The organism is Streptomyces sp. NPDC052109 (assembly GCF_040680195.1).
GTDB lineage: Bacteria > Actinomycetota > Actinomycetes > Streptomycetales > Streptomycetaceae > Streptomyces.
Window position 1 is genome coordinate 74,797 of the sequence record NZ_JBFAWF010000017.1, and the last position, 114,080, is coordinate 188,876.

Here is a 114,080-nt window from a genome sequence, read left to right on the forward strand (position 1 = left end):
GAGAACCGATGCCACAGCTCGTCGTCGGACTTGCGGTCCAGACGCGGCAGCCCCTTCCAGGTGTCCACCAGCGCCCGCAGACGCTCCCCGCGCACCCCGGAGCGCCCTCGGCCGTCCGATTATGCGCCGGCCAGGACGTACCAGTGGGCCGGCAGGTCGATGCGTGTGCCGTCGGCCAGGTACTCGGTCTGGGGCAGGGACGTGCCGCCCTCGGCGAGGACCTTCAGGCCGGCCTCGCCGAGCAGGCGCGGGATCTCCGCGTCGTCGGCGTCGGCGGGCTTGAGGCCGTGGTGGAAGACGCGCTGCAGCTTGGGCCCAGGGCCGCCCTGCTGGGACGCGGCGCGCCCCAGCACATCCCGGGAGCCGGAGGTGAGCTCGACGACGAAGGCCCGTCCCTCGCTGCCGATGAGCTCGGCGACGGCGGCGGCGACCCCGGGCCGCGCCTGGGGCTCGCTCTGGTGGATGACGGCCCGCATGTAGACGTTGACGTCGCCGAGCCGCTCGTGCAGGGCGCGTACGGCGCCCGCGTCGGTGAGGTCGAGCTGCTGGAACTCCACGGCGTCGTCCTGCGTGGCGCGGCGGGCGTGCTCGACGGCGGCGTGCGAGAGGTCGACGCCGACGGCTCGGGCGAACCGGGTCGCGAGGTAGCGGGTCTGGGTGCCGTTGCCGCAGCCGAGGTCGACGATGGTGCGCGCCGGGTCCGCGTGGGGCAGCAGCAGGGCGCTGTACGGTTCGGCGGACAGGGCGGGATCGCAGTCCCAGATCGCCTCGCCTGCCCCGTCGGAGGTCTCGCTCCAGTAACTCTCCCAGTTGCTGCGGTACTTGTCCGAGACGTTCATGCGATCTCCCCACGGTTCGATTCCGTGATCGGGATATCGCGAAGGCCCGGAGCTAGGCAAGGGGCGGGAGGCCTCCTTCACCGGAAGTGCGGGCCCTGGCCAACTCGAGGGGCGCGCATCCGCAGACCGCACGCCCCCCTCGTCATCTCCGTCCCGACAGGGCCTGTTCGAACCAGACGGTCTTACGGTGCCCGGTGGCGCTGGCGCCCCATTCCCGGGCCAGCCGGCTGACCACACGCAGACCGCGGCCCGCCTCGTCGTAGGGCTCGGCGCCCAGCATGGCGGGCAGGGCCGGTTCGTCGTCGGTGACCTCGAACAGCAGCGCGTCGGTACGCACCACGCGGAGCCCGACCGGCTCACTCACCGCGTGCCGTAGGGCGTTGGTGACGACCTCGCTGACCAGCAGCTCGGCGGTCTCCACGGCCTGCGGCAGACCCCACTGGAGGAGTTGCTCGCGGACCAGGCGGCGGGCCCGGGCGGCCTGGCGCGGGTCGGCGTCGAGCCGCCATTCGGCGACGTGGTCGTCGGGAATGCCGTTGAGACGGGCCATCAGCAGGGCCACGTCGTCCTTGCGGCCGCCGCGCGTGTTCAGGGCGCGGATGATGGTGTCGCAGGCGTCGTCCATGGAGGCCGCCGGGTGCGCGGCGGACTCGCAGAGCGCGGCGAGTCCCTCGCCGATGTCGGAGCCGCGCACCTCGACCAGCCCGTCGGTGCACAGCACCAGCCGGTCGCCGGGCCGGACCTCGACCCGGATGGCCTCGAACGGGACGCCGCCGACGCCTATCGGGGCACCGGTGGGCAGCTCCAGCAGCTCGCTGCTGCCGTCCTCGGCGCGGACCAGCACGGGCGGGATGTGTCCGGCGTTGGCGAGGTGCAGTTCGCCGCGGATCGGGTCGTAGACCGCGTACAGGCAGGTGGCGAGGTAGGTCTCGCCGAGCCGGCGTGCCAGGTCGTCGAGGTTGCGCAGCAGCTGGGCGGGCGGGGTCTCCATGGCGGCCATGGTCTGCACGGCGGTGCGCAACTGGCCCATCATCGCCGCCGAGTTGAGGCCGTGGCCCATGACGTCGCCGACCACGAGGGCGGTGCGCGAGCCGGGCAGTTTGATGGTGTCGAACCAGTCGCCGCCGATCCGGCCGAGCCGGGTGCCCGGCAGATAGCGGGTGGCGATGTCGCACCCGGGCATCCGCGGGGCGACCTGCGGGAGCATGCTGTCCTGCAGGGTGTCGGCGACGTTCTCCTGGTAGGTGTACATGCGGGCGTTGTCGAGCACGAGGCCCGCGCGGGCGGCGAGTTCGGCGCCGGTGGTGCGGTCCATGTCGTCGAAGGCCGGGCGGTCCGGGCGGCGCATCAGCACCATGAAGCCGAGGACGACGTTGCGCGCCTTGAGCGGCACGATCAGCAGGGAGCGGCCGCCGATCAGCGGCCTGAGGTCGCGCTTCTCGAACTCGCCGGCGATGCGCTCGGACAGCTCCTCGGTGACCCTCGGGATGAGGACCGGTTCGCCGGTGACCATGCACTTGTAGAACGGGGTGTGCTCGGGAAAGGCGAAGGCCTCGCCGACGGGCACGGTGTCGTCCCAGCGGCCGGGTTCGTCGTTGTGCTCGACCCACACCCGGAACATCACGGTCTGCGCGTCCGGCGGGCCGTCCGGGAAGCCCTCACCGGCGAGGACGGCGGCGCGCAGATGGGTGCCGGCGAAGTCCGCGAACCGGGGTACGGCGGCGCTGGTGACCTCGCGGATGGTCTCGCCGAGGTCGAGGGAGGAACCGATGGCGGAGCTGACCTCGTTGAGGAACTCCAGCCGCTCGCGCACGGCGGCGTACTCCAGGTCCTGCTCGGCGCCCTCCGGGACCACGGCGGCGGCCGGCCGCACTTGCCGTACGACGGCTTCGGCGCGCTGCCGGCCGGGCCGCCGGGGCACGCCCCAGTACGGGGTGACGGGCACCCGGTCGAACTGGCTGAACTCCAGTACGGGGTAGCCCAGTTCGAGCACCTGCGAGACGATGCGGCCGCTCGGGTCCGGGCCCATGTTGGGCAGGATCTCGGGCAGCCGCCGTTCCAGTTCCTCGGACGCGGGCAGTTCGGTGTGGCGGGCGAAGCCGGGCGAGATGCGTTCGGCGGTCTCGTCGTCGTAGCCGCGCTCGTCGCGCAGCCGGGTGGCGTCGGCGGCGAGCACGAGCAGCCGGGACGGGCCGGGGCCGATCAGCGGGTAGGCCCACCACAGCACGTCGAGCCGCTCGGCGTCGGGTGCCTGCCCGTGCGGGAAGAGCCGGGCACGGCCTGCGGTGGCGTACGCGGTGTGCCCGCCGAGCGAGGACTCCAGGTCGGGGCCGAACCCGCCGTACTCCTCGTAGGCGTCCGGCATCGCGTCGCCGCGCAGGTCCTCGGGGAGGGCGCCGGAGACGGGCAGCAGGTCGGCCGCGGCTCGCCCGACGGCCCCCTCCCGGCTCACGCCGAACAGGCGCCGGGCGCCGCTGCTCCAGTGGGACACCAGGCCGTCGCGGTCGACGACGACCACGGCCAGCGGAATCCGGCCCGCCCCCGCGCTGCCGGCACCGCGCCCGGGAGGTGTGTCCCGCTCGCTGCCACGGTCCATGGCCCAGGCCCTCTCTCCCCACGGCTGTACGCGATCGATCTGTGCCGCCCGCCACTACGGTACGGCGGCGGCCGGTCGCGATGTGTGGCAATCCTGGAATTGGTTTCACATGATCGCACCGGCGCGCAGCTCAGCGCCCCTGCGGGCGCCGCGGCTCAGTCCTCGTGGCCCAGTTGCAGGTCCCGTTCGGTGCGGCCGCCGCCGGCGACCTGGAGCACCGTGGCGACCGGCGGGTAACCGGCGGCGATGACGGTGTACTCGCCGGAGGAGAGGTCGACGAACCGGAACGTTCCGTCCGCTCCGGTGGTGAGCGTGTCGACGACGTTGCCCGCCGCGTCGAGGAGCGTCACGCGCGCGTCCTCCACGGGCCGTCCGCCGCTCGCCCGCACGGTGCCCCTCAGCACGGCGCCGCCCGCGAGCTCGACGTCCTGCCGGGTCTCCCGGGAGGCCTGCACGCTGACCGGGAGGGCGGCCGGGCGGAAGGCGGGGGCGCTGGCGGCGAGGGTGTACTCGCCGGCGACGAGTTCGGTGATGACGTAGCCGCCCTCGCGGCCGCTGCGGGTGGTGGCGACGACCTCGCCGTGCACATTGGTGAGGGTGACGGCGGCGTCGCGCACGGGGGTGCCGTCGGCGGTCAGGACGCTGCCGGCGAGTCGTCCGGCGCCGCCGAGGACGACGTCGAGTTCGACGGGTCGTTCGCCGACGGTGACGGATACGGCCTGCGGCTGGTGGCCGCCGGCGGCGGCGATCAGCACGTAGGAGCCGGAACCGGGCGTGCTGAGCGCGTACCGTCCGTCCTCGCCGCTCGCGCCCCGCCCGATCTGCACTCCGGCGACGTCGATGAGGGTGAGCGCGGCGCGGGGGACGACGGTGCCGTCGGGGTGCTGGACCGTGCCGCAGACGGGAATCCCGGCGGCGTAGGACGAGCGGGGCGAAGGCGGCGTCGCCCCGGGCGAAGGCTGGGTGCGGGCTTGCGGGATCGGGGCGTTCACGGTCTCTTGTTCTGACTCGGATGCGGCGGTGTGGTGGGACACCAGGGGTTTCTCCTTGAGGAAGAAGGCGATGAGCAGGCCGAGGACGAGCACCGGGACGAGGTACAGGAAGATCCGGGGCATCGCGTCGGCGTAGGCGCGGATGTAGGCGTCGCGCAGGGCCGGGGGCAGCGCGTGGACTGCTTGCGGGGTGATGGACTCGGGGTCGGGCAGCCGGACGCCGGCGCGCTGCGGCAGCTCCCTGCGCAGGGCGTCGGTGAGCCGGTTGGCGAAGAGGGTGCCGAAGATCGCGGCGCCGACGCTCCCGCCGATCTGCCGGAAGTAGTTGTTGGCACTGGTGGCCGTGCCGAGGTCGGCGGGGCGTACGGAGTTCTGCACGGCGAGGACGAGGACCGGCATCACCATGCCGATGCCGGCGCCGAGGACGGCCATCCAGATGCTGTACTGCAGCCGGGGCGTGTCGACTTCGAGGCGGGACAGCAGCCACATGCCGACGGCGGAGACGGCACCGCCGAGCACGGGGAAGATCTTGTAGCGCCCGGTGTGGCTGATGAGCTGCCCGCCGATGATGGAGGCGCCGACGATCCCGGCCATCATGGGCAGCATCAGCAGGCCGGACTCGGTGGCGCTGGCCCCGTCGACCATCTGCAGGAAGGTCGGCAGATAGCTGGCGGCGCCGAACAGCGCGACGCCGATCACGAGGCCCACCAGGCCGCTGACGTCGAAGACGGAGTCGCGGAACAGCCTGAGCGGGATGAGGGGTTCGGCGGCGAACCGCTCGGCGACGAGGAAGAGGACGACGGCGGCGAACGCGCCGCCGCCGAGGCCGATGATCTGCCGGGACCCCCAGGCGTACTCCGTGCCGCCCCAACTGGTCAGCAGGACCAGGCAGGTGGAGGCGGCGGCGAGCAGCAGCGCGCCGAGGACGTCGAGGCGGCCGCGGGTCCGCGGCTTCGGCAGTTTCAGGACCAGGGTGACGACGGCGAGCGTGACCAGACCGAAGGGGACGTTGACATAGAAGCACCAGCGCCAGGAGAGGTGGTCGGTGAAGTAGCCGCCGAGCAGGGGCCCGGCTACGGAGGCGAGACCGAAGGCGGCGCCGATCAGGCCCATGTAGCGGCCGCGTTCGCGGGGCGGCACGATGTCGGCGATGATCGCCTGTACGCCGATCATGAGGCCGCCCGCGCCGACGCCCTGGATCGCGCGGAAGGCGATCAGCTGGTCCATGGACTGGGCCCGGCCGGCGAGCGCGGAGCCGACGACGAAGACCGCGATGGCGAACTGGAAGACCCCCTTGCGGCCGAACAGGTCGCCGAGCTTGCCGTAGAGGGGCAGGCCGATGGTGGAGGTGAGCAGATAGGCGGTGATCGCCCAGGACATCCGGTCCAGGCCGTGCAGTTCGCCGACGACCTTGGGCAGCGCGGTCGCGACGATCATCTGGTCGAGCGCCGCGAGCAGCAGGGCGAGCATCAGCCCGAAGAACACCAGCCGCACCCGGCGCGCGCCGATCTCGGCGTCCGGTGCGGGGGCCTGCGGCGCGACGGCGGTCTCTTCCCCGGCCGGTGTCACCACCGGCTCCTGCTCCACGAGTGTCGTGCCGCCCACGTACCGCTCCCCTCGTCACACCTGTCACAATTCCCGCATTGAGCGTCAACTGTGAACAACTGCGGTGAGTCACGGCATCGTTCCGGACGAGGGGGAGATCCACTCGAACCAGTGAAGGGGCGCAACACCCCTTCACCGGTGGAGCCTTGGAGCTACTTCTCGACCTCGGCCGCGAGCTTGGCGAGCATGGCGTCGTAGATCCGGCCGAGCCCCTTGGGCGCGAAGGTCTTCTCGAAGAAGCCGCCGATGCCGCCGGCGCCCTTCCAGGTGGTGCTGACGACGACCCGGGACTTCCCCTCGCCCGCGGGAGTGACGCGCCAGGTGGTGACCATGGAGGAGTTGCGGTCCTTCTCGACCAGCTCGCCGTCGGTGGGCTCGCTGACCTCCACGAGGCAGTCGCGCACCCGCTTGCTGGTGGCCTGGAGCTTCCAGTGGACGAGGGTGCCCTCGCCGTCGCCGCCCTCGCGGACCTCGTACTCGCTGAAGTGCTCGGGCAGCAGCTTCTGCCGCGTGCCGCGGTAGTCGGCGAGGGCGTCGAACACCTTCTCCGCGTCCGCCGCGACGACCCGCTCCGTAGTGGCCTCGACCTGCGCCATTGCGTTCCTCCAGGACCTGGTTTCTCGGGGTTGGGGCAAGCCAACCACCCCGGTGCCCGGCCACCAAATCGGGGGTCGCCGTCATGGGTCCCCACCAGGGGCGCACGATCATGGGAACAGATGTTCTATTGTGTGGCGCAGTGCTAGCGAGGAGGCGTCATGCGCTGGGAGAACCTCACCGTCGGGTCCACGACGTCCACCGCGTCCGGGGAGGCGGCCGAGCACGGCCGGGCCGGCGAGGCCGCGCTGTTCGGCGCGGAGTCCGTCACCGTCCGGACCTTCGACACGCCCGAGTTCCGCGGCATCACCTTCCACGAGGTACGGGCGCGCTCGGTGCTCAACCGGGTGCCGGGCGCCTCGCGCATGCCGTTCGAGTGGACCGTCAACCCCTACCGGGGCTGCACGCACGCGTGCGTGTACTGCTTCGCCCGCAAGACGCACAGCTATCTGGACCTCGACACCGGCGTCGGCTTCGACACCCAGATCGTGGTCAAGGTGAACGCGCCCGACGTGCTGCGCCGCCAGCTCGCGTCCCGCCGCTGGCAGGGCGACCACGTGGCGATGGGCACGAACGTCGACTGCTACCAGCGTGCCGAGGGCCGCTACCGGCTGATGCCGGGCATCATCTCCGCCCTCACCGAGCACGCCAACCCGTTCTCGATCCTCACCAAGGGCACTCTGATCCTGCGCGACCTGGACCTGCTGGTCCGGGCCGCCGAGGTGACGGACATCGGCATCTCGGTCTCCGTCGGTTTCCTCGACCCCGGACTGTGGCGCACGGTGGAGCCGGGCACGCCCGCGCCGGAGCGCCGCCTGGACGTCGTGCGCACCCTGGGCGAGCACGGCATCGGCTGTGGGGTGCTGATGGCGCCGGTCATCCCGTTCCTGAGCGACCATCCGGCCCAACTGCGTGCCACGGTAAGGGCGATCGCGGAGGCGGGGGCCACCTCGGTGACCCCGCTCGCGCTGCATCTGCGTCCCGGTGCGCGGGAGTGGTTCATGGCCTGGCTGGCGCAGCACCATCCGCACCTGGTGCGGCGCTACGAACGGCTGTACGCGGAGGGCGCCTACGCGCCCAAGTGGTACCAGCGCCGGATCACCCGTCAGGTGCACGAGCTGGCACAGGAGTACGGCATCGGGCCCGCCCGCCCGGGCCTGGCCCGCCGGATCCGCCCGCCGCAACCGGCCGACGCCCTGACCGCGGCCGGACCACTGCCCGTGAGCGAACCGACCCAACTCACCCTCATGTGAGAGCGGTACCGGCCCTCGGGTGAGGGCGTTCGAGGGCTTCGGGCGACCCAATCGGGTCAACTATGCCTATAACGCGCTCTTCAGAACAGCGATTCCGGGACGATGCGGCGAATGATGTGACCCTCACGGTCCGCCGACACCTCCGTCCCGGGAGAACGCATGAGAACACGCGCAGCCGTGCTGTGCGCGGCCGCCGCCGTGCTGGCCGGCTCGGTCACCGCCCTGCCCGCACACGCGGCCCCGGCGACGGCCCCCGCCGCACGTCCGGCCTGGAAGAAGTGCGGCACCGGCGCCTACCCGACGCTCCAGTGCGCGTCCCTGAAGGTGCCCTTGGACCACGCGCATCCGTCGGGCCGGCAGATCACGCTCGCCCTCTCCCGCGTCCCGCACACCGCCAGGACGTCCCAGGGCCCGCTGCTGGTCAACCCGGGCGGGCCGGGCGGCAGCGGCCTGGCGCTCGCCGGGTTCGTCGCCTCGGCCCTGCCCAGCCGCGTCGCCGCGCGGTACGACGTCATCGGCTTCGACCCGCGCGGGGTCGGCCGGAGCAGCCCGGCCCTGGACTGCGCACCGGGCCACTTCAGGGCGGCGCGTCCGGACACCGTGCCCGCCACGGCCGCGCTGGAGCGGACCAACCTCGCGCGCGCCAGGTCCTTCGCCGCCGCCTGCAGGCGCAAGTACGCCGGGCTGCTGCCGTACATCGACACCGTCAGCGCCGCACGGGACATGGACTCCATCCGCGCGGCCCTCGGGGCGCGCACCATCAGCTACTTCGGCTACTCCTACGGCACCTACCTCGGCGCGGTCTACGCGAAGCTGTACCCGCAGCGGGTCCGCCGCCTGGTGCTGGACTCGATCGTCGACCCGACCGGTGTCTGGTACGAGGACAACCTCGGCCAGGACTACGCCTTCGACGACCGCCACCGCGCGCTGATGGCATGGATCGCCCGGTACGACTCCACGTACCACCTCGGCAAGGACCCCGCGAAGATCGAGGCCAGGTGGTACGCGATGCGCGCGGCCCTGGCGAAGCGGCCGGCCGGGGGCAGGGTGGGCGCCTCCGAACTGGAGGACACCTTCATCACCGGCGGTTACTACGACGGTTACTGGCCCTACCTCGCGGAGGCGTTCACGGCGTACACGCGCGAACGGAACGCCGGGCCGCTGGTGGAGGCGTACGAGAACTACGGTGCCGTGGACGGCTCGGGCGACAACGGCTACAGCGTCTACTCCGCGGTGCAGTGCCGTGACGCCTCCTGGCCCGGCGGCTGGAACCGCTGGCGCGCCGACGCCTGGCAGGTGTACGACAAAGCGCCCTTCATGGTCTGGAACAACGCCTGGTACAACGCGCCGTGCGCGTACTGGCCGACCGCGAGGCGCAGGCCGGTGGACATCGCCAACGCCAAGCTGCCTCCGGTGCTGCTCTTCCAGGCGACGGACGACGCGGCCACGCCGTACCCCGGCGGTGTCACGGTCCACCGGCTGCTCGCCCGCTCCAGCCTGGTGGTCGAGGAGGGCGGCGGCAACCACGGCATCACGCTGAGCGGCAACGCCTGCCTGGACCGGTATCTGGCCACGTATCTGACGGACGGAAAGGTGCCACGGGGCTCCGGTCCCGCCGACGCGGTGTGCAGGAAGTCGCCCGATCCGAAGCCTCTTGAGGCGAAGGCGGCGTCGACGTCGTCACGCGGTTCGACCCTGCACGCCCTGCTGGGCTTCCGGCGGTAGGACGGAAGCCCGCCGGGACGACCAACCGCGTGCCCCGTCGCAGGCGTTGTCAGTGGCGTGCTCCACCATGGAGCCATGACTGAACCGACCCGCGTCACCGCCCCCGACGGCGTGGCCCCCGCGACCCAGTACAGCCACGTCGTCTCGGCGACCGGCCGCCTCGTCGCCGTCTCCGGCCAGCTCGCTCTGGACGAGCAGGGCAGGCTGGTCGGCGAGGGCGACCCCGCGGCCCAGGCCCGCCAGGTGTTCGAGAACCTGAGGCGCTGCCTGGCCGCGGCCGGAGCCGGCTTCGAACACGTGGTCAAACTGACCTACTTCGTCACCGACACGGCTCACCTCCCGGCGATCCGCGCGGCCCGAGCCGCCCACATATCCGACGACCGCCTCCCGGCGTCCTCCGCGGTCCAGGTGGCGGCGCTGGTGGCCCCGGAGTTCCTCATGGAGGTCGAGGCGCTCGCGGTGGTCGGCGAGTGACCGTTCCGGTCGTCCGGGAGATGACCCTCGCCGACTGCGACCGGGTCTCGGAGATCCGTGTACGCGGCTGGCAGCACGCCTATCGGGGGCTGATGCCACAGTCGTACCTCGACGCGCTCAGCGTCGCGGCGGACGCCGAGCGGCGACGGGCCCGGTTCGGTCAGAGGGGCGGCTCCGTCGTGAACCTGGTCGCCGTGGTGGGCGGCGAACTCCTCGGCTGGGCGGCGCACGGGCCGTACCGGGAGGGCGGCACCCCCGCCACGGACGCCGAGCTGTACGCGCTCTACGTCGATCCCGGGCATCTGGGCCACGGGGTCGGGCGTGCGCTGCTGAACGCGTCGGTCGAGCGGTGCTCCACGTATCCGCGCATGCTCCTGTGGGTGCTGCGGGACAACACCCCCGCCCGCCGCTTCTACGAGCGCGCCGGTTTCCGGCCGGACGGCGCCGAGGAGCCCTTCGAGGCGGGCGGTGTGCCGGTGCCCGAAGCCCGGTGCGTCAGGGAGCTGCCGGGCTGACCGGACGTCAGGTCGCCTCCTGCTGCTGGGGGATGCGCGCCAGCGCCCGCACCGCCGCCTCGGCGAGGGCCGGATGGGCCAGGGCCTCGTTGAGGACCCGGCGGGCGCGGGGGTCGCCGAGGGTTCCGAGGCCCTCCACGCAGGCGAGGGCGACCTTGCGGTAGGGGTCGTGCGGGCGGAGCCGGCGTTCCAGGGTGGTGATCAGCGCGGGCACGGACTCAGGGGCCCGCAGGTCGGTGAGGAGGCGCACCGGGTGCAGGGCGTAGGCCACGCGGAGTTCGTTGGTGGCGAGGGCGGCCGCCGCGCGGGCGGTGCGGGGGTCGCCCAGGCGGGCGAGCGCGTGGGCGGCGGAGGCACAGCGCGGGGGGTCGCGGTGGTTGAGCAGGAGCACCAGCGACTCGAAGGCGCGCCGGTCGCCGGCGAGGCCGAGCCGGAACGCGGCCAGTTCCCTGGCCCACAACGGCTGTCCGGGGGCGATGAGCACCTCCGCGAGTTCGTCGTGGTCCTCGGTCGCCAGCAGCCGGTCGAACGCCGCCGTTCCGCGCGACTCGCGCCGTACGCGCTCCGTGAGCGATCGCAACTCTTCGTCCACGAAGCCCAGCGTAGGCGGGTGGCGAGGCCTGAGGGAGCTACATCACAAAGTCGGGCCGCACTCAGGGCTGGCGCGCTCGTTACTGGCCGGTTAAGCTCAGACGAGCGAGTTACCCACTCGCGTTTCCGCTCTCGACGGTTTGGTGACGCAGCCGTCGGCAGCGCTGGTCGGTTCGGTACGAACGTGTACCGCTGTACGACCCGGCTCCGGGACAGGGCCGGTCGGATTCCCTGCCGTTCACGGGCGTGTGCGCGCCCGTGGCACCGACGGCACCGGGCGTGTGCGCTCGCAGCCCGGCGACACCCGCACTCCTTTCCGCTCCGCGGTGCGCCCCTCGGCGCACCCGGTGCGTTCCTCGTCGTCACCCTCATTCCTGGAGTCCCGCGATGGCCACTCCCCTGTCCCCCCAGTCCGGCACCCCTCAGTCCACGCTCAAGACGATCGCCGTCGTCGGCCTCGGCACCATGGGCACCGGTATCACCGAGGTCCTCCTGAAGGCGGGCCGCGAGGTGATCGGCATCGACGTCAGCGAGACCCAGGCCGCGAGGTCCGTCGCCGCTCTCGAGGCCTCCACCGCCCGCGCCGTGGAGCGTGGCAGGCTCACCGAGCAGGAGCGCGCCGACGCCCTCGCCCGGGTCCGCACCGCCACCGACCTCACCGCGGCGGCCGACGCCGACCTCGTCATCGAGGTGGCCCCGGAGTCGTACGAGATCAAGCACCAGATCTTCCGCGAGCTGGACGGCATCGTCCGCCCGGAGACGATCCTCGCGACCGGCACCAACGCCCTGTCCGTCACCCGCCTCGCCGCCGACTCGGCCCGTCCGGAGCGGGTGCTCGGCCTGCACTTCTTCAACCCCGCGCCCGCGATGAAACTGGTCGAGGTGGTCTCCTCCGTGCTGACCGCCCCGCAGGCCGTCGCCGCGGTCACGGACCTCGCGATCGAGCTGGGCAAGGAGCCGGTCGCGATCGGCGACCGTCCCGGTTTCGTCGCGGACGGCCTGCTGTTCGGCTACCTCAACCAGGCCGCGGCGATGTACGAGGCCCGGTACGCCTCCCGCGAGGACATCGACGCGGCGATGCGGCTCGGCTGCGGCCTGCCGATGGGCCCGCTCGCGCTGCTGGACCTGATCGGCGTCGACACCGCGCGCACCGTCCTGGAGGCCATGTACGCCGAGTCCCGCGACCGGCTGCACGCCCCGGCCCCGATCCTGAAGCAGCTCAGCGAGGCGGGCCTGACCGGCCGCAAGTCCGGGCGTGGCTTCTACACCTACGCGGCGCCGGGCAGCGCCACGGTGGTGCCGGACGCGCTGACCCCGGCGGCGGAGGGCGCGACGGCCCAGGGGCGCGAAGTCCGCTCCGTCGGCGTCGCCGGCTCCGGCACCATGGCCTCCGGCATCGCCGAGGTGTTCGCCAAGGCGGGCTACGAGGTCGTCCTGGCCGCCCGCAGCGAGGAGAAGGCGCAGGCCGCCAAGGCCCGTATCGGCAAATCGCTCGCCCGCTCCGTCGACAAGGGCCGGCTGACGGCCGAGGCCGCCGCGCAGATCCTGGACCGGATCGCCCCGGCGGGGTCCTACGACGCCTTCGCCGAGGTCGACCTGGCCGTCGAGGCGATCGCCGAGGACCTGGAGGTCAAGCGGCAGCTGTTCGCCGCGCTGGACAAGGTCTGCAAGCCCGGCGCGGTCCTCGCCACCACCACCTCCTCGCTGCCCGTCGTCGCCTGCGCCCGCGCCACCTCGCGCCCGCAGGACGTCATCGGCATGCACTTCTTCAACCCGGCGCCGGCGATGAAGCTGGTCGAGGTCGTGCGGACCGTGCTGACGGCCGACGACGTCCACGCGACCGTCCGCGAGGTCTGCGCGAAGATCAAGAAGCACGCGGTGGACTGCGGCGACCGGGCCGGCTTCATCGTGAACGCGCTGCTGTTCCCCTACCTCAACAACGCGATCAAGATGGTCGAGGAGCACTACGCGTCCCTGGACGACATCGACGCGGCGATGAAGCTCGGCGGCGGCTACCCGATGGGCCCGTTCGAGCTGCTGGACGTGGTCGGCCTGGACGTCTCGCTGGCCATCGAGAAGGTCCTGCACCGCGAGTTCCGCGACCCCGGCCTCGCCCCGGCCCCGCTGCTGGAGCACCTGGTGGCCGCCGGCTGCCTGGGCCGCAAGACCGGCCGCGGCTTCCGCGAGTATGCCCGCCGCTGACGGCGCCGGCGACTGGTCGCACGCGGAGACGGACTGGGGCGGCCTGCTCGACCCCGGGGACGTGCCCCCGCCCTCCTGGGGCGGGGGAAACCCCTCACCCGCGCACCGAACTGCGCACATGCAGTACGTTCGGGTCATGTCCCAGCCCGCCAAGTCCTCACGTACACCAGCTACGCCCGACGCGCCGGAAAGTGCCGCAGGCAGTCGCGCGGCGGCCCAGCGGCTCAAGATGCGCCGAGAACTGGCGGCCGCAGCCATGGAGCTGTTCGCGACCAAGGGGTACGAGGCGACCACCGTCGACGAGATCGCGGCCGCCGCCGGGGTCGCCCGCCGCACCTTCTTCCGCCACTTCCGTTCCAAGGAAGAGGCGATCTTCCCGGACCACGACGACACGCTGATCCGCGCCGAGGCGGTGCTCAACGCCGCCCCCGCGCACGAGCACCCGCTCGACACGGTGTGCCGGGGCATCAAGGAAGTCATGAAGATGTACGCGGCCGCGCCGGAGATCTCGGTCGCCCGCTACAAGCTCACCCGCGAGGTGCCCACCCTGCGGGAGGCGGAGATCGCCTCGGTCGCCCGCTACGAGCGCCTGTTCACCCGCTATCTCCTCGGCCACTTCGACGAGCACGCGCACGCCGACGACGCCAACGACGACCCGCTGCTGGCCGAGGTGGCCGCCTCCGCCGTCGTGACCGCCCACAACCACGTCCTCAGGCGCTGGCTGCGGGCGGGCGGCCAGGGGGACGTCGAGGCGCAACTGGACCACGCCTTCGCGATCGTACGAAAGACCTTCGGCACCGGGATCGGGGCCGGTCGCGGTCCGGCGCCGAAGCCCGCCGCCGGCTCCGCGCCGGCGACGGCGTCCGCGCACGGCGAGGTGCTCGTCACCGTGGCCCGCACCGACGCCCCGCTGGACGAGGTCATGCGGACCATCGAGGAGGCCCTGAAGGAGCGCTGAGCCCGCTCCCGCCGCTCCCGCGCTGTGACGACGGCCACCCCTCGGGGTGGCCGTTTTGCCATGTCAGAGCCCGTTTTCGAGCAGATTTCAGGAGCCGTTCGATCGATCATCGCTCATTTGTTACGTAAAGATTTCACCTGAGCCGAACTTCTGGCACTCAGTGCCTTGCCGCCTGACACGCGGTGTCATACGTTGGTGGTGTCCGGGCGGCCGGCGAGCAGAGACCGTTCGCTCGCCGGCTGTCCCCGCAAGCTCATGGCCTGCGCGCCCGGACGCCTGCGTCACAGGCAACCTCCCGCGCCACAAAGCGCTGCAGAAACACCCCGAGCCGAACCGACGGCACCTCTCAAAACCCTCAGCAGCACTCATCGCAGCACCGACGAATCCCCAGCGCCCCTCCCTCAGGGCGCTCACCGCCGGAGGCAACACCGTGACCGTGAAGGACATCCTGGACGCGATCCAGTCGAAGGACGCCACGCCCGCCGACTTCGCCGCCCTGCCGCTTCCCGACTCGTACCGCGCCATCACCGTGCACAAGGACGAGACCGAGATGTTCGCGGGCCTCGAGACCCGCGACAAGGACCCGCGCAAGTCCATCCACCTCGACGAGGTCCCCGTGCCGGAGCTCGGCCCGGGCGAGGCCCTGGTGGCCGTCATGGCCTCCTCGGTCAACTACAACTCGGTGTGGACGTCGATCTTCGAGCCGCTGTCCACGTTCGGGTTCCTGGAGCGCTACGGCAAGGTCAGCGAGCTGACCAAGCGGCACGACCTGCCGTACCACATCATCGGCTCCGACCTCGCGGGCGTCGTCCTGCGCACCGGCCCGGGCGTGAACGCCTGGAAGCCCGGCGACGAGGTCGTCGCCCACTGTCTGTCCGTCGAGCTGGAGTCCTCCGACGGCCACAACGACACCATGCTGGACCCCGAGCAGCGCATCTGGGGCTTCGAGACCAACTTCGGCGGCCTCGCCGAGATCGCACTCGTCAAGTCCAACCAGTTGATGCCGAAGCCGGCCCACCTCAGCTGGGAGGAGGCCGCGGCCCCGGGTCTGGTGAACTCCACCGCCTACCGCCAGCTGGTCTCCCGGAACGGCGCCCAGATGAAGCAGGGCGACAACGTCCTGATCTGGGGCGCGAGCGGCGGCCTCGGCTCCTACGCAACCCAGTTCGCCCTGGCAGGCGGCGCCAACCCGATCTGCGTCGTCTCCAGCGACCAGAAGGCGGACATCTGCCGGTCCATGGGCGCCGAAGCGATCATCGACCGCAACGCCGAGGGCTACAAGTTCTGGAAGGACGAGCAGACCCAGGACCCGAAGGAGTGGAAGCGCTTCGGCAAGCGCATCCGCGAGCTCACCGGCGGCGAGGACATCGACATCGTCTTCGAGCACCCCGGCCGCGAGACCTTCGGCGCCTCCGTGTTCGTCACCCGCAAGGGCGGCACCATCACCACCTGCGCCTCGACCTCGGGCTACATGCACGAGTACGACAACCGCTACCTGTGGATGTCGCTGAAGCGGATCATCGGCTCGCACTTCGCGAACTACCGCGAGGCCTGGGAGGCCAACCGCCTCATCGCCAAGGGCAAGATCCACCCGACCCTCTCCAAGACGTACTCCCTGGAGGACACCGGCCAGGCGGCCTACGACGTCCACCGCAACCTGCACCAGGGCAAGGTCGGCGTGCTGTGCCTCGCCCCCGAGGAAGGCCTCGGCGTGCGCGACGAGGAGATGCGCGCCAAGCACATCGACGCCATCAACCGCTTCCGCAACGTCTGAGAGCCATAGATGACAGAGCGTCAGAAGGACCGTCCGTGGCTCATGCGGACGTACGCCGGCCACTCGACGGCGGAGGCGTCCAACGAGCTGTACCGGCGCAACCTCGCCAAGGGACAGACCGGTCTGTCGGTGGCGTTCGACCTGCCGACGCAGACCGGTTACGACTCCGACCACATCCTCGCCCGCGGCGAGGTCGGCCGGGTGGGCGTGCCCGTGGCCCATCTCGGTGACATGCGCAGGCTGTTCCAGGACATCCCGCTGGAGCAGATGAACACCTCGATGACGATCAACGCCACCGCGATGTGGCTGCTGGCGCTCTACCAGGTCGTCGCCGAGGAGCAGGGCGCGGACATCACCAAGCTCCAGGGCACGACCCAGAACGACATCGTCAAGGAGTACCTGTCCCGCGGGACGCACGTCTTCCCGCCGGGTCCGTCGCTCCGCCTGACGACGGACATGATCGCGTACACGGTCTCCCACATCCCCAAGTGGAACCCGATCAACATCTGCAGCTACCACCTGCAGGAGGCCGGGGCCACGCCGGTGCAGGAGATCGCGTACGCGATGTCCACCGCGATCGCCGTCCTCGACGCCGTGCGCGACTCCGGCCAGGTGCCGCAGGAGCGCATGGGTGACGTGGTCGCCCGCATCTCCTTCTTCGTGAACGCGGGCGTCCGCTTCATCGAGGAGATGTGCAAGATGCGGGCGTTCGGCCGCATCTGGGACAGGGTCACCCGGGAGCGGTACGGCATCGAGGACCCCAGGCAGCGCCGGTTCCGGTACGGCGTCCAGGTCAACTCGCTCGGCCTGACGGAGGCGCAGCCGGAGAACAACGTCCAGCGGATCGTGCTGGAGATGCTCGCCGTGACGCTGTCGAAGGACGCACGCGCGCGTGCCGTGCAGCTGCCGGCCTGGAACGAGGCGCTGGGGCTGCCCCGGCCCTGGGACCAGCAGTGGTCGCTGCGCATCCAGCAGGTGCTCGCCTACGAGAGCGACCTGCTGGAGTACGAGGACATCTTCGAGGGTTCGAAGGTCATCGAGGCGAAGGTGGACCAACTGGTCACCGACGCCCTCGCGGAGATCGACCGCATCCAGGAGATGGGCGGCGCGATGGCCGCCGTGGAGTCCGGCTACCTGAAGTCCCAGCTGGTCTCCTCGCACGCCGAGCGCCGGGCCCGGATCGAGTCCGGCGAGGAGAAGATCATCGGTGTCAACGCCTTCGAGGGCACCGAGCCGAACCCGCTGACGGCCGACCTGGACACCGCGATCATGACGGTCGACCCGGCGGTCGAGGCCCGCGTCATCGCCGGGCTGGAGAACTGGCGCGACACGCGCTACCAGCCGCCCTTCAACCACCCGCGCCCCTGCAAGGCGCTGGAGCGGCTGAAGGAGGCCGCCAAGGGCACGGACAACCTGATGGAGGCCACGCTGGAGTGCGCCCGCGCCGGCGTCACGACCGGCGAGTGGGCCGGGGCCCTGCGCGAGGTGTTCGGCGAGTTCCGGGCGCCCACCGGGGTGTCGTCCGCGCCGGTGGCGGTGACCGCCGAGCCGGGCTCCGCGCTCGCCGAGGTCCGTGCCAAGGTGGACGCCACCGCCCGTGAGCTGGGTGTCGGCAAGCTTCGCTTCCTGGTCGGAAAGCCGGGCCTGGACGGTCACTCCAACGGCGCCGAGCAGATCGCCGTACGGGCCCGCGACGCCGGCTTCGAGGTGGTCTACCAGGGCATTCGCCTGACGCCGGAGCAGATCGTGGACGCCGCCCTCGCCGAGGACGTGCACGCGGTGGGCCTGTCGATCCTGTCCGGCTCGCACGCCCAGCTGGTGCCGGACGTGCTCCAGCGGCTGCGTGTGGCCGGTGCCACAGATATACCGGTGATCGCCGGTGGCATCATCCCGAATGGTGACGCCGAGCAGCTCAGGGCCGCCGGAGTGGCCGCCGTCTTCACCCCGAAGGACTTCGACATCACCGGAATCATCGGCCGCATCGTCGACGAGATCCGGAAAGCGAACAAGCTCGACCCCCTGGAGGTCCCCGCATGACGACCGTCAACCGCCTTCGCCCGCGGCGCTCCTGCCTGGCCGTGCCGGGCTCGAACCCGCGCTTCCTGGAGAAGGCGCAGGGGCTCCCCGCGGACCAGGTCTTCCTGGACCTGGAGGACGCCTGCGCGCCGCTCGCCAAGCCCGAGGCGCGGCACACGATCGTGAAGTTCCTCAACGAGGGCGACTGGACGGGCAAGACGCGCGTCGTGCGCGTCAACGACTGGACCACCGAATGGACGTACCGGGACGTCGTCACGGTCGTCGAGGGCGCCGGCCAGAACCTCGACTGCATCATGCTGCCGAAGGTCCAGAACGCCGAGCAGATCGTCACCCTCGACCTGCTGCTGACCCAGATCGAGAAGACCATGGGCTTCGAGGTCGGCAAGATCGGCATCGAGGCGCAGATCGAGAACGCGCAGGGCCTGAACAACGTCAACGCGATCGCGCAGGCCTCCCCGCGCGTCGAGACCATCATCTTCGGCCCGGCCGACTTCATGGCGTCCATCAACATGAAGTCGCTGGTCGTGGGCGAGCAGCCGCCCGGCTACCCGGCGGACGCCTACCACTACATCCTGATGAAGATCCTGATGGCCGCCCGTGCCAACAACCTCCAGGCGATCGACGGCCCCTACCTGCAGATCCGCAACGTGGAGGGCTACCGCGAGGTCGCCCAGCGCGCCGCCGCCCTCGGTTTCGACGGCAAGTGGGTGCTGCACCCGGGCCAGGTCGAGGCGTCCAACGAGATCTTCTCGCCCTCCCAGGAGGACTACGACCACGCCGAGCTGATCCTGGACGCGTACGACTACTACACGTCCGAGGCGGGCGGCAAGAAGGGCTCCGCGATGCTCGGCGACGAGATGATCGACGAGGCCAGCCGCAAGATGGCCCTGGTCATCTCCGGCAAGGGCCGGGCCGCCGGCATGCAGCGCACGTCGAAGTTCGAGATCCCGGAGGCCTGAGCGCGATGCAGTTCGGACGCACCTACGAGGAGTTCGAGGTCGGGGCGACGTACAAGCACTGGCCGGGCAAGACGGTCACGGAGTACGACGACCACCTGTTCTGTCTCCTCACGATGAACCACCACCCGCTCCACATGGACACCAACTACGCCGAGAAGACGACGGACTTCGGCAAGAACGTGGTGGTCGGGAACTACATCTACTCCCTGCTGCTCGGCATGTCGGTGCCGGACGTCTCCGGCAAGGCGATCGCCAACCTGGAGATCGAGTCGCTCAAGCACGTGGCGCCGACCTTCCACGGCGACACGATCTACGGCGAGACCACCGTGCTCGACAAGTGGCCGTCGAAGTCGAAGAACGACCGCGGGATCGTCTACGTCGAGACCAAGGGCTACAAGCAGGACGGCACCCTGGTGTGCGTCTTCCGGCGCAAGGTCATGGTGCCCACCGAGACGTACATCAAGGAGCGCGGCGGCGAGCAGCCCGGCCGCCCCGAGCTGAAGCAGCAGGAGAAGTAAGCCATGGCCCGTCTCGCCCAGACCGCCGGTCTGACCGACGTCCAGCAGGAGATCCTCTCCACCGTCCGGGACTTTGTCGACAAAGAGATCATTCCTGTCGCGACCGAGCTGGAGCACCGCGACGAGTACCCGCAGCAGATCGTGGACGGCCTGAAGGAACTCGGCCTGTTCGGTCTGATGATCCCCGAGGAGTACGGGGGCCTGGGCGAGTCGCTGCTCACCTACGCGCTGTGCGTGGAGGAGATCGCCCGCGGCTGGATGTCGGTGTCCGGCATCATCAACACCCACTTCATCGTCGCGTACATGCTCAAGCAGCACGGCACACAGGAGCAGAAGGACCACTTCCTGCCGAGGATGGCGGCCGGCGACATCCGGGGCGCCTTCTCGATGTCGGAGCCGGGTCTGGGCTCCGATGTGTCGGCGATCACCTCGAAGGCGGTCAAGGACGGCGACGAGTACGTCCTGAACGGCCAGAAGATGTGGCTGACGAACGGCGGCACCTCGTCCCTGGTGGCGGTTCTCGTCCGGAGTGACGAGGGTCACCCCGAGGGCACGGCGCCCCACAAGTCGATGACGACCTTCCTGATCGAGAAGGAGCCGGGCTTCGGCGAGGTCCGTCCGGGCCTGACCATCCCCGGCAAGATCGAGAAGATGGGCTACAAGGGCGTCGACACCACCGAGCTGATCATGGACGGCCTGCGGGTACCGGCCGATCGGGTGCTCGGCGGCGTCACCGGCCGAGGTTTTTACCAAATGATGGACGGCGTCGAGGTCGGCCGGGTCAACGTGGCGGCGCGCGGCTGCGGCGTCGCCCAGCGGGCCTTCGAGCTCGGTGTGCAGTACGCCCAGCAGCGACACACCTTCGGCAAGCCGATCGCGCAGCACCAGGCCATTCAGTTCAAACTGGCCGAGATGGCCACCAAGGTCGAGGCCGCGCATGCCATGATGGTCAACGCGGCACGCAAAAAGGACTCCGGGGAGCGAAACGACCTGGAGGCCGGGATGGCGAAGTACCTGGCCTCCGAGTACTGCAAGGAGGTCGTGGAGGACGCCTTCCGGATCCACGGCGGCTACGGCTTCTCCAAGGAGTACGAGATCGAGCGCCTCTACCGCGAGGCCCCGATGCTGCTCATCGGTGAAGGCACCGCCGAGATCCAGAAAATGATCATCGGGCGCAGGCTGCTCGAAGAGTATCGATTCCAGGGCTGATTGTCCGGATACGGGGTGTTTTCTTCGAGAAGAAGATCACACCCCGTAGAGGGTCTTCAGCCGCCGACTCGGCTGGCTGGCTTGCCCAGTTGTAGCCCGCGACCGGTACGATCCCGGAAAGCCGCCGTCCCCCGTCTTGCGCGGCATCATCCGCTACGAAGGTCATCCATGCCCCACAGCCAAACCTCTGCACCTCGCGACAGCCGAGCCGGCGTACGCCTCGCGCGCGGAGCATCGCCGTGGCTTCTCCCGACCGTCGCCACCGCAGCCCTCAGCCTGGCCCGCGCCCGCCGCTCCGGCGCGGCCAGGGCCGTGGCCGTGCCCGCCACCGCGCTCGCCGCGGGCATGCTGTGGTTCTTCCGCGACCCCGAGCGCGAGATCGGCTCCGGCCGGGTGATCTCGCCCGCCGACGGTGTGGTGCAGAGCATCATGCCGTGGAAGGACGGGCGCACCCGCGTCGCGATCTTCATGAGCCCGCTGAACGTCCACGTCAACCGCGCGCCCCTCGCGGGCACGGTGACGTCCGTCGAGCACATCCCCGGCGGCTTTGTTCCGGCTTTCAACAAGGAGAGCGAGAACAACGAGCGCGTAGTCTGGCATTTCGACACCGAACTCGGCGACATCGAGATGATCCAGATCGCCGGCGCGGTGGCCCGCCGCATCGTGCCCTACATCCCTCAGGGCACGAAGGTCGAGCAGGGCGACCGAATCGGTCTGATCCGCTTCGGCTCGCGTGTCGACCTCTACCTGCCCGAGGGCGTGGAGGTGGCGGTCGAGGTCGGACAGAAGACCGTGGCTGGGGTGACTCGCATTGACCGTGATTGATCCGGAGACCCAGGCCGGCTGGGTGCCCGAGGCCGACGACGTGGACGACGAGGAGGAGATGCCCCTCTCTCTGCGCCTGTCGATAGCGGACACCCTCACCCTGGGCAATGCCACGTGCGGCTTCATGGCGGTGTACTTCACCACCACCGGCATCCTGATCCCGCACCTGACAGGAAACGACGAGTCCGCGGGCATGGCGCGGCACAGCGCCGCCACGGCCGTCATCCTGATGCTCTGCGCGGCCGTCTTCGACCTGTTCGACGGACTGGTGGCCCGCAAGCTGCGCTCCTCCCCCATGGGCGCGGAGCTGGACAACCTCTCCGACCTGATCAGCTTCGGGCTCGCGCCCGCCTACTTCGTCCTCGTCTACGGCATGGTCGCGGACGACGCGCACCAGAGAATGGCGGCGCTCGGGGCAATCGTGGTGCTCCTGGCCGTCGTCCTGCGCCTGGCCCGCTTCTCGTGCGTGACCATGAAGGACGGCATGTTCCAGGGCATGCCCAGCCCGTTCGGGGCACTGACGGTGGTCTCCATCGTCCTGCTGGAGCTCCCCTTCGTGGCGACGCTGCTGGCGATCCTGGGTACGGCGTGGCTGATGGTGAGCCGGGTGGAGTACCCGAAGCCGCGCGGGCGTCTGGCCGGGGCGATGCTGTCCTGGATCGTCCTGTCCATGGGCCTGCTGGCGGCGTGGGCCTTCGACGCCCCGAGCGGCCAGCTGCTCCTCCAGACGGGCTGTGCGCTGCAGCTGGTCATGGGCGCGGTGATTCCGTTGTTCGCCACGGCTCGGCGGGTGAACAACTTCCGCGACAACCGCCGTGAGGCGCGGGCGGCCCAGCTGCCCTGACACCTCGCACCGGCACCCCGGGTGTGGCCCGAGCCCTCGCGGCTCGGGCCACACCCGTTTTGCGTTCAACAGACACCTCCGTTCCCCGTTGACCAGTCAACTAGCCCTGATTACCGCCGAGTTGCGAGGTGTGCCGGGGGCGAGCACGGTGGAATAGGGAGGTTTTGACAGCGGCATGTGCCACGCTCCAGGGGGGTGCCCCGCACTCTTTTTCCGGATCGGAGTACCACCATGTCCGCATTGATCACCGCGGACTATCACGTCCCGCACGTCTCCAATATCCCGGCGAACCGTGGCGAAGAGGTCACCCTGTTCGTCCGGGAGTACAGGAAGAACAACGTCCCCGACACCAAGCCCGTGCTGATGCTCCATGGCAGAAGCGCCCCGGTGGTCGCGGGATTCGACCTCGTCCTGCCGCACGACTTCGGCCTCGGTGGCTCGCAGACCCGGTACAGCTGGGCGCAGGAGCTGGCGCAGAACGGCTACGACGTGTTCCTCATGGACCTGCAGGGCAACGGACGTTCCCCACGGCCCAAGATGGACGACCCCTGCAACGCCAACCCGGCCCAGCAGTCGGTCCTGGTCCCCAACCCGCTGTCGGCGCTGTGCCCCACGCCGGCGCCCTACCCGAACCAGCTCGGCAATTCCGAGAGCGAGTGGGCGGAGCTGGACACCGTGGTCAAGTACATCAGGGCGCTGTCGCCCGACCGGGACAAGCCGATCCGCTTCGTCGGCTGGTCCGCGGGCGCGTTCGTGATGGGCCCCTACACCATCCAGCACCCGGAGAACGTCGACAGCCTGATCCTGCTGGCCCCCGTCTTCCCGCCCGGCGGCCGCTGGTCCACACACCCCGAGGATCCCTTCGGCCGCCCGGCCGAGGCCCAGACCCTGCCCGTGTCCAAGCCTGCCGTCCAGTTCGGCTTCCCGATGAACGTGAGCAGCAAGAGCGGTTTCAAGACCACCTGGGACATCGAGCAGGGCAGCCCGGACCAGCGGGAGCCCGGCATGGTGGACGAAGTGTGGAAGGCCGTCCTCGACAGCGACGACCTCGGCGCCAAGTGGGGACGCCCGCTGCCGGACGGATCGTACGAGGGCGTTCAACGCTACCGGAACACCTACTGGTGGGGCTGGAACAGCCAGACGGCGCCGATCAGGGACGACTCGGGCACGCCCGTGCTCGGCGGCCGGGTGCCGGTGCTCATCATCTACGGGGCGCTGGACAGGCAGGCCAACAACTCGCCCGCGCTGCCCCCGGTCGCGCACTTCTCGGTGCCGGACCTGTTCACGGCCATCGCCGGGCCGCAGAAGCTCATGTTCTGCTACGCCGACGCCGGTCACTCCATGGTCTGGGAGACCGAGGCCGCGACACTGCACCAGATGTCGCAGCAGTGGCTGAAGAACGGCAAGGTGGTGGGCCTCACGGCCGGCAGCTACTTCCGGGAGCCCGACGGCTACCTCACACCCGTGTAGCGGCCGCCCGACGGGCGGGCGCCACGCCCGCCCGTTCACCGCTCCCGCTCAGAGCAGCCGGTCCCGCGCGATCCTCTCCGCCAGGTCCTCGAGGATCGGACCGGCCTCCGCGATGCACCGGGCCACGTCCGGCTCGACCGAGGTGAGCGGGTACGCCCGCCGGATCCCGGCCCGCTGCAGCGCCTGCGCGGGCAGGGCGAGCCGGCCGCACACCGCGACGACCTCCTTGCCCGCGGCCCGCGCCGCCGCGGCCACCCCCGCCGGCGCCTTCCCGTGCAGCGTCTGCTCGTCCAGCGACCCCTCACCGGTGATCACCAGCGAGGCCCGTTCCAGTGCGGGCGCGAAGCCCAGCACGTCCAGCATGACCTCGATGCCGGCCCGGAAACGGGCGCCCAGCAGCAGCGCGCCGAAGCCGACGCCGCCCGCCGCGCCCGCGCCCGGCGAGGCCGCGTACTCCGCCGCGCGCGGCCCCACCTCGGCCTCCAGCACCTTCGCGAAGTGCGCGAGGGCCTCGTCCAGGGTCTCCACGTCGTCGGGCGAGGCACCCTTCTGCGGGCCGTACACCGCCGGCGCGCCCTTCGGCCCGGTCAGCGGGTTGTCGACGTCGCTGGCCAGCACCAGCTCCACCGAGGACAGCCGCGGGTCCAGGCCGGACAGGTCGGCGCGGGCGAGATCCGCCAGCCCGCCGCCGCCCGGCGTCACCGGCTCGCCGTCCTCGTTCAGGAACCGGGCCCCCAGCGCGGACAGCATGCCCGCGCCGCCGTCCGTCGTGGCGCTGCCGCCGACGCCGAACACGATCGTCCGGGCGCCCGCGTCGAGCGCGGCCCGCAGCAGTTCGCCGGAGCCGTACGTCGAGGCCGTGAGCGGCGCGAAGACTCCGGCCGGAAGGCGCTGCAGGCCGCTCGCCTCGGCCATCTCCACGACCGCGGTCCCGCCGCGCAGCGCGAACGCGGCGGTCACCTCCTGGCCCAGCGGCCCGGCGACGCGCACCTCGTGCCGTTCGAAACCGGCCGCGACCGCCGCGTCCACGGTCCCGTCGCCGCCGTCGGCCACGGGCAGCGCCTCGACCGGCAGGTCCGGCACGACCCGGCGCAGCCCGGCCGTCACCCGCCCGGCGACCTGCACGGCCGTCAGCGAGCCCTTGAACTTGTCCGCGGCGATGAGCACCCGACGGGTCTCGTTCACTGCAGCGTCCGCCACCTTGCTTTCCCCTTGCTCTCCGGGCCCCGCGCACGTCGGGGCCAGTCGCGCCGCTGCGACCTTAACCGCATGAGACCCCCCTCGTCATGCCCCGACCGAAGGCTGGGAAGCGGCTGGGAAGACCCTGGGCAAAACGGGTAGACCCCAGCCATGACCAGCCAGCGCCCACAGCCCGCCGACCTCCCCGCCCTCGCCGATCGCATCCACGGCGGCTGGCTCGGCCGGATCGCGGGCAACATGCTCGGCAAGCCGGTGGAACAGGGCGAGGTGTGGACCCGCGAGCGCATCGACCGCTATCTGCGCAAGGCCGCCGCCCTGCCGCTCACCGGCTACCTGCCCGAGCCGGCCGACCCGGACGAGACCGCCGTACTGCGCCCGGAGTGGCGGGACTGCGTGCGCGGGCGCATCCACGGCAGCGTGCGCGACGACGACGTCGACTACGCGATCCTCGGCCTGCACCTGCTGGAGACGTACGGCTTCGGCTTCAGTACCGAGCAGGTCGGCGAGCTGTGGCTGCTGCGGCTGCCCTATCTGCAGACCTTCACCGCGGAACGGGCGGCGTACCGCAATCTCGCCAACGGGCTGAAGCCGCCGCTGACGGCGACGTACGACAACCCGTACCAGGAGTGGATCGGCGCGCTGATCCGCGCCGACGTGTACGGCTGGACCCGCCCCGGCGACCCGGCCGGCGCCGCCGGTCTGGCCCGCCGGGACGCGGTGCTGTCGCACACCGGCAACGGCGTGTACGGCGCCATGTGGGCGGCGGCGCTGATCGCGGCGGCCTTCACCGCGCCCACCGTGCGGGACGCACTCGACACGGCGCTCGGCGTGATCCCGGCGAGCAGCCGGCTCGCCCGTACCGTGCGGCGGGTCATGACCCTGCACGAGACGCGGCTGCCCTGGGAGGAGACCCTGGCGACGCTGGCCGCGGAGATCGCCGGCCTGGGCTGGATCCACACCGTCCCGAACGCCGCCGTCCTCACGGCCGGGCTGCTGTACGGCGAAGGCGACTTCACCCGGACCATCGCCCTGACCGTGCGCGGCGGGCTGGACACCGACTCCAACGGGGCGACGGCCGGCTCGGTGGCCGGGGTCCTCACCGGCGCGGACGCGATCCCCGGCCAGTGGAAGGACCCGCTCGAGGACACGGTCCGGAGCGCGGTGTTCGGCTTCGACGGCGTACGGATCAGTGCGCTGGCGGAACGCACCCAGCGCCTTGCGACGACCGGCCCGTACTCGTCCCGCGCCTGGTTACCCTTCCCCAATGACCACGACTGGTGACTTCGCCACGTACATCGCGAGCCTGCCCCGTGTCCTCGCCGGTGCCGCCGCGCTCTTCCGGGACGCCGAGGGGCGCGTGCTGCTGGTCGAGCCCAACTACCGCGAGGGCTGGGCGCTTCCGGGCGGCACTATCGAGTCGGACGACGGGGAGACCCCGCGCGAGGGGGCCCGCCGGGAGACGCTGGAGGAGATCGGGCTCGACCGGGAGCTCGGCCGGCTGCTGGCCGTCGACTGGGTGCACGGCGCCGGCCGGCCGCCCCTGGTCGCGTACCTGTACGACGGCGGTCTCCTCACGGAGGCCGACCTGAAGGCGATCCGCCTGCAGGAGGAGGAGCTGCTGTCCTGGCGCCTGGTCCCGCGCGAGGAGATCACCGACCACCTGCCCGGCGCCCTCGGCCGCCGCGTCCTGACGGCCCTGGACGTCCTCGCGGACGGCTCCGGCACGGCGGAACTGGAGAACGGCCACCGGGTGGCGTGACCGCCGCTGACGCCGCCGGCGGCCGTCCGCGCCCGGTCCTCGCCTGCCGCCGACCCCGCTCACCCTCGTCGCCGGTCACTGGTGCCGGGCGGCGGCCGTGCCCGGCGTACGGCCGCCGTGCTCGGCCTGGGCGGTGCCGGTCGGATCGGCTCCGGCGGCAGCCGTCGCGGCGGCGCGCAGCGCGGCGTTCGGCCGAGTGACCGGCGGCGTTATCCGTTCGCGCGGCCGCGCCCGCCCGGCCTACCCTCGGCACCATGACCAAGCCCCTCGTCGCCGTGCTGAGCGGCGCGGGCATCTCGACCGACTCCGGCATCCCGGACTACCGCGGGCCGAACGGGCTGTGGCGGCGAGACCCCGAGGCCGAGAAGCTCGTGACGTACGAGTACTACATGAACGACCCGGAGATCCGGCGGCGGTCCTGGCAGATGCGGCGGAAGAACCGCGCGCTGCAGGCCGAGCCCAACGCGGCGCACCGGGCCGTCGCCGAGCTGGAGAAGTCCGGCATCCCGGTGCGGGTGATCACGCAGAACGTGGACGGGCTGCACCAGCTGGCCGGGATGCCCGCCCGGAAGGTGCTGGAACTGCACGGCAGCGCGCGCAGTGTGGTGTGCACCCGGTGCCACGTGCGCGGCCCGATGGACGCCGCCCTCGCCCGCGTCGAGGCCGGCGAGGAGGACCCCGCGTGCCTGGAGTGCGGGGGCATCCTGAAATCGGCGACCGTGATGTTCGGCGAGCGGCTGGACCCGGTGGTGCTCGGCGAGGCGGTGTCGATCAGCAAGGCGTGCACCGTGTTCCTCGCCGTCGGCAGCAGCCTGCAGGTACAGCCAGCCGCCGGCCTGGTCGGCATCGCCGCCGACCACGGCGCCCGCCTCACCATCGTCAACGCCGAACCGACGCCCTACGACGACCGCGCCGACGAAGTCGTCCGAGAGCCGATCGGCACCGCGCTGCCCGCACTCTTGAGTGCGTTGCGTGCCGAGGGTGATCACTAGACCGGTCGACCGGGGCCGGACGCCGGCAACGGCTTGCGCCTCCGGTCCATGGGACGACGACGCCCATGGGGGCATCGTCCTGTCGTGCGTCCTGACCATCGGGGCGGCCGCGGCAGCAACGGTCGTATGGGCACTGCCGCCGGTGCGTCGGGTCATGCGCTGGTGGTGGGTGGGACCGGCCCTGCTGCTCGCAGTGGTCGCCGCGGTGCGCTGGGCGACGGGCGCCTGAGCCGGCCACGCCGCCCGTCCGCACTTGCGCCGACGGCTGTTTCAGCGCTGGTCCCGACCGGTTCCGGCGCGGTGGTCGCGGTGTTCGCGGACGGCGTTCAGCCAGTCGGCGGCCCCTGTCCCCGGGGGGCTCAGCTCGGTACCGTTCACCTGGGTGCCCCAGACGTCGGGGTGGAACACGCCGTCCTCGACGTCGGTCTCGGGCGCGACCAGGACCGGCAGCCCCAGGGCCACGGCCATGCCGGCCTCGATGTGCAGCCAGGGAGTGGTCCACCAACCCGCCGAGGCGTGTTCCTCCTTGGTGTCCGGCCGCCAGACGGCGTTGCGGGCGTCGAGCTGCCGGAACCCGAGCAGCACGACACCGTCGACCTCCCAGAACAGCCGGGCCAGCGCGCGCCAGGGATCCTCGCCGTAGGCGTCCCGGCTCAGACGGACGACCTCGCATCCCTGCCGCTCGATCCAGGCCACCCAACGTTCCCGTTCCGGCTCCTGCTCCGCGGTGAGCACGGACGGTGCTCCGAGGAAGACTCGGCAGGGTGCTGCTGTGCTCAGGTTCATACAGGTTCTTCGCTGACTACTCTGCCGTCGGAATCCAACAGAGCCATTATGTTTGCGGGAACGTCGAGGGCCCCGGAGAACTGTGCTCCCCCGAGCCGCGCCCCGGCGAAATGGGCACCGGTCAGCCGAGCTTCCCGGAAGTCCGCGCCGGACAGCACCGCGCCGGACAGAACGGCGTCCTCGAGCTTCGCCCGGTAGAAGACGGCCCCGGGCGCGACGACTCCCTTCAAGGACGCGCCCGTGAGATCGGCCTCGAAGAGATCGGCCTGGGTGAGATCGACGTTCCTGCGGTCGCCCTCCTTGCGGCCGAGGTAGGCGCGCGTCAGGTTACAGCCCTGCAGGTCTGCCCGGGCGAGGGACGGGGCGTACCGGAGCCCGTCGGCGAGGACCTTCTGTATGGGGCCCGTCCCGGCTTCCCGCAGCAGTCCCGTGATCACGGCGATCGCCTCGTTGGCGTACGGTGTGCGGCCCGCCCCCTGTTCCGGGTTGGTGTCGAAGAACCGGCGCATGAGGATCGCGGCGGCCATCTGCTGGGTCGAGTTGTCCGACGCCAGCGCCTCCATGACGTCCCTGAACGCCGTGCCGACCGCCGCGGACCTGTCACGTTTGCGCTGGAAGTTGAGGACTCCCAGCACGCTGACGCCGACGGTGGCGAAGGTCCCGACGATGCCCGTCCAGACCTGAACGTCGCTGGCTGCCATCTCACCCCTGACGCCGAGAGCCCGCCCCACCCGCGCGACCATACAAGACGGCGCGCGGAAGTGGCGTACGCCACCAGCGGGTTCAGAAGAGCGCTCCGGCTCGCTCGAAGTCCAGCAGCCGCCGCTTGCGGTCCAGTCCGCCGCCGTAGCCGGTGAGGCCGCCGCCCGCGCCGATGACGCGGTGGCAGGGGACGATGATGCCGACGGGGTTCCTGCCGTTGGCGAGGCCGACCGCGCGCGAGGCCTGGGGATTGCCGAGGGCGTCGGCGAGTTGGCCGTAGGTGCGGGTCTCGCCGTAGGGGATGCGGGTGAGCTCCTGCCAGACGCTGCGCTGGAAGGGGGTTCCGCGCAGGGCGAGTTCGAGGGTGAACTGCTGCAGCTCGCCCGCGAAGTAGGCCGCCAGCTGCTCCCGCGCCGCGGCGAAGCAGGGCAGGTCGTCGTCGCGCGGGCCGAAGTCCTCCTCGGGCGGGCGGTGCCGCTGGCCGGTCATGTAGAGGCCGCACAGGGCGCCGTCGGCATCGGCCACCAGGGTCAGCGGGCCGTACGGGCTGTCGATCACGGTGTGGAACGTCACGGGGAATCCTTCTTACACGGGCAGGAAGTTGATCGGGTGGCCGTCGGTCGCCCACAGGTACTGCACGGCGTACGCCCGCCAGGGCCGCCATGCCTCCGCGCGGGCGGTCAGCGAGGCCGGGGTGGCGGGCAGGCCCAGCTCTCCCGCCGCGCGCCGGATGCCGAGGTCGGTGGGGAGGAAGGCGTCCGGGTCGCCGAGGGCGCGCATGGCGATGACATCGACCGTCCAGGGGCCGAAGCCGGGCAGTGAGAGGAGCCGGGCGCGGGCCTGGGCCCAGTCGGATTCGACGCCCAAGTGCAGTGATCCTTCGGCGAGTTGGCGGACCAGCGTGGTGAAGGTGGTGCGCCGGGTGCGGGGCATCGCCAGGTTCTCGGGGTCGGTCTCCGCCAGTGCCTCGGGGGACGGGAAGAGATGGGTGAGACCGCCGTCGGGGTCGTCCACCGGCTTGCCGTGCGCCCCGACCAGCCGGGCCGCGTGGGTGCGGGCGGCGGCCGTGGACACCTGCTGCCCGAGCACGGCGCGGACGGCGAACTCGGCCTCGTCGACCGTGCGCGGCACCCGGCGGCCGGGAGCCCGGTCCACCAGCGGGGCGAGCAGCGGGTCGGTGCGCAGCCGGTCGTCGACGGCGACGGGGTCGGCGTCCAGGTCGAGCAGGCGGCGGCAGCGGCTGATCGCCACGGTCAGGTCGCGCAGGTCACTGAGGGTCAGGCGGCACGCGATGTGGTCGGGGCGAGGGGCCAGGGAGACGATCCCGTGGCCGTACGGCAGGCGCAGCGTGCGTCGGTAGGCGCCGTCGCACCACTCCTCCACGCCGTGTACGGCCGTGGCGGCGAGGTGCCCGAAGAGGTTGGAGGGGTTGAGCGGGGCGCGGAACGGCAGCCGCAGGCTGAGGGCGCCGGGCGTGCCGGCCCCGGACCGCGGTGCCCGGGCGCGCAGCTCGCTCGGGGTCAGGGCGAACACCTCGCGGACGGTGTCGTTGAAGGTGCGGATGGAGGAGAAACCGGCCGCGAAGGCGATCTGCGCCATGGGCAGCGGGGTGGTCTCGATGAGCAGCCGCGCGGTCTGGGCCCGCTGGGCACGGGCGAGCGCGAGGGGGCCGGCGCCGAGTTCGGCGAGGAGCTGCCGCTCCACCTGGCGGGCGCTGTAGCCGAGCCGGGCGGCGAGTCCGGGCACGCCGTCGCGGTCCACGACGCCGTCGGCGATGAGCCGCATGGCCCGGGCGACGAGGTCGGCGCGCTGGTTCCACTCCGGGGAGCCGGGGCTGGTGTCCGGGCGGCAGCGCTTGCAGGCCCGGAACCCGGCCTGCTGGCACGCGGCCGCGCTCGGGTAGAAGGTCATGTTCTCCGGTTTGGGCGGCACGACGGGACAGCTGGGCCGGCAGTAGATACGGGTGGTCAGGACAGCCGTGAAGAACCACCCGTCGAACCGCGCGTCCTTGGACTGCACGGCGCGTACGCAGTGCTCCCGGTCGAGGTGCGTCGCTGTCTGCATGCCTCCAGCATCGGCCACCGCGGGCGGCGATCGCTGGCGGAAATCCGACACCAGCGTTCGCGGGCCTGGCGGGGTTCCGATCCGGAAGGCGTGTCCTGCGGCGGGCCGGGGCGGGGGCGCCGGTCGGTGCCGTGGCCGGGGTTGCCGGGGGGATGGCCGAGTTCGGCCGGGAGGTGGCGTTGAGGTGAGTGACCTGGCCGGCCGGCGCCCAGCTCACGGCGCGGCAGGCGTCCTGGGAGCGGTCTGCCGGAACCGTGCCACCCACTCGGCGGTGTGGCGCAGACCGCCGAAGGTGTAGAAGTGCACCTTCACCGCGCCGTGCCGCTCGGGGTCGTAGCGGCGGGCGAGGGTGTGCAGGAAGCGGTCCGGGCCGGTCGTACCCATCAGGTTGGTCAGCGAGAAGCCGTACTTGCGGGCGACGGAGGCGCTGGTCGCGACGCCGAACCGGGTGGCGTAGCCGAGCAGCCGGCGTACGCCCGCCGGGCCGGGCACGCCGATCCGTACGGGCAGGTGCACGCCCCGGGAGCGGGCGGCTTCCAGCCAGCTGAGGACGGGATCGACGTCGAAGCCGAACTGGGTGATGACGTCGCCGCCGAGCCGGTGCGCGCCGATGGCGGCCGCCTTGTCGGTGAGCGCCGACCACAGAGTGCCCTCGGTGATCGCGGGGTGGCCCTCCGGGTAGCCGCTGATGCCGATGTGGCGGACGCCGTGGCGCTGGAGCAGACCGGTGCGCAGGACGGTGAGGGCGTCCTCGTAGGGGCCCTCGGGCCGAGCGGGGTCGCCGCCCACGACGAAGACGTTCTCGGCGGTGCCGTCCGCGGCCAGCCCGGACAGGAACTCCTCCAGTGCGGCGCGGGAGGGCAGGCGGCGTGCGGAGATGTGCGGTACGGGGACGAAGCCGAGCCGCTTGACCGCGCGGGCGGCGGTGAGCCGCATGCCGAAGTCCTCGCCGGCGAGGAAGGTGATGTTGATCCGGGTGCCCGGCGGGATGCTGCCCCGCGCCTCCTCCAGCCGGGTCACGTCCTTACCGGTCATCTCCAGGGAGAAGTCGTCCAGCAGCGCGGGCCCGAGCGCCGGGGTGACGGTGAGAGCGGGGTTCATCGTGTTCCTCGTACGACGGCGTTCCTGACCTCGGCCGATGATGCCACGCGGCACACCGGCACCTCGGCCCGGGGCCGGGCGGGGGGAACCCGGGAGGGTCTACGGCGCCCACCGCGTACCGGCCTCCGGGAGGCGGGGCCGGTGCGTGCTGCCGGTGACGCGGGCTCTGCGAGCGGTCCCGTGCGCTACGGCGCCGGGTCAAGGCCGGCCCGGGCCGGCAGGGGTTACGGCGCCCAGAAACGTGCCGATCTCCAGGAGGCGGGTCGGGGGCCTGATGTTGGCGGTGCTTTACGGCGCCGGGTTCAGGGGGTCGTCGACCAGGCCCGCCAGGCGGCCCGCCTCCTCGGACGGGTCGAGACCGGGATCCAGCTCGTCGGCCGCGGCCGTCAGAGCGGTGAGCGCGGGGAGCCGGACCGGCGCGCTCCCGCACGGGCAGACGTTCCACCAGAGCCCGGATCTCCGCACGGCGGTGGCTGAGCACCCGGTCCACCAGCTCCTCGCCGGCGGCGGTCAGGCGGAGGACGACCGCACGCCGGTTGTCGTACCGCCCCCCGTTGGACCTGAGTCCGGCCCTGTCCGCCGGGGAGCGCGAGGTGATGAGCGTGGCCGACGCGGAGGCGATCGGCGCGGCCGACAACGACCGGGTGGAGGCGGTCAACCCGAACGGCGTGGTGGTGGCCCGCGCGGTGGTCTCGCACCGGATGCCGCCGGGCACGGTGTTCATGTACCACGTGCAGGAACGTCTGGTGAACGTGCCGCGTTCCGAGGCCACCGGCCGGCGCGCGTACCGGCGGCTGCGGGTGTCCGCCGTACGCCGGTCGAGCAGCCGCGGCGACCGGGCGGCCCTGCCACTGCTGGTGCCCGTCCTGCTCGCCGGCCTGACCGCCACGGCCTCCTCGGTGACCGACCCCTACGACTACCGGCTCGGGGTGGCCGTGTGGTTCCGCAGTCTGTTCGCGCTCGACCCGGACGTCGGCGCGATGGCGCACGCCCCGCTCGTCCACCGGCTGCACGCCCCGCTCGCCCTCGCCCTGTTCGCGCTGTGGCCGTTCAGCCGCCCGGTGCACGCGTTCGCCGTCCCGCTCGGCTATGTCGTCCGCCGGTACGTCGTCTACCGCTCGCGGGGCACGGGCACCCGCGACGCGGTTATGGACCGGTGAGCCGTACCGGGTTTGGCTCTGGTGGCCGGACCATCGCCCCGGCAAGGTGGTGATCCCGAACCCGAGGAGGACCCGAGCATGCGATTCCGGCACGCGGCGAGCATCTGGTCCACGTACCCCGAACTGACCTGTGGCGCGCTGTACGCGGCCGGTGTCGACGCCCGCGTGGACACCGGGCCGCGCGCCGCCGCGTACACCGCCCGCGCCCTGGACCGGCTGTCCGGCGCCACCGAGGGCGAGTTCCCCGAAGTGCTCGCCTGGCGGCGGACGTTCAGCCGTATGGGTCTGAAGCCGACCCAGTACCGCTGTGCCTCGGAGTCGCTGCTGCGGCGGCTGCGGAAGGAGCGGTCGCTGCCGCGCATCCACCCGCTGGTCGACCTGTGCAACGCGCTCTCGGCGGCGTACGCGATCCCGGTCGCGGTCCTCGACGTCGACCGTGTCGCCTGGCCGCTGCTGGAGGTGCGGCCGGCCGCCGGCGAGGAGACGTACACGGCGTTCGGCGGGGGCGTGGAGCACCCCGTGCCCGGCGAGGTGACCTTCGTCGACGCGGCGGGGCGGGCGCACGCCCGGCGCTGGACCCACCGGCAGAGCGGCCACTCGGCGGTCGGCGAGCACACCCGCCGGGTGCTGGTGGTGGCGGAGGCCATGCACGACGGCGGGACGACGACCGTGCCCGAGGTGCTGAAGACGGTGGAGGCGGAGGTGGCGGCGCACTGGGCGGCCGGAACGGAGACGGCCGTACTCACCCGGAGCGCTCCGGAATTCGCCTTCGGCGACTGAGCGCGGACCATGACAGCATGAGCACGGTGGACGTGGAGCGAGCGGTGCCGGCCGTCGCGGGTGAACTCCCGGGCCGGGGCTCGGACTTCCTGCAACTGGCGGCTGGTGACGTGCCCGCCGGCGGGAAGGCCGAGTGGCTGGCGGGCCGGCTGCGGCAGGCGATAGCGGACGGCCGCCTGGCCGTGGGCAGCAGGCTCCCGCCCACCCGTGTGCTGGCCGCCGAACTCCGCGTCTCCCGCGGGGTGATCACCGAGGCCTACCGCCGCCTCGCCGAGGACGGCCACCTTCAAGGGCGCCGCCGTGGGGGCACGGTGGTGGTGGCGGCACCGGTCGGTCCGCCGCGCGCCGGATCCGGGCGCGGGGACGCGGAAGCCGACAAGTCGCCGAAGACCCCCGCGCGTGCCGCTCCCGGCAGGTCCGCGACACCGTCCGTCGGCGCGTCCGGAAGGCCGGGCACCGGGTCGTACGGCCCGTCCATCGTGCCCCCGGCACCCTCCTCCCGCGCCCCTCGTACACCGCCCTCCCGTGCGCAGGGCCCGCCGGCCCCTCGCGCACCCCTCCCGCCGCACTCCACCGCACCCGCGACGCCGTTCCCCGACGCCCCCGGTGCCGATGTCTTCGACGCGTTGCGGGAGGTCCCGGCCGTCGTCGACTTCACTCCCGGGCGGCCGGACCTCGCCGCCTTCCCGCGTACCGCCTGGCTGCGTGCCGAGCGTGCCGTCCTCGCGGAGCTGTCCGCCGAGCAGCTCGGCTACGGCGACCCGCGTGGCGCTCCCGCGCTGCGGCGGGCCGTGGCCGACTGGCTGGCGCGGATGCGGGGCGTGCGGGTGGATCCGGACGAGGTGCTGATCGTCGCGGGCACCGCCCAGGCGCTCACGCTGCTCAACCAGGTTCTGCGGGCCGACGGCGTCGACGCCGTCGCGGTGGAGGACCCCGGCTCGCTCGGGGGCCGTCAGCATCTGCGGAACGGGGGCCTGGCCACCCCGCCGGTGCCGGTGGACGAGGACGGGGTGCGGGTGGACTCGCTGCGCGCGAGCGGCGCCCGCGCGGTGCTGCTGACGCCGGCCCACCAGTTCCCGACCGGCGTGGTGACCAGCGGCGAGCGCCGACGGGAGCTGCTGGGCTGGGCCCGCGAGGGCGGGCTGATCCTGGAGGACGACTACGACGCCGAGCACCGCTACGACCGGCCGCCGGTCCCCGCGCTGCGGGCCCTGCTGGCCGACCGGGTCTGCTACATGGGCAGCGTGTCGAAGCTGCTGGCTCCGGCGCTGCGCATCGGCTGGCTGGTGGCTCCGAAGCGGTATCGCACCGCCCTGGTCGACGCCAAGCGGTTCAACGACCTGGGCAACGCCGTGCTGCCGCAGCTGGTGCTGGCCCGGCTGATGGAGTCCGGTGGACTGGAGCGCCAGCTACGGCTGTTGCGGCGCCGGCACCGCGACCGCCGTGACGCGATGATCGGCGCCCTCGCCGAGCAGCTGCCGGGCGGGACCGTGCACGGCGCCGCGGCGGGGCTGCACCTGACGGTCACCTACGCGGCGGACGTGCCCGACACCGCGTTGGCCGCCGCCGCGCTGGCGCGGGGCGTGAAGTGCCAACCGCTGTCCTGGCACCGGCAGGTACCCGGGCGGCCCGGACTCGTCCTCGGCTACGCGGCCACCGCACCGGGGGCCATCGCCGAGGGCGTGGCCCTGCTCGGCCGGACCCTGCGCGAACTGGCCTGACGCCACCGGCGTGTCGGCACGGCCGGGGTTCGAGGGGGTTTGCACCCTTCGGCCACTGGTGCCGGCCCCCGGACAGAGCCGCCTGCCTGCCGGAGGGATCGGGGCCCCGAGGCTGCCTGACGTGCTGTCACATGGCCACCTCCCACGTGACTTCCGCGCTCAGCAGACGTAGCGCCCTCGCGGCCATGACGGCGTCCGTCGTCCTGGCCGCCGCACCCGTGTCCTCCGCCCGGACCCGACCGGCAGCGCCCCGCCCGTGCGGCACGCACGGCGCCCTGCGCCGGTCCGTGCACCGCCTGGTCGCGCACGACCGGATCGCCGGTGCCGCCGTCCTCGTCGACGACCACGCCGCAGGAACGCACCGCACCCACTGGACCGTGTCCGACGGTGTGGCCGATCTCCGCACCGGCCGCCGGATGAACACCACCGACCGGCTGCGCGTCGGCAGCGTCACGAAGACCTTCACCGCGACGGTCGTCCTCCAGCTCGCCGCCGAGCACCATCTGCCCGGCCTGATCCGCGGTCCCGGGTACGACGGCCGCCGGATCACCGTCCGGCAGCTCCTGCGGCACACCAGCGGGCTGCCCGACTACCTCGACGCACCCGAATGGGAGCACCCGGAACGGTTGCGGTACCGCCACTTCACACCGCGCGAACTCGTCGCCACGGCCCTGGGGTTGCCCAGCCCCGGGCGGGTCTGGCACTACGCGACGACCAACTGCCTCGTGGCCGGGCTGCGGGCTGCTCGGCGCTGCCAGGACGGGTCTCCTCCCATCTGCGAGCCTCAGGCTCCCAGCGCAGGTCAGCCCGCCGGTGCGTACGGGTCGTCGGGGGGCAGCCAGGCGTCCGGGGTATGGATCCCGAGCTCGCCGACGCCGTCGGTCAGGGCCTCGACGACCGCCAGGACCCCGGGGCGGTCCTCGCTCTCGCGCCAGACCAGCGACCAGGTCCAGTACACCTTCGGCGCGACGATCTCCCGGCGGACCAGATCGGGCGGGAGCGGGGTGGTCTGCCCCTTGGGCGAGTTGAGGACGGGGCGGGTGCAGCGCCGCACGTGGTCGAAGTAGGCGGGGCCGGTGACGGCGCCGTCGGAGATGCGCACGGCACTGGCACCGGTGGCCCGCGCCAGTTCCTCGGCGTACGCGTTCCAGGCGGCCCAGGCGGTGACGTCGTCGTCGATGAGGACGTCGATGTCCCGGGCCGCGACGGGGCCGGTGTCCGTGCCCTTCGCGACGGCGTAGAGCCGGTCGGCGCCGATCAGCCGGGCTCGCAGCCCCAGCCGTTCGAGGTCCTCGGTCCGCACCCAGCACACGGCGACGTCCAGGCTGCCGTCGCCGACCCGGGCGGCCTGGGTGTGGGAGGGGGCCACCCAGGCGTCGATGTGCACCTGGGCCACCGCGGCCGTGCGCGAACCCAGGTCCGGGGGCAGCCAGTTGACGTAGCCCAGCCGTACCGGCTGCGAGCCGGACAGCCGGCCGGCCCGGCTCTTGAGGTCGTCGGCCCGCTCCAGCAGGGCACGGGTGTGCGGGAGGAGGGCCACGCCGGCCGGGGTGAGGGAGACCGAGCGGCGGTCGCGGTCGAACAGCCGTACACCCAGGTCCCGTTCGAGCGCCTTGATCTGCTGCGAGAGCGAGGGGCCCGCGATGAGCAGCCGCTCGGCCGCCCGGCCGAAGTTCAGCTCCTCCGCGACCGCGACGAAATACCGCAGCTGGCGCAGTTCCACGCGCGCCATGCTACGCGCACTGGGAGGCTGCGCCTATCACGAGCGAGGAAGCGGGTCGTGGCATCGGCGCTGGTGGCCGGCGCACGATGGGGCTGCACCGCACGTGCGAGTGCCGTGGAGCAGCGGCGGCGAAGCGGCGCGGGGAAGCGGCTTGCAGGTGCCGCGGAACAACGCCGTCTGCGTGCCGCAGAACGACGGCTTGCGCGGGCCGCGGACCAACGGAGAGAGATCATGCGAGAGTTCCTGGTCGAGATCACCACCACCGTCCCCGAGGGCACCAGCCAGGACGAGGTCGACCGGCGGCGGGCCGCCGAGGCCGTCCGCGCGAGGGAACTCGCCGCCACCGGCCGTCTGGCCCGGCTGTGGCGCCCGCTGGGCGAGTTGCGCAGTATCGGCATATGGCGGGCCGCCGACGAGGACGAGCTCCACGACAAGGTCCTCGGCACCCTCCCGCTGCGGCCGTGGATGACGCTCACGGTCACGCCGCTGGAGTCCCACCCCAACGATCCGGGCCGGGGCGAGGGCGCCCGGTGAACGCTCCGTCCCCGTGGGCCCAGGTCGCCCGGGCCGCCGCCGCGCTCGCCGCGGGCATGGGCGTGGGCCGCTTCGTCTACACGCCGGTCCTGCCCCTGATGCACGCCCAGGCGGGACTGTCCGCCGCCGCCGGGGCGAACCTGGCCACCGCCAACTACGCCGGATACCTCGTCGGCGCGCTCGGGGGCACCCTGGTTCCCGCGCTGGTCCGTTCACGCGCCGTGCTGCGCGGCTCGCTGCTCCTGCTGACCGCCACGCTCGCGGCGATGCCCCTCACCCACAGCACGGCCGTGTGGGGTGTGCTGCGGCTGCTGGCCGGAGCGGCGAGCGCCCTGGTCTTCGTCGTGGCCGTCGGTTCCCTCCTGCACCATCTGCGGGAGCATCCGCCGCACCTGCCCGGCTGGGCGTTCGGCGGTGTGGGGGCCGGGATCGCGCTGTCCGGTCTGCTGGTCCTGGCCCTGCGGTCGGTCGCCGACTGGCGGGCCGCCTGGTGGGCCGCCGCCGCGCTCACGGCGGTGCTCGCCGCGGCCTCGTGGAACCTGCGGCCCGAAGAGGCGCCCAGCGCCCCGGCGGCCGGGAACGGGACGACGGCCCGCAGCCACCGCTGGTTCGCCGCCCTGTTCGTCAGCTACACCTTGGAGGGCGTCGGCTACATCGTCGCCGGAACCTTCCTGGTCGCCGCCATCGGGCAGGGCTCCCCCGGCTGGGTGGGCAGCGGCGCCTGGGTGCTGGTCGGGCTGGCCGCCGTACCGTCCTCGGCGCTGTGGGCCCGGCTCGGACACCGCTGGTCCCGCCCGGGCCTGCTGTGCACCGCGCTGGTGGTCCAGGCGATCGGGATCGCCCTGCCCGCACTGACCGGGGGCACGCCCGCCGCCCTCGTCTCGGCGCTGCTGTTCGGCGCCACGTTCCTGGGCGTCAGCACCCTCGCCCTGGGCACGGGGGCGCACCTGAGGTTTCCCCGCTCCGTCGCCCTGCTGACCGCCGGCTACTCCGTCGGGCAGATCCTCGGCCCCCTGGCCGTCGCGCCGCTGCTGCACCACGGCTACCACCAGGCCCTGCTGCTGGCCGCCCTCGTGGTCCTCGCGGCAGCCGCGGCAGCCGCCGTCCTGCGGATCGGCTTCCCGCACCACACGGCAGCGGCAGGGCATGCGGCCCCCGTACCGCAGGGCCGCCCCACTGCTGACGACCGTCCGGCCACGGCCCGCACCGACACACCGGTACGGCACTTCCCCGGCTGACGCGGCACCGCCGCCCTGCCCAGGTCGCCCGACCGGAACGCCGGCCGGGTCCTGGCTAGGCGTGGGCGGCGCCGAGCAGGGCCCGGCAGTTCTGCCACAGGGGGCTCAGTCGCTGGGTGTTGTTGTACCGCTTGGCGAACATCACCTGGCCCTCCAGATGGGCCACCACCGCCCGCGCCGCCTCACGGGTGTCGGCCACTTCGACCTCGCCGCGCTCCCGCGCCTCGGCGATGACCGACTCCGCCATGGCGACCTGCGCGTCGAAGATCTCCCGCAGCCGCCGGCGGACGGCGTCGGTCTGGTTGCTCAGCTCCAGGGTGAGGTTCCCGAACAGGCATCCCCACACGGCTCCGCAGTCCTCCTGGACGGCGCGCTGCCCGGCCTCCGTCTCCTCGAACAGCCGCCTGAGCCGTCGCAGCGGCTCGGCGTCACCGCTCAGGGCGCGGGCCCAGTCGCCCTTCTGCGCCGCCCGTGCTCGTCGACGACGGCGAGCGCGAGGGCCTCCTTGGACTCGAAGAAACAGTAGAAACTGCCCTTCGGCACCCCGGCGGCCTTGCAGATCTCGGCCACGCCCAGCGCCGAGTAGCCGCGCCCCCCGATGAGCGAGCGGGCGGCGGCCAGGATCTTCTCCTTGGCGTCACTGGTGCGTCCCACGAGGCGAGTACCCGGAGGTACTCGACCGGTCGCCTAGAAACCGAGGCGGCCGCGCCCCGGGAGGTCCGGCCGGCGACGGGGTCAGGGAAGCTGTGCGGCGAACGCCTCGTACGCCCCCTCGTCGAAGAGGACGAAGCGGGCCTCCTCGACCGCTGTCGCCGCCCCGCGCACCGCCTCCACGGCGATCCGCGCCGCGTCCTCCATCGGCCACCGGTACACACCCGTGGAGACGGCCGGGAACGCGACCGTACGGGCGCCGAGCTCGTCGGCGAGCTTCAGGGACTCGCGGTAGCAGGAGGCGAGCAGGTCCGAGCGGTCCTCGGTGGCGGACCAGACCGGGCCCACCGTGTGGATGACCCAGCGGGCGTCGAGTGCGCCCGCCGTCGTGGCGACCGCCTGACCGGTGGGCAGCCCCCTGCCGTACCGGGAGGCGCGCAGGGCGCGGCACTCCTCAAGGATGGCGGGCCCGCCGCGCCGGTGGATCGCGCCGTCGACTCCTCCGCCGCCGAGGAGGGAGGAGTTGGCCGCGTTGACGATCGCGTCCGCGCTCTCCCGGGTGATGTCGCCCTGGACGAGGGTGATCGTGGTCATGTCTGCCTCAGTCTTCGCCAGACGGCCTTGGCGGCGTTGTGCCCCGACATACCGTGCACGCCGGGTCCCGGCGGGGTGGCCGAGGAACAGATGAAGACGGCCGGATGGGGGGTGTGGTACGGGAACAGGGACAGTCTGGGGCGCAGCAGCAGCTGGAGCCCGGACGCCGCGCCGCAGGCGATGTCCCCGCCGACGTAGTTGGCGTTGTGGGCGGCCAGCTCGGCGGGGCCGGCGACGGCGCGGGCGAGCACGCGGTCGCGGAACCCGGGGGCGAAACGCTCCAGTTGGCGTTCCATGGCGTCGGTGAGGTCGCCGGACCAGCCGTTGGGGACATGGCCGTACGCCCAGAAGACCTGCTTGCCCTCGGGGGCGCGGGTCGGGTCGACGATGCCGGGCTGCACAGTGATCATGAATGGTCTGCCGGGAGCGCGGCCCTCGCGAGAGGCGGCGCGCAGGGCGGTGGAGATCTCGGCCTTGCTCGCGCCGATCTGGACGGTCGTGGCTGCGCGCGCCTCGGGCGCGGTCCACGGCACCGGGCCGTCCAGCGCATAGTCGATCTTGAAGACGCCCGGGCCGTAACGGTAGTGCGCGTACGTGTCGCCGAAGCCGGCGATACGGGCGAGCGCGGTGGGCGAGGTGTCGAAGACGTACGCCCGCGCGGGCGGCAGGTCGTCCAGGCGCTTGACCTCGAAGTCGGTGTGCACGGCGCCGCCGAGGTCCTTCAGGTACGCGGCGAGGGCGTCGGAGATCGCCTGGGAGCCGCCGCGGGGAACCGGCCAGCCGCGGGCATGGGCGGACAGGGCGAAGACCAGCCCGATGGCGCCGGTGGCCAGGCCGCTCAGCGGCGCGATCACATGCGCGACCAGGCCGGCGAAAAGGGCCTTGGCCCGCTCGTCCTTGAAGCGGCGCAGCAGCCAGGTGGACGGCGGCAGCCCGGTCAGGCCGAAGCGTGCCAGGGTGACGGGGTCGCGCGGCAGCGCGGTGAGGGGCAGGGACATGAAGTCCCGTACCAGGGTGTCCCAGTGGGCGAGGAACGGCTCGACCAGCCTGCGGTACGCCCCCGCGTCGCGCGGTCCGAAGGAAGCGGCCGTCTCGGCCACCGAGCGGGACAGCACGGCCGCGCTGCCGTCGAGGAAGGGGTGCGCCATCGGCAGCTCCGAGTGCAGCCACTCGAGGCCGTAGCGATCGAGGGGGAGGGCGCGGAACGCCGGTGAGTTGATGCCCAGGGGGTGGGCGGCCGAGCACGGGTCGTGCCGGAAGCCGGGCAGGGTCAGTTCCTCGGTGCGGGCGCCGCCGCCCACGGTGGACTTGGCCTCGAACAGCGCGACGGAGAAGCCACGGCGGGCCAGCTCCACGGCAGCGGTCAGTCCGTTCGGCCCCGCACCCACCACGACCGCATCGAGCATCGACGGCACCTTCGGACCCCTTCGTCAGCCGATGGTCACTCATGGTCAGGATATGCCGGAGGACTGACACTCCCCTGGCGGGGGCCGGGCGGGCCGCCGGGGCGCGGGCCGTCGCCGGGTGCGGCCCCGTCGCGACGGGTCGCACCCACACGGCGGAGTCGCGCATCGTCACGGCCCCGCGCCCGTGCGCAGGCGCAGTCGCCGCATCCACCGTGGCGCACGGGCCGACGGACGGGGGCGAACCCGGCGCCGGCCGGTCGGACTCAGGCCGCCGTGCGCAGCAGTGCGGCCACCCGGCGGGCGGTCGCGCCGTCCCGGGCCGCGGTGAACGGCAGGGTGTTGCCGCCGGTCACGCGGAACGGCTCGCCGTCGCGAGTGAGGTGCGTGCCCCCCGCCTCCTCGACCAGGAGCAGGCCGGCCGCGTGGTCCCAGGCCGCCTCCCACGAGAAGGCCACGGCGTCCAACTCGCCCCGGGCGATGGCGAGATACTCCAGGCCCGCCGAACCGCAGGGGCGGGGGGCGAGGCCGTCGGCCCACAGGGCGCGCAGCGCCCGCTTCTCCTCGTCCGTGGTGTAGTCCGGGTGGGACGTGGCGACGGCGAGGTCCCGGCCCGGCGCCGCCGGGCCCGCGAACAGCCGCTCGCCGTCGAGGAAGGCGCCCCGGCCGCGGACCGCGGTGGCGAGCTGGTCGCGCGCCGCGGCATAGGTCCAGGAGGCGAGGACGACGCCCCGGTGGGCGAGCGCGACCAGGGTGCAGAACCCGTCGTCGCCGTGGACGAACTGGCGGGTGCCGTCGACCGGGTCGACTATCCAGACCGGTGCGTCACCCTGGAGCGCCGCGTAGGTCGCCGGGTCGGCGTGCACCGCCTCCTCGCCGACCACGACCGATCCGGGCAGCAGGGCGCCGAGGTCGCCGGTGAGCCGCAGCTCGGCGAGCCGGTCGGCGTCCGTCACGAGGTCGTGGGGGCCGCTCTTCTGGTCCACCTCGTGCTCGGCCAGGCAGCGGAAGCGGGGCAGGATCTCGGCCGCGGCGGCCTTGCGGACCGCTTCCTCCACATCGGCCGAACAGCGGGTGAGAAACTCGTCGATGGTTTCCGTCATTGCTTCGATCATGCCTACATGAGAGCACGTCCCCCTGACAATCCTCGCCCACCCGGTGCACGGCGGATGGAATCGGGATGAACAGCGGGTTCCCTTGATCGGTCAGCGGCCGACGGCGTACCCCTGCATTCCGCGCGGGTTGGCCGCCGCCGACAGCACGCCGGTCTCCGGGTCCCGGGCCACCGCGCACAGGCGCCCCTCGGACCAGGAGGGGCCGACGGTGACGGCGTGCCCGCGCCGCCGCAGCCCCTCGACCACGCCCGCGTCCATGCGGGACTCCACCGTCACGCTGCCGGGGCGGCGGCCGCGCGGGTAGAAGGAGCTGGGGAAGCTGTCGTTGTGCCAGTTCGGGGCGTCGATCGCGCCCTGGAGGTCAAGGGTGCCGCGGACCGGGGCGCGCAGGGCGGCCGCGAGGAAGAAGTGCAGCTGCCACTGGTCCTGCTGGTCGCCACCGGGCGTGCCGAAGGCGAGGACCGGCACTCCGCCGCGCAGGGCGAGGGACGGGGTGAGCGTGGTGCGGGGGCGGCGGCCGGGGGTGAGGGAGTTGGGCAGGCCCTCCTCCAGCCAGCTCATCTGCAGGCGCGTGCCGAGCGGGAAGCCCAGCTCGGGCACGACCGGGTTGGACTGCAGCCAGCCGCCGCTCGGCGTGGCCGCGATCATGTTGCCCCAGCGGTCGACGACGTCCAGGTGGCAGGTGTCGCCGCGGGTCGTCCCGTCGACGGCCACCTGCGGCTCGCCGGGGATCTCCGCGACCGTCGGCTCACCGGCGCCCATCGGGTCGAAGCCGCGGTCGGCGCCGGTCTCCACGCGCGCGTACGCCTGCGCCGGCAGCCGCGGGGCGCGTCCGCCGGGGCTGCCGGGCCGCAGCTCCCAGGAGGCCTCGGCGCCGACGAGGCCGCGCCGGCCGGCGTTGTAGTCGTCCGAGAGGAGTTCGGCGACCGGCACCTCGGCGGCGTCCCCGTACCAGGCCTCGCGGTCTGCCATGGCGAGTTTGCAGCCCTCGATCAGCAGGTGGACGTACTCGGCGGAGCCGTAGGCGGGCAGTTCCGGCGGGAGCAGGGCGAGCTGCTGGAGGAGGGCGGGGCCCTGGCTCCAGGGGCCCGCCTTGCAGACGGTCCAGCCGTTCCAGTCATAGGTCACCGGGGTCTCGTAGCTCGCCGACCAGCCGGCGAGGTCGGCCTCGGTGAGCGTGCCGGTGTGCCGCTCGCCGCTGGTGTCCCTCGTGGGCCGGCGGGACTGCCGTACCAGGGCGTCGGCGATGAACCCGGAGCGCCACACCTCGCGCGCGGCGTCGATCCGGGCCTCCCGGTCGCCCGCACCGGCGGTCTCGGCCAGCAGCCGCTTCCAGGTGGCGGCGAGGGCGGGGTTGCGAAAGCGCTCACCGGGCCGGGGCGCCCGGCCGCCGGGCAGGTAGACCTCCGCCGACGAGGTCCACTCGGTCTCGAACAGCTCCCGTACGGTCTCCACGGTCCCGCCGAGCTTCTCCACGGGCGCGTGCCCGTGCTCGGCGTAGCCGACGGCGTACTTCAGGACGTCGTCCAGGGACTTCGTGCCGTGGTCGCGCAGGAGCAGCAGCCAGGCGTCGAAGGCGCCGGGCACGGCGGCCGCGAGCGGCCCGGTGCCGGGTACGAGGTCCAGCCCGAGCCCCCGGTAGTGGGCGACGGTCGCTCCCGCCGGGGCCACGCCCTGCCCGCACAGCACGCGCACCGCGCCGCCGGCCGGGGCGAGCAGGATCGGCACCTCGCCGGCCGGCCCGTTGAGGTGCGGCTCCACCACATGCAGCACGAACGCCCCGGCCACGGCCGCGTCGAAGGCGTTGCCGCCGTCCTCCAGGACCGCCATCGCCGACTGGGAGGCCAGCCAGTGGGTGGAGGACACCATGCCGAAGGTGCCCTGCAGAGTGGGTCGGGTGGTGAATTGCATCCCTCACCTCGTTGTCCGCGGCGCGTCAGCCGGCCCCACCGGTACACCAGACCGCTCTGGGGGGAGAACCTGGGGAGTTTCAGCTCGGCTCCGGTCGGCTCGATCAGGCAGCAGACTACCGAGGCGCCCGGCGACCGCGTCCAGCGTCCGCGCCTCGAGGAAGCCGGCACCGGGCCTTGGCCTCCGGCAGTCGGCAGGCCCTGGTCTCCAACGGTCCTGGTGGCGCCCGCCACACACCCGATGCCCGTCGACTGCGCACCTTGGAAGCGGTATGGGAAGCCGCGGCTGGAGCGACCCGTGCTGGGCGCCGGCCCGGATCGCCGAGACCGTGTGCCGCAGGTTCGGCGTCGGGTACGCCCTGGCCGGGTCGGGCCTGCTGCCGCACTCATCGGCTGAAGCGTGCAGGTCCCCTCCCGCAGGGCCACCGAGCGGGACCCGACGAAGACCGCCGCTTGGCAGGACGTGCAGTGCCCCGTCTCACGAAGTGGGCGGCGGACCCGGGTGCCTGGCGCCGGAAGCGGGCCGGCACGCGGGTGTGGCCGTCGCGCGCCGCAGTGGATGAGGGTGAGCCGTTCGCGGGCGGCGGCGAGTTCGTCCTGCTCGTGGGCGGAGGCACGGGGCATCTGTCCGCTGCGGATCACATGCCGTCGGCACCGGACGTAGACGGCCTGCTGGCTGATGCCGAGGAGCTTCGGCACCTCGGCGACCGTCCGGCCGGACACGTGCCGCGTTTCCGACGAACCTGTAAATCCATCGAGTTGGCTTGGCCAGTGCATGAGGCGGCTCCTCTGCGCGGCTGCGACGAGCTGGGACCTTGAAGAGCGCAGGAACCGGGTGCGGTTTGACCCCTGATGTGCACTTCGGGGGTGGCGTTCGGGGTGCACCGCCCCGCAGTTCATCAATCGCGTTGACAAACTTCGGTCTCCGTCCATAGGTTTCGTGTGCGCCGGCCCTCCCGATGACCAGCACCACAGCAACAGGAGACCGCCCTATGCACGACGACCGGAAGCTGGTCGAAGCGCGCCTGGAACGCGTCCTCAGGGAGCGCATCCGGCCGGCAGTCCACCCCGCCACCACGCCTCTCGCCGTGGAGATCTGGTCCACCCCGGGCGAACCCGTCCCCGTGGCGGAGGGCCTGGCGGCACCGACCCGTCCCATCACCCCGGGCACCCCGTGGGGCACGCCATGGGGGACCAGCTGGTTCAAGGTCACCGGCACCGTGCCCGCCGAGTGGGCGGGCCGCACCGTCGAGGCCGTACTGGACCTCGGCTTCACCCCGCGCACCCCGGGCTTCCAGTGCGAGGGCCTCGTCCACGAACCCGACGGCACCCCGGTCAAGGGACTGCACCCGCGCAATGCGTACGTCCGCGTCGGCTCACCGGTCGCCGGCGGCGAGCAGGTGCACTGGCGTATCGAGGCCGCCTCCAACCCCGACCTCGACGCGAGCGGCGTACCGTTCCAGCCGACCCCGATGGGCGACAAGGAGACCGCGGGCGACGCGCTCCAGTACGTGCTCGGCGAGATGCGGCTGGCCGTCTTCGACGAGACGGTCTGGAACCTGGTCATGGACCTGGAGGTCCTCGGCGAGCTCATGGCCGAGCTGCCCCTCGACGGAGCGCGCCGCTGGGAGATCCTGCGCGCGGTCGGCCGCGCACTCGACGCGATCGACCTGCACGACGTGAACGGCACGGCCCAGGCCGCCCGCGACGAGCTCGCCGGGGTGCTCGCCGCGCCCGCCGTCCCCGCGGCGCACCGCATCAGCGCCGTCGGCCACGCCCACATCGACTCCGCGTGGCTGTGGCCGCTGCGCGAGACGGTCCGCAAGGTCGCCCGTACGGCATCCAACATGACGGCGCTGCTCGAGGACGAGCCCGACTTCGTCTTCGCCATGTCCCAGGCCCAGCAGTTCGCCTGGCTCAAGGACCACCGGCCCGAGGTGTACGCCAGGGTCAAGAAGGCGGTGGCAGAGGGCCGCTTCGTGCCCGTCGGCGGCATGTGGGTCGAGTCGGACACCAACATGCCCGGGTCCGAGGCCATGGCCCGGCAGTTCGTTCACGGCAAGCGTTTCTTCCTCGAAGAGTTCGGCATCGAGAACGACGAGGCGTGGCTGCCGGACACCTTCGGCTTCGCGGCCGGGCTGCCGCAGATCATCAAGGCGGCCGGGTCGACGCGGCTGCTCACCCAGAAGATCTCGTGGAGCCGTACCAACACCTTCCCGCACCACACCTTCCAGTGGGAGGGCATCGACGGCACCCGGATCTTCACGCACTTCCCGCCCGTCGACACCTACAACTGCGAGATGTCGGGACGCCAGATCGCCCACGCGGCCCGCAACTTCAAGGAGAAGGGCTTCGCAACCCGCTCCCTCGCGCCCACCGGCTACGGCGACGGCGGCGGCGGCACCACGCGCGAAATGGTCGCCAAGGCGGCCCGAATGCGCAGTCTGGAAGGCGCGGCCGGCGTCGAGTGGGAGGCGCCCGCCGACTTCTTCGCCCAGGCCGAGGCCGAATACCCCGACGCGCCCGTCTGGGTGGGCGAGCTCTACCTGGAGCTGCACCGTGCCACGCTCACCAGCCAGGCGCAGACCAAGCACGGCAACCGGCGCAGCGAACATCTGCTGTACGAGGCCGAGCTCTGGGCGGCCACCGCGGCCGTACGGGCCGGGTTCCCCTATCCGTACGAGCAGCTCGACCGGATCTGGAAGACCGTGCTGCTGCACCAGTTCCACGACATCCTGCCCGGCTCCTCCATCGCCTGGGTGCACCGCGAGGCGCGCGAGACCTATGCGCGGCTGGCCGGGGAGCTGGCGGACATCATCGCCGGGGCGCAGCATGCGCTCGCCGGGGAGGGGACGCGGGAGCTGGTGTTCAACGCGGCTCCGCACGCCCGCCGCGGGGTCCCGGCCCAGGGCGCCTCGGCGGAGGCCGGCGAGGGCGGCGCGGTGACTCCCGTCCCGCGCGAAGGGGGCGGCTACGTCCTGGACAACGGCCTGCTGCGGGTCGAGATCGACGGACGTGGCCTCGTGGTCTCCGCGTACGACACGGTCGCGGACCGGGAGGCGATCGCGCCGGGGCAGGCGGCCAACCTGCTGCAGCTGCACCCCGACTTCCCCAACCAGTGGGATGCGTGGGACGTCGACGCGTTCTACCGGAACGTCGGCAGCGAGCTCACCGACGTCGCCGAGCTGGGCGTCGACGGCACCTCGGTGCGTGTCGAGCGGGTCTTCGGGGGCTCCCGGGTCACCCAACTGCTGTCGGTCCCGCTGGACGCCAAGCGGCTCGACATCGACACCGAGGTGGACTGGCACGAGACGGAGAAGTTCCTGAAGCTCGCCTTCCCGCTGGACGTGAAGGCCGACCGCTACGCCTCCGAGACCCAGTTCGGCCATGTCCACCGGCCCACCCACCAGAACACGAGCTGGGAATGGGCCAAGTTCGAGGCGTGCAACCACCGTTTCGTACACCTGGACGAGCCCGGCTGGGGCGTCGCGGTGGTCAACGATGCGACGTACGGCCACGATGTGACGCGGGCGGTACGCACCGGCGCCGATGCGGGCACGACCACCACCGTACGTGCGTCGCTGCTACGAGCCCCGCGCTATCCGGACCCGGAGACCGATCAGGGCGTGCACCGCTTCCACCACGCGCTGGTGCCGGGCGCGGCGGTCGGCGACGCGGTGCGCGAGGGCTACCGGGCCAATCTGCCCGAGCGCCGGGTCACCGGGGCGGCCGCCGGGGTCGCGCCGCTGGTGACGGTCGACAACGACGCCGTCGTCGTGAGCGCCGTGAAACTGGCCGACGACCGCAGCGGTGATCTCGTGGTCCGGCTCTACGAGGCGCACGGCGGCCGGGCCCGTGCCGTCGTGCGTGTCGGAGGCTTCGGAGCCGGCCAGGCCGTACTCACGGATCTGCTGGAGCGCCCGCTCGCGGACGCCGAGCCCCCCGCAGCGGCCGACGGCGCTGTCGTACTCGCCCTGCGGCCCTTCCAACTGGTCACCCTCCGCCTGCCGCGGGCCTGACGGCGCAGGCGGATCCAGCCCGGGGTGGCTGGCGCTGCCCCCCCATCTCCGGGCATGGGCGTTGGTCAATCGAATGAACTTACTTATTCGTGCCGGTGCCGGCGACCGGATCCGGTCCGCGTACGAAATGGCATGGGAGACCCGCAACTCATGAGCCGCACCCCCGCCGAGGACCGCGCCCACTGGGAGCGGACCGCCGACCGCATGCTGCTCGCCGTGCGACCGTACGCCACCGGCGCGCACTCCCTGATCAACCTGCCCGGTGTGCCCAGCCACAACGGTGCCCACAGCGACGGGCTCGAGGGCTTCGCCCGCACGTTCCTGCTCGCAGGCTTCCGCCTGGCCGGCGCGAGGGGCCAGGATCCCCATGATTTCGCCGGATGGTACGCGGCGGGCCTGGCCGCCGGCACCGACCCGAAGCACCCCGAGCGCTGGCCCGTCCTCGCCGAAAGCAACCAGGCCAAGGTCGAAGCCGCGTCCATCGCACTCGCGCTGCACGAGACCCGGCGCCTGCTGTGGGACCGCCTCGATGACAAGGTCAGGCAGCAGGTCCTCGACTGGCTGGCCCCGATGGTCGGCGACCCGATGCCGGGCAACAACTGGATCTGGTTCCAGGCCGTCACGGAGGCGTTCGCCCGCACCGTGGGCGGCGCCTGGCGGCAACAGGACCTCGACCGCACCATCGCGCTCACCGACGGCTGGTACGCGGGCGACGGCTGGTACTCCGACGGCCTCACCGGCGGTGAGCACCGCAACTTCGACCACTACAACGGCTGGGCCATGCACCTGTACCCGCTGTGGTTCTGCCGCATCCTGGGGGACGCCGCACCCGGCGGGCTCCTGGAGCGCTACCGCTCGCGGCTCACCCGCTTCCTCGCCGACCAACGGTTCCTGACCGGCGCCAACGGATCGCCGCTCGTCCACGGGCGCTCGCTCACCTACCGGCACGCCGCCCTCGCCCCGCTGTGGACCGGTGCCCTCTTCGACGCGACACCGCTGTCGCCCGGGGAGACCCGGGCGACAGCGAACCGGATGCTCGACCACTTCGCCGACCACGGCGCCACCGACGCCGAGGGCCTGCTCACACTCGGCTGGCACCGGCCCTTCCGCGGAGTGCTCCAGGGCTACTCGGGGCCCGCATCGCCGTACTGGGCGAGCAAGGGCTTCATCGGTCTCGCCCTGCCGGCCGACCACCCGGTGTGGACCGAGCCGGAGGTCCCCCTCGCTGTCGAACAGACCGACTTCCAGCGCGCGTTGGCCGCCCCCGGCTGGCTCGTCTCCGGTACGGCGGCCGACGGCGTCGTACGCGTCGTCAACCACGGCGGCGACCATGCCGACCCGGCCCGCCCACACGCCGACGACCCCTGCTACGCGCGCTTCGCCTACTCGACGCACACCGCCCCCGAGACGCCCGGGGACCCAACCGTCGCCGGCGGCAGCACGGACGCCGACCCGCTCGACAACGCGGTCGTGCTGCTCGACTCCGTGGGCCGCGCCTCCCACCGGCGCCCGGCCACCAGGATCTCCCTCGGCGACACCACGGCCGTCTCCCGCAGCCGCGCGCACTGGCCTGCGGACGCCACCTGGGACCCGTTCGGTGGCCCCGACACCCGCTATACGCTCGGCCCTTGGATCACCGTCGGCTCCGCTCTGCGGGGCTCGGTGGAGGTACGGGCCGTGCGCGTCGACCCCGCCCCCGGCGACGACGGGGCCGGTCACGTCCTGCGCGTCGGCGGCTGGGTCCTGCCCGTCGAGCCGGGGACGGCCGGCGCGGTGGACGGCCCGGCCGCCCGGGTCGAGGGCGCCCATGGTCTGGTCTCCGTTGCAGTCGGCGCGCACCGACTGCCGTACGCCGCCGTGGTGTCCGGCACCGACAGCAACGCCCTCGGCGCCGCCTCCGCCACCCCCGTCGTGGCCACCGACGGCCCCGTCGTGTACGGAACGGTCCATGTCGCTGTGATCCATCTCGGCGGCACCGACCCCGCCGCCCTGCCCCAGGTCACCACGAGCGCCCGGGGCAGCACGCTGCTTGCGGACGTGGTCTGGCCGGACGGCGTGCGCGACACCGTCCGGCTGCCCGCTCCCGATACCGCGTACGACCCGTGGAAGGACCAGCACCGTGCATGACGACCGCCGGATCATCGAGGCCCGGATCCGCAAGCTGCTGGACCGGGTCGTCCGCCCCGCGCTGTACAGCGCGGCCCGCCCCCTCGAACTGAGCGCCTGGCACGTCGACGGCGAACCGGTCCCGGTGGCCGACGCCCTGCGCGCCGACTACGAGCCCTTCACGCTCGGCGCGACCTGGGGAGCCCCCTGGTCCACGACCTGGCTGCGGGCGAGCGCCGAGATCCCCGGGGAATGGGCGGGCCGCCGCGTCGAGGCCGTCTTCGACCTGGGCTTCGACCTCACCCGAGGGCCGGGCGGTCAGGCCGAGGGGCTGGTGCACGACGCCCAGGGGGCGCCGCTGCAGGGCCTGCACCCGTACAACCGCAGCGTGCTGCTGGCCGATTCGGCCACCGGCGGCGACCGGATCGGCCTGCTGGTCGAGCTGGCCGCGAACCCGCCCATCGTCGGCAGCGCCGGGCTGCACCTGCACCACGGCTCGCTGGAGACCTCGGGTGGCGCGCGCATCTACCGGCTGAAGCAGGCCGAGATCGCGGTGCGCGAGGACGACGTATGGCATCTCGTCCACGACATCGAGGTGCTCGACGAGCTGATGCACGAGCTGCCGGAAGGCTCCTCCCGGCGTCATGAGATCCTCCACGCCCTGCGCCGCGCGGCCGACGCCGTCGACCCGAACGACGTGGCGGGGACGGCGGCCGAGGCCCGAAGCCGCCTTGCCGGGGTGCTGTCCCGGCCCGCGCACGCCTCCGCGCACACCATCACCGCGGTCGGCCACGCCCACATCGACTCGGCCTGGCTGTGGCCGGTCCGGGAGACCGTACGCAAGTGCGCGCGGACCTTCACCAACATGACGACGTTGGCGCAGGAGTACCCGGAGCTGGTCTTCGCCTGCTCCTCGGCGCAGCAGTACGCGTGGATGAAGGAGCAGCGCCCCGAGATCTTCGCCCGCATGAAGAAGGCCGCCGCTGAAGGCAATTGGGTGCCGGTCGGCGGTATGTGGGTCGAGGCCGACGGCAATCTCCCCGGTGGCGAGGCGCTGGCCCGGCAGCTCGTTTACGGGCGGCGCTTCTTCGCGGAGGAGTTCGGTGTCGAGCAGCACGGCGTGTGGCTGCCGGACTCGTTCGGCTACACCGCCGCCTATCCGCAGCTCGCCAAGCTCGCCGGTGCCCGGTGGTTCCTCACCCAGAAGCTCTCCTGGAACGAGACGAACAAGCTGCCGCACCACACCTTCGCCTGGGAAGGCATCGACGGCACCCGGATCTTCACCCACTTCCCGCCCGTCGACAGCTACTCCGCTTCTCTCACGGCACGGGAACTCGCCCACGCCGAACACAACTTCGCCGACAAGGGGGTGGCCACCCGCTCGCTGGCGCCCTTCGGCTACGGCGACGGTGGGGGCGGCCCCAGCCGCTCGATGCTGGAGAAGGCCCGCCGGCTGCGCGACCTCGAGGGCTCGCCGAAGGTCGTCATCGAGTCGCCCGACGCGTTCTTCGCGGCGGCACGCGCCGAACACGAGCAACTCCCCGTGTGGCGCGGAGAGTTGTACCTCGAGACCCACCGCGGCACCTACACCAGCCAGGCCCGCACCAAGCGCGGCAACCGGCGCAGCGAGGCGCTGCTGCGTGAGGCCGAGTTGTGGGCCGCCACGGCGGCGGTACGGACCGGCGCGGCGTACCCGTACGAGCGGCTGGAGTCCCTGTGGCGCCGGGTGCTGCTGAACCAGTTCCACGACATCCTCCCGGGCTCGTCCATCGCCTGGGTGCACGAGCAGGCCGAGCGGGAGTACGGGGAGATCCACGCCGAACTCGAAGCGCTGATCGCCGATGCCGCCGGCCGGCTGCCGGGCGCCCCCGCGCTGCTCAACGCCGGACCGTACGCGCGCCGGGAGGTCGCCGTCGTCTCCGGCTTCCCCGGCGGACAGCCCCTGTCGGACGGCCGTACCGCGGTCCTCGCCGAGGTCGGCCCCCTGGCCTCCGGCGGCACGGTGGACGAGCCGCGACAGGTTGTCACCGCCACGGCCGAGGAAGGCGGCTTCGTCCTCGACAACGGGACGCTCACCGTCGTTGTGGACCGGCGGGGTCTCATCACATCGGTGTACGACCATGCCGCGCGGCGCGAGGCGATCGCCCCCGGCACTGCGGGCAATCTGCTCCAGCTCCACCCCGACGACCCGAACCTGTGGTCGGCGTGGAACATCGACTCGTACTACCGCGACACCGTGCGCGACCTGGACGAGGCCGAGTCCGTGACGCTCCTGGACGCGGGGCCGCTCCTCGCGTCGGTGCGCGTCGAGCGCGCCCACGGGGCATCCCGGTTCGTCCAGCACATCGAGCTGACCGCCGAATCCCGCCGGCTGACCGTGCGCAACGACATCGACTGGCAGGAGCGCGACACCGTGCTCAAAGCCGCCTGGCCGCTCGACGTGCACGCGGAACAGGAGAGCGCCGAGATCCAGTTCGGCCATGTGCAGCGGCCCACGCACGAGAACACCAGCTGGGAGGCGGCCCGCTTCGAGCTGTGGGCGCACCGCTGGGTGCACGTGGGAGAGCGGCGCTGGGGCGCGGCCCTGCTCACCGACTCCACCTACGGGCACGACGTACGCCGAGACACGCGCGAGGCGAGCGAAGTGAGAGAGGGGTCCCCCCGGCCGGAGGCCGGCGGAGGCACCACCACGACGGTGCGGCTCTCCCTGCTGCGCGCGCCGCACAGCCCCGATCCGCAGGCCGACCGCGGCCGGCACAGCTTCAGTTACGCGCTGCTCGCGGGGGCCGGGATCGAGGAGGCCATCGCCGGGGGCTACGCGCTGAACCTGCCGCTGCGCCCCGCCCGGGCCCACGCCCCGGCCCTGGTCGCGCTCGACACCACCGATGTGGTGGTGGAGTCCGTCAAGCTGGCGGACGACCGCAGCGGCGATGTCGTGGTCCGGCTGTACGAAGCGTGCGGCGGAGCGGTCTCGGCGCGGCTGTCGGCGGGCTTTCCGCTCGCCGCCGCCTTCGACTGCGATCTGCTGGAGCAACCGGTGCAGGAACTGACCTCCGGCGACGGGGCTTTGGACCTGCGGCTGCGGCCCTTCCAGATCCGTACACTGCGACTGCGGTGTGTCGCAGCGGCCGACCGTCCGAGGCCGGGAGAAGCACGTTGACCACCGAGACGGAAAGACCAGGGACGTCCACCATCCGGCGCGGCACCAACCTGCCCCGCATGGCGGACTTCAACGAGTCCGTGATCCTGGACGCCATCCGCAGGCACCCGACAGGCCTGAGCCGGGTGGAACTCGCCCAGGCCACCGGCCTGTCCGCACAGACCGTCTCGAACATCACGCGCCGGTTGCTCGACCAGGGCGTCGCCCGTGAATCGGGCAAGCTGAACACCGGCAGCGGCAAACCCCGCACCCTCCTCGAAGTCGTTCCCACCTCCCGTTACGCCGTGGGGATCCATCTCGACCCAGCCGTGATCACTTGTGTGCTGGTGGACCTGCTCGGCTCGGTCGTGGCCCAGCGCAGCGCGCGGACCCCGAGCGGCGGCGACACCGACAGGACCGTCGCGGGCATGGCCGCCTCCGTGGCCGCGCTCGTGGCGGAGGCGGGGGTCGACCATGGGCGGATCCTTGGCCTGGGCATCGCCGCACCGGGGCCCATCGACGCGGCCGCGGGCTGGGTCGTGGACCCTCCGGAGCTGCACGGCTGGGGCCGCTACCCGCTGCGGGACCGGCTCAGCGAGGCGACCGGCTTCCCGGCGCTCCTCGACAAGGACGTCACGGCCGCCGTCGTCGCGGAGCGGTGGGCCGGAGCGGCGACCGACAGTCGCAACCTCCTCTTCTTCTACCTCGGCACCGGCTCCGGCATGGGCCTCGTGGTGGACGACACCGTGCTGCGCGGCGTGTCCGGGAACGCGGGCGAGGTCGGCGGGCTCGGCGCGGCCTGCTCGACCCGGACGCTCGTCGACGAGGCAGTCTCCCTGGGAGTGCTCGGCACCGAGTACACGGCGCTGGATCCGGCCGACGCCCAGCGCGGTCTGGAACGGTTGGCGGCGCTCGCCGCCGAGGGTGACGCGCAGGCGGACGGCATCATCGAGCGCCTGGCGATCCGTATCGGACGGGGAGTCAGCGCGGCGGCGACGCTCCTGGACGTCGGCACCGTCGTCTTCGGAGGGCCGACTTGGCAGGTGCTGGCCGAGCGTCTCCTGCGCACTGTCGAACCCATGGTCGCGCGGTCGATGTTCGTCAAGGCGACCCATCCCACGGTGGTCGTCTCCACCACACTGGGCGAGAACGTGGCCGCGGTGGGCGCCGCCTCCCTGGTCCTCGACCAGGCCCTTTCCGCGCAGCCGAGGACCTTGCTGCTGCAGTCGACCCGCCGGTCCGCGGCGCCGGGGTCCACCGGCGCCGCGGCGGCCTGCTCGCCCCCTTCCAGGAGTACGCCGCGGTAACGCCACGCCGCCGGGTCAGCTGATGAGCTCGCCGAAGGGCTTGCGCGGCTGCCGAGCGGGAGGGCCCTGTCCCGTCCCGCCGAGCGCCCGGGCCCGCAGGCGCAGCCCCTGCTGGTGGAGCTCAGCCGACGGGAGCCGCTTGCACTGCCGCGTCCGGGGGCTCGCCGGGCCGTCGGGTGCTCGCTGTGCCGGCGGCCTCGGGGCAACCTGCGGAGGCCGACGCGCAGATCGGCCGCGGCCCGGCGGATGTCCGCCTCCGTCGGCGGCTTTGCGCGACGGGTCCGGGCGTCGGCCAGTCGCTCGCTCGCCGACGCTGCGGGCTGCGCCGGCCTCGCCTGATGACGCCAGGCGCCGGGGCTGTTCGACGATGCGCTGGTCGGGCTCCCCGGCCGTCCTGCTCCTGCGAACGTCTCGGCGTGAGGGCGTGGTCCGGTCGCCCCTGCCGCGTATGCGGACGGCGGAGGCGCTCGTACGCGGTCACGGCCAGGGTGTGCCCTCCGGGCTCGGCGAGATCACCGTCGGCCTCAGGCAGCAGGGGGCGGGCGACCTCCGCGACTCGTGTGTCGCGCCGTCGTCCCCGGCAGCGCGCCTGTCAGCGCCTTCGCGTAGCGAGCAGAAGGTGGGGATCGCTGATCACGCGGTCGATGATGTGCGTGGCGGCGCCCCGGGCCGCGGCGGCGAAACCCAGGTCGGAGACGGCGAGTTCACCGGTTCCCGGGGTCGGGGACGCCAGGAGCCGGGCCTCGAGCGCGGTACGGGCAGGGGCCATGATCCAGCGGGCCACCGCGGTGAAATAGCCGCCCAGGACGATCACATCGGGGTCGAACAGCGCCGCGATGTTGGCGCAGCCGGTGCCGACGTGCTCCCCGAGCCGGGCCAGTGCGGTCAGCACCGTCTCGTCGCCCTGCTCGGCACGCCGCACCACGCGGGCGATGCGTTCCTCGGAGGACTCCCCCGCGCCGGGCGCGGCGGACGGCTCGGCGACCCCGGCGAGCAGCGCCTGCAGACCCACGAACGCCTCCCAGCAGCCGCGCCGCCCGCAGCCGCAGAGCGGGCCCGCCGGGTCCAGGAGCATATGGCCGACCTCGCCGCCGTAACCCCGGGCACCCAGCAGCGGACGGCCCTGCACGATCAGGCCGCCGCCGATGCCCACATCACCGGTGACGTACACCAGGTGCGCGGTGCCGGCGTGGCTGCCGACCCGGTACTCGGCCAGGGCTGCCCGGTTGGCCTCGTTGCCGACCGTCACCGAGCCGACCCGGTCGCCGAGCTCGGCGGTCAGCAGTTCGGCCACCGGCACGTCGTGCCAGCCGAGGTTGGGGGCGCGACCCACCACCCCGCGGCGCTCGTCCACCAGGCCGGGGATGGCCACGCCGAGGCCCGCGACGAACGGCCGGCGGCCGGCGGCCGGCCGCTCGGGAAGGGAGTCCAGCCAGGCGGAGCACGCCTCGGCGAGGGCGCGCAGGCTCGCCTCCGCGCCGGCCCGGTGGGCATCGAAGGGGCTGTGCCAGTGATGCACCTGACGGTTCGCCAGGTCGACCACCAACAGGGTCAGGTAGTCGACGTTGACCTCGGCGCCGATCGCCAGCACGTGCCGCCCGGCCAGCCGCAGTTCGGTGCCCGGCCTGCCCTGCCCGCCGCCGGTCGCGACCCCGGCCTCCTCCACCAGGCCCAGCTCGATCAGTGAGCCGACGAGACGGGAGACCGTGGCCCTGGTCAGCCCGGCCCGGGCGGCGATCCCCGCGCGCGAATCGGAGCCGACCGCCCACAGATGGCGCAGCACCACCTCCTGGTTGTTGCGTCTGATGTCGGTGTGCCCGGCGCGGGCCGGGACGCTGGCTGAACGCGCGGAGAGCAAGGGTGTCCTCCTGGTGCTCCGAGGGACGTGAGTGGCTCGGGTCATGCGAGCGGGCTTGACAGGGACACGAACAAGTCTATGTTTTGGTTCGAAGCAAAACATAGAACAGGTCGCCGTGCCTCTCCGCACAACTCGCTTGTTTCTCAAGGCAGTTCACTGCCGGTCCGACCACCCCGGCTTCCACTCCGCGCTGGGCGCGGCCCGCTCACCCGACGCCGCCGTTCCCCTGTCGGCGGCTTTGCCCTCCAGCATCCCACCCAAGGAGGCGACATGGGCTGGAGATCCGCCCGTCTCTGCTCCACCGCCGTCGCGGCCCTCTGCTCCCTCGGCCTGCTCAGCACAGCGCTCGCCGCCCATCCCGCCTTAGGGGCGCCGGCGAAGCCCAGGGCGAGCGGCACGGTGCCGATCTATCTCGACACCTCGTACTCCTTCCAGGAACGGGCGGCCGATCTGGTCTCCCGGATGGCGCTGGACGAGAAGGTCCAGCAGCTCCACACCAACAACGCCCCGGCGATACCCCGGCTCGGCTTGCAGCAGTACACGTACTGGAGCGAGGGCCAGCACGGCATCAACACCCTCGGCGCCGACACCCATTCGGGCTCCGCGAGCGGCGGAGTGCACGCCACCAGCTTCCCCACGAACTTCGCCGCCGCGATGACCTGGGACAAGCAGCTCATGTACCAGGAGACCCAGGCCATCTCGGACGAGGCGCGCGGCTTCCTGGACAAGTCGCTGTGGGGCACGGGCCAGAACAACCTCGGCAACTCGGCGGACAACTACGGCTCGCTGACGTACTGGGCGCCCAACGTGAACATGGACCGCGATCCCCGCTGGGGCCGCACCGACGAGGCCTTCGGCGAGGACCCGTATCTGGTCTCGCAGATGGCCGGCGCGTTCGTGAACGGCTACCAGGGCCAGAACCAGGACGGCGGCAAGCAGACGAAGTACCTCAAGGTGGCCGCCACCGCAAAGCACTACGCGCTCAACAACGTGGAGAAGGACCGCACCGGGATCAGCTCCCAGGTGGACGACACCGATCTCTACGACTACTACACCGCCCAGTTCAAGAGCCTCATCGAGAAGGCCCATGTCTCCGGCCTCATGACCTCCTACAACGCCGTCAACGGCACGCCGTCGGTGGCGGACACGTACACCACCAACCAGATCGCCCAGCGGACCTATGGCTTCCAGGGCTACATCACCTCGGACTGCGGGGCCGTCAGCACCACCTACCGCTCCTTCCCAGGGGGCCACAACTGGGCGCCGCCCGGCTGGACCACGGACGGCAAGGACACCGGTGCCACCTGGACCGACACCGGCAACGGCCAGAAGATCTCCGGAGCGGCCGGCGGCCAGGCGTACGCCCTGCGCGCCGGCACGGACGTCAACTGCACCGGCGCCGAGGCAACCCCGCAGAACGTGGAGCAGGCGATCCAGGCCGGCATCCTCAGCGAAGGTGTGGTCGACACCGCGCTGGTCCGCCTCTTCAGCGTGCGCATGGAGACCGGCGAGTTCGACCCGGCCGCCGGCAACCCGTACACGAAGATCACCAAGAGCGTCATCGAGTCCGCAGACCACCAGGCTCTGGCCACCAAGGTCGCGGACAACGCCGTCGTCCTGCTCAAGAACGACAGGCTGGCGGCAACGGGCAGGACGTTGCTGCCCGCTGACCCCGCCTCACTCAGCAAGGTGGTCATCCTCGGTGACCAGGCCGGGAAGACCACCCTGGGCGACTACTCCGGCGAGCCCACCCACCAGACGGACACCGCCGACGGCATCACCGCCGCGGTGAAGGCCGCCCACCCGGACGCCCAGGTGGTCTACGACGCGGCCGGGACGTCCACCACCGCCACCGGCCAGGCGCAGCTCAGCGCCCGGACCCAGGCGGACATCAAGGACGCGGACCTGGTCGTGGTCGCGGTGGGCACGGACACCAGCGTGGCCGCCGAGGCCAAGGACCGCACCACCCTCGCCCTGCCCGGCAACTACGCCGACCTGGTGGAGCAGGTCACCGCACTGGGCAACCCTCGTACCGTACTGGACATCCAGTCGGCCGGCCCCGTGGACATCGAGGCGTTGAAGGACAAGGTCCCGGCGATCGTCTTCGCCGGCTACAACGGGCAGTCCCAGGGCACCGCGCTCGCCGACGTGCTGTTCGGGAAGCAGAACCCGACCGGGCATCTGGACTTCACCTGGTACAAGGACGACTCCCAGTTGCCCGCGATGCCGGACTACGGCCTGACAGCGGGCGCCACCGGCGGACTGGGCCGTACCTACCAGTACTTCACGGGAACACCCAGCTACCCCTTCGGTTACGGGCTGAGCTACACCTCCTTCCGCTACTCGGGCATCCGGGCCGACAAGACGTCCGTGAGCGCCGACGGCAGCGTGCACGTCTCCTTCGACGTCACCGACACCGGCAGCGCCGCGGGGGCGACCGTCGCCCAGCTCTATGCGGCGACTCCCTTCACGGTGCAGGGGGTCGAACTCCCCAAGGAGCGCCTGGAGGGCTTCCAGAAGACGCAGGTCCTGCAGCCCGGCCAGACGCAGCACATCACCCTGAAGGTGGACGTCCCCGACCTGGCCTTCCGGGACAGCAAGGCCGCCAAGTCCGTGGTCCACGCCGGTACCTACCGCTTCCAGGTGGGCCCTGACTCGGCGACCGTCGCCGGGTCGGCGAATGTGCGGGTGCACGGCAGCCTCACCCCGCATGTGCAGTACGTGACCGTGCAGCCCGAGGCGGTGGTCTACAAGGCCGGCGACACCATCGCCCTGACCGGCACCAACCGGTGGATCAAGGACGACACCGACCCCGCACAGCAGCCCGGCCGCACCATGTCGGTCAAGGCCGACCATGTGGTGGAGGCGGTCAACACCGACGGTTCGTTCGCGGACCTGACCAAGACCCCGGTCCGGTACTCGAGCAGCGACACCTCGGTCGCGACCGTCTCGTCCAAGGGCGTCGTCACCGCGGTCGGCAACGGCGTGGCGACGATCAACGCCACGGTCGGCGGCGTGAGCGGCGGCGCGGTGATCCGAGTCGGCCACCCGCTCGGTGTCACCGGCGGCGGGGTGCTCTCCTCCGGTACGGCGGCCACCTTGACCACCACGTACACCAACACCGGCCCCAGCGCGCTCAGCAACGTCCAGGTCACCCTGACCGCGCCTGCCGGCTGGAGTGCGACCGCCGTCACCCCGGCCGCCTTCGGCTCCCTGGCGCCGGGCGCCAAGGCCGTCACCACCTGGAAGCTGGCGCCCGACGCAGGCACACCGGCGCCGGGCAACTACGCCGTCTCCGCCTCCGCGACCTACCAGGGCGCCCGCAGCGACGACCAGGCGGCGACCAGGGTGCTGGTGCCGTACGCCGGCTTCGCCGCGGCCCGCAACAACATCGCGATCGCCGACGACAGCGACCCGGGCGGGGCCGACATCGACGGCGAGCACATCGGCCTGTCCCAGCAGGCGCTCGCCGCGGCCGGCGTCGCCTCCGGGAGCAAGGTGACCCGTGCCGGGCTGACCTACGACTGGCCCACCACCGGCACCGGCGCGTACGACAACATCGCCGCTCTCGGCCAGACGATCCCGCTCACCGGAGTCCCCGCCGGGGCCACGAAGCTGGGTCTGCTCGGCACCAGTGCGTACGGCGACGGCTCCGGCTCCGGGCTGATCACCTACACCGACGGCAGCACCCAGGCGTTCTCGCTGGACTTCCCCGACTGGTGGGCCAACACCGCCCCGCCCGGCGGCGACATCCTCGCCTCCACCCCGTACCTCGACACGGCGGACGGCAAGAAGAACCAGAAGGTGAGTGTCTACGCGCAGACGGTGGACCTGGACCCCGGGAAGACCCCGGCCTATCTCACCCTGCCGGACATGGGCGCGCCGGTTGCCGTGAACCAGGTGTCCATGCACGTGTTCGCGGTGGCCGTGGGCTGAGCCGCCCACGCGGGCCCGCGCCGGCACCCCTCAGGTTCACGGGTGCCGGCGCAGCCGCGGGGTGAACGCGGCGTGGAAGAGAGTCGAGGCGGCACCGACGGCGGCCGCCTCATGGATGCTCACGGAGCGTTCGACGTGGACCCTTCGCAGCCGACGGGCGGTCGGGAAGTCGTTGACGGCCCGTTCGATCTCGGTGAGATAGATCTCGGCCGCCGGGCCGGTGCAGAACGGTCCGCCGACCACGACGAGGCCGACGTCGAGCAGATCGATCAGGGCCAGCGCGCCCCTGCCGATCGCCTGGGCGGCCTCGCGGACCGTCGGGGGGTCCTTCGGCACCTGGCCGGCGGCGCCCGCGCGATGGCCGTCGGCGCGGGTGAGTATGTGCCGTGCCGGATTGCACTCAGGCAGCACCTCGGGCCGGCCCGCGGGCTCGACACGGCCCAGCGTGACCGCGCACAGCTGTCCGAACTCCCCCGCGTTGGCGGTGAGTCCGCGGTAGATGTCGCCGTTGAGGATCAGACCCGCGCCCACGCCCGTACCGAGATAGAGGTAGACGAAGTCGTGGGCGCGGCTCTCGCGTCCGATCCAGCGCTCGCCGACAGCGGCGGCGGTGGAGTCCTTCTCCACCAGGATCGGGCAGGAGAAGCGCTGTTCGAGGAGGCTGCGCAGCGGAACGTCCTTGAGGACGCCCATCAGCGGCGGGTCCAGGACCGTTCCCGAGACGGTGTCCACCGGGCCGGGCACCACCACTCCGAGGCCGAAGAAGCTGTTCTCGCGAACTGCCCGCCCGGTCTTGGCGAGCACGGCCTCACCGAGGGCGGCGATCTGCGCGACGACCGCGCCGGGGCGCGGCTCGGGCGTGATCTTCTCGACACAGCGGGCCACGATGCGGCCGGAGAGGTCGACAAGGACCGCGGTGAGCACCTCCGGGTCGATATGGATGCCGAGGGCGTGCGCAGCGTCGTCGCGCAGCCGGACCAGGCCGCGCGGCTTGCCGACGGTCGAGTGCTGCCGACGCTCCTCGACCAGCAGGCCGCGGTCCAGCAGCGAGCGGGCGATCCGGGAGACGGACTGCTGGGTCAGCCGGGTGCGGTCGGCTATCTCGCCACGGGTGATCGACCCGGCCAGCCGCACCGTCTCGATCACCACGCACTCGTTGAACGAGCCGAGGTCGATGTGGTTGGCACCGCCGCTGCCGGCCGGTTCGGTCGCGCGCAGCGGCCCGGCGGCGCCGGGCGGGCTCTCTCCGGGCGCGGCCGGCAGCGGCTCGCGGATCCAGCGCACCGGTGCGGGGCCGTCCAAGTCCGCCGCCAGGTCAAGCAGTACGCGGGCGGAGGAGGACGGGTGCCGGGAGGCGTCGAGGGCGAGTACCGCTCGCAGGAAGGACACCGTACCCGTACGTTCGGGTGGTTGATGGAGCGTCACCCGGGCCCGCTCGCAGAGCTCGTCCAGTCCGGGTGCGGCCGGGCCGCGCAGGACGACCATGTGGAGGACGGCACGTGGGTGGAAGCGGCGGGCGGTGGCGAGGAAGACGCTCACCGCGTGCTCGGGCTCGGCGCCCGGTCGGCCTGTCCGGCGAGGGGGCGTGCGGACGGCCTCGGCCGGGGCCGCGTGATCGCTCGAACCCAGCGCGCGGGCGAACGCCGCGGCCACGGCCGCCAGCGCGTCGGCGGGCGGCTTGACCGTGGGGCCGGCCGACTGGCCGGGCACGGGCGGCCGGAGGGCGAGCAGCACCAGGGTCCGGTGGGCATCGTGGTGGACGCCGGCCACCCACACCTCGCCCTCGGCGAGGGCGGGGATCAGCGGGGGCATCGGGCCCCGGTCCTCCTGGCCCAGGTTCCAGCGGCGGCGTGCGGCGGCGACCGCGGTGTGCGAGCAGCCGAGCCGGCGTCCCACGCTGCGGGAGGAGCGCTGGTCCGGCGGGGCCAGGAGGGTCTCGGTGACCACGTCGCCCTCGTCGACGACCCCGGGGCGGCCGGACTGCGGGCGGCCCGCCAGCCCGGCCGGCCCCTCCGCGGCGTAGCGCTGCCGCCAGGTGGCCACGGTCTGCCGGGAGACACCGAGCCGGCGGGCGATCTCGGAGTTGTGCCGGCCGAGGGCGGCCTGCAGGACGATCGAGGCGCGCAGGGCACGTGGCTCGGGGCCGGCCGCCAACCGGCGGAGGACGTCGAGCTCGCCTTCCGCCGGTGGCCTGGATGGCGCGTCAGGCACCGGCGCCGCCTCGGGTGCGGCGGGGCATGACGAGCGGAGACGAGGCGCGGAGCCTCCCGGGGGCCGGCAGCGGGGTGAGTCGCACCGTGATGGTCCCCCCTCCCTCCGGACTGCTCCGGCGGCAGGCATCGTATCCATTGGTGGCGTCGTTGGTCAGCGCCCGAACTGCGGGGACCTCCCGAGCGGGCTTGCGGCCGTCGTGCACAGTGGTTCTCCTTCGGGGAGGGAGGCCGGGGTGCCGGCCCTCAGTTCCCGGCAGTGGTGAGCGAGATGCTGTGGATGTACAGCGGCTTGCCCGGGTCGGTGGCCGCGAGCCGGAGGTCGGCCCGCAGGTTCTGGGCCTCGTCGAACTGTGCGCCGGTGAGCGTGAGCGTGGCGGTCTGCCAGCTGCCGCCTCCGCTGCCGGTGACGGTCGGCCCGTTGTGGTAGGCGTCGTTCGGGGTGTCGTACTGGACGGTGAAGCCCTGCCCTGCCTCGGACCAGTAGCTGACCCGGACGGTGACGGTGGCCGCGCGGGTCACGGCACTGCCCGGGTCCAGCTGGACGTAGGCGTTCGCGCTTCCGACGCCGGTCCGGTCGGTCGTCCAGGTCTCGTAGGCGGTCTGGCCGCCGTGGGTAACGGTGTCGAGGTTGCCGTCCGCGCCCAGGCCGGTGGCGCCGACGTTCTGGAAGACGACGCCCGACGACCCGTCGTTGCTGCCCGCGGTGGCGCCCACGGTCGTGGCGCCGCCGGAGGCGGTGGAGCAGGAGTCGGGTACGGGGGTGCCGGCCGGCGCCGGGCCGGGGACCAGCTTCCACTCGGTGAGCTCGGCCGTGCCCAGGCCGAGCGGGACGCATGCGCCGCCATCGCTCTGCGCGACCTGCGGCAGCGCCTTGCCGGTCGCCGCGTCCACCGCGTGGTAGCGACCGGCCCTCAGATCGAGGCCGGCGGGGTGGAGGACGACGGCGCCGTCGTACGAGAAGTAAGGGCTGATCTCGGCCAGCACCAGCTGGGCGCTGCGGCGGTCGGCAGCGGTGGTGGGCACCACCTGCAGGGCGTGCGCGCTGCTGAGCTCGGCGTACGCGGGGGCGTAGCGGGTGAGTTGGTCGCCGTCGCTCAGCACTGTGCCGCCGGCCCTCCGGTAGGCCGTCACATTGGCGTCGTCGCCGTTCAGCGGCAGCACCGCGCGGAACTTGGACAGGTCCGCCGCATGGTTTTTCACCTCGTCGCTGGTGACCACGGTGAACCCGCTCTGGTGGCGCGACCACAGCGCGGTGAGCTGGTTCTCGATGGCGTTCAGGCTGCCGCCGGCGGGGTTGCCCCAGGCCTTGGAGTAGTCGAAGTAGACCGCGACCGGCGCTTGTGGGTAGGAGCCGGACAGGCTCTGCAGCGTCGGCAGCGCGTCGGTGTAGATCGGGTAGGCGATGACGTCCTTCGAGGTGCCGTCGTGGATGAAGAAGTCCTCGCCGCCGCCGTAGGGGAAGCCCATGCCGTAGTTGGAGATCCACTGGACGGCCTGGGCCGGCATCTCGGCCTCGGTGGGCGCGGTCCACTCCTGTGCGAGCTTGACGTGGTAGCCGCGGGCCAGGCTGCCGAAGGTGAGGGTGAGGCCGGGCGACTGGGCGGCGTCCTCGATGACCGTGAGGTCGTACTTACGGGCCAGGCTGAAGAAGATGTCGGGCAGGTTGCCGATGTCGGGGGCGTTCGAGATGTGCCCGCCGAAGTAGTAGTAGAGCGGGCCGCGGGAGACCTTGCGGACGGCGGCGGTCAGCCGGTCGTAGGTGTCCTGGACGCTCCACTGCCGGAAGTTCTGGTAGACGCCGGCCAGCGGCTCGCCCGGGGTGGCCGCGGGCACCTCGTCGAAGGAACCGTAGGCGGTGCGGTTGGCCGCGTTGAAGCGGGCGATGGTGCCGTACGAGTGCGGCAGCCAGTGGTCGTGGAAGTACGCGATGTCGGCCGGCGCCCAGCCGCCGTTGCCGTTGTTGCTCCACTGGGCGTCCAGGCGGCCGTAGTCGAGGATCGAGCCGCCGTAGCCGGGGTTGCCGGTGATGTGCTCGACGGTGGTGGTGACGTAGTCGAAGTAGGCCTGCTGCTCGTCGGTGTCCCACCAGGCGGGGGCGATGCCGGTGCCGCCGCTGCTGGTGATCTCCTTGCTGGTGATCCAGGGCGCGGGGCTGCCGCGCCAGCCGGCCTGCCAGAAGATCGGCACGATGCGGATGCCGGCGGCCTTGGCGTTCGCGAGCTCGGTGTCGAGCTCGGTGAAGTCGAAAGTGCCCTTGTCGGGCTCGATCTGACCCCACGGCATGTTGATCTCGACGCTGTTCATCCCCTTGGCCTTGATGGCCTCGAACTGGGCCGTGGACCAAGGGGTGCCTTGGTCGTCGAACTGCAACTGGGTCGCCCACAGGGTGGACGGACCGCTCTGCGCCGAGGTGGCGGCGGTCGGCGTCGCGGCGCCGGCCGGAGCGACCATGCCCGCGGTGGCGGCGACCGCCGCCGCGGCGGCGAGCAGTGGAACCGTTCTGCGTCTCGAGGACTTCGATGTGCGCAGCATCGGCTGAGCCCTTCCGGGTGAGTTGAGTGGGGATCCGGACCGGCGGTGCTTCTCCAGGGCCTCCCGTCGGCGCGGCAGGATTATGGAAAACCATGTGTGTTACCAAGGCAACAGCTCAGCCGGGGAACATGCCCAAGATTTCAATACAGCGGCATTCACCTGCAGAGATGCCACCACCGTTGTGCGGATACCGATGTTTCCACCAGCCTTTTGTAAGAGAAGTCCCTTGACATCCGTCAGGATTCTCCCTGCGCATCGCCTTGACGCACCGCCCACGCAGCCACATGCTTCGGAGCAATCTCCGGGGCTCCCGTCGGCCATTTCCCGTACCTCCCCCACCGAGGAGCGACATGGTCGTCAGAAGCCGTTACCTCACCGACGCTTGGTCCCGCCGGCTCACCGGTACGAGCCGCGTCCTGGCCGCTGCAGCCGCCTGCGCACTGGCCGCGACCGGGCTGTCCGCGTGCAGCGGCGACAGCGGAGGCTCGTCCGAGAACACCCTCGTCGTCGCCGAGTGGACCAACGCCGCGGCGGTGGCGCAGACCGAGAAGATCAACGCCGCCTTCGAGAAGGCGCACCCGGGTGTCACGGTCAAGCTGCAGACCGCGCCGACCGCCGCCAACGCCTGGCCGACGCTGCAGAACTCGCTGCTGGCCTCGAAGAACGTGGACGTGCTGGCGCAGTTCCCGCCCACCCCGGCGGCGTTTCCGCCGGAGGATACGAAGATCAAGGTCAACGGAACCGCCGCGCTGGTCGCCAACAACCAGTTCATGGACCTGAGCAAGCAGCCGTTCATGAAGCGCTTCGACCTCACCGCGCAGAAGTACGCGATGGGGTACAAAGACGGCGTCTACGGTGTGATGACCGCCGAATACGTCAACAACACCGGCCTCTGGTACAAGAAGGACCTGCTCGACAAGTACGGCCTCAAGGTGCCGACCACGTACGACGAATTCGTCTCCGACCTCAAGCTGCTGAAGTCCAAGGGCCTGAGCCCCGTCTACGTGGCCGGCAAGGACGGCTACCAGAACATCGTCTGGGCCGGGATCATCAACCAGCTGCTGATGCAGGACAAGCCGGCCACCGACGCACAGTCGGTCTACCGGCAGCGCGCCGAGGACTTCTGGGACGGCAAGGCGAACTGGGACGACCCGATCTACCAGGACGCAGCCAAGCGCTACGAAGAGGTCATGTCGTACATCGAGCCCAACGCCGCGGGCGTGCCCGCGCAGACCGCGCCGGGGGTGTGGGCGTCCAACACCGACGACTACCCCTTCTTCGTGGACGGCTCGTACGACGGCAACACCATCGCGCAGGCCAACCCGAACCTGAAGTTCGGCTTCTTCGCCGTCCCCGGCACCGACAACGCCGCCTGGAACCGGCCGGCGCTCGCCCCCGACCTGTCGTGGTCCGTCCCGGTCTGGGCGAAGCACAAGAAGCTGGCCCTGGAGTACCTGGACTTCTTCACCCAGAAGTCCACCTACGCGGACTGGGTGAAGGCCACCGGCTCGATATCCACCGAGCCCGACGTGCCCACCCCGTCGCTGTCCTGGACCGACTGGCTGACCGCCAACGCCTCGAAGGGCTACCCGAACTCCACCCAGCCGTGGATTCCGACCAGCGGCTCCTCGACCCACGCGGGCGGGCCGACGCTGACCGAGGTCAAGCCGTTCGGATCCAAGTCGATGACCACGGCGCTTTCCGAAGCGGCCAAGGCGTACACCGCGAGCGTCAAGCACTAGGAGCGCACCGTGTCCACCTGCCCCTTCGGCACCCGGCGGACCAGGCGCTGGATCCCCTGGCTGTCCATCTCGGTGCCCACCCTCGGCTGGCTGGTGTTCGGCCTGTACCCGTCGCTCGCCACCGTCTACTACTCGCTCACCCAGTACTCGGGGCTGCCCGGCACCCCGATCGACTTCTGCGGCCTGTGCAACTACCGCAACGAGTTCACCGGCTCCTGGCCGGACCTGTCGGACAGCCTCGTGGTGACCGTGAAGTACGTCGCCGGGGTGACGATCCTGCAGATCGGGGTCGGTCTGGGCCTGGCGCTGATACTCCAGCGCCGGCGGCTGGGCTACGGCCTGTACCGGGCACTGATCTTCATGCCGCAGATCTTCTCCGTGACCATCGTGGCGGTGCTCTTCTCGCTCCTGCTGGACCCCAACAACGGTCCGACGGAAAAGGCGTACCACGCTCTGTTCGGCGGCGCCAACGCCTTCCTGGGCAACCCCGACTGGGCGATCTGGCTGATCGTGCTGATCAATGTCTGGATGTTCTCCGGCTACACCATGCTGGTCTACATCGCCGGGCTGCGCCGTATCCCACCCGAGCTCTATGAGGCGGCGTCGCTGGACGGCGCCGGGCGGTGGAAGACGTTCTGGAAGATCACCTGGCCGATGCTGGCCCCGGCGACCACGGTGAACGTCTTCCTCACCGCCATGGGCAGCATCGGAGAGTACGCGCTGGTCCTGGTGCTCACCGACGGCAACTACGGCACCAAGACCCTGGGAATGTACATGTTCGACACGGCCTTCGGGCAGACCTCCGACCTCGGCCGGGGCTCGATGCTGGCCATGCTGCAGTTCGCCTTCACCCTGGTCGTCGGCGGCGGCCTGCTGTGGGGGCTGCGCCGGCGGGAGGTGTCGCTGTGAGCCTGCAGACCGCGCGCCTGCAGCGGCGCTCCGCCCGCTCGGCGGCCGCCAAGCCCGCCCCGTCCGACCGTCGCCGCCTGCTGCTCGGCAGACTGCGGCTGACCGGGACACAGCTGTTCTGTTTCGTGGTCTCGGCCGGGTTGTTCGCACTGCCGCTGGTCTATCTGCTGTTGCAGGCGTTCAAGCCGTACCAGACGTTCCTGAAGGATCCCACGGGTATGCCGGACACGTGGACGCTGAAGAACTTCAGCGACGCGTGGACGCAGGGCAACTTCGGCACCGAGATGGTCAACTCGGTGATCTATGCGGTGGTTCCCGACGTCATCACGCTGATCCTGGGTGTGTTCCTGGCCTTCCCCATCTCGCGCGGCTGGTTCAAACGCTCCAATGCGCTGTACGGCTTCTTCGTCTTCTCCGGCTTCCTGCCCGGCGGCCTGATCCCGCTGTTCGTGGAGGCCAGGGCGCTCGGGCTGTACGACAACCGGCTGGGGTTCCTGGTCCTCACCTCGCTTGCCGGCGCCGGGTTCTTCTTCTTCGTGGGCTACATCAAGTCCATCCCGCGGGAACTGGACGAGGCGGCGGCGCTGGACGGCTGCGGGTACGTCCGGTTCATCTTCCAGATCGTCATCCCGCAGATGAAGCCGGCACTTGCGACCTTCGGGGTCTTCGGCTTCGTGGCGTCCTGGAACAACCTGATCCTGCCCCTGATCATGCTGAGCGATCCAGGACTGTGGCCGGTGACCCGCGGACTGTACGGGTTCTTCGGCGAGCACACCTCGCAGTGGCCGCTCATCGCGGCGGCGACGGTGATCGTGGCCGCTCCCATCCTGGTGGTCTTCGCCCTGCTCCAGCGCCACCTGGTGGAGGGCGTGGCGGGCGGCGCGGCGGCCGGCTCGACGGGCGTCGGGACGACGCCCACGGCGGCGGTGGCCGCGGAGGAATAGGAAGAGGCAGCAGGGCAAGGGGGCCGCCGGTTTGGGCGGCCCCCCTTTTTTTCCGTTGCCGGACGGCGGCTTACGGGGCGTCCAACGCCCCGTCGGGCCGCCGCACCTGAGCGGACCAGCGCTCGTGGAGGAACTTCACCGGAGGGAAGCGCCCGGCGGCCTTCTCGTCGATGTCGATCCCCCAGCCGGGCTCTTCGGAGGGGCGCAGACAGCCGTCGGCCACCATCGGCGTACCCGGGAAGACCTCGTGGGTGGCCCCGTTGTATTCGTGCGACTCCTGGAAGCCGAAGGCGGGCGTGGAGATGTCGACGGCCAGGTTGGCCGCCACCCCGACCGGCGAGATGTCGCCAGGGGAGTGGAAGGCCGTGCGCACGCCCAGCAGTTCGCAGAGGGCGACGAGTTTGCGAGTCGGGGTCAGCCCGCCCACCGAAGAGGTGTGCAGCCGCAGCAGGTCCACTCCGCCGTCCCGGACCAGCCGGACCGCGTCCGGCACCGAACCGAGCTGCTCGCCGACCGCGATCGGCACCGGGGAGGCGGCGCGCACCTCGGGCAGGTGGTCGTAGAACTCGGGGGCGATGACGTCCTCCAGGAAGGACAGCCCGTACGGCTCCAGCGCCCTCGCCAGCACCACGGCCTGCTTGGGTGTCAGCCGGCTGTGGACGTCGTGCATCAGGTTGACACCGATGCCCAGCCGCTCGCGGGCGGCGGCGAACAGTGCCGGGGTGGAACGAAGATAGCGCTCCGGGTCCCACCCGTCGGGGTGCGGGGAGCGCGGGTAGCCACCGCCGGTGCCTGGGGCGCCGTAGGCGCCGAGACCGGGCTGGCCGGTCTGCAGGCGGACGTTGCGGTAGCCGGCCTCGATCAGCTTCTCGGCGCGGTCGAGGGTCTCCTCGATGGTGGGGCCGGCCGCATGCGAGTAGACCTCGACGGCGGCCCTGGAGCGCCCGCCGAGGAGTTCGTGCACGGGCAGGCCGGCGCGTTTGCCGGCGATGTCCCACAGGGCCTGGTCGAGCCCCGACAGCGCGTTGTTGAGAACCGGGCCGTTTCGCCAGTACGAGGAGTAGTGGACGAGGCGCGTGATGTCCTCGATGTCCGCGGGGTGACGGCCCACGACAAGCGGCCCGACGTGCTCGTCCACGGCGGCGGCCACGGCGGCGTAGCGCTGGGTGAAGGTGGCGCAGCCGAGTCCGTACAAGCCGTCGTCGTTGGTGTCCACCCGCACGACGACAAGCGGGGTGCCTTCGGGGGCGGTGACGATGGCGCGGACCCTGGTGATCCGCAGCCCGTCGCGGTGGGTCCACGGCGGCCGGGCCTGGGGCAGCCCGCCGTCCGGGCCGAGGAGGCGGTCGGGTTGGGTGGGTTCGGATGTGCCGGAGTGCGAGGGCGTGCTGGGCACTCTCATCCTTCCGTAGGGCAACAGGATTTCGCGGGCGGCTACGTGAGGGCGGTGCCGCCGACGATCCGCAGGTGGGCGGCGGTGGGCAGGCGGGTCTGCACGGTGATCGGGAGCACCGTCAACTCGGGTGCCGCAGCGGGGGCCCGGCCCGCTGCCCTCTCGGTGATACGGCGGTGGAGCAGCCGCATCGCGGCGTCGCCGATCTCCCGGGAGGGCAGCGAGACCGCGGCCACGGTGAGCGGAAGCACGTCGAAGGGCCCCGCGTCGTCCATGCCGGCCAACTCGACGTCGCCGGGAACCTCGTAGCCGAGCGCGGCCAGGTCGTGCGCGGCGGCGGCCAGCACATAGCCGTTGGAACAGAGCAGGACATCCGGCGGACTGTCACCGCGGAGCAGCTCGGCCAGCCTGCTGCGGCGCTGTTCGGGCGCAAGGTCTCGGTAGCGGCGCAGGACTGTGAGGTCGGGACGGATCGGCAGCCCCGCCTGCCGCAACGCCTCGACATGGCCGACGAGCCGGTCGCGGACGCTGCTGGTGTCGGTCTCGTCCCACAGGGTGGCGATGGTGCGGTGCCCGGCGGCGATCAGGGCCTGTGTCAACTCCCGCCCGACGGCCGTGTTGTCGGCGACCACGGCGTCATGGACCAGGTCGGGGCGGTAGCGGTCGGCCATCACCAGCGGAACGCCGGAGCGCTCGACCTCCGTCCAACCCTCGCGGCCGCCCGTGCCCTCCGCGGGATAGACGACGATGCCGCTCACCCCGTCCTGGACGGCGTCCAGCAGGGCGCGGCTCTCGCGCTCCGGGTCGCCCTCGCAGTGCCGCAGATAGAGCCGGTAGCCGAGTTCGGCGCAGACCGCCTCGACGCCGGCCAGGATCTGGGAGACATGCGGGCCCTGGAACTGGAGGATGCAGGCGATGGCGCGGTCGGCGCTCCCGACGCCGCGGCGCGCTCCCCGGCCGGGGCGCTCGGCGACGAAGGTGCCGAGGCCGCGACGGCGCACCACCCAGCCCTCGGCGGCGAGTTCGTTGAGTGCGCGCACCGCGGTGGCATGGCTGACCCCGAAGCGTTCGCAGATCTCCCGCTGCGTCACGAAGGGCACGCCCGGTGAGTACTCCCCGGAGGCGATGGCCTCCAGGAGCGCGCGCTTCACCTGCGCGTAGAGCGGGGCACGAGGTGCGTTGTCGCCCGCGCCGCCCTCGGGTGTGCCGCCGTCCACGATCGACCTCCTGTGGTCCGCGGGGAGCTCGGTGAGTATCAATTTAGCATGTCAAGCACCCCCGCCGACCCATGACCGGCGTCCAACGCAGCTCATTCGCGCGTATTGACATGCTAAATGGCCAGCTCTTAAGGTCTCGATCGCCCGAGGTCCGGCTCGCCTTCCATCGGAAAGGGCACACCTGACGTGAAAGTCCTGGTCACCGGCGCGGCGGGGATGCTCGGCCGGGAAGTCGTCCGGCAACTCGCCGAGAGCGGCGGGCATGTCTGCGCGCACGACCGCGTCCAGCCGGACGGCCCCCCGGCCGACGAGACCTTCCTCGGGGATCTACGGGATCCCGCGCTGATCGAGCGACTGGTCGACGGAATGGACGCGGTGGTGCACGCCGCGGCCCTGCCCGCCCCCACCGCGGGAACCCCGGACGAGGTGTTCACCATCAACGTGAACGGGACATGGCGGGTGCTCGACACGGCGGCCCGGGCGGGAGTGCGCCGGCTGGTGTACGTCTCCAGCCTCTCCGCGCTGGGCCTGGCCTGGTCCCGGGTGGACCGGTCCCCCACCGAGATCCCGGTGACCGAGGAGCACCCCTATCTCGCCGAGGACGTCTACGGACTCTCCAAGCGCGCCGGCGAGTTGATCGCCGAGACGACGGCCCGGCGGTACGGAGGGGACGGGATGAGCGTGCTCAGCCTGCGCTTCCCCTTCATCGGCAGCGGTGCGCGGCTGCGCAGTCACCTCGACTGGGTGCACCAGGATCCCGGCCACGACCGCCGCGGGCTGTGGGCCTGGCTGCACACGGCGGATGCGGCCCGGGCGGTCCTCGCCGCCCTCGACCGCGCCCCGGCCGGCTACCACCTCGTCAACGTCACCGCCCCCGACACCACAGCACTCCAGCCCACCCGTGAACTCCTGCGCCGCTATCACCCCGACACCCCTGTGACCGAGGTCCCGGAGGGCTTCGGCACCCCGTACTCCCTGAGCCGCAGTCGCGACCTCCTCGGCTTCACGGCCGAGGAGCGCTGGCGGGCTGCGCCTGACTCGGAAGGGACGAGCACGCCATGACGGAGCAACCCGGGACCATGCCCAAACACGCCCTGGTGGTTCGCGGCGGCTGGGACGGCCATGTGCCGGTCCCGGCAGGCGACCGCTGCGCCGCCGCGCTCAAGGAGGACGGCTACGCCGTCACCGTCTCCGACACTCTGGACAGCTATGTCGACGCGGAGTTGCTGGCCGGCACCGACCTGATCGTGCAGTGCTGGACGATGGGCTCGATCACCCCCGAGCAGTCCGCCGGCCTCGCGGCCGCCGTACGGGCGGGCACGGGCCTCGCCGGATGGCACGGTGGCATCGTGGACGCGTTCCGCTCGGACACCCGGTACCAGCTCATGACGGGCGGCCAGTTCGTCCACCATCCACGGCAGTTCAGCACCTACGAGGTCCGGCCGCGGCCGGAGCACGCCGAGCACCCGGTGCTGACCGGGATCGGGCCGTTCACCGTCAGCAGCGAGCAGTACTACCTCCACATGGACCCGGCCGTGGAGGTCCTGGCCGACTCCGTGTACGAGCCGGACCCGGACCACCCCGAACTCGCCGGGACCGTGGTCCCGATCACCTGGACCCGCCGCTGGGGCGCGGGCCGGGTCTTCGTCACCACCGTCGGACACAACCTCGCCGATCTCGAGATACCCGAGGTCGACACCATGCTGAAGAGGGGCATGCGATGGGCGACCCGCTGAACCACCGTGACAACCCGCTGCGGATCGGCCTGGTGGGCGCCGGCCAGATCAGCGCCGCCTACCTCAAGACCTTCCCCCGGCTGGAGAACCTGCGGGTCACCGCCGTCGCCGATATCGACGATGAGCGTGCCAAGGCCACCGCGGCCGACGTCCCCGGCGCCCGGGCGCTGGCGCTGCCCGAACTCTACGTCGCGGACGACGTCGACCTGGTGCTCAACCTCACCGTCCCGGCCGCCCACGCCGAGGTCGCCCACTCGGCCATCGCCGCCGGCAAGCACGTCTACGGGGAGAAGCCGCTGGCCGCCACCACGGCCGAGGCACGCGGTGTGCTGCAGGCGGCCGAGCAGGCGGGGGTGCGAGTCGGCTGCGCCCCGGACACCGTACTGGGCACGGGCGTCCAGACCGCCCGGGCCGCCCTGGACGCCGGGGACATCGGCGTCCCGGTCGCGGCCACCGCGTTCATGACCACGCCCGGCCACGAGCGCTGGCACCCGGCGCCGGAGTTCTACTACCTGCCGGGCGGCGGCCCGCTGCTCGACATGGGCCCGTACTACCTCACCGCCCTGGTCACCCTCCTCGGCCCGGTCCGCCGCGTCACGGGCCTCTCCTCCACCGTCCGCGACACCCGGACCATCGGCAGCGGCCCGCGCGCCGGCACGGATTTCCCCGTCGAGGTGGCCACACATGTCACCGGTGTGCTGGAGCACGCGAGCGGCGCACTGTCCACGCTGGTGATGAGCTTCGAGGTGTGGGCCGCCCGGTTGCCCCGGATCGAGGTGTACGGCACCGCCGGCTCGCTGTCCGTACCGGACCCCAACGGCTTCGACGGCCAGGTGCGGCTGTTCCGCGCCGGGGGCGGTGACTGGGAGGACCTTCCCGTGCGCGGCGGATACGCGGACGCCTCCCGCGGCCACGGCGTCTCCGACCTGGCCCGCGCCCTGTCCACCGGCACCCCGCACCGCGCGTCCGGGGAACTCGCCCAGCATGTGCTCGACGTGATGGAGTCGCTCCTCGCCGCCGGCGAGAGCGGCCACGCGGTACAGGTCACCAGCAGCTGCGAGCGCCCGGAGGCCGTACCCGCGGGTGCCCGGCCCGAGGAGGCCTGAGCACATGAGTGGGGCACTGCGTGTCGGGATGGTCGGCTACGCCTTCATGGGTGCCGCGCACGCCCATGCCTGGCGTACCGCGCCGCGCTTCTTCGACCTGCCGCTGCGGCCCGAGCCGGCTGCCGTCTGCGGGCGCTCCGCCGGGGAGTTGCAGGCCGCCGCCGACCGCCAGGGCTGGGCGAGCACGGAGACCGACTGGAAGCGGCTGGTCCAGCGGGACGACATCGACCTGATCGACATCTGCACCCCCGGTGACAGCCATGCCGAGATCGCCCTGGCCGCGCTGGCCGCCGGAAAGCACGTGCTGTGCGAGAAGCCGCTGGCGAACTCGCTCGCCGAGGCGGAGGCGATGACCGCGGCGGCACAGCAGGCACGCGCGGCGCACGGGACCCTGGCGGCGGTGGGCTTCAACTACCGCCGTGTGCCTGCGGTTTCGCTGGCCCGGCAGCTCGTGGCCGAGGGCCGCCTCGGCCCGATCCGGCATGTGCGCGCGCAGTATCTGCAGGACTGGCTGGTGGACCCCGAGGCCCCGCTCACCTGGCGGTTGCGCGCCGAGCGGGCGGGCAGCGGTTCGCTGGGCGACCTGGGTGCGCACGCCGTCGACCTGGCCCAGTTCCTGACCGGTGAGCGGATCACGGGCGTGAGCGCGGTGCTCGAGACCTTCGTCGCCGAGCGCCCGGACCCGGCGGGTGGCCACGGCCCGGTCACGGTGGACGACGCCGCCGCCTTCACCGCGCGCTTCAGCGGCGGCGCCCTCGGCGTCTTCGAGGCCACCCGCTTTGCCACCGGCCGTAAGAACGCCCTGCGCATCGAGGTGGACGGCGAGCTCGGTGCGCTCGTCTTCGACCTCGAGTCGCTCAACGAACTCGGCTTCTACGACCGTGCCGAGAGCAGCCGCACGGCGGGCTTCCGCCGCGTACTCGCCACTGAGCCCGAGCACCCGTACGCCGCCGCCTGGTGGCCGGCCGGCCACATCCTCGGCTACGAGCACACCTTCACACACCAGGTCAAGGACCTGGTGGAGGCCATCGCAGCCGGAGCCGACCCGACCCCGTCCTTCGCCGAAGGTCTGCGCGTCCAGCGCGTCCTGGACGCCGTTGCCACCAGCGCCCGCACCGCCAGCGTCTGGACGCCCGTAGCCGGCTGAGGCGCACCACCGCCCGAGTACCGCAGAACAGGAGCCGCAATGCCACGACCCGTCACCCTGTTCACCGGCCAGTTCGCCGACCTCCCACTGGAAGAGGTCTGCCGGCTGGCCTCCGGCTGGGGCTACGACGGCCTCGAACTCGCCACCTGGGGCGGTCACTTCGAAGTCGACCGCGCCCTGCAGGAGGCCGACTACCTGCCGGGACTGCGCGCCCTGCTGGACAAGCACGGCCTGAGGGTCTGGACCGTCTCCTGCCACCTCACCGGACAGGCCGTCTGCGACCACCCCGTCGACGAGCGCCACCAGGCGATCCTGCCGGCCCGGATCTGGGGCGACGGCGAGGCCGAGGGAGTGCGGCAGCGAGCCGCTGAGGAGATCAAGAACACCGCGCGGGCCGCGGCCGCCTTCGGCGTGCAGACCGTCGTCGGCTTCACCGGCTCCTCCATCTGGCACACGGTCGCGATGTTCCCACCCGCCCCGGCGGAGATGATCGAGCGCGGCTACGCCGACTTCGCCGAGCGGTGGAACCCGATCCTGGACGTCTTCGACGCCGAGGGCGTCCGCTTCGCCCACGAGGTCCACCCCTCGGAGATCGCCTACGACTACTGGACCACGGTCCGCGCCCTCGAGGTGATCGGCCACCGTCCTGCGTTCGGCCTGAACTTCGACCCCTCGCATTTCGTCTGGCAGGACCTGGACCCGGTCGGCTTCCTGTACGACTTCCGGGAGCGGATCTACCACGTCGACTGCAAGGACGCGGTGCGCCGGCTCGACGGCCGCAACGGTCGCCTGGGATCCCAGCTGCCCTGGGGCGATCCGCGGCGCGGCTGGGACTTCGTTTCCACCGGCCACGGCGACGTGCCGTGGGAGGCATGCTTCCGGATGCTCAACTCGATCGGATACACGGGACCGATCTCCGTGGAGTGGGAGGACGCCGGGATGGACCGGCTGGTCGGCGCCCCCGACGCGCTGGCCAGAGTCCGGGAGCTCACCCGGATCGAGCCGTCCGCCGACTCCTTCGACTCGGCGTTCAGCCAGGACTCCTGACACACACTCCTGACACACGACCCCCGCCTGCACACAGCGCTCCTGACACGCCGTTCCCCCACGACGAGCGAGGGGAATCAGATCGCCAAGACCGCTGCCACCAGTGCCGCGATCCCCACCGACGGCGGCTTCCTGGCCCTGGACGAGGACGGCACCGCGTTCCGACTACTACCTGCGCCTCACCGACGACGGCGGCCGCACGCTGAAGGGCCGGCTCGCCCTGACAGCCACTCGCCCCACCAGCCCGGCGGGCCGACCCGGGAGGGAAGGGTGCCGTCCGGACCCGGCGCAGGGCCGCGGAGATCTCGTGATCACGGTCGGGGGAACACGGCGACGACCTGCGGCGTTGATCTGGTGCGGCAGGAAACGGAGGGGCAGGCGGTGCACGGTGAGTACAAGGTGCCCGGCGGCAAACTCGTCGTCGTGGACGTGGACGTCGAGGACGGCGTGCTGTGGCACGTGCGCGTGGCGGGCGACTTCTTCCTGGAACCGGACGAGGCGCTGGACGCGGTGAACCACGCGCTGGAGGGCGCCCCGGCGGACACCGACGCGGCGGGGCTGGCCGCGCGGATCGACGCGGCGCTCCCGGCGGGGACGGTGATGTACGGCCTGACGTCGGAGGGCGTCGCGATCGCGGTGCGCCGGGCCCTCGCGCACGCCACGGACTGGACCGACTACGACTGGCAGCTGATCCACGAGGGCCCGCAGCCGCCCGCGCTGCACATGGCGCTGGACGAGGTGCTGACCACCGAGGTCGCCGCCGGCCGGCGGCCGCCGACGCTGCGGGTGTGGGAGTGGGGCGCGCCGGCGGTGATCATCGGCAGCTTCCAGTCGCTGCGCAACGAGGTGGACCCGGAGGGCGCCGCGCGGCACGGCATCGAGGTGGTGCGCCGGATCTCCGGCGGTGGCGCGATGTTCGTGGAGCCCGGCAACACGATCACCTACTCCCTGTCCGTACCCGAGTCCCTCGTGCAGGGCCTGTCCTTCCAGGACAGCTACGCCTACCTGGACGACTGGGTGCTGGGCGCGCTCGGCGACATGGGCATCCGGGCCTGGTACCAGCCGCTGAACGACATCGCGACCGACCAGGGCAAGATCGCGGGCGCGGCGCAGAAGCGGGTCGTCGGGCCCGGCGGGGTCCCGGGTGCCGTCCTGCATCACGTGACCATGTCGTACGACATCGACGCCGACAAGATGGTCGAGGTGCTGCGCATCGGACGGGAGAAGCTGTCCGGCAAGGGGACGAGAAGCGCGAGGAAGCGGGTCGATCCGCTGCGGCGGCAGACCGGGCTGCCGCGTGAGGCGGTCATCGACCGGATGATCGCGTCGTTCGGCGTGCGGTACGGTCTGACCCCGGGCGAGATCACGGACGAGGAGCTCGCGCGCGCGGAGGAACTGGCGCGGACGAAGTTCACGTCGGCGGAGTGGACGGCCCGCGTGCCGTAGCCGAAGGCCCGGGCGGACTCCCCGGTTCAGCGAGGGGTCAAGGATTGCTCTACCGTCGGCCAAGCAGTCGTGTCAGTTCCGTGTACGCCCCCCGGGTTCACCCCGGCATGGCCGGATTTGCCCCCTTGACCGCTGGCTACGGTGGTCGGGCCCGATCGGCCACGCAACCACGGGGAAGAGGTGACGGCGATGGGGGCGCCGAAGCGGTCACGCCTGCTCGATTTCGTGGACCCCGATCCACCGGGACAGGCCGTCCCGAAGCAGGGTCCGGACCCGCGTCGTTCGCATCTGAGGGACCTCGTCGAGGCGGCACCCGCCCCGAGCGCGGCCACGGACGACCGCCCTCGCCCCAGGCCGGGGGTGCCTCCCTACCACACACCGGTGTTCGTCCCGGCCCATCCGAGGTCCGTCGCGGCGACCGGGACGAGCGGGCGGCCGGCCCGGGTGCCGTTCATCGTCTGCGAGCTGTTCGCCCACCCCACGTACGGCACCGTGGCCTTCGCCTTCACCACGCCGGCCAAGCTGGTGGAGGCGCTCGGCGAGGCACAGCCATGGGTGGCCGCCTCGATCGGCCCGCTGGCCGAGGCGATGGACGAACAGGGCGTCACCGTCCTGCTCGATCCGCGTGTCGCGCCCGCGGAACCCAACTGGCGGCCGGAGGACCTGGCCGCCTATGCACGGGAGGTGCGCCGGTGACGGCCGACTTCAAGGTCATCTACGACGACCTCGCCACGCTGGCGAAGACCTTCCACGACCAGGCCGGCGACTACCGGACGCTGAAACCGGATGTGACGCCGCCCGTGGTCAGCGGCGGCGACCCGGGCCTGGACAGCGCGATCAAGGAGGTCGCCGCCCTCATCGAGAGCCTGCACATGCTTCTCGCGGACCGGCTCGACGAGCACGGGGACAAGGCCGCGTACGCGCGCGACTCCTTCCACCGGCACGACGTCGACGTCCACGGTGTCCTCGAGGACCTCACCCCGGAGGACTGGCACTGATGGGTGACAGCTGGGTCGGTGGCGACATCGGCGGCCTGCACACCATGGCCGACACGTACAAGAACGCCAAGGACAAGCTCGACGGCGTGGTGAAGCCGCTCACCGGTGCCGTCGAGAAGCTCGCGGGTGACGCGAGCTGGAAGGGCGACGCGGCCGAGACGTTCCGCGGCAAGTGGAGCGAGGACGAGATCACGGCCGGCGGTTTCGCCGAGCTGGTGCACCAGGCGGGCAGCATCCTGGGAACGCTCGCCGACGCCCTGTCGACCTGCGAGACGGCCCTGCAGAACGCCGAGCACACCGCAGCCCGCAAGGGCGTGGTGACGGACGCCAGGGGTGCGCCGCAGCCGATCATGACGGCGGACCCGCCGAGCGCGGACGACCAGAAGACGATCTCCGCGATGAACGAGTACGCCAAGGTGCGCGACGGCATCCTGCACACCGCCCAGCATGCGCGCCTCGTCGCGGCACAGCAGTTGTCCGGCCTGTACGACCAGGTGACGGCGAAGGACGGTGCGGCCTCCACCGGCGACAAGGTCACCATCGCCGACTATCTGCGGGGCCTGTACGCGTACGACGCCGAGGACGCCCGAGCCGACGGCGCGAAGGCCCGCGCGAAGCTCGACGACGCCAAGAACGCGGCGCAGGACGCCAAGAAGGCACTGCGGGCGGAGCGCAAGGCGTACCAGAAGGCGGGCAAGGCACTGCCCAAGGACCTGCCCGCCAAGGGCGCCTACCGCGACGCGCTCACCAAGGTGGACGACCTGGAGGACGCGATCGCCCGGGCCGAGCACGGCAGCACGGCGCTGCCGTACGACCGTGCGCTCAACGTGAAGCTGGCCGATGCCGCCGACGCGCTGCGCATGGGCGAGAGCCTGGAGAGGGTCCCGGACTTCCTGAAGGAGATCCCGGTCCTGGACGTCGCCGCGGCCGGCGCGTGCGGGCTGCTGGAGGCGTCCGGCGACCATGACGCGGGCTGGTCGTGGCAGCGTTCGATCGCGACCGACAGCGGCGCCAACATCGCCGGTCTGGCGGCCGGCACGGCCATCACGGCCGGCCTCGTTGCCGCCGCTCCGTTCGATGTCCCCGTCGCCGTGGCGGCGGGCGTCGGCGGTGCCGTCGTGATCGGTGCGACCGGCATCATCGACCACTCCCTCCACGAGCACTGGAGCGAGGACATCCACGATCACGGGGTGGTCGGCGGCGTGCTGACCGGCACCGGGCACGTACTGTCCAAGACCGGGGACGACTTCGTTCGACTGAAAGACGACGTGTGGCATGGCATCAAGAGCATCTTCTGAGGGCGCGGCTTCCACGGCCCCCGTCCGGATTCCCGCCGTGCAGGGGCTCGGCACCACCTGGTACGCGCGCGGTCCGCGCTACTGGCTGCGCCGGTCGCTGACCGCGGTCCTGTGGCTCGCGGTCCTCGCGTTCTGCTGCTACATCGCGCTCGTTCTGTACGGGAGCTTCCGCGGCGCCCTGCCGTCGGGGGTCCGCACGGTGTGGGACTGGGCGCAGGCGGCGGCAGCCGTCGTGGCCCTGGTCTGGGGGTGGCTGGTACAGCGCCGGGACCACCGCAGGAAACTGCTTGACCCGCCCGCCCCCGACGAGTTCCGCGCCGCCAAACGGGACGAGGCCCGGCGCTCCACCGGTCTCGCTGTCGCCGGTCGCGTCCTCTGGCTGGTCGCGGCACCTGTCATGCCGGCGTTGGCCGCGGGGGCCGTCGGCTGGAGCCTCGGCATGCTCACCGTCCGCGAGTACCCCAGCGAGGTCGGCGCCCGCCGGTGGCTGGAGGAACAAAAGGGACGGAATCGTACGCCGTGATCCCACGGCCGTGACCACCCAGGCACACAGCGGAGTTCCCACTTCCGCCCCACAGGGAGTCGTGTGACACTGGCGTCCCACCGTCCACCCCTGCGGACCCCTTCCGTACCCCCTCCCCCACGAGAAGTGTGCCGTGCGTTCCCTTCCTCTGCCGCTCGCCCTCACCGCGCGACTGACGCCGGTCGCGGTCCTGGCCTGCGCCGGCTGGGCGCTGTCGTCCGGTCCGGCCGCGCAGCCGGCGGCCGCCGGGCACCAGTTGGGCCAGAAGACGTCCACCCAGTCGTCCTCCTCCTCTTCGTCCTCCTCCGACCCGTCGTCCGGCGCGACGGCGAAGGCGTACGCCGCCGCCCCCTCCCCCTGCCCCAGCGTGCCGGCGGCGACCGTCAAGTCCCTGGTGCCCGGGGCGAAGACCGCCGGCAAGGAGATCCCGTCGACGGACGCCAAGCTGCGCCGCACCTGTTCCTGGAACGCGCTGCAGGGCTACGACTACCGCTGGCTCGACGTGTCGTTCGAGATCAGCGAGTCGGCCCAGGAGGCGCAGCAGGAGTACCAGCAGCGGGTGAAGGAGAAGAGCGGGGGCGGAGCCGTGCCGGGGCTCGGGGACAGCGCGTACTCCGTGGTGAACCTGACCACCGAGGACAAGCAGCAGACCCGGGAGGGCGTGGTGATGGTCCGCGTGTCCAATGCCCTGGTGGTCGTCACCTACAACGGAAGCGACTTCGAGACGAAGAAGGCGCCCGACACGGACGTGATCAACAAGGGGGCCATCCAGGCGGCCCGGGCCGCGGTCTCCGCACTCGGGGGCGGGCAGTCCCAGTCCGGCTGAGCGCCCGCCCCGGCCGCGTCACGCGGTGGCCGCCCGGCGGCCGGTCAGCAGGGTGAGGGTCAGGTACAGGACCAGGGAGGTGCCGAGGCCGACCGCCCAGCCGTAGTCGGCCAGGGAGGACAGGGCGGGGATCGGGCGGCCGTCGATCAGGGGCTTGAAGCTGGCGCCGCCGACCGCGAGGACGCCGCCCGCGAGGAACGCGACGACCGCCCGCCAGTTCCAGCCGCCCGCGTACCAGTACCGGCCGCCGGTGCGGTAGAGGTCGGCGAGGTCCAGGCGGGTGCGGCGCAGCAGCCAGTAGTCGGCGACGAGGATGCCCGCGACCGTGCCCAGCAGGCCGCCGACCAGGCCGAGCCAGGTGAAGATGTAGCCCTGCGGGTCGGAGTACAGCTTCCAGGGGAAGATCAGGACGGCGAGGACCGCGGTGATCAGGGCCCCGCTGCGGAAACTCACCTTCCTGGGCGCCACGTTGGAGAAGTCGAAGGCCGGGGAGACCAGGTTGGCCGCGATGTTCACCGAGAGGGTGGCCACCAGGACCGTCACCAGGGCGTAGAGCAGTCCCACCACGTTGTCCGTCTTCGCCGCCAGCTGCACCGGGTCCCAGACCGGCTTGCCGTACACCGCCTGGGAACCGGAGGTCACCAGAACGGACAGGAACGCGAAGAGGGTCATGGTCGTCGGCAGGCCGAGAGCCTGGCCCCAGGTCTGGGCCTTCTGGCTGCGCCCGTAGCGGGTGAAGTCCGGGATGTTGAGCGACAGGGTGGACCAGAAACCGATCATGCCCATCAAGGACGGCCAGAACAGCTTCCAGAAGTCCCCGCCCCAGCCGAGCTTCGACGGCTGGTCGAAGAGCGGGCCGACGCCGCCGGCCTTGCTGCTCATCCACCACAGCATCACGAACGCGCCGACGAGCACGAAGGGCGCGGCCCAGTTCTCGAACCGGCGGATGGTGTCCATGCCCCGGTAGATGATCGCGACCTGGATCGCCCAGAAGATCGCGAACGACAGCCACATGGTCCAGGCGTAGCCGCCGAGCTGCGCCGCGTTCGACCAGCCGTCGCCGATCAGCTTCCCGGCGAGGAAGTAGATCGCCTCGCCGCCGATCCAGGTCTGGATGCCGAACCAGCCGCAGGCCACCAACGCCCGTACGACGGCCGGCAGGTTGGCGCCGCGCACGCCGAAGGAGGCGCGGGCGAAGACCGGGAACGGGATGCCGTACTTGGGGCCCGCGTGTCCGGTGAGCAGCATCGGCAGCAGCACGATCAGGTTGGCGAGGGCGATGGTGAACACCGCCTGCTTCCAGTCCATGCCGACGGCGATCAGGCCGGAGGCCAGCGTCCAGGAAGCCGTGTTGTGGGCCATGCCGACCCACAGCGCCGAGAAGTTGTACGTCGTCCAGGTGCGCCTCGCCGCCGGGACCGGGAGCAGGTCCTCGTTGGCGTACGGGCCGCTGGGCAGAGGGGTGCCAGGAGCTAGTTCCACGCGCCCGTCGGGGAGGGTGACCTGGCGGGACAGGGGTATGGCCGTGGGAGCGGTGTCGGTCATGGGCTGGCCAATCGGGTGAGGTGGGTCGGGAGTGGCCGTGCGGGCACCAGCCCCCTCCCCGGGCGGCGGGGAGGGGAGACCAAGAGGGGGCGTGGGGGGTCGAAGAAGAGGGGTGGGCTCAGGCGTTGACGGTGGGGATCACCTGCGTGCCGTAGGCGTCGATGGTGGCTTCCTGCGCGTCGTGCATGTCGTACACCGCGAACTGGTCGACGCCCAGCGCACGGAGTGCGGTCAGCTTCTCGATGTGCTTCTCGGCCGGGCCGATGACGCAGAACCGGTCGACGATCTCGTCCGGCACGAACTGGGTGTCCGGGTTGCCGCTGCGCCCGTGGTGGGCGTAGTCGTAGCCCTGCCGTGCCTTGATGTAGTCGGTGAGGGCGTCGGGGACCTGGGCGGAGTGCTCGCCGTACTTGGCGACCAGGTCGGCGACGTGGTTGCCGACCATGCCGCCGAACCAGCGGCACTGCTCGCGGGCGTGGGCGAGTGCCTCGGGCGAGTCGTCCTCGGTGACGTACGCCGGGGCCGCCACGCAGATGGTGACCTCGGAGGGGTCGCGTCCGGCGGCCGCGGCCGCGTCCTTGACGGCCTTCACCATGTATTCCGTCAGGTAGAGGTCGGACAGCTGGAGGATGAACCCGTCGGCCTCCTCGCCGGTCATCTTCAGCGCCTTGGGGCCGTACGCGGCCATCCAGACGGGGAGCTCGGCGCCCTCCTTGATCCACGGGAACCGGACCTTGGTGCCGCCCAGGTCGGCCTCGTCGCCCCGGCCCAGGGCGCGGATGACCTTCATCGCCTCGCTGATGCGCGCGAGGGTGTTGGGCGTGCGGCCCGCGACCCGCATCGCGGAGTCGCCGCGGCCGATGCCGCAGACGGTGCGGTTGCCGAACATGTCGTTGAGGGTGGCGAAGGTGGAGGCGGTGACCTCCCAGGTGCGGGTGCCCGGGTTGGTGACCATCGGTCCGACCGTCAGCTTCGTGGTGTTGGCGAGGATCTGGCTGTAGATCACGAACGGCTCCTGCCAGAGCACGGCGGAGTCGAACGTCCAGCCGTACCTGAACCCGTTGCGCTCGGCCCGTTTCATCAGGCTGACGACACGGGATGCCGGCGGGTCGGTCTGCAGGACGAGTCCGAAGTCCATGGGCGCCACTCCTCGTTCGATTAGTTGAGGTACTGACAGGTGGAGCGCGGGGTGAAGACGCCGTGGCCGGCGTGTCCGGTGTACTCCCGCTCGCTGATGACGAGTTCGCCGCGCGAGAGCACCGTCTCGACCCGGCCGGTGGTGCGCCTGCCCTCGTAGGCCGAGTAGTCGACGTTCATGTGGTGGGTGTCGGCCGACATGACCTGCTCGGCATGCGGGTCGTAGATCACGATGTCGGCGTCGGCGCCCGGGGCGATGGTGCCCTTCTTCGGGTACAGGCCGAACATGCGGGCCGGGGTGGCGCAGGCGATCTCGATCCAGCGGCGGCGGGAGATGTGCCCGTCGAGGACGGCCTGGTGGAGCAGGTCCATGCGGTTCTCCACGCCGGGCAGGCCGTTGGGGATCTTGGAGAAGTCGCCGCGGCCCAGTTCCTTCTGGCCCACGAAGCAGAAGGGGCAGTGGTCGGTGGATACCACCTGGAGGTCGTTGGTGCGCAGTCCCTGCCACAGCCTGGCCTGGTGCTCCTTCGGCCTGAGCGGAGTGCTGCACACGTACTTGGCGCCCTCGAAGTCCGGTTCGGCGAGGTTGTCGGTGGACAGGAACAGGTACTGCGGGCAGGTCTCGCCGAAGACGTTCAGGCCCTGGTCGCGGGCGCGGGCCAGCTCGGCCACCGCCTCCGCCGCCGAGACGTGGACGACGTACAGGGGGGCGCCCGCGACCTGGGCGAGCCGGATGGCGCGGTGGGTGGCCTCGGCCTCCAGCAGGGCCTTGCGAACCTCGCCGTGGTAGCGGGGGTCGGTCTCGCCGCGGGCCAGGGCCTGCTGGACCAGGACGTCGATGGCGATGCCGTTCTCGGCGTGCATCATGATCAGCCCGCCGTTCTCGGCGGAGCGCTGCATGGCGCGCAGGATCTGCCCGTCGTCGGAGTAGAACACTCCGGGATACGCCATGAACTGCTTGAACGAGGTCACGCCTTCCTCTACGAGAAGATCCATCTCCTTCAGCGTCTCGTCGTTCACGTCGGAGACGATCATGTGGAAGGCGTAGTCGATCGCACAGTTGCCCTCGGCCTTGGCGTGCCAGGCGTCCAGGCCCTCGCGCAGGGTGTGGCCGACGCTCTGCACGGCGAAGTCGACGATCGTCGTCGTACCGCCCCAGGCGGCGGCCCGGGTGCCGGTCTCGAAGGTGTCGGAGGCGAAGGTGCCGCCGAACGGCAGCTCCATGTGGGTGTGCGCGTCGACGCCGCCCGGGATGACGTACCTCCCGGTGGCGTCGATGACCCGCTCGGCGGTGAACGCCTCCGCCGCGGGGGTGCCCGACGCCGCGAGGGCGGCGATGCGGCCGTCCTCGACCAGGACGTCGGCGTGGATCTCGTCGGATGCGGTGATGACGAGACCACCGCGGATGACAGTACGACCGGTCATGGGTCCTCTTCCTCGTTGGTCACGTGCGGGTCCGTCGTGGCCGGCCGCGCCCGCGCTGCGGCAGCCGCAGACCGGGCGCGGTCCCGGGCCCCTGTGGGGCGCCCTACGGTGCCGTCAGCGGCTCGTACGCGCCCGGCGCCCGGTCCCGGTAGAACTGCCAGCGGTCGCGGACCTCGCGGAGTTTCGCCAGGTCCAGGTCGCGCACCACGAGTTCGGTCTCCTTGTCGCTCGCCACCTCGCCGACGAACTGGGCCTCGGGGTCCACGAAGTAGGTCGTGCCGTAGAAGTCGTTGTCGCCCAGGTCCTCCACGCCGACCCGGTTGATCGCGCCGACGAAGTACTCGTTGGCGACGGCCGCCGCCGGCTGCTCCAGCTGCCAGAGGTAGCGGGACAGGCCACGCGAGGTGGCCGAGGGGTTGAAGACGATCTCGGCCCCGGCCAGGCCCAGCGCCCGCCAGCCCTCCGGGAAGTGGCGGTCGTAGCAGATGTAGACGCCGATCCTGCCGGCGGCCGTGTCGAAGACGGGCCAGCCGCTGTTGCCCGGGCGGAAGTAGAACTTCTCCCAGAATCCCTGTACTTGGGGAATGTGGGTCTTGCGGTACTTGCCGAGGTACGAGCCGTCCGCGTCGATCACCGCTGCCGTGTTGTACAGGACGCCGGGCTGCTCCTCCTCGTACATGGGCAGGACCAGGACGATGCCCAGTTCGCGGGCGAGGGACTGGAAGCGCCGGACGGTCGGGCCCTCGGGGATCCGTTCGGCGTACTCGTAGAAGGCCTTGTCCTGGACCTGGCAGAAGTAGGGGCCGTAGAACAGCTCCTGGAAGCAGAGGACTTGGGCGCCCTGCGCGGCCGCGTCCCGGGCCGCCTGCTCGTGGACCTGGATCATGGATTCCTTGTCGCCGGTCCACGCGGTCTGGAACAGGGCGGCACGGATCACTCGGCTCATCGGGACCTCCGGTAGCTCGGTGTGCCCCGAGCCTAGAAAGCCGCTGAGCGGCGTTCGATTGGCAGCGTGTCACGTCTGCGGGCCGTGGGCGTGCCACCGTGTCACGTGTTCGCGAGCCCATGTTTCACCGTCGTTTTCCCAGGTCGTCGCATGTTTCACCCCTGTTGCGCGTCGTGCGCGAGGAGTGCGATGTGCAGGGAGGCCGCCTGTTCGAAGTCGTCCAGGTCGACGCCGAGGCGGGTCTGTATGGCCTCCAGGCGGCGGTAGAGGGCCGGCCGGGAGACATGGTGGAGCTGGGCGGTGCGGGACTTGTTGCGGCCGGTCGCGAGATACGTCCGCAGCACGTTCAGCAACTCCGGTCCGGCGTCGCCCAGCAGCCCGTCCAGCTCCCGCTCGGCGAAGGACTGCACCTGCGGGTCGTCGCGCAGCAGCCGGATCAGTCCGCGCAGGTGTACGTCCTTCAGGCGGACGACGGCCGGGAGGTCGAGGGCGGCCGAGGAGCCGGCGACGGCATCGGCGACATGCCGGGCCTCGCGCAGCCCCGCGGGCACGCCGTCCCAGCCGGTACGCGGCTCGCCGGCCGCGACCACGGCCCGTGACCCGGCGCGCAGCCGGGTCGCGAAGTGGGCGGTCAGCGCCTCGGCGTCCTGGTCGCGGGCGAGGCTGAGCAGCACGGCGGCCACGCCGTCGGCGAGTTCGGCGACCAGCCCGGACATCCCCAACAGGCGGAGCACTCGGTCGAGTTCGTCCGTGCCACGGCCGAGGACGACGAGCGGGACGAAGGTGCGCCGGTTGACCGGCAGCCCGGCCGCGCGCGCCCGGGGCAGCAGCCGGAAGGCCGGTACGACCCCGGAGACCAGGTCGGTCAGCAGGCTCTGCGCGGACTCCTCCTCCCAGGAGTGCGCGGAGCCGCCGCCGAGCATGCGGTGCAGGACCAGCGCCTCGGCGGCCCGGTCGGCGAGCAGCCGCCCGGTGGCCGTCTCGCCCCGGTAGCCGCACAGCAGCAGCCGGCCCCAGCGCTCCCCGCGCCCGCCGAGTTCGGCGCTGATCCAGCCTCCGCCGGCGCCGGCGGAGGCCTGCCGGGCGACCCGCTCCCAGTCGCGCAGCACGTCGTCCACCGCGGAGCGCTCCCCCGCCGTGGCGAGGACGCGGTGGGCGAGGTTGGTGACCACGACCGGGCAGCCGCTGTGCCGGGCGACCTCGTCGAGCAGGCGCTGCAGCGGGGCGCCGGCCGTGATCAGGGCGGTGAGTTCGGTCCGTACGGTCTCCGAGAGGCTGACGGCGGCGAACTTCCGCCGCACCAGACGGGACTGGACCTCCTCGGTCAGCTCGGCGAAGGGGAACGGCCGGTGCAGGACGACCATGGGAAGTCCGCACCGCTCGGCGGCCCGGCGCATCACCTCGGGCGGTGCCGGAAAGGCGCGCCCGAGGCCGAGCACGACGGCGGAGGCCTCGGCCCGGTGCAGCGACTGGATGTACTCGGCCTGCTTGGCCTCGTCACCCGCCAGCAGCACGCCGGTGGTGAGCACCATCTCGCCGCCGCTGAGCATCACCCCGACATCGGCGGCCTCGGCGACGTGCACCCAGCGCACCGGCCGGTCGAGCTGCGCGGCACCGGCCACCACCTCGGGCTCCCCGGCGAGGACCCGCTCGAGGGTGAGCACCTGGCGGACGGAGAGGGCGGGTTCCCAGCCGTACCGGGACTCCAAGGTGGTGGTCATGGCCGTACACCCGTTCTCTAGTACCTCTGGTGCGTGCCCCTGAGCGCCCGTTCCAGGATCGCCGCACCCTCTTCGGCCTCCGCGACGGTGAGCGACAGCGGTGGGGCGATGCGCAGGGCGCTGGTGTTGTGGCCGCCGCCCTTGCCGATGAGCAGTCCGCCCTCGCGGGCCGCCTCCAGCACGGCGGAGGCCGCCTGCGGATCGGCCTCGTCGGTGCCCGGCTTCACCAGCTCGACGCCGATCATCAGGCCGCGGCCGCGGACCTCGCGTACACCGGGGAGCTGGGCGGCGATGGCCCGGAGCCGCTCGATGAGCAGGCCGCCGACGCGGCGGGCGTTGCCCTGGAGGTCGTGCTCCAGCAGGTAGGTGAGGTTGGCGAGACCGGCGGCCATGGTGAGCTGGGTGCCGCCGAACGTCGAAATGCTTTTGGCGTCCAGGCAGTTCATGATCTCGGCGCGGGCGATCACCCCGCCGATCGAGGTGCCGTTGCCGACGCCCTTGGCGAAGGTGACGAGGTCGGGCGGCCCGCTGCGGGCGTGCGCCTGCCAGCCCCAGAAGTGCTCGCCGGTGCGGCCCCAGCCGGTCTGCACCTCGTCGGCGATCCACAGGACGCCGTGCTCCTCCAGGACCTCGCGGAACGCGGCGTAGAGCCCGTCGGGCGGCGAGGTGAAGCCGCCGACGCCCTGGATGGGTTCGGCGATCAGCGCGGCGGGTGGCCGGGTGTGGCCGAGGATGTCCCTCAGGTCGGCTACGCACGCGTCGATGAAGGCGCGGTCGTCCAGCTCGGCGAACGGGCCGCGGGTGCGTACGCCGCCGTGGACGTACAGGGTCTGCAGCGGGGACAGCGAGGTCGGGGACCAGCCGCGGTTGCCGGTGATGCCGACCGTGCTGAAGGAGCGGCCGTGGTAGCTGTTGCGCATCGCCAGGATCGTGTTGCTGCGCCGGTAGGCGGTGGCGAGCAGCAGGGCGGTGTCGTTGGCCTCGGTGCCGGAGGTGGTGAAGAAGACCCGGGCGTCCGGGATGCCGCTCACCTTCGCGACGCGTTCGGCGAGTTCGACCATGGGCCGGTTGAGATAGAGCGTCGAGGAGTGGATGATCCGCCCGGCCTGCTCGCTGACCGCCTTGGTCACCTCGGGCAGCGCGTGCGCGGTCATCGTCGTCAGGATGCCGCCGAAGAAGTCCAGGTACCTGTTGCCGGCGGAGTCCCAGACGTGGCGGCCCTCGCCGTGGGTGATCTCGATCGGCTCGTCGTAGTAGAGGGCGAGCCAGTCGGGCATGACCTGGCGGTGGCGGGAGTAGAGATCGTTCACGGCTGCACCAGCCCTTCGTAGGCGTCCGGGCGGCGGTCGCGGTAGAAGGCCCACTGCTGCCGCACTTGCTCGATCAGGTCGAAGTCCAGGTCACGGACGAGGAGTTCGTCGGACTTGTCGCTCGCGACCTCGCCGACGAACTGCCCGCGCGGGTCGACGAAGTAACTGGTCCCGTAGAAGTCGTTGTCGCCGTACTCCTCCTGCCCCACGCGGTTGATGGCGGCGATGAAGTACTCGTTGGCGACGGCCGCCGCGGGCTGCTCCAGCTGCCACAGGTGAGCCGACAGACCCCGGTGGGTGGCGGACGGGTTGTAGACCAACTGGGCGCCACCGAGGCCGAGTTGCCGCCAGCCCTCCGGGAAGTGCCGGTCGTAGCAGATGTAGACGCCGACCTTGCCCACGGCCGTGTCGAAGACGGGCCAGCCCAGGTTGCCGGGCTTGAAGTAGTACTTCTCCCAGAAGCCCTTGACCTGCGGGATGTGGTGCTTGCGGTACTTGCCGAGGTAGGTGCCGTCGGCGTCGATCACGGCGGCGGTGTTGTAGTAGAAACCGGACTGCTCGATCTCGAAGACCGGGACCACGACGACCATGGCGGTCTCGCGCGCGAGGTCCTGCATCCGCCGCACCGTCGGCCCGTCGGGAACCGGCTCGGCCCAGCGGTAGTGCTCCGGCTCCTGGACCTGGCAGAAATACGGCGAGTTGAAGACTTCCTGGAACCCGATGATCCTGGCACCCCGCCGGGCCGCCTCGCGGGCGTGCTCCTCGTGTTTCGCCACCATGGACTCGGTGTCGCCGGTCCAGGTGGCCTGGACCAGGGCGGCTCGTACGACGTTGGCCATGAGCTGCTCCTTCGACGGGACCGCAGAGCCTCTACGCCCGTAGAGCAGGGCGTAGAGGGACGAAAGTAAGCCTCCGGGAGGCCCTTGCCAAGACCATCGTCGTCAACCCGCGGAGTCGATCACGTTTCACACGCCCGTGGGTGGGCGAAGGGATCGCCCGAAGGGGTGAAACGGAGCATACCGGGATGTTGCGACCGCCCCACCGGTCACGCCGTGTGTCCAGCCACGCGCAGCGCGTGCACGAGGTCCCAGTGCCGCTCGGCGGAGACGGCCTGTGCGGCGCGGAGCAGCAGCGGGACGAGCCGGCGCGGATCGGGTGCGACGCTCCGGGCGGCCTCGTTCGCCGTACGGACCCGCACACAGGCGTCCAGCAGCGCGGCCGCCTCCTCCCGGCGCCCCTCGCCCTCCAGCCGTAGCACAGCCGCGCCGATCTGCTCCGCCGGGCGGCCCACGCCCTGCCGCAGCAGCTGCTGCCCGTCGTCGGCCCGTCCGGCGGCGGTCAGCGCGGCGGCGACCTCGACCAGCCGCTCCGGGGGCAGCGAGGCGGCCTCCCACAGCAGTGTCGCCCAGTCGGCGCCGAGCCCGGCGTGGTACAGCGCGTCCGCGAGGGCCGGGAAACGCCCGGCGGGCCACTGCACGGCCTCGACGAGCAGTACATGCGCCTCCCCGCTGCGCCCCTCGCGCCGCAGCCGCGCGAGCCGCTCCACGGCCCCGGCCACCGCGGCTTCCGCCCCTGCGTCCACCACCTCGACCGGGCCCGCCGCGGGTGCGGGCGCCTCCCCGACCCCGGCGAACCGCGCCCCGCGCGGCGTACGACGCGTGGGTGCCTCCGGCACGACCGGCGGGGAGGCCTGCGGCAACACGACCGCGGCGGCCGCGTCCTCCCCCACCATCCCGGCGAACCGGGCGCTGCCACGCCGCCGCTTACGGGACTTGGCGGGGGCGCCGGGAGGCTCGGGGCCGGTTGTTCCAGGAAACGGGTGGGGCACGGTGGTGGCTCGGGTTCGGGGTGAGGGCGGGACGGCTTGCGGGGCGAGTGCGGTGGCCTCCGGAGCGGGTGGGGCGGCTTGCCGGGCCGGCACGGCGACGCCCGGAGCGGGCGAGGCGGCTTCCGGGCCCTGTGCGGGGGCGTCCGGCGCCGAGGCGTGGGGCGTGGGGACGTCCGGCGCGGGGGCGTGGGGCGTGGGGACGTGGAACGTGGGGGCTGGAGGGGTGTGGATGGGCCTCACACCGGGCGGGGTCGAAACAGCCACGCCCGGAGCGAGCGGGGCGCCTGCCGGGGCCGAGGCCGAGGCGTCGGGTCTGTGGACCGGAGAGATGCGGGCGGGCCTGGCGGCCGGCGGGGCCGGAGCGGACGTCGAGGCTCGGGGGGCGTCCGTGGAGCGCGGCGGCAGCCCGGCGGGCGCACTCCGCCCCGCCGCCTCCGCACCCCCGCCTTCGCCGGCCCACGGCAGCCCGGCCTCTCCGCCGGTCCGCCCCACGCGCCGCCACTCCCCCGCCGCCCATCCGCCCTGGCCGTCGGCATCCCGGAAGGCCACCGGCGCCCCGGCGGGCGCAGCCCGTTGCGCCGCCTCCTCACCCGCGGGCTCGCCGCCGCTCCGCACCGCACCCGCATCCACCGCTCCCCGGCGGTCCAACTCCGCCAAGCGGGCGCGGAGTTCCGTGCACCTCGCGGTGGCGCGGTCGTGGTCGTCCTCGGCCCAGGCGAGGTCGAGGCGGAGGGAGTCGGCCCCTTCGGCGGAGGAGGGCAGGGACAGCAGGCGGATCAGTTCGGCCCGGCGCCCGGCGGCGTGGCGCTGTTCACGGAGCATCACGTCCAGGCGGTCGAGCAGCGCGTCCCGCGCGCCGGGCCGGGCGTCGTACGCCGTGTGCGCGGCCCGGTACAGGGCGCGGGCCCGTTCCCGCTCGGACGCCGCGGCGGCGGGGCCGTATGCCGCTGCGAGATCCTCCAACAGCGCCTCCACCACGTCCCACGGCGGCACCTCGCGCCCGTCCAGACAGGCCCGCATGCCGTCGGGGTCGCGCTGCCAGAAGACCCCGCTCCAGCCTCCACCCCGATCCAGGCGAGCCAGCAGGCCATTCAGGTAGCTCGCGAACTCCCGCACCCCGCGAGGGAGTTGATACGCCGCCATCGCTCAGCTCCCACCCGACCGCCGGCACTTTCACCGGTCAGGCAACACCAGTCGTGTTACGGCGTTGCTACACAGAGTTTTCCGGCAGTGCGCGGACAGCTCAGCGCGGGCTCCTGCCCGTCGCGCGGACCCGGCGCCTCACGCGGCCACGAGCACGCAGCGCGCGACCAGCTCGTCCATCGACAGCCCGAGGACCCCGGCCAGCGCGGCCACGGTGAAGAACGCGGGCGTCGGCGCCCGCCCCGTCTCGATCTTGCGCAGCGTCTCGGCGGAGACGCCCGCCTGCGCGGCGACCTCGGTCATGCTCCGGCCGCCGCGCGCCTCGCGCAGCAGCCGCCCGAGCCGCTCGCCGCGTTCACGCTCTTCGGGGGTGAGAGGGGTGCGCACCATGCCCCCATTCTAATACCGGCCCCCTCACAGACACCCCATTAAAATACCGGTATAGTAATTGGCATGGTAGAGCTGAAGACGGATACGTCGATCGACGCGATGCACGCCGCCGGCCAGGTCGTCGGGCGGGCCCTGACGGCCGTACGACGGGCCGCGGACGTCGGCGTCTCCCTGCTGGAGCTGGACGAGGTGGCGCGGGAGGTGCTGCGCGAGGCCGGGGCCTCCTCGCCGTTCCTCGGCTATCGCCCCTCCTTCGCCCCGACCCCCTTCCCCGGGGTGATCTGCGCCTCCGTGAACGACGCGATCGTGCACGGCATCCCCACCCGCTACCGCCTGCGCGACGGCGACCTCGTCTCGATCGACTGCGGCGCCACCCTGGACGGCTGGGTCGGCGACTCGGCGATCAGTTTCACGGTGGGCCGCCCGCGCCCGGCGGACCTGCGCCTGATCGAGGCGGCCGAGCGGGCACTGGCGGCGGGCATCGCGGCGGCCGTCGCGGGCAACCGCATCGGCGACATCGCGCACGCCGTCGGCCGGGTCTGCCGCACGGCCGGCTACGGCGTCCCGCACGGCTTCGGCGGCCACGGCGTGGGACGCCGGATGCACGAGGACCCCGACGTGCCGAACGAGGGCCGCCCCGGCCGGGGCCTTCCGCTGCGCCCCGGCATGGTCCTGGCCATCGAGCCCATGCTCATCGCGAGCGGCAACGACGCGTACGGCGAGGCGGGCGACGGCTGGACCCTGCGGACGACCGACGGCTCACGCGCGGCCCACGTGGAGCACACGGTGGCCATCACGGAGCACGGCCCAAGGATTCTCACCGAGAGGCCTTAGGCCCTGTCGTCAAACTCCCGCCTGCCCCGCGGGGCCGTGCACGCACTCTCGTCGCACCGGGCCCGGCCCCGAGTACATCCAGTACGAGGGGCCGTATCGACGTGCGGCAGCGCGGCGTGGGCGCCGACGACCGCAACGCGCCCGCGGCCGCCGACGGACAGCGGGCCCCCGGTAGGCGAACATGCCCACCCCACCAGATCGTGTCATCGTGGGCATGAACAGCCGCCACCCGGTTACCCGGCGGAGCCAGTCGTCAGCGAAGGAAGCGCATCGCCATGACCAACGGCTACCCTCCTGACCCCTTCGGCGAGTTCATGGCCCGCTTTTTCGGCGGTCCCCCGAGCGGAGCGCAAGGGCCTCGCCACATCGACATCGGCCGCCTGCTCAGCCAGCCGGCCCGGGAGCTGGTCAGAGGGGCCGCTCTGTACGCCGCCGAGCACGGCAGCCGGGACCTGGACACCCAGCACCTGCTGCGCGCCGCCGTGGCGGCCGAGCCCACCCGGAGCCTGCTGAGCCGGGCGGGCGCGGACCCGGACTCGCTCGCGTCGGAGATCGACGACCGGGCCGGCCCGGTCCAGCACCCGCCGGGCGAGGCGCCGCCGCCGACCTCGCTGTCACTCACCCCGGCCGTCAAGCGCGCCCTGCTGGACGCGCACGACATGGCGCGGTCGAGCGGCGCCGGGTACATCGGCCCGGAGCACGTGCTGAGCGCGCTGGCCGCCAATCCCGACTCGGCGGCGGGGCACATCCTGCACGCGGCCCGGTTCTCGGCCGGCTCCCTGCCGGCCGAGGTGCCGGAGAGCACCCAGACGCGCCCGGAGCGGCCGCGCGCCACCGGGACGCCCACGCTGGACAAGTACGGCCGTGACCTGACCGAGCTGGCTCGGCAGAGCCGGGTCGACCCGGTCATCGGCCGGGACACCGAGATCGAACAGACCATCGAGGTGCTGTCCCGGCGGGGCAAGAACAACCCCGTTCTCATCGGCGACGCCGGGGTCGGCAAGACGGCCATCGTCGAAGGCCTCGCCCAGCGGATCGCGGACGGAGACGTGCCGGACGTGCTGGCGTGCCGCCGTGTCGTGGCCCTGGACCTGACGGGCGTCGTCGCCGGCACCCGCTACCGGGGTGACTTCGAGGAGCGCCTGAACGACATCGTGGAGGAGATCCGCGCCCACTCCGACCGGCTGATCGTGTTCATCGACGAGCTGCACACCGTCGTGGGCGCGGGTTCCGGCGGCGAGGGCGGCGCGCTGGACGCCGGCAACATCCTCAAGCCCGCCCTGGCCCGGGGCGAGCTGCACATCGTGGGCGCGACCACGCTGGAGGAGTTCCGGCGGATCGAGAAGGACGCGGCGCTGGCCCGCCGGTTCCAGCCGGTGCTGGTGCCCGAGCCGACGGTCGCGGACACCATCGAGATCCTGCGTGGCCTGCGCGACCGCTACGAGGCCCACCACCAGGTCCGTTACACCGACGAGGCACTGGTCGCCGCCGTGGAACTCTCGGACCGGTATCTCACCGACCGGCGGCTGCCGGACAAGGCCATCGACCTGATCGACCAGGCGGGGGCCCGGGTACGGCTCGGCGCGCGGACCAAGGGCACGGATGTGCGTGCGATGGAGCGCGAGGTCGAGCAGCTGGTCCGGGACAAGGACCAGGCGGTCGCCGACGAGGACTACGACGAGGCCAAGGAGCTGCGCGACCGGATCGGCGAGCTGAAGCAGCGGATCGCGCAGGCCAGCGGCGACGACAAGGCCGACGAGGGGCAGGACCTGGAGGTGACGGCGGAGGCCGTCGCCGAGGTGGTCTCCCGGCAGACCGGCATCCCGGTCAGCCGGCTCACCCAGGAGGAGAAGGAACGTCTGCTCGGCCTGGAGGAACACCTGCACCAGCGGGTCGTCGGCCAGGAGGAGGCCGTCGCCGTGGTCTCGGAGGCCGTGCTGCGCTCCCGCGCGGGCCTGGCGAGCCCGCGCCGGCCGATCGGCAGCTTCCTGTTCCTCGGACCGACCGGCGTCGGCAAGACCGAGCTGGCCCGGGCGCTCGCCGAGGCGCTGTTCGGCAGTGAGGACCGCATGGTCCGGCTCGACATGAGCGAGTACCAGGAACGGCACACCGTCTCCCGGCTGGTCGGCGCCCCGCCCGGATACGTCGGGCACGAGGAGGCCGGTCAGCTCACCGAGGTGGTGCGCCGGCACCCGTACTCGCTGCTGCTGCTCGACGAGGTGGAGAAGGCGCATCCGGACGTCTTCAACATCCTGCTGCAGGTGCTGGACGACGGCCGGCTGACCGACTCCCAGGGCCGGACGGTGGACTTCACCAACACGGTCATCGTGATGACCAGCAACCTGGGCTCCGAGGCGATCACCCGGCGCGGCGCCGGGATCGGGTTCGGGCCGGGCGGTGCGGAGGCGGACGAGGAGGCGCGGCGCGAGCAGATCCTCAGGCCGCTGCGCGAGCACTTCCGGCCGGAGTTCCTCAACCGCATCGACGAGATCGTGGTCTTCCGCCAGCTGACGAGCGAGCAACTGCGGCGGATCACCGACCTGTTGCTGGAGGGCACCCGGCGGCTGGCGGACGGGCAGGGCGTCACGGTCGACTTCACGGACGCGGCCGTGGACTGGATCGCCGAGCGCGGCTACCAGCCGGAGTACGGTGCCCGGCCACTGCGCCGCACCATTCAGCGGGAGGTGGACAACCAGCTGTCCCGGCTGCTGCTGAACGGCACCATCTCCGAGGGCAGCCGGGTGACGGTGGACGTGCGGGACGGGCGGCTGGACTTCCGCACCCCGCAGACCCAGCCGCCGCCCGCGCCGGCGGCTGAACCCCAGCCGCCCGCACCGGAGTTCTGAGGCCTACGGCGCCGGGTCGACGACCATCGCCGAGCCGCCGCCGCGGCGTACCTTCTCGGCGGCGGCCAGCCACTTGCCGCCCGGCAGCCGCTGCACGCCGGTCGCCGCGCCGATCTCGGGGTTGAGCGAGAAGGAGTGCCCGATGGCCTCCAGCTGCTTGCTCAACTGGCTGTTGTAGAGGGCGGGTTCGAGTTCCGTCTTGGCCGCGTTGCGCTGGCTGGCGCGGGGCGCGGCGATGGCGTCGACCAGGGGCAGATGCCGGTCGAGGAACTCGGTGAGAGTCTGCAGGACGGTGGTGATGATGGTCGCGCCGCCCGGCGAACCGAGCGCCACCACGGGCCTGTTCCACTTGTCCAGGACGATCGTCGGGGAGATCGAGGAGCGCGGCCGCTTGCCCGGACCGGGCAGGTTCGGGTCGGGCACGGCCGGGTTGGCCGGGGTGAAGGAGAAGTCGGTCAGCTCGTTGTTGAGCAGGAAGCCCCGGCCGGGCACGGTCATCGCGCTGCCGCCGGTCTGCTCGATGGTGAGCGTGTAGGAGACGACGTTGCCCCACTTGTCGGCCACGGTCAGATGCGTGGTGTTCTCGCCCTCGTACGTGGTCGGCGCCGCCGTACCGCCCTTGCCGCAGGCGGCGGGGTGGCGCGGGTCGCCGGGGGCGAGCGGGCTGGTGAGGACCGCGTCGTCCTTGATCAGGCAGGCGCGTGAGTCGGCGTACTTCTGCGACAGCAGCTGCTTGGTCGGGACGTCCTCGAAGGCGGGGTCGCCGACCCAGCGGCCGCGGTCGGCGAAGGCTATGCGGCTGGCCTCGATGAAGTGGTGCAGGTACTGCGCCTCGCTCGCCTTCGACAGGTCCGTGTTCTCGAGGATGTTGAGGGCCTCACCGACCGTGGTTCCGCCCGAGGAGGAGGGGGCGATGGAGTACACGTTCAGGCCGCGGTACGACGTCCTGGTGGGCGCCTGGAGCTTGGCCCGGTAGACGGCGAGGTCCTTCTCGGCCAGCTTGCCGGGGCGGGCGTTCCAGCCGGAGGCGGGGTCCACGCGCGGGCGTTCGACCGTCCTGACGATGTCGTCGCCGATGTCTCCGCGGTAGATCGCGTCGACGCCCCTGCGGCCCAGTTCCTCGTAGGTGCGGGCCAGTTCGGGGTTCTTCAGCCGGGAGCCGACGACGGGCAGCTGTCCGTTCGGCAGGAACAGCTTCGCGGTGTCCGGGAAGTACCGGAAGCGGGTTTCGTTGGACGCGGTCTGCGAACGGAAGGTGTCGTCCACCGTGAAGCCGTCGCGGGCGATCCGCTCGGCCGGCTGCAGGACCGTGCCGAGCCGCCTGCTGCCCCACTCGTCCAGCGCCTTCTGCCAGGTCGCGGGCGTGCCCGGAGTGCCGACGCTCAGACCGCTGCTGACGGCTTCGGCGAAGGAGAGCGGTTTGCCGTTCTCCACGAACAGGTCGGAGTCGGCGCTGAGCGGCGCCGTCTCGCGCCCGTCGATGGTGTGCACCGTGCGCGTCCTGGCGTCGTAGTAGACGAAGTAACCGCCTCCGCCGATGCCGGCCGAGTAGGGCTCGGTGACGCCGAGCGCGGCGGCGGTGGCGACGGCCGCGTCGACCGCGTTGCCGCCGTGCCTGAGGACCTCGATGCCGGCGGCGGAGGCGTCCGCGTCGACGCTGGCGACCGCGCCGCCGTAGCCGACCGCCACCGGAACCTTCGTGGGCGTCTCGCTCGTTGTCGCGGCGGGTGGCGCTGCCGCCCCCACCGACACCAGCGCGGCCGAGACCGCCAGAACCGCCAGTTTCCGCGTGCCAGGACGACCCATCCGAACCTCCCGTCGGGACAGTCCGCGCAGCCTAACCAGATCGTCGTAGTACCGACAGTACGCCTCCGTGTCCCGCCACACGACCGTCACACGTCGAACACCGGTACGTAGCCGTCGTCCGGGACCGCTACCATGCGCGGCCATGAACGACGACGTGCGCAACATCGTCCTGGGCCTGGTGGCGACCGGCCTCTCGGCCTCGCTGGGCTGGCTGGCCCGTACGTATCTGTGGCGCCGCAAACTGCGGCGCAAGCAGGCGTTCTTCGGGCTGCCGGACCACTCCGAGTCCCTGCTCGTGGTCAACCGCAACGCGGGCGGGCCTGAGCTGTCGGTGATGCGGTACGACGTGTTCGCGCTGCTGGAGCTCGCCGCCCTGATCAAGGACTGCAACGCGCACGCCCAGGTGGTGGCGCACGACGCCTCCCAGCAGGGCTTCGGCGAGCGGACGGAGTTCTGCGTCGGCGGTCCGTACTCGAACCGCCGGACGGCGGCCCACCTGTCCTCGCTGCTGCCGGGGGTGTGGATGAACGTCGAGACCGACGCCGGTCCGGAGCTCGGCGCCTTCCGGATCGGCGGGGAGCACTACCGCATGGAGAGCGGCCGCAGCGAGTACGTCCTGCTCGCCCGGCTCAGCGCGGACGGGCACGGCGCCGGGCGCCCGGTGTTCCTCTTCTGCGGCCAGCGGGCCATCACCAACCAGGCCGCCACCCGCTATCTCGCCCGCCACCACGAGCGGTTGCACCACAAGTACGGCGCCGGTTCCTTCGTGCTGCTGCTGAAGGTGGTCAACTCGCAGGCGTACGGCCCGGATGTGGTCGAGCTGGTGGCGGACGTGACACGGGCCGCACGGACGCCCGCGCCCGAGACCGCCTCCGCCGACACGGCCGCCTAGCCGTCCAACAGTCTTTACTGGTACGTAACTTACCGACGGGTTACTTGCGGTAAAGGCATCCGGTTACCGTCGGGTCACTTTGCAACGGAACAGTTGAAGGAGTGACCCATGGGACACGGTCGCACCACCCTGCGCACCGCAGCCGCCGGAGCCGTCTCGGCGGCGCTCGTCGCCGGCACCGTCGTCGGCCTGGCGCCCGCCGCCCAGGCCACCGCCCCGTCCGCCCGGTTCGTCGACATCAGCGGCGACGGCGGCACCGTGCTGAAGGCGAACGTCGTCACACCCGCGGGCGCCGACGGCACGCATCGCTACCCGCTCATCGTGCTGCCCACGAGCTGGGCCCTGCCCCAGGTGGAGTACCTCGCCCAGGCGCAGCGGCTCGCCGACGCCGGCTATGTGGTCCTCACCTACAACGTGCGCGGCTTCTGGCAGTCCGGCGGCCAGATAGAAGTGGCCGGTCCGCCGGACATAGCGGACGCCTCCAAGGTCATCGACTGGGCTCTCGCGAACACCCCGGCCGACCCGGGGCACGTCGGCATGGCGGGGGTGTCGTACGGTGCCGGGATCAGCCTGCTCGCCGCCGCGCACGACAAGCGCATCAAGGCCGTTGCCGCGCTCAGCGGCTGGGCGGACCTCATCGACTCGATCTACTCGGGCCGCACCCAGCACGTGCAGGCGGCGACCGTGCTCGACGGCGCGGCCACGCTCACCGGCCGGGAGAGCCCCGAACTGCGGGAGATCTTCGACAACCTGTACTCCTCGAACCTGTCCAAGGAACAGGAGATGATCGACTGGGGGCGGAAGCGTTCCGCCGCGACCTACGTCGACCAGCTGAACAGCAACGGCGCGGCGGTCATGCTGGCCAACGCCTGGGGCGACACGGTCTTCCCCGCCAACCAGGTCGCCGACTTCTACGAGAAGCTGAAGGTTCCCAAGCGTCTGGAGCTGCGTCCGGGCGACCATGCGACCGCCGAACTGACCGGCCTGTTCGGGCTGCCCAACGACGTCTGGACGGACACCGCGCGCTGGTTCGACCACTATCTCAAGGGCGCCGACAACGGCATCGACCGCGAGCAGCCGGTCCAGCTGAAGTCCCGTAGCGCGGGGGGATACGAGGGCTACCCGGACTGGAAGTCGATCACCGCGACCCGCCGGAAGATCGCACTCGCGGGTTCCACGACCATCCACGCCAACGTGGACTCCGGCGCGGACGGCGGGGTCGTGTTCCTCTCCAGCATCCTGGACCAGGTGGCCCAGTTGCCGCCCATGGCCTCCATCCCGCTGCTGCCGCGCCGCTGGGCGGCGGTGTGGCAGTCGGAGCGGTACGGCACCGCCCAGCACGTGCGCGGCACGGCCACGCTGCACACCACGCTGACCCCGACGGCGGAGAGCGGCACCCTCGTCGCCTATCTGTACGATGTGGGGCCGCTCGGTCTCGGCAAGCTGGTCACGCACGCGCCGTACACGTGGCACGGGCGGACGCCCGGCGAGCCGTTCGACGTCGACCTGAACCTGTTCTCCACGGCCTACGACGTACCCGCCGGACACCGCCTCGCGCTGGTGGTCGACACGGTCGACCCGCTGTACATCGAGCACAACCCGTCCGGCGCGCAGCTGACCTTCTCCTCGCCCTCGGACGACCCGTCGTACGTGTCCGTCCCGCTCGGCGAGCAGTGATCTCCGGCTGCCGCCGGACGAGCCTGGCCCGTTGAACTGCCGCCCCCTGGGGTTCGGGGCCGTCGCGGGCTCCCCACCCGGCAGCAGCGCCCCACGACCGGCCGTGGCGGCAGCCACGGCCCCGGTCCTGGGGCATACGCATCCCGATGGGGATCGGCGGGATCACCATCACCACAGGGATGAACGGCACATCGTAGTCGAGGTTGGAGGCGATGAGCTGCCCGGCGTCGAGGAACTCCGCGCAGGCGGTGGGGAAGCCGAGGGCGGCGTGCGTGAACTGGCCGGTACCGAGGAACAGATGCGAAGACCCCGGCGGTCCGAGCCGCACCGCGAAGAGGTTCTGACGGGCACACGGGTGGGACGGAACATGGGTTGCGCTCCCCCGCTCACCGCTTGCGGTACTTGTTCACATCGTGAAAATCGATCAACGGATCGACGGCCATACGCAGCCCTACTCGCTCTCCGCCGTGTCGTGGTTGCCGCAAACTATCCAGCCGTCGGCGGAGTTGAGGGACGACACGCACCTTTCGAGCATTAGCCGTATTTACCGCACAGGGATCGGGGAGCCTCAGGCCTCGGCGATCTCCGCGTACAGCTGGGACAGCTCGGGGACACCGCTCGCGGCCCAGTCCTGCCCGGCGCCCACGACTTCCACCTCACGGCCGGAGTCCAGCCGGACGACGGGCTCGCCGTCCGGACGGATCAGCCAGGCGGCGCCGGGCACGGTGCGCACCACGACCGTCCCCAGGTAGAGCCCCGCGTCATTGCCCAGCCAGGGCAGGGTCTCGGCGTCGTCGCGCCAGCGCGGGACGAGCTGGTCCAGGGCCTCCAGGGAGGCCGGGGTGTCGTCGAGGCGGACACCGGCCCGGGCGGCCTGCGAGCGGAGCAGCTCGCACTCGGACAGCAGCGCGGCGACCGACTCCGGGTCGGACGGGAGCCCGGCGTCGCCGTCCTTCTTGTGCCGGTGGCCCAGGAACGGAAGGTTCATGGACCCAGCGTGGCATCAGACGTCGAGGTCGACCACCACCGGAGCGTGATCGGAGGCTCCCTTGCCCTTGCGCTCCTCGCGGTCGACGTAGGCGTCCTTGACGGCCTTGGCGAACGGCGCGTTGCCGTACACCAGGTCGATGCGCATGCCGCGGTTCTTGGGGAAGCAGAGCTGGCGGTAGTCCCAGTACGTGAACGGGTGCTCGTACTTCAGCGGGCGGGGCACCACGTCGTTCAGCCCTGCCTCGCGCAGGGAGGCGAGGGCGGCGCGCTCGGCGGGGGTGACGTGAGTGGAGCCCTCGAAAACGGCCCGGTCGTAGACGTCGTCGTCGGTCGGCGCCACGTTGTAGTCACCCAGGACGGCGAACGGGCGGCTGCCGCCCGCGTCACCGGCGACGGCGGCCTTCAGGGCCTCGAACCACTGGAGCTTGTACGCGTAGTGCGGGTGCTCCACCTCGCGGCCGTTGGGGACGTACACCGACCAGACGCGGACCGGGCCGCAGGTCGCCGAGATGGCGCGCGGCTCGGTCACACCGTCGAAGCCGGGATCGCCGGGCAGGCCCTTGACGACGTCCTCGACGCCGACCCGGGAGAGCACTGCCACGCCGTTCCACCGGCCGGTGGCGTGGACCGCCGACTCGTAGCCCAGCTCGCGCAGCTGGCCGAACGGGAACTGCTCCTCGGCGACCTTGGCCTCCTGCAGGCACAGCACGTCGGTGCCGCTGCTCTCCAGCCAGGCCAGCAGCCGCGGAAGGCGGGCGGTGATCGAGTTCACGTTCCAGGTAGCGATGCGCATGCCTCACAACCTACCCGGCGGGTCCGACAGCCGGGCCCCCGCTCACACCTCGGCGAAGGTCCCCGGGCTCAGCCGCTGGTGGTCCGTGCCGCCCAGGGCGCCGATCTGACGGTCGTAGATCGGGCGGGCGAGGTCGGTGAGCAGGGCGTCGTGGACGTCGTAGGCGCGCTGCGGCTTCACCTCGCGGACGTAGTCGATGACCTCGGAGATCTTGTTCCAGGGGGCCATCACCGGGAGCATCAGCGTCTGCACGGGACGGTCGGGGACGGTGAGGGCGTCGCCGGGGTGGAAGACCCTGCCGCCGTCGATCAGATAGCCGACGTTGGTGATCCGCGGGATGTCCGGGTGGATCACCGCGTGCAGTTCGCCGTGGACCTGCACGTCGAAGCCGGCCGCGGTGAAGGTGTCGCCGTGGCCGACGGTGTGCACCCGGCCCGGGAAGGCCGCCGCGATCTGCTCGGCGACGGACCCGAGCGTCCAGATCCGGGCCGCCGGGTTGTTCTCCATGGCGGCCCGGAGCCGGAACTCGTCGAAGTGGTCCGGGTGCTCGTGCGTGATCAGGATGGCGTCGGCGCCGAGCGCGGCGTCCTCCTCGCTGAACCCACCGGGGTCGATGACCAGGGTCTGCCCGTCCTTGTCGAGGCGGACGCAGGCGTGGGACTTCTTCGTGAGCTTCATGACACACCATCCTGCCGCGCCCGGTGTGCCGCGGCTCACTCGGCGGGCGTGGTCTCCTCCTGGATGACCTGCCGGGCCACCCGGAACGCGCTGTTCGCGGCCGGCACCCCGCAGTACACGGCCGTCTGCAGCAGCACCTCCTTGATCTCGTCCGGGGTGAGCCCGTTGCGCAGGGCGGCCCGGGTGTGGAGGGCCAGCTCCTCCAGATGGCCGCCCGCCACCAGCGCGGTCAGCGTGACACAGCTGCGGGTACGGCGGTCCAGGCCCGGCCGGTCCCAGACCTCGCCCCAGGCGTAGCGGGTGATGAGGTCCTGGAACTCCCCGGAGAACCCGTCGGCCTGCGCCAGCGCCCGGTCCACGTGCGCGTCGCCGAGCACCTCCCGGCGGATCTTCAGCCCGGTCTCGTAGCGGTCGGGCCGCGCGGCCGGCTGTGCCGGTACGGCGGCCGGGGCTATCTCGGCGACCGGCGCGGCGTGCGGCGGCGCGGCGATGGCCGGGCTGACCGGGGCGGCCGGCAGAGCGGTCTGGCCGGTCTCGTACGGCTGCTGCCAGGCGCTGGAGAAGTGGTGGACCAGCAGGTCGGTGACGGCCGCCGGCTGCTCGACCGGGACCAGGTGGGAGGCGCCGGGCACGACCGCGAGCCGGGCGTCCGGGATGCCCGCGACCAGGGTGCGGGCCTCGGCAGGCCCGGTGACCTGGTCGTCGGAGCCGACGAGCACGAGCGTCGGCGCGCCGACCCGGCCGAGCTCGGACCGTACGTCGAAAGCGGCGAGTGCCTCGCAGGCGGCGATGTAGCAGCCGGGGTCGGTGGTGCGGACCATCTGCACCGCCCACTCGGTGATCGCCGGCTGGGCCGCGGCGAAGCCGCTGGTGAACCAGCGGTCCGGCGAGGTCCGGGCGACCGGGTCGAGCCCGTTGGTGCGGACGATCACCCCGCGTTGCCGGAACTCGTCGGCGGTCCCGAACCGGGGGGAGGCGGCGACCAGCGCCAGCGAGGCGAGCCGCTCGGGGTGGCGCAGGGCCAGCTCGACGCCCACCGCGCCGCCCAGCGCACAGCCGGCGTAACCGAAGCGCTGCACACCGAGCGAGTCCAGCGTGGCCAGCAGCCGGGTGGCCAGCTCGGCGACGGAGCCCGCCGGGTGGGCGGGGGCACCGCCGTGACCGGGCAGGTCGAAACGGAGGACGCGCCACTGCTTGGTCAGCTCCGGCACCTGGCGATCCCACATGTGCCAGGTCGTGCCGAGTGAGGGAGCCAGGATCAGGACAGGGGCCTCCGCCGGCCCGTCGAAGCGGAATTGCAGGGTGTTCGGTGGTGTCTCGCTCACTCGCCCCAGCCTCTCATGCGGTGCGGACCCACAGATCGCCGGGGCGAACCCGGCCCGCCGGAGCGGCCGCCGGGTCCGGCGGACGCCTTCGGCGGACCGCGCGGTCGCCTGGCCGGAAGTCGTCGGCGGCGGGGCCGTCGGATCTAGGGTCGGACGCGTTGATCATCCAGGTGAAGGGGGCTGACCACAGTGGCGGACGAGCGGGTTATCGTCGTGACCGGCGGAGGCACGGGCATCGGGGAGGCCACGGCCCGGCTGCTGCGCGCGGAGGGCCACCGCGTGGTCGTCTCCGGTCGGCGGGCCGAACCCCTGAGGCGGCTGGCGGAGGAGACCGGGGCGCTGGCGTGCCCCGCGGACGCCGGGGACCCGGACGCGGCCGAGGAGCTCGTCCGGGCGACCCTGTCCGCGCACGGTCGGCTCGACGGGCTGGTGCTGAACGCGGGCATCGGGCGGGGCGGGGCCGTCGGGGACATGTCGTTGCGGGACTGGGACGAGGTGATGCGCACCAACGTCACGGGCCCGCTCCTGCTGCTGCGCGCGGCGATCCCGCACCTGCTGGAGTCCAGGGGTTCGGTGGTCGCCGTCGCTTCCGTGTCCGCGCTGCGCAACGGCACGAGCAACGCCCCGTACGCCACCTCCAAGGCGGCCCTGCTCCAGCTGTGCCGTTCCGTCGCCGTCGATTACGGGCGGCAGGGGGTGCGGGCCAACATCGTGTGCCCCGGATGGGTGCGCACCGAGATGGCCGACCGGCGCATGGCGCGCTTCGCCGAGGAGGCGGACCTGCCCGGCGGGGGCGTGGAGGCGGCCTATGCGGAAGCGACCGGGGTGGTGCCCGCCGGGCGGCCGGGCGAGCCGCGGGAGATCGCCGAGGCGATCGGCTGGCTGCTGTCACCGGCCGCGTCGTACGTCAACGGGGCGGTGCTCACCGTGGACGGCGGAGCGACGGCCGTCGATCCGGGGACCCTCGCCTTCGACTTCCGCATCACGCCGCGCAGCGGCGAGGACTCCACGGCCTCCCGGTGACCGCCGACCGCGCTCGTGCCTGAACAGGTGTCGTCACGGACCGCCGCTTCCGACCGGCGGGCGGCGTTCGTGCGGCGGCTCGCGGCGCGGGGAGTGGGGAGTGGGGCGGCCGCGGATCGGCGGATCGTCACCGGAACGGAACCCCGGCGCGCCCGATCCTCCAACACGCTCGGGATGCCGGCGCGGGAGGCCGGTACAGGGCCTCCCGCTCGGCGGCGGACCACCCCACGGGCTACGGACCACCCGATGGTCGCTGCACACCACCTGATCGTGCCGGCCCCGGCCCGCGCCGCCGGCCGGTGCGGGCGCTACCGGGACGGGTCCTCGTGGGACAGTTCGAGGTCGACGCCGCTCACGCCGCTGCCGTCCACGCGCACCGATGCGGCGACCGGGGCGTAGCCGCTGGCGATGACGGTGTACTCGCCGCCGTCGAGGTCGGTGAAGCCGTAGGCACCGTCGCGGCCGGTGAGCGCGGTGCCGACCACGTTTCCGGCCGAGTCCAGCAGGGTGACCTTGGCGTCGTCGAGCGGACTGCCGGTGGCGGTGCTGATCACACCGCCCAGCCGGGAGCCGGGTTCGAGCCGGACCTCGTACGTGCCCCCGTTCCCCGGGGTGACGTCGACCGGGAGGGCGACCGGGCGGTGTCCGGGCGCGTTCACCACGAGCGTGTACCCACCGGGGACCAGATCGGCCAGCGCGAACGCGCCGTCGTCGGCCGAGGTCCCGGAGGACACCACCTCGCCGCGTACGTCGGTGGCGACCAGCAGGGCTCCCGGCAGCGGGTGTCCCTCGACGGAGTCCCGGACCGTCCCGGTGAGGGCGACGGTGCCGCTGAGGGCGAGATCGCACTCGACCGGCTCCTCGCCGACGAGCACCGTGACGGCCTGCGGCTGCCGGGCACCGGCGGCGCCGATCAGCACATAGGTGCCGGGGCCGGTGACGGTCATGGCGTAGCCCCCGTCCGGGCCGCTGACGGCGCGGCCCAGCTGCCGGCCGCCCACGTCGATCAGGGTGATCACGGCCTCCGGCACCGGCGTGCCCGTGCCGTCCAGCACGCGGCCGTGGACGCCGTACCGCGAGGCGCCCGGCACGGGCTCGAACCGGTCGGCCACCGGTGCGGCGGCGGGCCGGCCGGCGGTGGGCGCCGGTTCGGCGGCGGAAGACTCCGTGGCGGCGGACTCGGCGATGGGCTCGGCGGCGGGTCCGGTCGGTTCCGACGCCCGGGCGCCGCCCTCCTCGGCGGCCCGCGCCTCCAGCCCGGAGACCTGGCGCAGCGGCACCTCCTTGGTCCACACGGCGACCAGGAAGCCCAGGACCATCACAGCCGCCGCGATCAGGAACACGAGCTGCATCGAGTCGGTGAAGCCGACCTTGAACGGCTCGGCCAGGCGCGGGTCGAGCCGCTGGATGAACGAGGAGTCGTCGAGGACGCCGGAGCCACTTCCGCCGCCCGCACCGGGGTGCTTGAACAGCTCCAGCACCGGCCCGTTGGCGGGGTTGGCCCGTACGGCCGGATCGTGGAGGGCGGCCTGGAAGGCGGGCGTGGCGGCCGCGGCCCGGAAGGCCGAGCTGATCTTGTCGCCGACGGTGCTGAACAGCACGGACAGGAAGACCGCCGTACCGGCGGTGCCGCCCATCTGCCGGAAGAAGGTGGCCGACGCCGTCGCCACGCCCATGTCCTTGGGCTCGACGGCGTTCTGCACGGCCAGGGTCAGGATCTGCATGCATCCGCTGAGGCCGACGCCGAACAGGGCCATGTAGGCCATGGTCTCCGGCAGCGCCGTGTTCCACTCGACCCGGTAGTGGAACAGCAGCATGGCGGCGATGATCAGCAGGGTGCCGATGACGGGGAAGATCTTGTACTTGCCGGTCTTCTGGATGATGCGGCCGACCACGATGGTCCCGGCGATCATCCCGACCATCAGCGGCAGCATCAGCAGGCCGGACTTGGTGGGACTGACACCCTTCACGATCTGCAGGTACAGCGGAACCATCATCATTCCGCCGAACATGCCCATGCCGACGAGCACGGACAGCAGGCTCATCTTGCTGAACACCGCGCTGCGGAAGAGCCGCATCGGGATCAGGGCCTCCTCGCCCATGGCCCGCTCGACGAAGACCCACACGATCAGGCCGACCGCGCCGACCGCGTAGCAGACGGAGGCCTTCGTGGAGGTCCAGCCCCAGTCCTGGCCCTGCTCGGCCACGAGCAGCAGCGGTACCACGCCGACGGCGATGGTGAGCGCGCCCCACCAGTCGATGCGGTGCTCGCGCCGGGTGTGCGGGAGGTTCAGCACCTTGGCGACGACGAACAGGGCGATGATGCCGACCGGCACGTTGACCAGGAACACCCAGCGCCAGCCGGCGATGGCCAGGATGCTGCTCCGGCCCGCCAGGAAACCGCCGATCAGCGGGCCGAGCACGCTCGAGGAGCCGAACATCGCGAGCATGTAGCCCTGGTACCGGGCCCGCTCGCGGGGCGGCACGATGTCACCGATGATCGCCAGCGCCAGGGACATCAGGCCGCCGGCGCCGATGCCCTGGAAGGCCCGGAAGGCGGACAGTTCCGTCATCGAGGTGGCGAACGAACAGGCCGCCGAGCCGGCGATGAAGATCGTGATGGCCGCGAGGAAGAAGGGCTTGCGACCGTAGAGGTCGGAGAGCTTCCCGTACAGCGGCGTGCTGATGGTGGAGGTGATCAGGTACGCGGTGGTCACCCACGCCTGGGCGCTCAGTCCGTGCAGATCGTCGGCGATCGTGCGGATCGAGGTGCTGACGATGGTCTGGTCGAGTGCCGCGAGGAACATCCCCAGCATCAGGCCGCTGAGGATCGTCATGATCTGACGATGCGACAGCCTGCCGGCTGGAGCCGATTCGGATATCACTCCGGTTCCCCCACGGGCCGGGGATGCGGACGTGGTCATGCGTGCGGATCTCCTTGCCTGGCCTCGCCGCCGGGCCCTGCCCGGCCGGGAGGCTCGCGTTACGTGCGGTCCACCAGGTCGTCGTCGAGTGCCGCAGCGGACGGGCCGGACGATCATCACTCACGATCCGTTGCTTGCGGCTACCAACTGAGTGTAGGTCCTGGCGCCGGCAGGCTGTGTCGCATCCGTGCCGGAGTGAACTGCGAGTCGTCGTGTCATCCGAGCGTCAGGTGGACCGTTGCGCCCAGACGGTCTTTCCCTCGGCGTGGTAGCGGGTGCCCCAGCTGTCGGTGAGGGTCGCGACGATGAACAGGCCCCGGCCGGACTCGTCGATGGTACGGGCGTGCTTGAGATGCGGGGCGGAGGTCGAGGCGTCACTGACTTCGCAGGTGAGGGCCCGGTCGCGGATCAGGCGCAGCCGGATGGGCGGGGCGCCGTAGCGCACCGCGTTGCCGACGAGCTCACTGGCGATGAGTTCCATGGTGAAGGCGGTGTCCTCGTCGACGTTCCAGGCGTGCAGCCTGCGGTTCACGGCCGCGCGCGCCAGCGGTGCCGCCTCGGGACCGGCCGGCAGGGGGCAGGTGAGGATCCGCTCCGCGGGCAGGGCGTGGGTGCGCGCGAACAGCATCAGCGCTTCCCCCGAGTGGTCGTCCTCGGTGAGGGCGTACGAGATCCTGTCGCACAGGTCGGTCAGCGGCCGCTCGACGGCCTCGCTCAACAGGGAGTGCAGCGGCGCGGACGGGGCGAGGACCTTGTCGGCCAGAGCGAGGGTGCCGATCGCCAGGATGCTGCCCGCGGGGAGGTCGACCGTGGTTGCGGGAAAGGGTGCGTTGCCGGTGCCGGCGAGGAGGGGACCCGCGGGCACGGACAGGGTGGCCGAGCTGCCGTCGGCATGGACCGCGACGGGCTCGCACAGCCCGGCACGGACGACGGTGCAGGTGAGGTCGACCGGGTCGTAGACGGCGATCAGGCACCCGGCGGTCAGCGGCTCACGGTGCAGGGGGTCGCCCGGGGGGAGGGCCGCGCGTTCGGCGGCCAGGCTGGCGGCGGTGTCGTTCAGCCGGGCCATGAGATCGTCCGGCGGCAGGTCCAGCGCGGCCAGGGTGTGGATGACGGTCCGCAGTTGCCCCATGGTGGTGGCCGCGGCGATTCCCCGTCCGGCGACGTCGCCGACGACCAGTGCCGTCCGCGCTCCCGCCAGGGGAATGACGTCGAACCAGGCGCCGCCGCCCTCGCAACCGGGGATGTGGAGATGGGAGACGTCCACGGTGGACGGCGCCTCCGGCCGCTGCGGAAGCAGCCTGCGCTGCACCGTCGCCGCGACGGTCCGTTCCCGCGCGTAACGGCGGGCGTTGTCGATGCACAGCGCGGCGTGCGCGCACACGTCGGACGCCAGGGCGATGTCCCCCTCCTCGAAGGGGTCCTCGTCCTCGTGCCGGTAGAAGCTGATCACACCGAGCGCCTCGCCCCGCAGGGCGAGCGGAGCCACGATCAAGGAATGCGCGTGGGAACGCGTGATGGCCTCGGCCCGGGCCGGATCGGCCGCGAGCCACAGGCTGTCCTCCTCCACCGTCACCAGCCGCGGCCGCAGATCGGTCAGCACCCGCGCGAAGGGGGTCCCGTAGGGCAGGTGACGTACATCACCCACCGGGTACGCCGACATCCGGCCCCGGAACGCCGCCCGCCGAAGCGGCACATCGCGGTCGACGGGGACCAGTGGCGGCACCTCGCCCCGCACCACGTCCTCGATCACCTCCACCACCGCGATCCCCGAGAACGCGGGCACCACCGCATCCACCAGCTCCTCGCTGACGGCGATCACATCCAGCCGTTCCCCCACCCGCCTGCGGACCTCGTCCAGCACCGCCAGGCGCTGCAACGCCCGCTCGCGTTCGGTGACGTCGACCGCGGAGGCCACCAGGCCGAGCACCTCACCGCGTGCGTTCTCCAGGCGCGCGTAGCTCACGGAGTAGACGGCGCGCTCGCGGCCGGTCGTGCTCGACCTGCCCCGTACCAGCCGGTTCACCGCCGGCTTCCCGCTTTCCAGGACCCGGCGCGCCGCCGTCTCCTCCTCGGCAGGGTCGGCGAGCCGGTACGCCTCGGCGAAGACCCGGCCCAGCAGACGGCCGGCCGGCGCATTGCGCAACGCCGGGCTCGCCGTGTTCACGCGGACGATGCGCAGCTGGTCGTCCAGCACGTGCAGGCCCACCGGGGACTGGCTGAACATGGCCCGCAGGATCGCGAGGTCCTGTCCGGAGACGGCGTCGGCCGCGGCACGGACCTCCCACACCACCGAGGATTCCGTCAGCACGGGCTTCACCAGCAGATGACCTGCGTGTTCGACCCGAGCCCGGCGCCACTCCTCATCGGCCGCGGCCTCGCGGACGAGGGCTGCGACGGACTGTCCGACGGCCTCCTCGGCCGACCATCCGAAGATCTCCTGCGCCAGTCGGCGCCACTCGGTCACCCGGCCGCCCTCATCCACGTACATGAGCACGTCACCAAGAACCATGGGCAGCACACCTCCGTCCCCCTCCATGCCCGCGGGCCCCGTCAGCCGGCCCGCTCGAACGTGCGCGGCCACCGGCACGGCGGCCCGGCACCCTCACGCCGGCCCCCCGGCACTGCCGGGGCGCACGGTCGCTCCATGCGGCATCCGGACGAACGGCACGACGTCAGTAGCGCTGCGCCTTGGCGAGGACGGGCGTCAGCTTCGGCTCCGGCGGCTGGTGGCTGAAGGCAATCGGCTGTTCCTTTTTGCCGGGTCCGAGGTGCTCTGCGCCGACGTACCGGGTCTCGACCACCTTGCCGGCCGCGTTCTTGAAGTCCACCTGGACGGCGTAGGAGGCTGCGCTGCGGGTCTTGTTGGTGATGGTGACCAGGACGGCGAGCACGCCGCCGGACTGTGACCTCGGAATGCCCGTCATGGCGACCTCGGAGAGCGCGTTGCCCCGGCCCTCGACGTTCTTCAGCTCCTTCTGCGCGGCCGCGCTCCTGCGCTGGGTCTCGGCGTCCACCGAGGCCTCGAACTCGGAGGCGCGCGCCGAGGCCGAGGACGCCGCCGCGGAGGCGGACGCCCGGGCCGAGCTGATCGCCGAGGAGGCCGAGGACGCCAGAGCCGACGGCGGGGTGCCGGAGAACGACGAGACGTTCGGCGTACGGGGAGTTCCGGCCGGGGACGAGGAAGCCTCACTTCGATTGCTTCCGTTGCCGCAGCCGACGAGCCCGCCGGTGAGCAGAAGGCTGCCGAGGGCGATTCCCAGGATGATCCGGCGCGGGGCCCTTCCGGGGCCTTTCGGGTGGGTCACGGACATGGTGCCGTCCAAGGAGTCGATGGTCTGGTTCCTCCATCGTCAGGCGTGGATTTTCCGCTCGCGAGTCGACGCCGGGACCCCGGAAACGGGCCCCCGGCTGTGATGCCACCCATAGGAGCCAGATCACATCCTAAAGAGGGCCGTACGGCCTTACCCCTCCCGAGCTGCACAGAACTCTTCATAACGGCTTATTTCGGACATTGCTCCGAAGTCAGGTAGTACGTCACATCATTGCGCACCCCTCAACCGGCCGTTAAACATTGCTGTCGTTGCCGGGAAGCACAGGCCGGACCGAGCGGGACACCGCCGGATCTGCCCCTCCCGATGCAGCGCGGGGCCCCGCCCCACGCCACCGCGACCGACAGCGGCCGGCCAACACCGACGACGTCCTTCCGTGGAGAGTTCCTTTGACCAAGACCACCCGCACCCGCATCGCCCGTCTTCGCACCCTCGCCCTCACCGGCATCACCACCACCGGCGCCGCGGCCGCCGCCCTCACCCTGATGCCGACGACCGCCCAGGCCGCCGAAGCGACGCAGGTGCCCGCCTCCTCGGTGGTCACGGCCTCCTCGAACGACGCCCACACCGCCGCCCAGGGCAAGACCGGCGCCGCCAACAACCTCGACGGCTGGATCAAGCAGTCCCTGCAGATCATGAAGGCCAAGGGCATCCCGGGTA

The 114,080-nt window shown here is 72.0% G+C and carries 86 protein-coding genes and 5 pseudogenes; 50 read left to right on the plus strand and 41 right to left on the minus strand.

Annotated elements, in window-relative coordinates; translation table 11 throughout:
* Window positions 1–119: 119 nt before the first annotated feature.
* From AB0L59_RS29180 to AB0L59_RS29195, 4 genes are all read right to left on the minus strand, one after another.
* Window positions 120–839 carry a methyltransferase domain-containing protein gene (locus AB0L59_RS29180; protein WP_365589404.1) on the minus strand — a complete coding sequence of 240 codons (720 nt, stop codon included), beginning with the start codon at window positions 837–839 and terminating at the stop codon, window positions 120–122.
* Between the two features lie 142 nt (window positions 840–981).
* Window positions 982–3,435 carry a SpoIIE family protein phosphatase gene (locus AB0L59_RS29185; protein WP_365589406.1) on the minus strand — a complete coding sequence of 818 codons (2,454 nt, stop codon included), beginning with the start codon at window positions 3,433–3,435 and terminating at the stop codon, window positions 982–984.
* A gap of 155 nt (window positions 3,436–3,590) precedes the next feature.
* On the minus strand, window positions 3,591–6,032 hold the full coding sequence (locus AB0L59_RS29190) for an MFS transporter (protein WP_365589408.1): 2,442 nt from the start codon (window positions 6,030–6,032) through the stop codon (window positions 3,591–3,593).
* Between the two features lie 152 nt (window positions 6,033–6,184).
* Window positions 6,185–6,628 (minus strand): SRPBCC family protein, encoded by a 444-nt coding sequence (locus AB0L59_RS29195; protein ID WP_365589410.1) that lies wholly within the window; start codon window positions 6,626–6,628, stop codon window positions 6,185–6,187.
* A gap of 159 nt (window positions 6,629–6,787) precedes the next feature.
* Here AB0L59_RS29195 and AB0L59_RS29200 point away from each other — a divergent pair, with 159 nt between their 5' ends.
* The 4 genes from AB0L59_RS29200 to AB0L59_RS29215 all read left to right on the plus strand — a co-directional run bounded on the left by AB0L59_RS29200 (window position 6,788) and on the right by AB0L59_RS29215 (window position 10,593).
* Complete coding sequence (locus AB0L59_RS29200; protein WP_365589412.1) at window positions 6,788–7,879, plus strand: Rv2578c family radical SAM protein; 1,092 nt, start codon at window positions 6,788–6,790, stop codon at window positions 7,877–7,879.
* A gap of 159 nt (window positions 7,880–8,038) precedes the next feature.
* A complete protein-coding gene (locus AB0L59_RS29205; protein WP_365589414.1) occupies window positions 8,039–9,604 on the plus strand; it encodes an alpha/beta hydrolase in 1,566 nt (521 codons plus the stop codon).
* Window positions 9,605–9,679: 75 nt separating this feature from the next.
* On the plus strand, window positions 9,680–10,078 hold the full coding sequence (locus AB0L59_RS29210; RefSeq protein WP_365589416.1) for a RidA family protein: 399 nt from the start codon (window positions 9,680–9,682) through the stop codon (window positions 10,076–10,078).
* Window positions 10,075–10,593, plus strand: coding sequence for a GNAT family N-acetyltransferase (locus AB0L59_RS29215; RefSeq protein ID WP_365589418.1), 519 nt, complete (start codon window positions 10,075–10,077; stop codon window positions 10,591–10,593). The genes AB0L59_RS29210 and AB0L59_RS29215 overlap by 4 nt, the downstream gene beginning before the upstream one ends.
* Before the next feature lie 7 nt (window positions 10,594–10,600).
* On the opposite strand, the gene AB0L59_RS29220 is transcribed toward AB0L59_RS29215, so the two are convergent.
* Window positions 10,601–11,185 carry an adenylosuccinate lyase gene (locus AB0L59_RS29220; RefSeq protein WP_365589420.1) on the minus strand — a complete coding sequence of 195 codons (585 nt, stop codon included), beginning with the start codon at window positions 11,183–11,185 and terminating at the stop codon, window positions 10,601–10,603.
* 386 nt (window positions 11,186–11,571) lie between these two features.
* Here AB0L59_RS29220 and AB0L59_RS29225 point away from each other — a divergent pair, with 386 nt between their 5' ends.
* From AB0L59_RS29225 to AB0L59_RS29270, 10 genes are all read left to right on the plus strand, one after another.
* A complete protein-coding gene (locus tag AB0L59_RS29225) occupies window positions 11,572–13,386 on the plus strand; it encodes a 3-hydroxyacyl-CoA dehydrogenase family protein (RefSeq protein WP_365589422.1) in 1,815 nt (604 codons plus the stop codon).
* Window positions 13,387–13,522: 136 nt separating this feature from the next.
* The gene (locus AB0L59_RS29230; protein ID WP_365589423.1) at window positions 13,523–14,344 is read left to right on the plus strand and encodes a TetR family transcriptional regulator; all 822 of its coding nucleotides are present in this window, start codon (window positions 13,523–13,525) and stop codon (window positions 14,342–14,344) included.
* A 430-nt stretch (window positions 14,345–14,774) separates the two neighbouring features.
* Window positions 14,775–16,118 (plus strand): crotonyl-CoA carboxylase/reductase, encoded by a 1,344-nt coding sequence (gene ccrA, locus AB0L59_RS29235; protein ID WP_365589425.1) that lies wholly within the window; start codon window positions 14,775–14,777, stop codon window positions 16,116–16,118.
* Between the two features lie 9 nt (window positions 16,119–16,127).
* On the plus strand, window positions 16,128–18,155 hold the full coding sequence (locus AB0L59_RS29240) for a protein meaA (protein WP_365589427.1): 2,028 nt from the start codon (window positions 16,128–16,130) through the stop codon (window positions 18,153–18,155).
* The gene (locus AB0L59_RS29245; RefSeq protein WP_365589429.1) at window positions 18,152–19,114 is read left to right on the plus strand and encodes a CoA ester lyase; all 963 of its coding nucleotides are present in this window, start codon (window positions 18,152–18,154) and stop codon (window positions 19,112–19,114) included. Before AB0L59_RS29240 ends, AB0L59_RS29245 begins: the two co-directional genes overlap by 4 nt.
* Window positions 19,115–19,119: 5 nt before the next feature.
* On the plus strand, window positions 19,120–19,632 hold the full coding sequence (locus AB0L59_RS29250) for a MaoC family dehydratase (RefSeq protein ID WP_365589431.1): 513 nt from the start codon (window positions 19,120–19,122) through the stop codon (window positions 19,630–19,632).
* Between the two features lie 3 nt (window positions 19,633–19,635).
* Window positions 19,636–20,841 carry an acyl-CoA dehydrogenase family protein gene (locus tag AB0L59_RS29255; RefSeq protein ID WP_356339721.1) on the plus strand — a complete coding sequence of 402 codons (1,206 nt, stop codon included), beginning with the start codon at window positions 19,636–19,638 and terminating at the stop codon, window positions 20,839–20,841.
* 168 nt (window positions 20,842–21,009) lie between these two features.
* Window positions 21,010–21,666 (plus strand): phosphatidylserine decarboxylase, encoded by a 657-nt coding sequence (locus AB0L59_RS29260; RefSeq protein ID WP_351562273.1) that lies wholly within the window; start codon window positions 21,010–21,012, stop codon window positions 21,664–21,666.
* Between the two features lie 22 nt (window positions 21,667–21,688).
* Window positions 21,689–22,510, plus strand: coding sequence for a CDP-diacylglycerol--serine O-phosphatidyltransferase (gene pssA, locus AB0L59_RS29265; RefSeq protein ID WP_365589559.1), 822 nt, complete (start codon window positions 21,689–21,691; stop codon window positions 22,508–22,510).
* Window positions 22,511–22,741: 231 nt separating this feature from the next.
* Window positions 22,742–23,980: an alpha/beta fold hydrolase gene (locus AB0L59_RS29270; protein WP_365589433.1), complete on the plus strand. Its 1,239-nt coding sequence runs from the start codon at window positions 22,742–22,744 to the stop codon at window positions 23,978–23,980.
* 48 nt (window positions 23,981–24,028) lie between these two features.
* Here AB0L59_RS29270 and AB0L59_RS29275 read toward each other — a convergent pair whose 3' ends face one another.
* Entirely contained in the window at window positions 24,029–25,147 is a 1,119-nt protein-coding gene (locus AB0L59_RS29275; protein ID WP_365589561.1) for a glycerate kinase, read from the minus strand.
* Between the two features lie 183 nt (window positions 25,148–25,330).
* On the opposite strand from AB0L59_RS29275, the gene AB0L59_RS29280 reads away from it, so the two are divergent.
* From AB0L59_RS29280 to AB0L59_RS29295, 4 genes are all read left to right on the plus strand, one after another.
* Entirely contained in the window at window positions 25,331–26,461 is a 1,131-nt protein-coding gene (locus AB0L59_RS29280) for an ADP-ribosylglycohydrolase family protein (protein ID WP_365589435.1), read from the plus strand.
* Window positions 26,445–26,939, plus strand: coding sequence for an NUDIX hydrolase (locus AB0L59_RS29285; RefSeq protein ID WP_365589437.1), 495 nt, complete (start codon window positions 26,445–26,447; stop codon window positions 26,937–26,939). The genes AB0L59_RS29280 and AB0L59_RS29285 overlap by 17 nt, the downstream gene beginning before the upstream one ends.
* A 254-nt stretch (window positions 26,940–27,193) precedes the next feature.
* Window positions 27,194–27,931, plus strand: a complete 738-nt coding sequence (locus AB0L59_RS29290; protein WP_365589438.1) for a Sir2 family NAD-dependent protein deacetylase — start codon at window positions 27,194–27,196, stop codon at window positions 27,929–27,931.
* Entirely contained in the window at window positions 27,921–28,160 is a 240-nt protein-coding gene (locus AB0L59_RS29295; protein WP_365589440.1) for a hypothetical protein, read from the plus strand. Before AB0L59_RS29290 ends, AB0L59_RS29295 begins: the two co-directional genes overlap by 11 nt.
* 41 nt (window positions 28,161–28,201) lie before the next feature.
* Here the strand turns inward: AB0L59_RS29295 and AB0L59_RS29300 are convergent, their stop codons facing one another.
* The 6 genes from AB0L59_RS29300 to AB0L59_RS29325 form a co-directional block, all read right to left on the minus strand.
* Window positions 28,202–28,666 (minus strand): hypothetical protein, encoded by a 465-nt coding sequence (locus AB0L59_RS29300; RefSeq protein WP_365589442.1) that lies wholly within the window; start codon window positions 28,664–28,666, stop codon window positions 28,202–28,204.
* Between the two features lie 47 nt (window positions 28,667–28,713).
* Complete coding sequence (locus AB0L59_RS29305) at window positions 28,714–29,418, minus strand: pentapeptide repeat-containing protein (RefSeq protein ID WP_365589444.1); 705 nt, start codon at window positions 29,416–29,418, stop codon at window positions 28,714–28,716.
* A gap of 82 nt (window positions 29,419–29,500) precedes the next feature.
* Complete coding sequence (locus tag AB0L59_RS29310) at window positions 29,501–29,992, minus strand: methylated-DNA--[protein]-cysteine S-methyltransferase (protein WP_365589446.1); 492 nt, start codon at window positions 29,990–29,992, stop codon at window positions 29,501–29,503.
* Window positions 29,993–30,004: 12 nt separating this feature from the next.
* Window positions 30,005–31,483, minus strand: a complete 1,479-nt coding sequence (locus tag AB0L59_RS29315; RefSeq protein ID WP_365589448.1) for an AlkA N-terminal domain-containing protein — start codon at window positions 31,481–31,483, stop codon at window positions 30,005–30,007.
* Window positions 31,484–31,696: 213 nt separating this feature from the next.
* A complete protein-coding gene (locus tag AB0L59_RS29320; protein WP_365589450.1) occupies window positions 31,697–32,584 on the minus strand; it encodes a methylenetetrahydrofolate reductase in 888 nt (295 codons plus the stop codon).
* Window positions 32,585–32,872: 288 nt separating this feature from the next.
* Window positions 32,873–33,049 carry a hypothetical protein gene (locus tag AB0L59_RS29325; protein ID WP_365589452.1) on the minus strand — a complete coding sequence of 59 codons (177 nt, stop codon included), beginning with the start codon at window positions 33,047–33,049 and terminating at the stop codon, window positions 32,873–32,875.
* A gap of 89 nt (window positions 33,050–33,138) precedes the next feature.
* On the opposite strand from AB0L59_RS29325, the gene AB0L59_RS29330 reads away from it, so the two are divergent.
* The 4 genes and pseudogenes from AB0L59_RS29330 to AB0L59_RS29345 form a co-directional block, all read left to right on the plus strand.
* Entirely contained in the window at window positions 33,139–33,744 is a 606-nt protein-coding gene (locus AB0L59_RS29330; protein ID WP_365589454.1) for a respiratory nitrate reductase subunit gamma, read from the plus strand.
* A gap of 78 nt (window positions 33,745–33,822) precedes the next feature.
* The gene (locus AB0L59_RS29335) at window positions 33,823–34,524 is read left to right on the plus strand and encodes a phenylalanine--tRNA ligase beta subunit-related protein (RefSeq protein WP_365589456.1); all 702 of its coding nucleotides are present in this window, start codon (window positions 33,823–33,825) and stop codon (window positions 34,522–34,524) included.
* Between the two features lie 17 nt (window positions 34,525–34,541).
* The gene (locus tag AB0L59_RS29340; protein WP_365589458.1) at window positions 34,542–36,245 is read left to right on the plus strand and encodes an aminotransferase class I/II-fold pyridoxal phosphate-dependent enzyme; all 1,704 of its coding nucleotides are present in this window, start codon (window positions 34,542–34,544) and stop codon (window positions 36,243–36,245) included.
* A gap of 185 nt (window positions 36,246–36,430) precedes the next feature.
* Window positions 36,431–36,925 (plus strand): annotated as a pseudogene (locus tag AB0L59_RS29345) (serine hydrolase domain-containing protein); the annotation flags it as partial.
* Between the two features lie 122 nt (window positions 36,926–37,047).
* Here the strand turns inward: AB0L59_RS29345 and AB0L59_RS29350 are convergent.
* Window positions 37,048–37,977 carry a LysR family transcriptional regulator gene (locus AB0L59_RS29350; RefSeq protein WP_365589460.1) on the minus strand — a complete coding sequence of 310 codons (930 nt, stop codon included), beginning with the start codon at window positions 37,975–37,977 and terminating at the stop codon, window positions 37,048–37,050.
* A 222-nt stretch (window positions 37,978–38,199) separates the two neighbouring features.
* Between AB0L59_RS29350 and AB0L59_RS29355 the strand changes: the two genes are divergently transcribed.
* Window positions 38,200–38,502 (plus strand): muconolactone Delta-isomerase family protein, encoded by a 303-nt coding sequence (locus tag AB0L59_RS29355; RefSeq protein WP_365589462.1) that lies wholly within the window; start codon window positions 38,200–38,202, stop codon window positions 38,500–38,502.
* 56 nt (window positions 38,503–38,558) lie between these two features.
* Entirely contained in the window at window positions 38,559–39,740 is a 1,182-nt protein-coding gene (locus AB0L59_RS29360) for a YbfB/YjiJ family MFS transporter (protein WP_365589563.1), read from the plus strand.
* Window positions 39,741–39,795: 55 nt separating this feature from the next.
* On the opposite strand, the pseudogene AB0L59_RS29365 reads toward AB0L59_RS29360, so the two are convergent.
* From AB0L59_RS29365 to AB0L59_RS29385, 5 genes and pseudogenes are all read right to left on the minus strand, one after another.
* Window positions 39,796–40,394: pseudogene (locus AB0L59_RS29365) on the minus strand (TetR/AcrR family transcriptional regulator).
* An 81-nt stretch (window positions 40,395–40,475) separates the two neighbouring features.
* Window positions 40,476–40,985: an O-acetyl-ADP-ribose deacetylase gene (locus AB0L59_RS29370; RefSeq protein ID WP_365589464.1), complete on the minus strand. Its 510-nt coding sequence runs from the start codon at window positions 40,983–40,985 to the stop codon at window positions 40,476–40,478.
* On the minus strand, window positions 40,982–42,400 hold the full coding sequence (locus tag AB0L59_RS29375) for an NAD(P)/FAD-dependent oxidoreductase (RefSeq protein ID WP_365589466.1): 1,419 nt from the start codon (window positions 42,398–42,400) through the stop codon (window positions 40,982–40,984). The genes AB0L59_RS29370 and AB0L59_RS29375 overlap by 4 nt, the downstream gene beginning before the upstream one ends.
* A gap of 254 nt (window positions 42,401–42,654) precedes the next feature.
* A complete protein-coding gene (locus AB0L59_RS29380; RefSeq protein ID WP_365589468.1) occupies window positions 42,655–43,503 on the minus strand; it encodes an inositol monophosphatase family protein in 849 nt (282 codons plus the stop codon).
* A 90-nt stretch (window positions 43,504–43,593) separates the two neighbouring features.
* Window positions 43,594–45,414: a gamma-glutamyltransferase gene (locus AB0L59_RS29385; RefSeq protein WP_365589470.1), complete on the minus strand. Its 1,821-nt coding sequence runs from the start codon at window positions 45,412–45,414 to the stop codon at window positions 43,594–43,596.
* Between the two features lie 991 nt (window positions 45,415–46,405).
* Between AB0L59_RS29385 and AB0L59_RS29390 the strand changes: the two genes are divergently transcribed.
* The 4 genes from AB0L59_RS29390 to AB0L59_RS29405 all read left to right on the plus strand — a co-directional run bounded on the left by AB0L59_RS29390 (window position 46,406) and on the right by AB0L59_RS29405 (window position 55,984).
* The gene (locus tag AB0L59_RS29390) at window positions 46,406–49,432 is read left to right on the plus strand and encodes a glycoside hydrolase family 38 C-terminal domain-containing protein (RefSeq protein ID WP_365589472.1); all 3,027 of its coding nucleotides are present in this window, start codon (window positions 46,406–46,408) and stop codon (window positions 49,430–49,432) included.
* A 150-nt stretch (window positions 49,433–49,582) separates the two neighbouring features.
* Entirely contained in the window at window positions 49,583–51,559 is a 1,977-nt protein-coding gene (locus tag AB0L59_RS29395) for a DUF2264 domain-containing protein (RefSeq protein ID WP_365589474.1), read from the plus strand.
* On the plus strand, window positions 51,552–54,698 hold the full coding sequence (locus AB0L59_RS29400; protein ID WP_365589475.1) for a glycoside hydrolase family 38 C-terminal domain-containing protein: 3,147 nt from the start codon (window positions 51,552–51,554) through the stop codon (window positions 54,696–54,698). Before AB0L59_RS29395 ends, AB0L59_RS29400 begins: the two co-directional genes overlap by 8 nt.
* A gap of 59 nt (window positions 54,699–54,757) precedes the next feature.
* Window positions 54,758–55,984, plus strand: a complete 1,227-nt coding sequence (locus tag AB0L59_RS29405) for an ROK family transcriptional regulator (protein ID WP_365589565.1) — start codon at window positions 54,758–54,760, stop codon at window positions 55,982–55,984.
* A 592-nt stretch (window positions 55,985–56,576) separates the two neighbouring features.
* Here AB0L59_RS29405 and AB0L59_RS29410 read toward each other — a convergent pair.
* The gene (locus AB0L59_RS29410; protein ID WP_365589477.1) at window positions 56,577–57,842 is read right to left on the minus strand and encodes an ROK family transcriptional regulator; all 1,266 of its coding nucleotides are present in this window, start codon (window positions 57,840–57,842) and stop codon (window positions 56,577–56,579) included.
* Between the two features lie 270 nt (window positions 57,843–58,112).
* Here AB0L59_RS29410 and AB0L59_RS29415 point away from each other — a divergent pair, with 270 nt between their 5' ends.
* Entirely contained in the window at window positions 58,113–61,778 is a 3,666-nt protein-coding gene (locus AB0L59_RS29415; protein WP_365589479.1) for a glycoside hydrolase family 3 C-terminal domain-containing protein, read from the plus strand.
* Between the two features lie 36 nt (window positions 61,779–61,814).
* On the opposite strand, the gene AB0L59_RS29420 is transcribed toward AB0L59_RS29415, so the two are convergent.
* Window positions 61,815–63,989: an ROK family protein gene (locus AB0L59_RS29420; protein WP_365589481.1), complete on the minus strand. Its 2,175-nt coding sequence runs from the start codon at window positions 63,987–63,989 to the stop codon at window positions 61,815–61,817.
* A 245-nt stretch (window positions 63,990–64,234) separates the two neighbouring features.
* The gene (locus AB0L59_RS29425; protein ID WP_365589483.1) at window positions 64,235–66,523 is read right to left on the minus strand and encodes a beta-galactosidase; all 2,289 of its coding nucleotides are present in this window, start codon (window positions 66,521–66,523) and stop codon (window positions 64,235–64,237) included.
* Window positions 66,524–66,873: 350 nt separating this feature from the next.
* On the opposite strand from AB0L59_RS29425, the gene AB0L59_RS29430 reads away from it, so the two are divergent.
* Genes AB0L59_RS29430 through AB0L59_RS29440 form a run of 3 tightly spaced genes read left to right on the plus strand, consistent with a single transcriptional unit; the run spans window position 66,874 to window position 70,118 of the window.
* Window positions 66,874–68,265 (plus strand): extracellular solute-binding protein, encoded by a 1,392-nt coding sequence (locus AB0L59_RS29430; protein ID WP_365589485.1) that lies wholly within the window; start codon window positions 66,874–66,876, stop codon window positions 68,263–68,265.
* A 9-nt stretch (window positions 68,266–68,274) separates the two neighbouring features.
* Window positions 68,275–69,174, plus strand: a complete 900-nt coding sequence (locus tag AB0L59_RS29435) for a sugar ABC transporter permease (protein WP_365589487.1) — start codon at window positions 68,275–68,277, stop codon at window positions 69,172–69,174.
* The gene (locus AB0L59_RS29440) at window positions 69,171–70,118 is read left to right on the plus strand and encodes a carbohydrate ABC transporter permease (RefSeq protein WP_365589489.1); all 948 of its coding nucleotides are present in this window, start codon (window positions 69,171–69,173) and stop codon (window positions 70,116–70,118) included. Before AB0L59_RS29435 ends, AB0L59_RS29440 begins: the two co-directional genes overlap by 4 nt.
* Before the next feature lie 70 nt (window positions 70,119–70,188).
* Here the strand turns inward: AB0L59_RS29440 and AB0L59_RS29445 are convergent, their stop codons facing one another.
* Complete coding sequence (locus AB0L59_RS29445; RefSeq protein WP_365589490.1) at window positions 70,189–71,514, minus strand: enolase C-terminal domain-like protein; 1,326 nt, start codon at window positions 71,512–71,514, stop codon at window positions 70,189–70,191.
* Between the two features lie 38 nt (window positions 71,515–71,552).
* The gene (locus AB0L59_RS29450; RefSeq protein WP_365589492.1) at window positions 71,553–72,728 is read right to left on the minus strand and encodes a LacI family DNA-binding transcriptional regulator; all 1,176 of its coding nucleotides are present in this window, start codon (window positions 72,726–72,728) and stop codon (window positions 71,553–71,555) included.
* A 186-nt stretch (window positions 72,729–72,914) separates the two neighbouring features.
* Here AB0L59_RS29450 and AB0L59_RS29455 point away from each other — a divergent pair, with 186 nt between their 5' ends.
* The 12 genes and pseudogenes from AB0L59_RS29455 to AB0L59_RS29510 all read left to right on the plus strand — a co-directional run bounded on the left by AB0L59_RS29455 (window position 72,915) and on the right by AB0L59_RS29510 (window position 82,855).
* The gene (locus tag AB0L59_RS29455; RefSeq protein WP_365589493.1) at window positions 72,915–73,790 is read left to right on the plus strand and encodes an NAD(P)-dependent oxidoreductase; all 876 of its coding nucleotides are present in this window, start codon (window positions 72,915–72,917) and stop codon (window positions 73,788–73,790) included.
* Entirely contained in the window at window positions 73,787–74,464 is a 678-nt protein-coding gene (locus AB0L59_RS29460; protein ID WP_365589495.1) for a ThuA domain-containing protein, read from the plus strand. Before AB0L59_RS29455 ends, AB0L59_RS29460 begins: the two co-directional genes overlap by 4 nt.
* Window positions 74,449–75,570 (plus strand): Gfo/Idh/MocA family oxidoreductase, encoded by a 1,122-nt coding sequence (locus AB0L59_RS29465; RefSeq protein WP_365589497.1) that lies wholly within the window; start codon window positions 74,449–74,451, stop codon window positions 75,568–75,570. The genes AB0L59_RS29460 and AB0L59_RS29465 overlap by 16 nt, the downstream gene beginning before the upstream one ends.
* 4 nt (window positions 75,571–75,574) lie before the next feature.
* The gene (locus AB0L59_RS29470) at window positions 75,575–76,717 is read left to right on the plus strand and encodes a Gfo/Idh/MocA family oxidoreductase (RefSeq protein ID WP_365589498.1); all 1,143 of its coding nucleotides are present in this window, start codon (window positions 75,575–75,577) and stop codon (window positions 76,715–76,717) included.
* Window positions 76,718–76,756: 39 nt separating this feature from the next.
* Entirely contained in the window at window positions 76,757–77,764 is a 1,008-nt protein-coding gene (locus tag AB0L59_RS29475; protein WP_365589500.1) for a sugar phosphate isomerase/epimerase family protein, read from the plus strand.
* 66 nt (window positions 77,765–77,830) lie between these two features.
* Window positions 77,831–78,011 (plus strand): annotated as a pseudogene (locus AB0L59_RS29480) (xylosidase); the annotation flags it as partial.
* Window positions 78,012–78,145: 134 nt separating this feature from the next.
* On the plus strand, window positions 78,146–79,210 hold the full coding sequence (locus tag AB0L59_RS29485; protein WP_365589567.1) for a biotin/lipoate A/B protein ligase family protein: 1,065 nt from the start codon (window positions 78,146–78,148) through the stop codon (window positions 79,208–79,210).
* Window positions 79,211–79,399: 189 nt separating this feature from the next.
* Window positions 79,400–79,906, plus strand: a complete 507-nt coding sequence (locus tag AB0L59_RS29490; RefSeq protein WP_365589502.1) for an SAV_915 family protein — start codon at window positions 79,400–79,402, stop codon at window positions 79,904–79,906.
* A complete protein-coding gene (locus AB0L59_RS29495; protein ID WP_365589503.1) occupies window positions 79,903–80,208 on the plus strand; it encodes a DUF6317 family protein in 306 nt (101 codons plus the stop codon). Before AB0L59_RS29490 ends, AB0L59_RS29495 begins: the two co-directional genes overlap by 4 nt.
* Window positions 80,208–81,506: a hypothetical protein gene (locus AB0L59_RS29500; protein ID WP_365589505.1), complete on the plus strand. Its 1,299-nt coding sequence runs from the start codon at window positions 80,208–80,210 to the stop codon at window positions 81,504–81,506. The genes AB0L59_RS29495 and AB0L59_RS29500 overlap by 1 nt, the downstream gene beginning before the upstream one ends.
* Window positions 81,484–82,029, plus strand: coding sequence for a hypothetical protein (locus tag AB0L59_RS29505; protein ID WP_365589507.1), 546 nt, complete (start codon window positions 81,484–81,486; stop codon window positions 82,027–82,029). Before AB0L59_RS29500 ends, AB0L59_RS29505 begins: the two co-directional genes overlap by 23 nt.
* A gap of 133 nt (window positions 82,030–82,162) precedes the next feature.
* Entirely contained in the window at window positions 82,163–82,855 is a 693-nt protein-coding gene (locus AB0L59_RS29510) for a hypothetical protein (protein WP_365589509.1), read from the plus strand.
* Window positions 82,856–82,873: 18 nt separating this feature from the next.
* On the opposite strand, the gene AB0L59_RS29515 is transcribed toward AB0L59_RS29510, so the two are convergent.
* The 9 genes from AB0L59_RS29515 to AB0L59_RS29555 form a co-directional block, all read right to left on the minus strand.
* Window positions 82,874–84,400: an NCS1 family nucleobase:cation symporter-1 gene (locus tag AB0L59_RS29515; protein ID WP_365589511.1), complete on the minus strand. Its 1,527-nt coding sequence runs from the start codon at window positions 84,398–84,400 to the stop codon at window positions 82,874–82,876.
* Window positions 84,401–84,518: 118 nt separating this feature from the next.
* Entirely contained in the window at window positions 84,519–85,538 is a 1,020-nt protein-coding gene (locus AB0L59_RS29520; protein ID WP_365589512.1) for a TIGR03842 family LLM class F420-dependent oxidoreductase, read from the minus strand.
* A 20-nt stretch (window positions 85,539–85,558) separates the two neighbouring features.
* Window positions 85,559–86,962 carry a dihydropyrimidinase gene (gene hydA, locus AB0L59_RS29525; RefSeq protein ID WP_365589514.1) on the minus strand — a complete coding sequence of 468 codons (1,404 nt, stop codon included), beginning with the start codon at window positions 86,960–86,962 and terminating at the stop codon, window positions 85,559–85,561.
* Between the two features lie 103 nt (window positions 86,963–87,065).
* The gene (locus tag AB0L59_RS29530; protein WP_356313946.1) at window positions 87,066–87,908 is read right to left on the minus strand and encodes a nitrilase-related carbon-nitrogen hydrolase; all 843 of its coding nucleotides are present in this window, start codon (window positions 87,906–87,908) and stop codon (window positions 87,066–87,068) included.
* Between the two features lie 155 nt (window positions 87,909–88,063).
* Window positions 88,064–89,629, minus strand: a complete 1,566-nt coding sequence (locus tag AB0L59_RS29535) for a PucR family transcriptional regulator ligand-binding domain-containing protein (RefSeq protein ID WP_365589516.1) — start codon at window positions 89,627–89,629, stop codon at window positions 88,064–88,066.
* Between the two features lie 17 nt (window positions 89,630–89,646).
* Entirely contained in the window at window positions 89,647–90,906 is a 1,260-nt protein-coding gene (locus AB0L59_RS29540; protein WP_365589569.1) for an aspartate aminotransferase family protein, read from the minus strand.
* Window positions 90,907–90,935: 29 nt separating this feature from the next.
* Window positions 90,936–91,778 carry a nitrilase-related carbon-nitrogen hydrolase gene (locus AB0L59_RS29545; RefSeq protein WP_365589518.1) on the minus strand — a complete coding sequence of 281 codons (843 nt, stop codon included), beginning with the start codon at window positions 91,776–91,778 and terminating at the stop codon, window positions 90,936–90,938.
* A gap of 206 nt (window positions 91,779–91,984) precedes the next feature.
* A complete protein-coding gene (locus AB0L59_RS29550; RefSeq protein ID WP_365589520.1) occupies window positions 91,985–93,910 on the minus strand; it encodes a hypothetical protein in 1,926 nt (641 codons plus the stop codon).
* Between the two features lie 138 nt (window positions 93,911–94,048).
* On the minus strand, window positions 94,049–94,300 hold the full coding sequence (locus AB0L59_RS29555; protein ID WP_365589522.1) for a helix-turn-helix transcriptional regulator: 252 nt from the start codon (window positions 94,298–94,300) through the stop codon (window positions 94,049–94,051).
* 63 nt (window positions 94,301–94,363) lie between these two features.
* Between AB0L59_RS29555 and map the strand changes: the two genes are divergently transcribed.
* Together map and AB0L59_RS29565 are read left to right on the plus strand one after the other, a co-directional pair.
* A complete protein-coding gene (map, locus tag AB0L59_RS29560; RefSeq protein WP_365589523.1) occupies window positions 94,364–95,134 on the plus strand; it encodes a type I methionyl aminopeptidase in 771 nt (256 codons plus the stop codon).
* A gap of 275 nt (window positions 95,135–95,409) precedes the next feature.
* Window positions 95,410–97,980, plus strand: coding sequence for an ATP-dependent Clp protease ATP-binding subunit (locus tag AB0L59_RS29565; protein WP_365589525.1), 2,571 nt, complete (start codon window positions 95,410–95,412; stop codon window positions 97,978–97,980).
* Window positions 97,981–97,983: 3 nt separating this feature from the next.
* On the opposite strand, the gene ggt is transcribed toward AB0L59_RS29565, so the two are convergent.
* A complete protein-coding gene (gene ggt, locus AB0L59_RS29570; protein WP_365589527.1) occupies window positions 97,984–99,786 on the minus strand; it encodes a gamma-glutamyltransferase in 1,803 nt (600 codons plus the stop codon).
* Between the two features lie 142 nt (window positions 99,787–99,928).
* On the opposite strand from ggt, the gene AB0L59_RS29575 reads away from it, so the two are divergent.
* Window positions 99,929–100,678 (plus strand): hypothetical protein, encoded by a 750-nt coding sequence (locus AB0L59_RS29575; RefSeq protein ID WP_365589529.1) that lies wholly within the window; start codon window positions 99,929–99,931, stop codon window positions 100,676–100,678.
* Between the two features lie 108 nt (window positions 100,679–100,786).
* Window positions 100,787–102,355, plus strand: a complete 1,569-nt coding sequence (locus AB0L59_RS29580; protein ID WP_365589530.1) for an alpha/beta fold hydrolase — start codon at window positions 100,787–100,789, stop codon at window positions 102,353–102,355.
* Between the two features lie 133 nt (window positions 102,356–102,488).
* Here AB0L59_RS29580 and AB0L59_RS29585 read toward each other — a convergent pair.
* From AB0L59_RS29585 to pcaC, 5 genes and pseudogenes are all read right to left on the minus strand, one after another.
* Window positions 102,489–102,593 (minus strand): annotated as a pseudogene (locus tag AB0L59_RS29585) (amino acid ABC transporter permease); the annotation flags it as partial.
* Between the two features lie 330 nt (window positions 102,594–102,923).
* On the minus strand, window positions 102,924–103,343 hold the full coding sequence (locus tag AB0L59_RS29590; protein ID WP_365589532.1) for a DUF6278 family protein: 420 nt from the start codon (window positions 103,341–103,343) through the stop codon (window positions 102,924–102,926).
* Window positions 103,344–103,358: 15 nt separating this feature from the next.
* Complete coding sequence (locus tag AB0L59_RS29595; RefSeq protein WP_365589534.1) at window positions 103,359–104,138, minus strand: exodeoxyribonuclease III; 780 nt, start codon at window positions 104,136–104,138, stop codon at window positions 103,359–103,361.
* A 42-nt stretch (window positions 104,139–104,180) separates the two neighbouring features.
* Window positions 104,181–104,816, minus strand: coding sequence for an MBL fold metallo-hydrolase (locus tag AB0L59_RS29600; protein ID WP_365589536.1), 636 nt, complete (start codon window positions 104,814–104,816; stop codon window positions 104,181–104,183).
* Between the two features lie 35 nt (window positions 104,817–104,851).
* Complete coding sequence (gene pcaC / locus AB0L59_RS29605) at window positions 104,852–106,141, minus strand: 4-carboxymuconolactone decarboxylase (RefSeq protein WP_365589538.1); 1,290 nt, start codon at window positions 106,139–106,141, stop codon at window positions 104,852–104,854.
* 189 nt (window positions 106,142–106,330) lie between these two features.
* On the opposite strand from pcaC, the gene AB0L59_RS29610 reads away from it, so the two are divergent.
* Window positions 106,331–107,164 carry an SDR family oxidoreductase gene (locus AB0L59_RS29610; RefSeq protein ID WP_365589540.1) on the plus strand — a complete coding sequence of 278 codons (834 nt, stop codon included), beginning with the start codon at window positions 106,331–106,333 and terminating at the stop codon, window positions 107,162–107,164.
* 308 nt (window positions 107,165–107,472) lie between these two features.
* Here AB0L59_RS29610 and AB0L59_RS29615 read toward each other — a convergent pair whose 3' ends face one another.
* The 3 genes from AB0L59_RS29615 to AB0L59_RS29625 all read right to left on the minus strand — a co-directional run bounded on the left by AB0L59_RS29615 (window position 107,473) and on the right by AB0L59_RS29625 (window position 113,414).
* Window positions 107,473–110,088, minus strand: coding sequence for a DHA2 family efflux MFS transporter permease subunit (locus AB0L59_RS29615; protein ID WP_365589542.1), 2,616 nt, complete (start codon window positions 110,086–110,088; stop codon window positions 107,473–107,475).
* A gap of 226 nt (window positions 110,089–110,314) precedes the next feature.
* The gene (locus tag AB0L59_RS29620; protein ID WP_365589544.1) at window positions 110,315–112,600 is read right to left on the minus strand and encodes a SpoIIE family protein phosphatase; all 2,286 of its coding nucleotides are present in this window, start codon (window positions 112,598–112,600) and stop codon (window positions 110,315–110,317) included.
* A 163-nt stretch (window positions 112,601–112,763) separates the two neighbouring features.
* Entirely contained in the window at window positions 112,764–113,414 is a 651-nt protein-coding gene (locus AB0L59_RS29625; RefSeq protein WP_365589546.1) for a hypothetical protein, read from the minus strand.
* A 395-nt stretch (window positions 113,415–113,809) separates the two neighbouring features.
* Between AB0L59_RS29625 and AB0L59_RS29630 the strand changes: the two are divergent.
* Window positions 113,810–114,080, plus strand: a pseudogene (locus tag AB0L59_RS29630) (hypothetical protein); the annotation flags it as partial.

What these genes read in the sequence shown, in the direction of transcription:
- AB0L59_RS29405 (WP_365589565.1), top strand. Translation starts at nt 54,758, where the DNA reads ATGGCGGACTTCAACGAGTCCGTGATCCTGGACGCCATCCGCAGGCAC.
- AB0L59_RS29490 (WP_365589502.1), top strand. Translation starts at nt 79,400, where the DNA reads ATGGGGGCGCCGAAGCGGTCACGCCTGCTCGATTTCGTGGACCCCGAT.
- AB0L59_RS29285 (WP_365589437.1), top strand. Translation starts at nt 26,445, where the DNA reads ATGACCACGACTGGTGACTTCGCCACGTACATCGCGAGCCTGCCCCGT.
- AB0L59_RS29255 (WP_356339721.1), top strand. Translation starts at nt 19,636, where the DNA reads ATGGCCCGTCTCGCCCAGACCGCCGGTCTGACCGACGTCCAGCAGGAG.
- AB0L59_RS29340 (WP_365589458.1), top strand. Translation starts at nt 34,542, where the DNA reads ATGAGCACGGTGGACGTGGAGCGAGCGGTGCCGGCCGTCGCGGGTGAA.
- AB0L59_RS29465 (WP_365589497.1), top strand. Translation starts at nt 74,449, where the DNA reads ATGGGCGACCCGCTGAACCACCGTGACAACCCGCTGCGGATCGGCCTG.
- AB0L59_RS29305 (WP_365589444.1), bottom strand. Translation starts at nt 29,418, where the DNA reads ATGGCAGCCAGCGACGTTCAGGTCTGGACGGGCATCGTCGGGACCTTC.
- AB0L59_RS29600 (WP_365589536.1), bottom strand. Translation starts at nt 104,816, where the DNA reads ATGAAGCTCACGAAGAAGTCCCACGCCTGCGTCCGCCTCGACAAGGAC.
- hydA (WP_365589514.1), bottom strand. Translation starts at nt 86,962, where the DNA reads ATGACCGGTCGTACTGTCATCCGCGGTGGTCTCGTCATCACCGCATCC.
- AB0L59_RS29350 (WP_365589460.1), bottom strand. Translation starts at nt 37,977, where the DNA reads ATGGCGCGCGTGGAACTGCGCCAGCTGCGGTATTTCGTCGCGGTCGCG.
- map (WP_365589523.1), top strand. Translation starts at nt 94,364, where the DNA reads ATGGTAGAGCTGAAGACGGATACGTCGATCGACGCGATGCACGCCGCC.
- AB0L59_RS29530 (WP_356313946.1), bottom strand. Translation starts at nt 87,908, where the DNA reads ATGAGCCGAGTGATCCGTGCCGCCCTGTTCCAGACCGCGTGGACCGGC.
- AB0L59_RS29430 (WP_365589485.1), top strand. Translation starts at nt 66,874, where the DNA reads ATGGTCGTCAGAAGCCGTTACCTCACCGACGCTTGGTCCCGCCGGCTC.
- AB0L59_RS29460 (WP_365589495.1), top strand. Translation starts at nt 73,787, where the DNA reads ATGACGGAGCAACCCGGGACCATGCCCAAACACGCCCTGGTGGTTCGC.
- AB0L59_RS29575 (WP_365589529.1), top strand. Translation starts at nt 99,929, where the DNA reads ATGAACGACGACGTGCGCAACATCGTCCTGGGCCTGGTGGCGACCGGC.
- AB0L59_RS29395 (WP_365589474.1), top strand. Translation starts at nt 49,583, where the DNA reads ATGAGCCGCACCCCCGCCGAGGACCGCGCCCACTGGGAGCGGACCGCC.
- AB0L59_RS29515 (WP_365589511.1), bottom strand. Translation starts at nt 84,400, where the DNA reads ATGACCGACACCGCTCCCACGGCCATACCCCTGTCCCGCCAGGTCACC.
- AB0L59_RS29180 (WP_365589404.1), bottom strand. Translation starts at nt 839, where the DNA reads ATGAACGTCTCGGACAAGTACCGCAGCAACTGGGAGAGTTACTGGAGC.
- AB0L59_RS29335 (WP_365589456.1), top strand. Translation starts at nt 33,823, where the DNA reads ATGCGATTCCGGCACGCGGCGAGCATCTGGTCCACGTACCCCGAACTG.
- AB0L59_RS29195 (WP_365589410.1), bottom strand. Translation starts at nt 6,628, where the DNA reads ATGGCGCAGGTCGAGGCCACTACGGAGCGGGTCGTCGCGGCGGACGCG.
- AB0L59_RS29520 (WP_365589512.1), bottom strand. Translation starts at nt 85,538, where the DNA reads ATGGACTTCGGACTCGTCCTGCAGACCGACCCGCCGGCATCCCGTGTC.
- AB0L59_RS29250 (WP_365589431.1), top strand. Translation starts at nt 19,120, where the DNA reads ATGCAGTTCGGACGCACCTACGAGGAGTTCGAGGTCGGGGCGACGTAC.
- ggt (WP_365589527.1), bottom strand. Translation starts at nt 99,786, where the DNA reads ATGGGTCGTCCTGGCACGCGGAAACTGGCGGTTCTGGCGGTCTCGGCC.
- AB0L59_RS29390 (WP_365589472.1), top strand. Translation starts at nt 46,406, where the DNA reads ATGCACGACGACCGGAAGCTGGTCGAAGCGCGCCTGGAACGCGTCCTC.
- AB0L59_RS29360 (WP_365589563.1), top strand. Translation starts at nt 38,559, where the DNA reads ATGGGCGTGGGCCGCTTCGTCTACACGCCGGTCCTGCCCCTGATGCAC.
- AB0L59_RS29210 (WP_365589416.1), top strand. Translation starts at nt 9,680, where the DNA reads ATGACTGAACCGACCCGCGTCACCGCCCCCGACGGCGTGGCCCCCGCG.
- AB0L59_RS29205 (WP_365589414.1), top strand. Translation starts at nt 8,039, where the DNA reads ATGAGAACACGCGCAGCCGTGCTGTGCGCGGCCGCCGCCGTGCTGGCC.
- AB0L59_RS29535 (WP_365589516.1), bottom strand. Translation starts at nt 89,629, where the DNA reads ATGACCACCACCTTGGAGTCCCGGTACGGCTGGGAACCCGCCCTCTCC.
- AB0L59_RS29225 (WP_365589422.1), top strand. Translation starts at nt 11,572, where the DNA reads ATGGCCACTCCCCTGTCCCCCCAGTCCGGCACCCCTCAGTCCACGCTC.
- AB0L59_RS29385 (WP_365589470.1), bottom strand. Translation starts at nt 45,414, where the DNA reads ATGCAATTCACCACCCGACCCACTCTGCAGGGCACCTTCGGCATGGTG.
- AB0L59_RS29615 (WP_365589542.1), bottom strand. Translation starts at nt 110,088, where the DNA reads ATGACCACGTCCGCATCCCCGGCCCGTGGGGGAACCGGAGTGATATCC.
- AB0L59_RS29280 (WP_365589435.1), top strand. Translation starts at nt 25,331, where the DNA reads ATGACCAGCCAGCGCCCACAGCCCGCCGACCTCCCCGCCCTCGCCGAT.
- AB0L59_RS29545 (WP_365589518.1), bottom strand. Translation starts at nt 91,778, where the DNA reads ATGGCCAACGTCGTACGAGCCGCCCTGGTCCAGGCCACCTGGACCGGC.
- AB0L59_RS29590 (WP_365589532.1), bottom strand. Translation starts at nt 103,343, where the DNA reads ATGAACCTTCCGTTCCTGGGCCACCGGCACAAGAAGGACGGCGACGCC.
- AB0L59_RS29245 (WP_365589429.1), top strand. Translation starts at nt 18,152, where the DNA reads ATGACGACCGTCAACCGCCTTCGCCCGCGGCGCTCCTGCCTGGCCGTG.
- AB0L59_RS29500 (WP_365589505.1), top strand. Translation starts at nt 80,208, where the DNA reads ATGGGTGACAGCTGGGTCGGTGGCGACATCGGCGGCCTGCACACCATG.
- AB0L59_RS29380 (WP_365589468.1), bottom strand. Translation starts at nt 43,503, where the DNA reads ATGATCGAAGCAATGACGGAAACCATCGACGAGTTTCTCACCCGCTGT.
- AB0L59_RS29475 (WP_365589500.1), top strand. Translation starts at nt 76,757, where the DNA reads ATGCCACGACCCGTCACCCTGTTCACCGGCCAGTTCGCCGACCTCCCA.
- AB0L59_RS29620 (WP_365589544.1), bottom strand. Translation starts at nt 112,600, where the DNA reads ATGGTTCTTGGTGACGTGCTCATGTACGTGGATGAGGGCGGCCGGGTG.
- AB0L59_RS29505 (WP_365589507.1), top strand. Translation starts at nt 81,484, where the DNA reads ATGGCATCAAGAGCATCTTCTGAGGGCGCGGCTTCCACGGCCCCCGTC.
- AB0L59_RS29595 (WP_365589534.1), bottom strand. Translation starts at nt 104,138, where the DNA reads ATGCGCATCGCTACCTGGAACGTGAACTCGATCACCGCCCGCCTTCCG.
- AB0L59_RS29230 (WP_365589423.1), top strand. Translation starts at nt 13,523, where the DNA reads ATGTCCCAGCCCGCCAAGTCCTCACGTACACCAGCTACGCCCGACGCG.
- AB0L59_RS29270 (WP_365589433.1), top strand. Translation starts at nt 22,742, where the DNA reads ATGTCCGCATTGATCACCGCGGACTATCACGTCCCGCACGTCTCCAAT.
- AB0L59_RS29425 (WP_365589483.1), bottom strand. Translation starts at nt 66,523, where the DNA reads ATGCTGCGCACATCGAAGTCCTCGAGACGCAGAACGGTTCCACTGCTC.
- AB0L59_RS29260 (WP_351562273.1), top strand. Translation starts at nt 21,010, where the DNA reads ATGCCCCACAGCCAAACCTCTGCACCTCGCGACAGCCGAGCCGGCGTA.
- AB0L59_RS29540 (WP_365589569.1), bottom strand. Translation starts at nt 90,906, where the DNA reads ATGCCCGACTGGCTCGCCCTCTACTACGACGAGCCGATCGAGATCACC.
- AB0L59_RS29290 (WP_365589438.1), top strand. Translation starts at nt 27,194, where the DNA reads ATGACCAAGCCCCTCGTCGCCGTGCTGAGCGGCGCGGGCATCTCGACC.
- AB0L59_RS29355 (WP_365589462.1), top strand. Translation starts at nt 38,200, where the DNA reads ATGCGAGAGTTCCTGGTCGAGATCACCACCACCGTCCCCGAGGGCACC.
- AB0L59_RS29580 (WP_365589530.1), top strand. Translation starts at nt 100,787, where the DNA reads ATGGGACACGGTCGCACCACCCTGCGCACCGCAGCCGCCGGAGCCGTC.
- AB0L59_RS29415 (WP_365589479.1), top strand. Translation starts at nt 58,113, where the DNA reads ATGGGCTGGAGATCCGCCCGTCTCTGCTCCACCGCCGTCGCGGCCCTC.
- AB0L59_RS29320 (WP_365589450.1), bottom strand. Translation starts at nt 32,584, where the DNA reads ATGAACCCCGCTCTCACCGTCACCCCGGCGCTCGGGCCCGCGCTGCTG.
- AB0L59_RS29550 (WP_365589520.1), bottom strand. Translation starts at nt 93,910, where the DNA reads ATGGCGGCGTATCAACTCCCTCGCGGGGTGCGGGAGTTCGCGAGCTAC.
- AB0L59_RS29185 (WP_365589406.1), bottom strand. Translation starts at nt 3,435, where the DNA reads ATGGACCGTGGCAGCGAGCGGGACACACCTCCCGGGCGCGGTGCCGGC.
- AB0L59_RS29470 (WP_365589498.1), top strand. Translation starts at nt 75,575, where the DNA reads ATGAGTGGGGCACTGCGTGTCGGGATGGTCGGCTACGCCTTCATGGGT.
- AB0L59_RS29200 (WP_365589412.1), top strand. Translation starts at nt 6,788, where the DNA reads ATGCGCTGGGAGAACCTCACCGTCGGGTCCACGACGTCCACCGCGTCC.
- AB0L59_RS29240 (WP_365589427.1), top strand. Translation starts at nt 16,128, where the DNA reads ATGACAGAGCGTCAGAAGGACCGTCCGTGGCTCATGCGGACGTACGCC.
- AB0L59_RS29315 (WP_365589448.1), bottom strand. Translation starts at nt 31,483, where the DNA reads ATGCAGACAGCGACGCACCTCGACCGGGAGCACTGCGTACGCGCCGTG.
- AB0L59_RS29555 (WP_365589522.1), bottom strand. Translation starts at nt 94,300, where the DNA reads ATGGTGCGCACCCCTCTCACCCCCGAAGAGCGTGAACGCGGCGAGCGG.
- AB0L59_RS29565 (WP_365589525.1), top strand. Translation starts at nt 95,410, where the DNA reads ATGACCAACGGCTACCCTCCTGACCCCTTCGGCGAGTTCATGGCCCGC.
- AB0L59_RS29370 (WP_365589464.1), bottom strand. Translation starts at nt 40,985, where the DNA reads ATGACCACGATCACCCTCGTCCAGGGCGACATCACCCGGGAGAGCGCG.